We start from the raw sequence: 92,980 nt of genomic DNA on the forward strand, positions 1-92,980 counted from the left end.
AGGCCGGCGCGCGCCACGACCACGGCCCGCCCGACCGGGCGGGCCCGCCCTGGTCGGGCCCCGCGACCGTCGACACGAGCGCCACCCGACCGGGCTACGAACCCGCGCCGGCGCGGTACCCGACGCCGCGCACGGTCGTGACGATGCGGGGCGCGTCGGGGTCGTGCTCCACCTTCGCGCGCAGCCGCTGCACGTGGACGTTCACCAGCCGGGTGTCGGCTTTGTAGTGGTAGCCCCACACCTGCTCGAGCAGCATCTCGCGCGTGAAGACCTGTTGCGGCTTCGAGGCGAGCGCGAGCAGCAGCTCGAACTCGAGCGGGGTCAGGGCGATCGGCGTGTCACCGCGTCGCACCTCGTGTGCCGCGACGTCGAGGCGCAGGTCGCCCACCGTGAGCACGTCGTTGGTCGGCTCGGTGGCCGGGCGCAGCCGGGTGCGGATGCGCGCGACGAGCTCTTTCGGGTTGAACGGCTTGACGACGTAGTCGTCGGCCCCGCTCTCGAGACCCCGGACCACGTCGGCGGTGTCGCCCTTGGCGGTCAACATGATGATCGGCACACCGCTCTCGGCACGGATGAGGCGACAGACCTCGATGCCGTCGAGGCCCGGCAGCATCAGGTCGAGCAGGACGAGGTCGGGTGAGGCCTCGTGGAAGGCCTCGAGGGCACCCGCGCCGTCGCCGCAGAAGTGGGGGTCGAACTCGTCGGCGCGTAGGACGATGCCGATCATCTCGGCGAGCGCCGGGTCGTCGTCGACCACGAGGATGCGCGGGTTCATGTTCTCCGTCTGGGCTGGGCCGCTCGGGAGGCGGCACGTCAGGACAGATTAGTGCAGGAGGCGCGCATCGGCTGGCAGCGCCCGGTCCGGTGTGGAAACATGAACACACCCGTGAGGACGACCTCACGGTCAGGACGACCAGGGGGACCATGACCGATCCGAACGCCTGGAGCACACCGGGGGGCGACACGTCCCATACGCGCTGGGGCGAGCGCGTCGACCCGTCGTCCGACGGCTCCGCATCCGTGCCCGTGGCGCCCCCGGGCGGGTCCACCCCGCCGCCGGCCCCTGGCTGGGCCCCGCCGCCGAGACCCGGCCTCGTGCCGCTGCGTCCCCTGACCTTCGGCGAGATCCTGGGCGCCTCGTTCCAGGTCTTCCGCCGCAATCCGCGCACCACGTTCGGCACGGCCCTGTTGTCGCAGGTCGTCCTGCTCGTGGTGACCGTGGCGATCACCGGCGGCAGCGCCTTCCTCGCCTTCGGACGGGTCGAACAGGCCCTGCCCCGCGACCGTGACGCGGTGCTGGCCGGCGCCGTCGCCATCGTGGCCGCGTCGGCTCTCGTGCCGATCGCCCTGCAGGTGATCGTCACGGCCCTGCTCCAGGGGCTCTTCGTGCTCGAGACCGCTCGTCAGACGCTCGGGGAGAAGCTCCGACTCGGCGGCCTCTGGGCACTGGCCAAGGGCCGTCTGGGGACGCTCGTCGGCTGGTCCGCCCTGCTGACCGCCGCCTACGTCGTGGCGCTGGCCCTCGTGGCGGGCGTCGTCGTCGTGGGCGTGGCCCTCGGTTCGGGCCCGAGCATCGCCGTCGGGGTCGGGGTCGGGGTCCTGCTCGGGCTGGGCCTCCTCGTGCTCGGCGTGTGGCTGACCGTCAAGACCTGCCTCGTGCCAAGCGCGATCATGCTCGAGCGGATGACGCTCGGTGCGGCGGTGAGGCGCTCGTGGTCGCTGACCCGCGCCTCCTTCTGGCGGACCTTCGGCGTGATCGCACTCGTGTTCCTCATGATCCAGGTCGCCTCGCAGGTCGTCGCGACGCCCTTCTCGGTGTTGTTCAGCGTCCTGACCAGCACGCTCGCGCCGACGGGCGACGTGACCGATCCGACCTTCCTCGCCCTGACGGCGGGCACCTATGCCGTGACCCTGGGCATCACGGCGGTCATCGGCGCGATCGGCTCCGTCCTCCAGGCGGCGTCGGCCGGTCTCGTCTACGTCGACCGGCGCATCCGCACCGAGGGGCTCGACCTCGAACTCGTCCGCTACGTCGAGCGCGGGGGCCGGTCGGCCGAGGGGCAACCCGACCCGTACCGCACGCCCGAGGCCCCGCTCGCCCCGACGACGCACCCGGGAGCACCCCGCTGGTGAGTCCCCTGCCCTTCGCCGCGGGGCCCCCGCTGACCCCCGACGCCGACGACGCCCGGCGCGAGGTCCTGCGCGAGCTCACCGGGCCCGAGTACGTGGCGGCGCAACCGTCCTGGCTCGACCGCGCGGCGCAGGCGTTCTGGGACTGGCTCGGTTCCATCCGGTTCGGGGGGACGGAGGGAGCGCCGGCGGTCGCGGCGATCGTGCTGCTCGCAGTCGTCGTGGTGGTCGTCGTGGTCGTGCTGCTCGTCTACGGGGTGCCGCGGCTCAACCGACGGTCCGCCCGTGACCTCGTCCTCTTCGGCGACGACGACGTGCGTGACAGCGATGCCATGCGTGCCGCGGCCCGCGAGGCCGCCTCCCGGGGCGACCTGACGCTCGCCGTCGCCGAGGCCTTCCGGGCGATCGCCCGCTCGCTGGCCGAGCGGGGCGACGTCGCGGTCTCCCCCGGCACCACCGCCCGCGACGTGGCCCGCCGGGCGGGCGACGTCTTCCCCGACCTCCGGGCAGGGTTCGCCGACGCCGCCACCGCCTTCGACGGCGTCCGCTACCTCGACCGCCCCGGCACCGACGAGGCCTACCGGGCCGTCGTCGAGCTCGACCGGCGTGTGGCCTCGTCCCGGCGGGTGGACGCGTGACCGTCACCGCGCCCTCCGCCGAGACCGGCACGGTCTCGACCCCCACCGTCACGGCGATGCTCCGACGTGCCCGGTTCTGGGCAGCCCTCGCCCTCGTCCTGGCGCTCGGCGTCGCGGCCACAATCCTCGTCGGCTCGGGCTCGGGCGAGGGGCGCGCCCTCGGCCCCGCGAACGCCGCCCCCGGTGGGGCGAAGGCACTGGTGGAAGTGCTCGGCCGGCAGGGCGTCGACGTGACCGTGACGACCACCCTCGGCGACACCCTCGACCGGCTCGAGGCCGGCGACGGCACGCTCCTCGTCGACGACGCCTCCGGGTTCCTGGTCGGCGACCAGTGGCGGCGCCTCGCGACGGCGACCTCCCACCTCGTGCTCCTCTCCCCCGGGTCCGCCGCACTCGACAGGGTGGCCCCGGGCGTCTCGACGGCCGCCCCGGTCGAGGACGGCACGGCCGCGCCCGCCTGCACGTCGCCGGCCCTCGGACAGGCGTCCCGGGTCGACGTCGCGGGTGTCGCCTACGCCGTCGACGCCCCGGGTGCCGTCCGTTGCCTCCCGTCCGACGACGGTTACGGTCTCGTCGAGCTCGACGACGGTGGCACGAAGGTGTCCGTCCTGGGTGCCACGGGCGCGTTGACCAACGGCGCCATCGCGACGGACGACGACGCGGCCTTCGCACTCGCCCTGCTCGGCGGATCCTCCGAGTTGACCTGGTACCTGCCCTCGGCCGGCGACCTGCCCGAGGGCCAGGGCACGCTCGCCACGCTCACGCCTCCGTGGGTGACGCCCTCGCTGGCGGTCCTGCTCCTGGCCGGAGTGGCCGCCATGGTGTGGCGGGGTCGACGCCTCGGTGCCCTCGTCGTCGAGCGACTGCCGGTGACCGTCAAGGCGTCCGAGACCACCGAGGGTCGCGCCCGGCTCTACGAACGGTCCGGGCAGCGCCGCCACGCCCTCGACCAGCTCCGCATCGGCACGTTCGGGCGACTCGCGCGAACGACGGGCCTGTCGTCGACCGCCTCGGTCGACGAGGTCGTCGCCCGGGTGGCCGCGCTCACCTCGGCCGACCCGCGGGGCCTGCGGTACGTGCTCGTGGATGCCGACCCGGCCGACGACCGCGAGCTCGTCTCGCTGAGCGACAGCCTGCTCGACCTCGAGCGCGAGGTGCGACGGGCGGTGGCTCCGTCGTGACCCGACCCGCGCCTCCTGGGCCTCGTCCGTCCGTCCCCGCATCGATCCCCACCCCGGAAGTGACCACCAGATGAGCTCAGAACTGCAGCAGACCTTCGCCCGAGTCCGAACCGAGGTCGGGAAGGCCGTCGTGGCCCAGGACGGCGCCGTGACGGGCCTGATCGTCACCCTGCTGGCGCAGGGGCACGCCCTGCTCGAGGGCGTCCCCGGCGTGGCCAAGACCCTGCTCGTGCGCGCACTCAGCCACTCGCTGTCGCTCGACACCGCACGGGTGCAGTTCACGCCCGACCTGATGCCCGGAGACATCACCGGGTCGCTCGTGTACGACGCGAAGTCGGGCGAGTTCGAGTTCCGCGCCGGCCCGGTGTTCACCAACGTCCTGCTCGCCGACGAGATCAACCGCACACCGCCCAAGACGCAGTCCGCGCTGCTCGAGGCCATGGAGGAGCGCCAGGTCTCGGTCGACGGGGTCAGTCGCGCACTGCCGACGCCGTTCCTGGTCGCGGCGACCATGAACCCCGTCGAGTACGAGGGCACCTACACGCTGCCCGAGGCCCAGCTCGACCGGTTCCTGATGAAGCTCACCCTCGACCTGCCGCCGCGCGAGGCCGAGGTCGAGGTGCTGAACCGCCACGCCGCGGGCTTCTCACCCCGCGACCTGCGGGCCGCCGGCGTCACCCCGGTGCTCGGCCCCGACGACCTCGCCCGCGCACAGGCCGAGGTGGCCCGCGTCGGTGCCTCCCCCGACGTGCTCGCCTACATGGTCGACCTGGCCCGGGCCACACGCGAGAGCCCGTCGGTGAAGATCGGCGTGAGCCCCCGCGGGTCCACGGCCCTGCTCGCTGCCTCGAAGGCGTGGGCGTGGCTGACCGGCTTCGACCACGTCACGCCCGACCACGTCCAGGCCATGGCCCTGCCCGTGCTGCGGCACCGCCTGCAGCTACGCCCCGAGGCCGAACTCGAGGGCGTCGACGCGGACGGCATCGTCCGCTCGGTGCTGCAGCAGGTCCGGGTGCCGCTCTAGCCATGGCGATCACCGGTTGGTTCGTCGCGCTCGTCGCGCTCGGCGTCGTGCCCGTCGTCGTCACGGGCAGCGGATGGGCGATCGTGGGGTGGCTCGGTGTCGTCACCGCGCTGACCGTGGTCGACGTGGCTCTCGCGGCATCGCCCCGGTCGCTCACGATCCGGCGCGAGCTGCCCGGGGCGATCCGCCTCGGCGAGAGCGCGCCCGCCCGGCTGACCGTCGTGAACGACGGTCGACGCACCCTGCGCGGACTCCTCCGGGACGCTTGGCAGCCGTCGGCCGGCGCCACCCCCACCCGCCGCCGTCTCTCCCTGCGGCCGGGAGGGGCCGCCACCCTCGCGGTCACGCTGACCCCGTTCCGCCGGGGCGAACGCCGAGCCGGAGGCGTCACCGTCCGGACCGTCGGCCCCCTCCGGCTGGCCGGTCGCCAGGCGACGCACGAGGTGCCCGGCGCGGTGCGCGTCCTGCCGCGCTTCTCGTCGCGCAAGCACCTGCCCTCCCGTCTGGCCCGGCTGCGCGAGCTCGACGGCCGCACGAGCGTGATGATCCGCGGCCAGGGCACGGAGTTCGACAGCCTGCGCGAGTACGTGCGAGGGGACGACGTCCGTTCCATCGACTGGCGGGCGACCGCACGCCGCGACGACCTCGTCGTGCGCACCTGGCGACCGGAGCGCGACCGCCGTGTGGTCGTCGTGGTCGACACCGGGCGCACCTCGGCGGCCCGCATCGACGACGAGCCCCGGCTCGACACGGCCTTCGAGTCGGCCCTCCTGCTCGGGGCCCTGGCGTCGAGGGCCGGCGACCGGGTCGACGTCGTCCTCTTCGACCGCCGGGTCCGGGGCCGCGTCCAGGGCGCGACCGGGCCCGCCCTGCTGTCGTCGATGGTCGAGACGCTGGCGCCGGTCGAGCCCGAACTCGTCGAGACCGACTGGGCCGCCGTGCCGGCCCTCGTCCGGTCGGTGACGTCCCACCGGGCGCTTGTCGTTCTCGCGACGACGGTCGACAGCCCCGGTGCCTCACGGTCGATGCTCGCGGCGATCCCCCAACTCACCCGCCAGCACCTCGTCGTCGTGGCGTCGGTCACCGATCCGGCGCTCGACGAGACGGTCCTCCGACGCGGCACCCGCGACGAGGTCTACCGAGCGGCGTCGGCCGAACGCGCCCGGCTCGACCAGGGTCGTGTCGGTGCCGCCCTGCGTCAACTCGGCGCCGACGTCGTGACCGGCGCGCCGGCCGACCTTCCGCCGGCGCTCGCGGATCGGTATCTCGCGCTCAAAGCGGCCGGCCGCCTCTGACGCAGCGGAGGCGCCGGGGGCGATGACGCGGGATCAGTCGGCGACGAGTTGCGTCGCCCCGGCCTCGAACTCGTCGAGGTCGCCTGTCTGACCGGCCCGGTGGGCCCGACCGCCGAGCAGCCACTGGTAGGCCAGGAAGCCGAGCAGGGCCACGGTGCCGATCCCGATCTTGATCGGCCACGGCCAGGCCTGCCGGGTGACGAACCCCTCGATGACGCCCGAGACCAGCAACGAGAGCGTGAGTCCGACCGCGATGGTCACGAGTGCGCGTCCGTCCTGGGCCAACGCCTGCCCCCGCGTGCGGGCACCGGGAGCCACCCAGGACCAGAAGATCAACAAGCCAGCCGCCCCGGCGACGAAGATGCTGTAGAGCTCGAGCTGGCCGTGCGGGGCGATGTACAGGAAGAACTGGTCCAACCGCCCCTGGTCGGCCATGAGCCCGGCCGAGATGCCGACGTTCATGGCGTTGCTGAGGATCGCGTACGGCACCCAGACCCCGGTGATCCCGAAGGCCACGCACTGGGCCGCGATGTACGCGTTGTTCGTCCACACCTGGCCGGTGAACGAGGTCGAGGCGCTCTCCGAGTAGTAGTTCACGAAGTCCTGCTCGGCGAACTGCCGACGGAACTCCTCGCTGCCGAACGAGGCCAGCAACGCGGGCGTGTTCGCCGCCCAGACCGCGAACACCGCCGCGACGACGACGGTCACGAGCGTCAGCACGAGCGACAGCCACCGCACACGGTAGAGGGCGGCCGGCAGCTGCGCGACGAAGAAGGCGGGCAGTTGACTGAACAGGTTGCGGCCGGCTCCCGTGAACCGCAGGCGTGCGCGGGACAGGGACATCGAGAGGCGGTCGGCCACCACCGAGTCACCGGTCGCCGTCTTCAGCGCGGACAGCTGCCCGGCTCCGGACTGGTACAGGCGCACGAGCTCGTCGGCCTCGGGTCCGCTCGGTCGGTGGCGTCGGGCGAGGCGATCGAGCTCGGCCCAGTCGTGGCCGTGGGCGGCGGCGTAGGCGTCGATGTCCATTCTGCTTAGATACTAGGCATGTCCCGCACGAAGGCACGAGGCGCCTCCCCGGTGGTGCTGCGCCCCGACCAGGTCGAGGCCTTCGCGGCGGGTGGGGACGAGCTCGTCACGGGCGAGGCGGTGGCTCTCGACCTCCGGCCGACGAGCTTCGTGCTGCGGGCCGCCGGCGTGCTCATCGACTACCTGGCCTACGCCCTGTTGCTCGTCGGCGCGTTGCTGCTCGTCTCGCTGCTCAACGAGGGCGGGGTGCTGGACGACGCCCTGTCGCAGGCCTTCCTCGTCGCGTCGATCGCGATCTGCTTCATCGTCGTGCCGACGGTGGTCGAGACGGCGAGCCACGGTCGGTCCCTGGGCAAGCTCGCCGTGGGTGCGCGCATCGTCCGCACCGACGGAGGGGCGATCGGCCTGCGCCACGCCCTCACCCGGGCACTGGTGGGGCTGCTCGAGATCGTCCTGACCAGTGGCGGCCTGGCCGTCGTCGTCGCCCTGCTGAACGGGTCGTCGCGCCGCCTAGGCGACCTGATGGCCGGCACCTACAGTCGCAACGAGCGCGTGTCCAAGGCCGCTCACGTGGTCTACGGCGTGCCGTCCCACCTGCAGGGCTGGGCCGAGATCGCGGACGTCGGGCGCCTGCCCGACGGCCTGGCCCGTCGCATCGCGTCGTTCCTGCAGCAGGCCCCGCAGCTCTCCCCCGCCAGTCGACGACGTGTCGCCGACGACCTGGCGGCCGAGGCGACGCCGTACGTCTCGCCCGTGCCGTCGGGCGATCCCGAGTTCCTCCTGGCCGGGGTCTCGGCGCTTCGTCGTCAACGCGAGTCCGCGGCCCTGGCTCGTGAGTCCGCCCTGCTCGACCGCCTCACCCCGACCCTGACCGAGACCGTCCCGGGCTTTCCCCGGCGCTGATCGTCGTCGCCGTCGTCGCGGTGAACCGTGGCCCGCAGGCTCACGACCGGACGAGCCTCGCGATCGCCGCGGACGCCTCGCGCACCTTGGCGTCCGCGACGTCGCCTCCCTCGCGGGCGGCCTGGGCGACGCAGTGGGCGAGGTGGTCCTCGAGCAGCTGGAGCGCCACGGTCTCGAGGGCGCGAGTGGCCGCACTGACCTGGGTCAGCACGTCGATGCAGTACGTGTCGTCCTCGACCATCCGCTGGATGCCCCGCACCTGGCCCTCGGCGCGGCGCAGACGCTTGACGATCTGCTCTTTGTCGCCGCTGTAACCGACGTGCGTCGTCGTCGCGTGATCACCCTGCTGCGCCACCCGCGCCTCCTGCCTGTGTCGTCCGGTCGCCAGGATACCCCCAGGGGGTAACGAGCTCGGCTCCGCGGCCGCGGAGCCGGTCGACCGTCAGCCGCGGATCAGCCCGAGGACGTCGTCACGGACGCGCTCCATGCCACCGGGCGTCGCCGCCTCGGCGTTCAGGCGCAGCAGCGGCTCGGTGTTCGAGGGACGGACGTTGAACCACCAGAACCCGTCGTCGGACGTCCCGCTGACCGTGAGCCCGTCGAGTTCGTCGAAGTCGCCGACCCCGGCATAGGCCCCGACGATTCGGGCGTACGCCGCCGGCACGTCGGTGACGGTCGAGTTGATCTCGCCGCTCGCCGCGTACGGCGTGTACCGATCGGTCAAGGTCGAGAGAGGCTCGGTCTGCGCCCCGAACTCGGCCAGGACGTGCATGGCGGCCAACATGCCGTTGTCGGCGCTCCAGAAGTCGCGGAAGTAGTAGTGCGCCGAGTGCTCGCCGCCGAAGATCGCGCCGGTCGCTCGCATCTCGTCCTTGATCAACGAGTGGCCGACTCGGGTGCGCACCGGGGTCGCTCCGGCGGCCTCGATGGCCTCGGGCACCGCGCGCGACGTGATCAGGTTGTGGATCACCGAGATCTCGGCGTCGGGCTCGGCGGCGCGGACGCGGGCGATCTCGCGGACGGCGACGATCGCGGCCACGGCCGACGGGGTCACGGCGTCGCCCTTCTCGTCGACGACGAAGCAGCGGTCGGCGTCACCGTCGAACGCCAGGCCCAGGTCGGCCCCGTGCTCGAGGACGGCCTTCTGGAGGTCGACGAGGTTGGCGGGATCGAGGGGGTTCGCCTCGTGGTTCGGGAAGGTGCCGTCGAGCTCGAAGTACAGCGGGATGATCTCGATCGGCAGCTTCGGCAGACCCGCGGCCTCGCCCAGCACCGCCGGGACGGTGAGCCCGCCCATGCCGTTGCCCGCGTCGACGACGACCGTGATCGGCCGGATGCCGGACAGGTCGACCAGTCCACGCAGGTAGGCGGCGTAGTCGGGCAGCGCGTCGTGCTCTCGCACGGTGCCGGGTTCGGCGACGGCCTCGATGCCGTCGGCGAGGAACGAGGAGGCGCGGTCACGGATCGAGGACAGTCCCGTGTCGAGGCTGATGCCCTGGGCGCCGGCCCGACTCATCTTGATGCCGTTGTAGGTGGCCGGATTGTGGCTCGCGGTGAACATGGCCGCCGGGGCGTCGAGCGAGCCTGAGGCGAAGTACGACTCGTCGGTGGAGCACAGGCCGAGTGCGACGACGTCGGCGCCCCGGGCGCGGGCACCCCGGACAAAGGCCTCGGCGAAGCCGGGCGAGGAGTCGCGCATGTCGTGGCCGACGACCAGGTCGCGGCCGGCGCCCTCGATCTCGTCGGCGAAGGCCGCCCCGAACGCCTCGACCACCTCGTCGGTGAGTTGGCTGCCGACGAGCCCACGGACGTCGTAGGTCTTGACGAAGGCGGTCAGGTCGACGGGGGTGTTCTCAGAGGTCATGGCCCAAAACTACCCGGCGCAGGACCTGCCAGCCCTGCGGGACCGACAACGTGCCCGCGTGGCGGGCACAGAGGTCGTAACCGTGCGGCTCGACGCGGTCGCTCAGGGGACCGACGACGACCATCGAGTCGGCGTACACGTACGTCAGCGTCGCGACGGCCTCGTCGTGGCACGTCACCTTGCTGCAGGGTCGACCGTTCATCTGGCGGACAGACTATCGCGAGGTCCCCCGGGGGCCGACCCGCGCCTCCTCGGCGGGCCTACGATGGGCGGATGAGCAAGGCCCGCCGCGCACGCGTCACCGACCGGTCCCGTCGGCGCGACCGCCACGGACGCGGATTGCGGTCGTCCGCCGCCGGGCCCCACCTGCCCTTCCTGCGCACGCGGGTCGACCTCTTCGACGACATCGTCGCCGCCACCGCCGACTACTTGCGTGAGGCGTGGCCCGACGAACTCGCCGACACGTCGTTCGAGGTCGCCGGCCTCCCCGCCGAACCCGACCGCACCCGCGTCGAACGCTGGTCGGTCGACCGGGCCGCCGGCCGGGTGGTGCTGTACCGCCTGCCGATCGAACGACTCGCTCCGTCGCACGACCGACGGGGTGCCGCCGAGGACGAGTGGAACCACCGCGTGCTCGTCGAGGGCTACGTGTTCCGGGCCGTGGCCGACCTGCTCGGCAAGGATCCGTGGGAGCTCGCGCCCGATCGCTGGCGCGACGGCTGAACCGGGCCCGTCCGGCCTCGGAGCAGGCCGGGACGTCCCGGGACACCCGAAGACACCCCGGACGCCCGCGGGACGGCGCCCACGTCGTCAGGGGTAGACGGTCACGGGCGTCGACGCCGGGAACGGCGAGGTCACCGGCCAGGCGGCGATGGCCGCGGGTGACGAGAAGCTGACGCCCGCCCGCAGGCCGTCGGCGTCCTCGAGCCGGACGGCGTCGCCCGGGCCCACGTCGACGCCGACCGTCGACCCACCGGCCACCTCGACGTCCCGCTCGTCGCCGTCACCCACGGTGACCTTGGCCGTCACGGCGTCCTGATCCGGGTTGGCGAGCCAGAGGCGTCCGCCCTCACCGTCGGGCACGACGGCCCCGGTGTCACCCGAGAGGCGCGGCGACGAGGCGGCCCAGCTGAGGTCCACGCCCCCCGCGTCGGCGGCGACGGCGGAGGTCCGGGCGGCCACGGCCACGGCCGTGGACGACCGTACGGTGGCGGTGTAGACGCCGTCCTCGAGCCCGTCGATGGGCACGTCGGTGACGCGTCCGCCCTCGACCCGGGTCTCGAACGTGGTGCCGGTGCCGTCGTCGGTGGCCAGCGAGACGCTCAACTGCGCGGCGTCCTGGCCCGGGACGAGGACGCGCAGCACGGACTGGAGGTCGGAGGACGACGGGTCGGCCAGCGCACCCTCGAGGTTCGCCGAGTCGCGGACGACGATCCCCGTGACGACCGACTCGCGGGAGGGCGCGGCGGACCCGGTCACGATGTCCACGCCCCCGGGTTCGAGGGTCCGGACGACGCTCTGCTGGAGGGTGGCGACGATCTGCCCACCTCGACTCGTCACGTGGACGGCCGGCGAGACGAGTCCGGTGGCGAAGCCCGAGAGCGGCACCACCTTCTGGCTGCGGGGGGCGACCACGATCCCGTCGATTCCGGGGCCCTGCACCTCGCCGGTCTCGGACCGGATGTCGAGGTCGACGGTGGCGTTCACGTCGCTGGGGTTCACGAGGCTGATCAGCGAGACGCGCCCCGTCTCGGTCGAGCCGCCGATCAGCCACGTCGAGCTCGTGGGCTCGGTGCAGGGCGACGAGGCGAAGCCGCGCAGGTCGCCCTCGTCGACCGACTGGCTCTGGGCCGCCGCGACGAGGGGCACGTCGGAACCCTCGACGGGCGCGGTGACCACGGACGGCCGCGAGTCACCGCCGTCGGCACCGGCGAGCTCGTCCACGTCGACGTCGCCCTCGCTCGACTGCCGGGCGACGGCGGCTCGACCGACCGAACTCGCGGTCGTGGCCTGCTGACCCTCGGCGTCCGAGAGCTGCAGCAGCGCCCCGGTGCAGACCCGTTGCTGGTCGACGGGCACCGGGGTCACGAGCTGACCCGCCGGCACCGTCTCGAACGACGGCAGGCGCACGACGGCGGCACCCCCGACGACCGCGGCGGCGACGGCGAGGCCGACGACGCCGACCGCCACGCGTCCCGTCGTGGAGAAGACCGATCGCTTATTCATCTCGCTCCTCGTCGAAGGTCGTGGCGGGCTGCTCGGCCTCGGGCGTCCCGGCCCGGGATCGACGTCGTCTCGGCGACGTCGGGATGGCGAGCAGAAGGGCGGAGCCGAAGACGAGTCCCCAGCTGATCAGGACGATCGGACGCAGCGGCCCGGCAGCCGGACGCGCGTCGCGCTCGTCCTGTGCCTCCACGTAGCGCCAGAGGAGGCCGTTGGACGTGTCGCCGACGGGCAGGAAGTCGGCGTCGGCGTCGAGCGCCTCGCCCGCGCGCTGGCCGAGACGGTCGGCGTCACCGTCGTCGTCGGTGGCCGTCAACAGCACGAACCCGACGCCGAGTCGACGCAGGTCGTCGGTCGGGTCGAAACCGCTGCGACTGACGAGGTTCCCGGCCAGGACGGTGAGGTCCTCGTTGACCGAGGTGAGGCGCTGGGCGGTCGAGTCGAGCGTCGACTGGTCGTCGAGCGTCGCTCCCTGCCCGTGTTCGAGCGACACGGCGAGCGAGCCGTCCGGCTGGGGTGTGAGGACCAACGTCCCGACGTCGGGCGTCGCCTCGGCCTCGGCCGTGACGTAGGCCGACAGGATGCGGCCAGAGCTCGGGCGGACGTCGGCCACGGGACCGAACGAGGCGACGACGGTGGGGGCCGCGGCCGCCAGCGCGAGAACGGCGACCAGGGCACCGGCCGGTGGGGCGACCCTCGGCAGCCGGTCGAGGGTGACGGCCGCGGCGCCGACGAGTCCCAGCAGGTACAGGCTCAGTCCGCTGCCGGCCCAGATCGTGGTCGTCTCGCTGCCGACGCCCGTGATCGACACGTGGGTCGCGGCGACGGCGGTGAGGTAGCCGAGCAGGGCGAGTGCGAGGGCGGGGACCGCACGGCGCTGCGAGCCGACGAACGGTGAGGCCACGGCGAGCAGCGCCAACGGGGCGATCGCGACGGCGACCAGCACGGCGAGCGTGGCGGACGAGAAGCCCGTTCCGGCGATCAGGGCCGTCCAGCCGTTGAGACCCGTCTCGGGCGACGTGAGCAGCAGCTGCAGCGGCGACGCCGGGTCCGACCTCGTGGGCACCCCGGGGTCGGCGAACACGGCCCACCAGGTGCCCCGTTGCAGCTGCGTGACAACGAGCGGCGCGAAGAGGGCCACCGCGGGCAGGGGCACCGCGACGAGGCGATGGGTGCCGCGCGGGCGGCTGACGATCGATCCGAGCCAGCCGACGAGCAGGGCCGGGACGAGCGACGGTGCGGCGGCGGCGACGACGGCGAACAGCAAGGAGGCGGTGGCCCCGGCCGTCCACGACCTCGCGGCCCCGATCATGGCCCAGACCAGGAACGGCAGCGCCACGTGCGCGAGGACGGCACCCAGGTGGCCGGACTGGAGCCCCGAGAGCAGCGGTGACGAGAGCGCGTAGAGAGCGGCGGCGACGGCGGGCACCCAGCTCCGGCGGGTGACGCGGCGGGTGGCGAACCAGGCCCCGAGCGCGGAGAGCGGCAGGGCCACGACGTAGACCCCCACGACCACGGTCGACGGCGACCAGGGCGTCAGGCTGCCGAGGACGGCGACGAGAGCGGCGAACGGGTCGGAGGGCCCGAGGAACCCGGTGCCGATCTCGCGCCAGCCGTAGCCGACCGACGACCACAGCTGACCCACGGAGGTGCTGAGCGGCAGGAGCCCGCCACCCGTCACGGCCGGGTTGCCGAGCAGAGGCAGGAACGCGACCACGCCCACGACGGCGGCGACCAGGACGACCCAGAGACCGCCCGAGTGGACGAAGCTGGCCCGCGGATCGGGCGCGTCCTCGACGACGGCGACCTGGGCGTCCCGCTCGGTGACGCGTCGTTCTCGCAACAGTGCGCGCGACGCCCGCAGGGGCTCGACCGAGCTCCAACCGACGCTCTTGGTCCGGGCGAGGGCCCGGCGTGCGGCCCGCACGTGCGAGCCGCCGAAGGCAGCCCGGAACGCGGTGGCGAACTCGCCCACCACGGCTCCGGGGTTCTTGGTGAGGAGGTGCCACACGCTGCGCACGACCGCCAGCGGCACGAGGCTGAGCCAGTGCAGCGGCAAGAGGACGGCTGCCGAGTAGACGAGGCGCCGGTGCAGTTGGGCCGCGCGGTGGAGGCGCGCCCGACGCGCGTGACCGACGGGTCCGTGGCCGAACTCCTCGGGCGGTCCGGCGCTGTCGACCTTCGCATCGGGCACCAGCACCACGCGATGACCGGCGAGACGGGCACGGATCGAGAAGTCGAGCGCTGCGTCGACGTGCGGCAGCGCGGGATCGAAGCCGCCCAGCGCGGTCCAGACGGTGCGACGGACGAGCATGCCGCCCGCCGCGACGCCGAGCACGTCGTCGGTGACGTCGTGCTGGCCCTGGTCGAGCTCGTTCTCGACGCGGGCGAGCGACGCGCCGTACCGGGTGACGGTCTCGCCGAACTCGGCGATGACGCCGGGCTGGCCCCATCGCATCAACTTGGGCCCCGCGACCGCCACGGACGGCGACACCTCGACGGTCGTCATGAGGTGCTCGAGCGCCTCGGGTGCGGGCGCGTTGTCGTGGCCGAGCAGCCAGACCCATTCGTCGGGGTCGCCGTCGCCCGGGTCGGAGAGCCGGACGCCATGCGCGGCAGCGGCGCCGAACGTCTTGGCATCGGGCAGCGAGGCAAGCTGGGCGGCGCCGCTGAGCGAGAGCCGGCCCGCGGCCGAGTCCTTGCCGCCGGTGTCGACCACCACCAGCGCCTCGGGGGGCCGCGTCTGACGCGACAGCCCGTCGAGGGTTCGGTCGAGGTAGGTCGCTCCACCAGGGGCGACGAGGATCGCTGTGACTCTCGGCTGCATGACTCGTGCAGCCTAGGTCGCACCGACGCGGGCACCGGCTCGGCGCGCCGACGCGACGAGCGAGACGTGGCGACCCGCGCCTCCTGGTCCTCTCGACCCGGGCCCGGGACGACGAAACGGCACCGACCCGGAGGGGTCGATGCCGTCGAGAGCCGAGGAGGCGCGGGTCAGGCCCGCTTGCGGAGCTTGCGACGCTCGCGCTCGGACAGCCCGCCCCAGATGCCGAACCGCTCGTCGTTCTGCAGGGCGTACTCGAGGCACTGGGCCCGGACGTCGCAGGAGGCGCAGATCTTCTTGGCGTCCCGCGTGGAGCCGCCCTTCTCGGGGAAGAAGGCCTCGGGGTCGGTCTGGGCGCAGAGCGAGTCCGCCTGCCAGGCCAGCTGGTTCTCGTCGTCGGCGACGGTGGTTCGCGACGCCGACGATCCGACGCCGGGGACGCCCAGCTGGATCGGGTCGACGTGCCAGTCGTCCGGGACGCCGGCGCGGTTCTCGTGGATGCCCACAGCGCATCTCCCCTCGTGTCGATCGCCCGTGAATGTACGCGACAAGGTAATTACACCGGTGTCATTACCCATCCGTCAAGTCGAGGGCCAATAAACCCTCCACCCCCCGATCAGGGGCAAGGGGGCCCCGGCGTGTCGGGGGACGTTTCGGCAGGAACGGGTGATGTCGTGCGCGGAGTCGTGCGTCAGCCGCGAGGCGCGGCCTGCCAGGCGCTCGTGACCATCTCGAGCAGCGTGTGCCGCATCTCCCAGTCGAGGTCGCGCGCGGCCAGGCTGCCGTCCGCGACGATGCGGTCGGGGTCGCCGGGGCGACGCGGAGCGATCTCGGGGGTGAAGTCGATGCCGGTGCCCTCGCGCATCGCGGCCATGATCTCGGCGACGGAGACTCCCCCGCCCGAACCGAGGTTGTAGGCGGGCTCGACGGGCGCGCCGGCGTCCAGTCGCCGAGCCGCGGCGACGTGCGAGACCGCCAGGTCGGCGACGTGGACGTAGTCCCGGACGCAGGTGCCGTCGGGGGTGTCGTAGTCGTCGCCGTTGATCCGCGGGACGCGTCCCTCGGCGAGAGCCGCGAACACGAGCGGGAAGAGGTTGTGCGGGCTGGCGTCCCAGAGGTCGGGTCGGCCCGAGCCCACGACGTTGAAGTAGCGCAGGCTCGTGTGGCGCAGCCCCTCGGCCACGGCCTGGTCGCGCAGCAGCCACTCGCCGATCAGCTTGCTCTCGCCGTACGGGGACGCGGGCGCCTTGGGCGTGTCCTCGGTGACGAGTTCGGTCGGCGGCGTGCCGTAGACGGCAGCGCTCGACGAGAACACGATGCGGTCCACGCCGCGGCTCGACATGGCCTCGAGGAGGCGGGCCGTCCCGGTGACGTTCTGGTCGTAGGTGTGCAGCGGACGCTGGACCGAGACCCCGGCGTACTTGTATCCCGCGACGTGGACGACGCCCGTGACGCCGTGACGGTCGATGGTCTGCTCTATCAGCTCGCGGTCGAGGATCGAACCCCGGACGAACGGAACGCCGGCGGGCACGAACCCCTCGAGGCCTGACGAGAGGTCGTCGAGCACCACCGCGTCGATGCCCGCCCCCGTGAACTCGCGGACGACGTGAGAACCGATGTACCCGGCACCGCCGGTGACCAACCATGACATGGGGCCAACCTACCGGGTGCCCGACGGGTGGTGGCCCGCCCGGCACGGGCCGCGCGGGGCGGTCGGCGGCCCCGCCCCCGACTCAGGCCGGCGTGGCCACGTACGCGGTCCCGTCGCCGGTCATCGCGAGCCGGACCTCGTCGGGCGTGACGAACGCGGATTCGCCACGGCCGAGCCGGATGGTGCCGTCCTGCCCCTTGACGTGGACCTCGCCGTCGGTGACCAGCACGATGCTCGGACCGCCGATCTCGACGACGGCCCCGGGTCCCGAGGCGTCGACCCGCAACAGGGCGAAGGCCGTGCCGCCGGGGGCGAAGCGCTCGACCCCACGGGCGACCGGGACGGGCTCGAGGCGAGGCACCGGCAGGGGTTCGAAGTCGAGGACCTTCAGCAGTTCGGGGACGTCGACGTGCTTCGGCGTCAACCCGCCACGCAGAACGTTGTCGGACGGGGCCATGAGCTCGACGCCGAAGCCACCCAGGTAGGCGTGCACGTTGCCGGCGGGCAGGAACAGGGCCTCGCCGGCCCGCAGCGTCACCCGGTTGAGCAACAGCGAGAGCACGACGCCGGGGTCGCCCGGGTAGCGCTCGGCCAGGTCGACGACCGTCGCGACGCTGGCGCCCTCGGCCCGGTGGGCGGCGGCGAGCTCGCTGACCGCGGCGATGGTCGCGGCCGACTCGTCGTCGGCCCGGAAGAGGAACGCGAGGGTCGAGCGGAGGGACTCGCCCAGGTGGTGACGGAGCCGGTCGAGGCGCCCCGAGCCGTCGTCGAGCAGGTCGACGTCGGCCAGGGTCTCGGTCGGCTCGCGGAACCCGCAGAGGGCGTCGAAGGTGTCGCTCAGGGCCACGATGATCTCGGGCTTGGCGGAGGAGTCCTTGTAGTTGCGCTCGGGGGCGTCGAGCGGGACGCCGGCGGCGTCCTCGCGAGCGAACCCCTCGCGGGCCTGCTCGGGGGTCGGGTGCGCCTGGATCGACAGCGGTCCGTCGGCCGCGAGCAGCTTGAGCAGGAACGGCAGGTGGTCCCGGTCGCGACCGAGGGCCCGGCCCGGCTCCGCGGCGAACCAGTCGGCGAGGGTGTCGGCACCGCCCACCACCGCCGGGGCCACCACGACGCTCGGCGAGCCCGGGTGCGCGCCCAGCCAGAGCTCGGCCTCGGGGCGGCCGCTCGGTCGACGACCGAGCAGGTCGGCGATGGCCGTCGTCGAACCCCAGGCGTAGTCGCGGGGCGTGTTGGTGATGGCGAGGAACATGGCTTTACCTGCTTGTCGAGGTCGTGCTTGGTCGCCCCCTACAAAGCCGTACGGTCGACGACGCCGGGGCGTTGACCAAAGCTACCAATCCCTTGGTCACGGCCGGAGCGCTGCCTAGGCTCCTGTCGTCCCGACACGAAGCAATGGAGCACGGATGTCATCAGCGACCCTCACCTCGTTCACCTCTCTCGTCAGCGACTTCTACGGCTACGAAGACCTGCTCTCCGACCGCGAGAAGGGTGTGCTGGCCGACCTGCGCCGCTACCTCGAGACCGAGGTCAAGCCCGGCGTGAACCGCCACTGGGCGGACGCGACCTTCCCGCACGAGATCGTCAAGGGCCTCGCCGGCCTCGGCCTGTTCGGCATGCCGTGGGAAGAGACGCGCCCGTTCGAGAACTCCGCCGTCTTCCGCGGCTGGGTCGCCCTCGAGCTCGCCCGTGTCGACGCGTCCGTGGCGACCTTCGTCGGCGTGCAGAACGGCCTCGCCATGGGCTCGATCGGCGTCGGTGGTTCGCCCGAGCAGCGCGCCGAGTGGCTGCCCCGCATGGCGAGCGGCGACCTGGTGGGCGCCTTCGGCCTGACCGAGCCGTTGTCGGGGTCCGACTCGGCCCAGGGCCTCCGCACGATCGCCACGCGTGACGGCGACGACTGGGTGCTGAACGGCTCCAAGCGGTGGATCGGCAACGCCACGTTCAGCGACATCACGATCATCTGGGCCAAGAGCGCCGAGGACGGCCAGGTCAAGGGCTTCATCGTCCCCACCGACACCGGGGGCTACACGGCGACCAAGATCGAGGACAAGCAGAGCCTCCGCATCGTCCAGAACGCCGACATCACCCTCGAGGACGTCCGCGTGCCCGAGCGCAACCGGCTTCAACAGGCCGACTCGTTCCGCAGCACGGCGGCCGTGCTGCGCCTCACGCGGGCCGAGGTCGCCTGGGCGGCCGTGGGCAACTCCATCGGCGCGTACGAGGCCGCCCTGGCGTACGCCAACGAGCGCGTGCAGTTCGGCAAGCCGATCGCCAAGCACCAGCTGATCCAGGACCTGCTGGTCAAGTGCATTGGCAACATCACCGCGTCGATCGGCATGGTGGTGCGCTGCTCTCAGATGCTCGACGAGGGCACCCAGCGCGACGAGCACGCCTCGCTCGCCAAGGCGTTCACCACGGCGCGCATGCGCGAGACGGTCGGGTACGCCCGCGAGGTCATGGGCGGGAACGGCATCGTGCTCGACTACGACGTGGCCCGGTTCTTCGCCGACGCCGAGGCGCTCTACAGCTACGAGGGCACCCGCGAGATGAACACCCTCATCGTGGGCCGCAGCATCACGGGCCAGGCAGCCTTCGTCTGATCCGACGGGCGGGGTGGCCCCCGGTCGCCCCGCCGCGCCTCCCCCGTCGTCTAGCCTGGTGCCCATGACCTCGACGCTGCCCGCGCGCCCCGCCCGAACGGCGCCGGCACGCGGAGCCACGACGTTCGCGACGCTCGCGTTCCTCGTGCTCTTCGGCGGCGACGTCCTGCGCAACGGCACCGGCTGGTGGGGCTGGGGGGCGACCTGCGTCGCGATGGTGGTCGCGGCGGTCGTCCTCGTCGTGCGGCACCCACCCCGGGTGCGGACCCTCCCGCGCCTCCTCGTCCTCTTCCTGGTCTTCGCCGTCGCCTCGATCGCGTGGTCCCAGTACCCGGCCGGGTCGGCGATCGGCATCGTCCTCACGTTGATGACGAGCGTGGGCGCCCTGGCGATCACCGTCGTCGCCCCGTGGCCGGCCATCGTGGCCGCTCTCGGACGAGCGCTGCGCATCCACGTCGTGGCCTCCTTGCTGTTCGAGGTCGTCGTCGGGCTGTTCGTCCGGCAGCCGGTCTGCCCGGTCTACCTGGACTGCACGGGGCGGCCTGCGGCGTGGTTCTGGTCGCGCGACGTGTTGTTCGAGGGCGGACGCATCCAGGGACTGCAGGGCAACAGCAACATCCTGGCGATCATCGCCTTGCTCGCCCTCATCGTCACGGCCGTCCAGGCGGCGGACCGGTCGATCACCCGCGGCTCGACGGTCGTCGGGCTCGCCGCCGCGCTGCTGGCGCTCGCGCTGACCCGGTCGGCGACGGTCGCGGTGGTCGCGGTCGCCGTCGGCCTCGTCCTGCTGCTGGTGCTGGCGACCCGCCGTCGCGAGCCCGGTCGCCGCGCCCCCGTCTTCGGTGAGGCAGCGTTCGTCGTCGTCGTGGGTGTCGCCGTCGCCGTGTTCGCCCGCGGCCCCCTCCTCGCGGTGCTCGGCAAGAGCGGCGACCTGACGGGCCGCACGGACATCTGGTCGGCCGTCTACGACCTCGGCGTCGAACACCCCGTCGTGGGCTGGGGTTGGGTCAGCTACTGGTTCCCGTTCGTCGAACCGTTCAGCGACCTCGCCGAGCGCAACGGCGTCGTGTACCTGCAGGCGCACGACGCGTACCTCGACGTCTGGTTCCAGCTGGGCTGGATCGGCCTCGCGTTGTTCGGGCTCACGATCGTCGGCGTCGTCCTGAGATCGTGGTGGTGGGCCGTCGACCGGCGCATGCTCTCGCGCGAGGTCGCGGCCCCGTGGTCGGCCCTCGACCTCCTGCCGCTGCTGCTCGTGACGGCTCTGCTCGTCCACGGCGTGACCGAGTCCCGGCTGATCGTCGAGTGGGGCTGGGCCACGTTCGTGGTCGTCGTGCTCGTGACGCGCCGCGATCCCTTCGGCTGGACGGGCCACGACCGGTGACCTCCGGCCACGGCCACGGGTTCGACCACAGCCGCGATCCCCTGCGCCGGTACCTCTCGGCCTGGATCGGTTTCTCGGCCGGCGGGCACTTCTCGCAGGCCCTCTCGGTCGCCATCGTGCTCTACGCGTTCTCGACCCAGACGGTCCGGGCCTTGATGGGGTGGCCGGGCTCGCTCGCCGTCCTCGGCACCCTCGTCGTCCTCGCGGCCCTCTCGCTCGTCGGCGGTCGGCACCACATCGAGTGGCACGGCATCCTGCCCGTGTCACTGATCGCCCTCTTCGGGTTCATGGGCCTCAGCGTCTTCTGGAGCGACTACACCTGGGTCACCGTCGGCGGAGTCGCCTACGCCGTCGGGTTCGGCGCCCTGGGGCTCTACCTCGCCCTGGGACGCGACCTGGTCCAGGTCGTGCGGGCCTTCGGCGACGCTCTGCGCATCCTGCTCGTCGTCTCACTCTCCCTCGAGGTGCTGAGCGGGCTGCTCATCGACCAGCCGATCGCGTTCCTGGGCATCCAGGGCAACCTCGCCGCGGGCGGGCCCATCCAGGGCATCTCGGGCACCCGCAACTACCTGGGGTTCCTGGCGACGCTCGCCGTCATCACCTTCGCCGTCGAGTTCCTCACCCGGTCCGTCCCGCGACGTCAGGCCGTGGCCTCGGGCGTGCTCGCCCTCACGGCGCTCGGCTTCGCCCGCTCCCCCGCGACGGCGATCGCGGTCATCGTCCTCGTCGTGGCGGGCGTGGCGCTCGACGCGCTGCGGCGGGCCCCCGAGTCGAGACGGTCGCTCATGCAGTCGGTCTTCGCGGTGATCGTGGTGCTGGGGGGCGCGCTGGCCTATGCGGGCCGCTCGCGCCTCCTCGATGCCGTCGACGCCACGAACGACCTGTCGGTCCGGTCACTGCTCTGGGCTCGCATCCGCGAACTGGCCGCGGTACACGACATCGTCGGCTGGGGCTTCGTCGGGCAGTGGCCGACCGAGATCTTCCCCTACTCGACGATCATCGCCCCGAACGGCCGGCCACACGAGACGGGCCTGAACGCGTTCTTCGACATCTGGTTGCAACTGGGCCTCGTGGGGGGCCTGCTGCTCGTCGTGGCCGGCACCCTCGCGTTCGTGCGCAGCTGGATCACGGCCTCGGGCCACCCGATCGTTGCCTACGTCTGGCCGGCTCTCGTGCTGGTGCTGATCGGGGTGACGGCCGTCGCCGAGAGCTTCGTGCTCTTCGAGGGCACCCTCATGACCTTCGTCGCCATCGCGACGATCGCGGCCCGCAAGCGGTCCTGGCGCTCACGGTTGCCGCAGGCGGCCGGCCGGTAGGAGGCGCGGGTCGGGTCGGTCACCCCGACGCCGACCGCGAACGGCTCCGGTGCCCCGGTCGGGGTCAGTCCTCGACGACCCAGCGGGGCCCGGGGCGCTTGCCCAGCAGGGTCTGCAGGCGGCGCTGGACACCCCACTTCGTCACCCGGAGCATGGCCTCGACGACGATGGCCTGGCTCATCTTGGACTCGCCGAGCTCGCGTTCGCGGAACTCGATGGGTACCTCGACGACCCGGCCGCCGGCGTCGAGGACGCGGAGCGTCATGTCGACCTGGAAGCAGTAGCCCTTCGAGTCGATGCCGGTGAGGTCCATCGCCTCGAGGGCCTGGCGGGTGTAGGCGCGGAACCCGGCCGTGACGTCCTTGAGCTGGAGGCCGAGGGCGAGACGCGCGTAGAGGTTGCCGCCGCGGCTGAGGACCTGGCGGGAGACCGGCCAGTTGACGACCGAACCGCCCGGGACCCACCGCGAGCCGATCGCGAGGCTCGGGGCGGACGTACCGGCCGCGCTGACGAGCGAGATCATCTCGGGCAGCTTCTCGGGCGGGTGCGAACCGTCGGCGTCCATCTCGATGACGACGTCGTAATCGCGCTCGAGGCCCCAGCCGAAGCCCATGACGTAGGCGGAGCCGAGCCCGAGCTTGCCGGTGCGGTGTGCCACGTGGATGCGCTCGTCGTCCGCGGCCATCGTCTCGGCGAGCTCGCCGGTGCCGTCCGGGCTGCCGTCGTCGACCACGAGGACGTGGACCTCGGGAACGGCGGCGAAGAGTCGACCCAGGATGATCGGGAGGTTCTCGACCTCGTCGTAGGTGGGGAGGACGACGAGGGCGCCGGCGCCGGAGTGGTGACTCATTCTTGCCTTTCTGGTGACAACGCGTTCAGCCTAGACGGCACGGAGACCGTTCCGGCGACGACCGTGATGATGCGGCTACCGGCCGAAGCCGTCGCCGTCGAGGTCGGAACAGGCGACGTCGAGGCCCCACCCGGCCGGTGCCGAGGCGACGCGCACGACCCCTTCCGGGTTCGCCTCGCAGGCCACCCTGGCCGTCGCCACCGAGGCGGCCCAGTCGGGTCCCGAGATGCGAGTGTAGGAATAGGGCTCGAACTGTCGCGTCAGAGCCACGACCAAGAGCACCACCAGGAGCACCGCTCCCCCTCGGGAGACGAGGTATCTCGACGCCGCGAGTCGGTCGATGCCCGTCGCGAGCAGCGCGATGAGGAACATCGACGGCACCAGGGCATAGCGTACGTACCCCATGTCGCGGGTCAGCCCCATGCCTCGACTGACGAAATCGATCGTCACGGTCGGGTTCGCGTAGACATCGGTCACCCAGACCGCCACGACGCCGTACACGAGCACGGCGATAAGGAGGTTCCGGGCGCCTCCCCGACGCGCGAGACCGGCACCCAGGGCGATGACGAACGGGGCCGTGGCGGCGAGGGCCACCGCTACCCCGTGCGGCCCGGTCAGGAGGTCGGCGGCGCGTCCCGGTGAGACCCAGGAACCCATCACGGGCTCCGCGACGAAGCCGACGGCCGCGTTGACGACTTCGGGGAGGGGTGCGTCCCCGCGGACGCGTGGACTCGCCACGACGGAGGCGAGTTGGGCGACGCACGCCAGGACGAGGGCAGCGGCTCCCGATCGGGTCACGCGCCGGAGCACCACGAGGAGCACCAGCGGCAGGAAGATGACCGACTGCACCTCGCTCAGCACGACGACGACGATCACGATCACCTGGACGACGTGCCCGGGCATCCGACGCGGCCTCCAGATGACTGCGAACGGCAGCAGGTAGAGGAGGAACCAGTGCAGGTTGGCCGCGTTGCCCAGGGCCTCGAGGGCAGCCATCGGCGCCAGCACGGGAACGAGTGCGAGGGCAGCCCGCATGACCCTGCTCGTGACGAAGGACGCGCTGAAGAGGAAGACCAGAGCAGCGACGAGACCGACGACGGTGAGGCTCGCGATCGTCATGCCGAGCGCGAACTGGTCCTCGTCGGTCGCGACGGCCACGATGAGGTCCACGACGATCCGCGGAACGAGGTGGAGATATCCGTCGTAAGGCAAGAGGAGCGTGGCGAAGGGTCCCCGATCCAGACGCTGGACGAGGAAGAGCCCGGCGTCCTCGGCCCATGCCGTCCGCCTGACGAGGGGCGTCAACCTGTTCCAGCCGAGGACCACGGTGACGACGACGAGGCACGCCGCGACGGTCCGATCGAGCCACGCCGTCCTCGCCGGGACGTTCGGGGCCGCGTCATCGTCGAGAGACTCACCGGGGTAGCTCGCGGCGTCAGGCACGGGGATCGTCATGCGGCGCTTCCGATTGCGACGAACTGGCGTCTGGTGGGCTCTGGTCGACCGTCCCGACGACTCTAGACCGCAGAACGCGACGCCCGAACCCTGGCGTCCCCGGCTGCAGGCGGGGGCATTGCTATCATCGAGTCCATGTCATCGGCCCTGGCGCAGACTCTCATCGTCATGCCCGCGTACAACGAGGAGGCCGTCGTGGCCTCGGTGGTGGCCGAGGTGTTCGAGAAACTCCCCGGCGTGGCCGTGCTCGTCGTCAACGACGGCTCACGCGACGAGACCGTCCTCCGGGCGCGGTCGGCCGGCGCCATCGTGCTCGACCTGCCGTTCAACCTGGGGGTCGGCGGCGCGATGCGCACCGGCTTCAAGTACGCCCAGCAGCACGGGTACCGCTACGTCGTCCAGGTCGACTCCGACGGTCAGCACGATCCGTCCGGAGTCCCGTCGATCCTCGCAGCCCTCGAGACCGTCGACGTCGCCATCGGTGCACGATTCGCCGGCGAGGGCGACTACGAGGTCAAGGGGCCCCGCAGGTGGGCGATGGTCGTCCTGGCGTCGGTGATCGGCCGCATCGCCCGCACTCCCCTGACCGACACGACGTCGGGCTTCCGAGGCGCAGGACCGCGAGCCATCGCGATCTTCGCCCAGCACTACCCCGCCGAGTACCTGGGCGACACCGTCGAGTCGCTCGTCCTCGCGGCACGGGCGGGGTGCACGATCACGCAGGTCCCCGTGTCCATGCGTCCGCGGGCGGGCGGCACCCCGTCCCACAACCCCGCCAAGGCGGCCGTCTACCTCGGCCGTGCCGCCCTCGCCCTCGTCATCGCGTTGTGGCGTCCGCCCTTGGCCCTGAGCATCGAGGCACCCACCGCATGAGCGTCACCACCTACGTCTTCGGCATCGTCTCCGCGATCCTCGTCCTCGTCATCGTCTTCGAGATGCTCCGACGGCGACGGGTGCGCGAGCGGCACGCTCTCTGGTGGATCTTCGCCGGGGTCCTGGCCCTGGTCGTCGCCGTCTTCCCGGGCATCCTGACCGGAACGGCCACCGCCCTCGGCATCACGGCGCCGACCAACCTCGGCTTCTTCCTCAGCACGATCATCCTCTTCCTCGTGTCGGTTCAGAGCAGCGCAGAACTCACCGTCCTCGAGGAGAAGACGCGCACCCTCGCCGAGAACGTCGCGCTGCACGACGAACGTCTGGCACGACTCGAGGCGTCGACGCAGGCACCGATCCGGGACGTCGACGCGTGAGCATCTCCCCGCGCGTCTCCGTCGTCATGCTGGCCTTCGGCGACGAGGCCTTCCTCGGCTCCGCCGTGGAGGCGGTGCTCGCATCGGTGGGGGTCGACGTCGATCTCGTCCTGGTCGACAACGGATGCACCTCGGACGCCGTCCGGACGCTGCCGGGCGACCCGCGCCTCCTCGTGGTGACCCCCGACGAGAACCTCGGTTTCGCCGGAGGGGTGAACCATGGTGCGCGGTCGGCCCGTGGCGACTGGCTGGCCCTCGTGAACAGCGACGCCGAAGTGGCACCAGACGCCCTCGCGCGACTCGTGACCGTCGCGTCACGCCCCGGGGTCGGCATCGCCAGCGGCAGCATCCGCCTGGCGAGCGACCCTTCCACCATGAACAGTGCCGGCAACCCCTTGCACGTCGTCGGCCTGAGCTGGGCGGGAGGCCTGGGAGAGCCCGCGTCGTCCCACGCCGTCGAGGCGGACGTCGCCTCGGCCTCCGGGGCCGGTCTCGTGTTGTCGCGTGACCTCTGGCAGCAACTCGGGGGCTTCGCCGACGAGTACTTCGCCTACCACGAGGACGTCGACCTGAGCTGGCGGACCTGGCAGGCAGGACTGCGCGTGGTCTACGTCCCCGACGCCGTGGTCGTGCACCACTACGAGTTCAGCCGCAACGCCCTCAAGATGTACCTGCTAGAGAAGAACCGCCAGGTCTTCCTCCGAACGGCCTACGGTCGTCGCCTTCGAGCCGCGACGTGGATTCCGGTGACGGCGCTCGACGTCGCGATGTCCGTCGTGGCCCGAGCGCAGGGTTGGTCGGCCGAGAAGCGCCGAGCCCACACCTGGCTCCGCGAGAACTCCGATTGGATCAGGGCTCGACGAGCACACATCCAGTCCACGCGTCGGGTCGGCGACCGCGACCTGCTCCACCTGTTGACGGCGAACCTCGACCAGCAGGTCTTTCCCCTCCCGCGGGGTGCCGGTGTACTCCAAGGCGCGATGCGCGCCTACTGGGCCGTCGCCAGGCGTCTCGTATGAGCGGGTCGGACACGACGGTCCTCGGACCGAACGCGAGCACGACGGGAGGCACGGACCGTTCCGGTCGACGTCGATCGTGGCCCGTCTTGCCGGTCTCGCCTCGTGTGGTCCGGTGGCTGACGGTGGCGGTCCTCCTGGTCGTCCTCGAACTCGTCACGTTCTCCGGTTGGCTCTCGGGCGCCACGGCTCCCCAATGGGACTTCTACAACCAGTACAACACCGAGGCCTGGGCCTGGTGGCGCGACGGCGGCCTGTTCTCGCCACCCCAGTGGATGCCCTACGCCTGGGGTGGCTACCCGGCACTGCTCGACGCGCAGAACAGCTCGTGGTATCTCCCCGTAGGCCTCCTCACGGCCGTCACCCCTCTGACCATCCACGCGTCGGCCGTCCTCTCGGCCCTCCACGTCGCCTTCGGAGCCCTGGGCGCGTTCGTCCTGCTGCGCTCCTTCCGGGTGTCCTTCGTCCCGGCCCTGCTGGGCCTCACCGTCTGGTTCTTCGCGGCCGGCTTCTACAGCAACGCCACCCACCTGGACATCAACCGGGCCTACGCGTGGATGCCCTGGATCATCCTGGTCATCGGTGGCTCGTGGCGGTGGGATCGGTGGTGGCGATGGATCGCGGCGGGCGTCATCCTCTGGCAGGGGTGCCTGTCGTCCTACCCCGGCATACTCGTCGCCCTGGTGTACGTGGGCGCCGTCTACGTGGCCGTCACCCAGCTCACCCGTCGTCCACGACTCAAGGACTACCTCGTCCCCCTGGCGATCACGGCCGTGGGCGCCGGCGCCATGTGCCTGCTCCGGTTCCTCCCGCTGTACCTGACCAGGGGTGCGGGGTCCCCCTCGAACGACGACGCGAGCGCGTTCCCGCTGCGCATGGTGGGCGCCTTCTTGTATCCCTACGGGAACGACACCCTGCTGAACGACATCACGATGCGCTCGTTCTTCCTCGCGGCGCCGGTGTTCGCACTCCTTCCCTTCGTCGTCGTGTTGACACGTCGTACGACGCCGTTCATCGCACTCGCCGTCGCCGCAGCGGCTCTCGGCCTCCCGATCTGGCCCTGGCACGAAGCGGTTCGATCCCTGCCGGGCATGTCGCTGAGCCGGTTCACCATGTCGGACTTCAAGCCCTTGCTGCTCCTCGGGCTCGTGCTGACCGCCGTGTCGGTGATCGACCGGTTGACGCAGCGTGGCCGCCCGGACGGTGCGCTGCCGGCCCTTCCGAAACGGCGTGTGCTCGGCGCCGCGGCTCTCGGCGTGCTCGTCTGCATCGTCTTCGCGGTCGTCGCCGTCGTGGGCGATTACGACCGGCTCGGATCCGTCACCCAGCTGACGTTCCTCGCCGTCTCGGTGGTGGCCGTCTGGGGAATCGTGGTCCGGCCCCGCGCTGCCGGTGCTCTCGGGGCCGTCCTGATCGCCGTCGCTGCCGGATCAGGCCTCACCGCTGCCCTCGCGACCCCCCAGCCCTGGACATCCGACAGGGCAGCAGTCGAACAACTGTCGTTCGGGTCGAGCGTCTCCGACCTCATGGCCTCGTATCCGGCCATCGACCCGGACGCCGCTCAGAGGCCGGCGCGGTTGGCACCGGACGACGTCGCACAACCCGCGGAAGCCCTCTCGACCACCTGGGGACGCAGTTTCTACACGGGCGAGGCCGCCGTGATGGGCTACGTCAACCTCAAGGGAAGCGGCCCCTTCGAGCAGATCAACGACGACCTGTTCGACGGCGACGAGCGCCGAGAGGCACTCGCCTTCTGGTCAGCCCCGGGCGTGCTGATCCGTGAGTCCGACTCTCGGTTCCCCACGACCGGGCAGATGGACGCCTGTGCCGACTCAGGATCGTGTGGCACGGGTGTCGAGGTGACTCCGGACGGCTACTCGACGGGGTCCTTGCGGTACCGCGTGTCGACGTCGGACACCACGACCCTCGTCGCGAACGAGGCCTTCTACCCAGGGTGGAAGGCGAGCCTCTGCCCCAGCGACGCGGGAAAGGACTGCCAGGACCTCCCGGTCCGCGAGGCCGACAACGCCGGCCTGCGACTCGAGGTCCCGGCCGGCGACTGGACGCTCTCGCTCGACTACGGAATCCCGGGACAGACGGCATCCTTCGTCGCGTTCTGGGGCGGCCTCGCGCTGTTGCTCACCATGTCGGTCGGCGTCGAGGTCATCCGCCGTCGACGGCGTCCCCTCGGCGCAGACCGAGTCGACTCCGGGGACAGAGCATGACCCCGACCCGATCCGAACACCTGCGCACCCTTCTCCGCTTCGGCCTGGTCGGTGGCGGGAACAGCCTGCTCCATGCCGGCGTCGTGCTCGGTCTCGGCGCGATGGCGGGAGGAACGCCGGGATGGTTTCTCGTCCTCGTCGGTTGGGTCATCTGCATCCCGATCGGCTACGTGACCCAGGCGCGGCTCGTGTGGCGACGCCCTCTGACCTGGACAGGTCTGATCAAGATCTCCATCAGCCAGGTTCCGAGCGCCACGGTGAGCACGGCTCTGGCCGGCGTCGGAGGCGCACTGGGCTTCCCGCTGATCGCGCAAGAGGGCATGGCCCTCGTGAGCGGCGCGGTGATCAGCTATGTCCTCCAGCGGTTCTGGGTCTTCCGCGCCCCGGTTGCCTGACGACGAAGAACCCCGGGGCTCGGTCAGGCACTGGTCACGGTCGCCCGTGATCACCCTCGCCGTGCGCCGACGAACTGAGCGAACATGTCTCGCCATGTCGCGCCGATCCCCACGGCGAGTGGGGTCTCCTCCGATGCGCGGAGCGCGACGGGTGACGGAACGAGGCGCAGGTCGTGAGTCTGCATGGACGTCAAGGGGGAAACGCCCTGGACGATCAACGGCTTGCTCCCGGCGACGGCGGCGACGCTGGTGATGACGGTGGCGACGGTGGTCGCCGACCCGCTCGCCAGAACGTGCAGTCCGGAGCGTGCCGACGACGACCGGTGCGCCCGGACCACGGCGAGGGCCATCCGAGCGGCGTCGTCCACGAAGACGTAGTCCCGGAGCGTGTCCAGAGGCACGAAGATCGACATGGGCCGCCGGTGGAGGGTACTGCGGCACAGGTGTGAGATCAGGCCCTGCTGCTTGTCGAGATCTTGACCGGGGCCGTAGATGTTCGAGAACCGGCCGACCACCGACGTGATCGATCCGTGCCCGTCCAGCGTGTCGAGGGCCGCCTCGAGTCGCAGTTTCGTCCGGCCGTACTCCCCGAGGGGAACGGCTGGTGACGCCTCCGAGAAGGGTGCACCGGTCGACCCGGCGAAGACCCCGCCCGCCGAGGACGCGAGGAAGACGACGCCGTCTCCTTTGTGCGGTACAGCGGCGAGCCGCGACAAGAATGCCTCGAACTGCGCGACCTCCTGGTCGGCAGCTGCGCGGTCCATGCCGTTGACCCCGGCACCCGCGCACCAGAAGACCGCCCACGGCCCGCTTCGCTCGGCCAGGGCCGAGGCGATCACTGAGAGGTCCTCCGTGGCGGCGACCGGAGAACCCCACCGGACCCGCGGTGCGTCGTCGAGCATGAAGTGCTCGCTCGCCCGGATCGCTCTGACGACGGCCGATCCGAGCAACCCTCGGGCTCCGACGACGACACTCCCGACCTGTGTCGCCGTCGTGCTCGACCCGACGGTCACCGTGCGGAGGTCGGACGGTCGGATGCCGCTTGTCGGCCGAGGGGCCCGGCGGCGATGTCGTTCAAGATGACGTATGCCGGGCGCCCCATGGCACTGTTCACGGCGACGCCGATGTACTCGGCCACGATGCCGAGGAAGAACAGCACGGCCCCGCTCGCCACGAGCAGGACGATCATCAAGGACGCCCATCCGGGCTCGACGATGAGGTCGAAGAGCCTCGCGATCAGGACGAAGACCGCGAAGACGGCGCCGACGAGGGCCAAGGCTGCGCCGACGATGCTGACGAGTCTCAACCCCTTGGTACCGGAGGTGAGGAACATGCGCCAGAAATGGGACAGGAGCTTGCGAGGAGAGTACCCGGAGCGCCTGCCCCCCTCTTCCCGCAACACGACGTCGCACTGGGCGACGCGTGCCGTGATCCATCCGAGTGCGACGTCGAGGTAGACACCCGTTCCCGCGTAGGCCGAGACTGCCCGCGCGACGTCCCCCAGAACCAGTCGATAGCTCTGGTAGACGGTCACGTTCGGGTCGCTCGACACGCCTGAGATGACCCTCTTCGAGAGCTTCGAGGCCATGTTGCGGAGCACTCCGTGGGGCGCGGCGTTGCGGGCCCTCGAATACACGAGGGCGGCCTGCTGGCTCATCGCCGTGTCGAGCATGTCCGGGATGAACGCAGGATCGTGCTGACCGTCTTCGTCCAAGGTCACGACCCATTCACCGCCGGACGACGCCATGCCCGCAAGTGTCGCGGCGTGTTGTCCGTAGTTGCGGCTCAGCCAGACGGGTCGGACCTGAGGATACTTCGCGGCGAGTCGTCGGATTTCTCCGTCCGACCCGTCGGGACCGTTGTCGAAGACCAGGAGCACCTCGTCGACGACGTACGCGTGGCCCCCGCCCGAGATCTGGACGTCGAAGAAAGGCGCGAGCTCGTCGAGGACCCCTCCGAGTGTGGTGCGACCCTGGTAGACGGGCACCACCACAGACATCCGGTGAGGATTGATGGTCTCTTCGTTCCCCGAATTCACAGGACTCGACGGTAGCACAGGGCCGTCCCTCCGCCTCGTCCGGTCAATGCCCGGACGTGCCGTCGGGCGGCGTCGTGGCGAGGCTCTCCTGGACCGCCGCGGGCGCCGCAACTCGGCTTGCCAGGACGACGGCGGCAACGAGGTTGATGGTGGAGCCCACCAGGAAGCCGAGGCTGCCTGCCTGGACACCCCAGGTCGGCGCCGCCACAGCCATCGTGACCACGCCCATCACGAAACCGGAGACGGTCGTCAGCGCGACGGCGCGTGACCTGCCGGACGCGAGGAGGAAGGCGGCGGGCACCAGGCCGATCGAGAAGACGTAGACACCGACCATGAGGAAACGCAGCAGAGGGACGGCCTCGGCACCCTCGGCCGGATAGAAGAACGGCAGGTACCACGGCGCCGCCCAGGCGACCGCTCCGAAGACGATCGCCGCGACCGCCGCGAAACCGGCGAACAGCGCGAGGGGCCCGCGCTGGCGGAGGGTCGCTCCCCCGACGCGGTGCGCGAATGCCGGCACGACGATCTGGCTCACGGCCTGACCGAGCATGGATGCCGGTGTGGCCAGGGTGAACGCCGCCGCGTAGATGCCGGCTCGCGTTCCGGGCTCGACGACCTGGGCGGTGATCATGGCCAGTTGCAGCAACCCGTTCGTGGTCACACCCGCCAGGACGTTCCACCCCGCGAATGCGAGGGCGTCTCGGGTGACGTCCGGAGCGACCTGCATCCCGCCCTCACGCACCGGGATCGACCTGGGCCACGACGCCACCGTGAAGACGGTGTAGCCGATCGAGAGGGGCACGAGGACGAGACCACCCTGTCCACTCACCATCACGACGACCAGCAGTCCGAGACTGAGCGCGGCGGACAGCGTGTCCCAGAGGGCGACACGCGCAGTACGGTGCCTGCCCAGCTGCCCGCCCCGCGTGTAGGCGTACGTCCCGTAGCCGATCACGAGCCAGGCGCAAGAGAGCGCGACGGGGAGGGAGTTGCCGAGGGCGAGGGCGACCGGCACGGATGCCAGCGCCAGCACTGTGCCCGATCCGAGGACTGTGGCACCGAGAGCTCGATTGAGCCGCCGATCGTCGACCCGCCCCCTGAGCGCGAGCGCCAGGAACCTCGAGGCGGTGTTGCCCGCGGCGGTCGGCCACAGCAGCGCGGCGAAGATCGACAACGAGAGCAGGGTCGACGCGTGACCGAGCGCTTCGGTGCCGAAGGCAGCGCCGATCACGACGGTGTAGGCGAGACGGGACAGCCCCTGGACGCCGATTCCCCACGTCGACAGGGCGGCGGACAGCAGAACCGAGGTGGAAGGAGAGGAAGCATCAGCGGGAGACGTTCGATCCGGGCCACTCACGAGGGTCGAGCTTACGGGAGCGCTGGCACGGCGTGCGCCGGGAGCCGACGACGAGTCATTACCATCGACACGGCACAACGCCACGCATCGCGACCGAAAGTCCCCTCACACATGACCCACAGCGCCCCGACCGAAGCGCCCTCCACGGAGGTCCGACAGACGAATCCGCCTCGTGCGGCACACCGACGAAATCCCCTGAAGGTGTTCGTCGGCGCCTTTCTGATCCTTTCGGCGGTCGGCACGAGCTGGGTCTTCGGCAGCCCCGTCATGGCCGTGCCGGACGAGCCCGCCCACGCGATCCACGCCGCTGCCGTCGTCCGCGGACAATGGACCGGCGAACGAACCGATCAGGGCGGCTGGACGAACGTCGAAGTGCCCGAGTACGTGGCCGAGAGTTACGACGTCCGCTGCTACGCCTTCAACCCTGCGGTGTCCGTCGAGTGCCAGGGTGAGATCCCCTCCGGCGAGTCTCCGACCGTGATCACGACCTCCGCAGGCTCCTACAACCCTGTCTACTACGCATTCGTCGGACTGCCCAGTCTCGTGCTGGACGGAGCGAGCGCCTTCTATGCCATGCGCCTCGTCGGCGTCCTCCTGTGCGCCGCATTGCTCGCACTCGCCGTGGTGGCCCTGACGCAGCTTCGCCGCACGAGCTTCGTCGGCATCGCCTTCGTGGCGGCGACGACACCCATGGTGACCTTCCTCATGGCCGGCATAAACCCGAACGGCATGGAGATCGCGTCGGCCGTCATGCTCTTCTGCTGGTTGCGCCTCCTCACGGATCGGATCGACGAGGGCATCCCGGCTCACCGCGTCGTCATGGTGGCGCTGGCCGCCGTGGCGGTCGCCAACACGCGGAGCATCGGACTGCTCTGGCTCCTCGTCATCGTGGTGGCCACGCTCGCGGACCTTCGTGTGCTCAGGCTGTTGGTCCGTTCACGGGCGTTCTGGATCGGGACCGTCGGCATCGGCCTGGGCGTGGCCTTCAGCCTCGTCTGGCTCGCGTCGACCCAGAGCCTGGACGTCACGGTTCCGAACCCGGGTGCGGGCACGCCCTTCCCCGCCGCGTTCCACATCATGGTCACCCAGACCTACGAGAACTTCCAGGGCTACGTGGGACTCTTCGGCTGGCTCGACACCCCGGTGCCGTCGACGGTGGTGTTCCTCTGGACCTCGGTCGTGTTCGTGGCCGTCGTCGGAGGACTCTTCTTCGGTCGTGGCCCGAGTCGACGGGCCCTCATCGTCGTGCTCGCGGCGTTCTTGCTGGTCCCTCCTCTCGTCCAGGGCGCGACGGCCTTCGACTACGGCTTCATCTGGCAGGCCCGTTACGTCCTCGCGCTCTACGCCGTCACCGTCGTGGCGGCCGGCGTGGCCCTGGACGTCGCCTTCCCGAACGGTCTCGCCGAACCGCGGGCACGGCGACTGGCGTTCGCCGTGCTCGGTCTCCTGGCTGCGCTCCACGTCTACTCGTTCCTCTGGAACCTCCGTCGTTACGTGGTGGGAACACCGGACGGCTGGCGGAAGATGTTGGCAGCTCCGGAGTGGCAGCCGCCGGGAACGTGGATGTTGTGGGCGGCGGTCCTCGTCGTCGCCGTCGGGGTGGGCGTCGAGGCGACGCGCCGCACGTTCCTGGCTCGTCCATCCCTTCTCGTCGACGAAGCCGGCAGAACCACGAGGCCAGTCACGACCTCGTGACGCGGTGAGGCAGCGGGGAGACCAGACATTCCTCGCCGCCCCCCTCGCCCGAACACCACAGACACGGGGCAGACGACGAAGGGCCAGGGCTGATCGCCCTGGCCCTTCGTGTGTGCGCCGACCCGGTCAGGGGACGATGACCTGCCCGCAGAAGAGTTGCGGATTCGTCCCTCCGGCCGTGTCGAGAGCGTAGACGCACACCTGACGAGGTCCGGACGCAGCCGGGACGACGGCCTGGTATCCGTGCGAGCCCGTGACACCGAAGACCCGGTTCACGTCAGGCCGGGGCTGGTCGGCCGAGAGGGCCGTGCCCTTGCCGTCCACGTAGACGTGCACCGGGATGGACGCCGCGGTGGCGTCGGGGTCGAAGGCCCATCCCTTGACGGACACTCCACCCGCCACTCCGACGACGGACTCGTTGCTCGCGGTCGGTGGGGCGTTGGTCGTGACGAAGGTCTGACAGCGCATCAGGACGGTCGCCCCGGCCCCTTGGTTGATCGCATAGACGCAGATCTCGTGCGAACCGCTCCGGACGGGAACCGTGGTCGAGAACCCGTGGGCGGCTCCGTAGGCGGGGAACGACCTCGCGATGTCACTTCGAGGTGCGTCGGCCGTGATCGCCCGTCCGACCCCGTCGACGTACACGTGAACCGGGATGGACGCCGCTGTGTCCGGGTCGAGCGCCCAACCGCGCACGGTGACGGAGTCGCTGGACGCCGTGACGGCGTCGACGACGCCGATCGGAGAGCCGGACGGAACCGACACCGAGGAGCATCTCATCGTGGTCGTGCTCCCCGCCCCGACGTTCAGCGCGTAGATGCAGACGTCATGTGCGCCCGGGGTCGCCGCAAGGGTGGTGGAGAACCCGTGGGCTGCACCGTACGCGGGGAAGTTGCGACCGATGTCGGGCCGGTTCTCGTTCGCCACGAGTGCGGTGCCCTTTCCGTCCACGTAGACGTGCACGGGAATCGACGCCGTCGTGTCGTAGTCGAGGGCCCAACCCGAGACGACGATCTGACCGGGCCCGGCGGCCAGGGTGTCGACGACACCGACCGGGTTGGGCGGCAGCACGGTCACCGAGCGGCATCCGAGGGACGAGGTGTTCCCCGAGGCCACACCGATGGCGTAGACGCACACGTCCCACGTTCCGGGGGACGCCGCGACGCTCGCGGAGTACCCGTGGGCGGAGCCGAGAGCCGGGTAGACCGCACCGACGTCGGGCCGCGATCCGTCGGCTCGGATCGCCGTGCCCTGAGCGCCCACGTAGACGTGGACGGCGATCGACGCGGACGTGCTCGGGTCGGCGGCCCAGCCGCTCACCGTGACCTTGCCCACGCCGCCACTGAGCGACTCGATGCTGCCGAACGGTTTCGTGGGTCCGGTCGGCGAGCCGAACCAGTCGTTGAAGTAGACCCAGAAGTTCCGGTTGCCGTAGGCGGAACAGGCGTCTCCCGATCCGTTGAGGTTCGCCAGCGCCGCGGCATTGGGCGTGTAAGGCGTGTAGTAGTACAAGTTCGCCGTGGCCTGGTTCTTGATGAAGACGCTCTTCGAACCGCACGCGGCATTGGGGTTGTACAGGACGTTGCGGTTGCCACCCGGGGCGTACTGGGTGAAGTAGTTGCTCGTCCCGGCTGGATTGGCGTAACGCTTGAACTGCCAGGACGCCTTGTAGAGCTGGTTGTAGACACCCGCGAACGACGGATCGCAGCCCCCGTTGGCACTGTCGGGGCACGCATAACCCATGGCTCGCTCGAGTCGTGCGTCCGACGGCCCCTTGGCGATGGAGCCCGTGACCAGGCTCTGCTCCTTCTGGAGCGTCACCAAGAGGACCTGGGGATTGATCCCGCAGGCCTGGGCGACCTTGGCGATGATGCGGGAGACGGGCTCCTGGGACGCCCCTTGGTACGCACCGCACATGGCGTCCGCCCCCCGGGACGAGGTGTCGAGCCTCTTGGCACTCAGGCAGTTGGCATTCGTGCAGCTACCGATGCGAGAGGTCAGGAACGCCTGGATCTGGGCTTCGGACATCGCGGACGCGTTGAAGAACGTCTGATCCGAGATGATGTTCCCGGGATCGAAGTCGGCCCCGGACACCGCCTGGGCCGGTGGGGACGACGAACCCCACGCCAGGCCGGTCATCAGACCTGCTGCGACGGCGATGGCTGCTGCCATCGCGATGAACCTTCTCGACACGGACGGCCTCCCTGGGGCGTGCGGTCGAGGCGTCTCCCTCCGCCGCTACCTGGCGGCGTGCCTCGTCGATCGAGCGGGAGTCGGATGCGAAGCCCGACCAGTTCTCAGACTCTAGCTGTACGTACCCCGTTCGTCAGGCAACGTCCCCCGAAGACGGGGCAGCATCCGAGGAGGACAACGACCGCTCCACCCGAAGGCGATCGGCGCGAGAGACGCCCGAACGCCGCCGTGCCACGACGGCGGAGCGTGACGCGGTCACCAGCCCTCTCGACACCGCCGCCCAGTCTCGTCGGGTCAGAACAGCCGTGTCCGGTCGCGCGAGATCGATCAGGAGGCGCGCGAGGGTCCTCAGGACGACACGGAGAACGAATCCCCAGGATCCGTTGCGGAGAACCACCAGAAGACGGTTCCTCATGCTCTGACGGCGAACGAGAACACCGGCGTCGTCCGAACTGGCCGCGTGCCGGTGGACAGCCCGGGCCGAGGCCGCGTGGACGATCTCCTGCCCCGCCAGACGAAGCCTCCACGAGACGTCGAGGTCCTCGTAATACATGAAGAGCGACTCGTCGAAACCGCCGACGGCGGCCAACGCCGATCGCCGCAGGAAGGCAGCCCCTCCGGAGAAGCCGAAAGGACGACCCCCAGGGTCGGCGACGAGGTCGACGGGTCGTAGCCAGTCGCGGTCACGACCGTTCCCGTCGGGTCCGAGCTCGATCCCGGTACCGTTCATCAAGGTCACGGCGTCGGCGTCGTCGGACCTCCGCCAGGCCACCCCCTCCCCGTCGACGAGCGCACGCCCGCCCCGGGACCCCGACGGGACGAAGCGCCCTTCGAGGGTCACCGTGGCCGAAGCCGCGGCCACGGTCTCCCCCCCGTCGCTCAGCGCCCGGAGGCCGGCGTCCAGGAACCCCGGTTCAGCGACGGCGTCGTTGTTCAGCAGGACGACGACGTCCCCGGTCGAGGCCTCGATGCCTCGACGAACGCCGCCGGCGAAACCGGCGTTCGTGGACTCCTCGACGACGACGAGATCGGGGAACGTCCGCCGGAAGATGTCGACGGCTCCAGGGCGCGCCTCGTTCTCGACCAGGACGACCTCGAACGACCACTGGGAGTCCTGGCCGATCAGCGAATGGAGACAACGCACGGTCAGTTCGGGTTGACGCCAGTTGACCACGATCACGGATGCGTCCATCCGATCATTGTGACAGCGGGAGGAGAGCTGTCGGCGACGCCCTCGTATAGTGGGACCGCACTCGCGGGGCCCTCCGGCCCGCCCCACCGTCCCTTGGAGTACCCACCGTGCCTGTTTCCACGTCGAGCGTCGTCTCGGTCGTCATCGTCAATTTCCGCGGTACGGACGACACGCTCGAATGCGTTGCACGTCTCAACGAGGTGGACTGGCCGAAGGACCAGCTCGAGATCGTGGTGGTCGAGAACGGCTCGGGCGACGACAGCCGTCAACGCCTCGAGGCCGAGCTCGGCGGCCGGAGCAACGTCACGATCGTGGTGTCGAAGGACAACCTCGGGTTCACGGGCGGCAGCAACCTGGGCGCCAAGAAAGCCAAGGGCGAGTTCGTCGCGTTCTTGAACAACGACGCCAAACCGCACCCGGGCTGGGTCCGAGAGGCGCTCGACCAGTTCAACGTGAGCCCCCGCGTGGCAGCGGTCGGCAGCAAGGTCCTCGACTGGGACGGCAAGGCGATCGACTTCGTCCAGGGCAGCCTCACGTGGTTCGGCATGGGGTACAAGGACCGCGTCACCGAGGTCGACGACGGGTCGTTCGACACACCCAAGGACCTCCTCTTCGGCACCGGCTCCGCCCTCTTCGTCCGCAAGGCCGTCTTCGAGCAGGTGGGCGGCTTCGACGAGAAGCTCTTCATGTTCTACGACGACGTCGATCTCGGGTGGCGCCTCAACATCCTCGGATATCGCGTCCGCTTCGCCCCCTCGTCGATCGTCTTCCACAAGCACCACGGTTCGATGAAGAGCTTCGGCGAACACCGCGAGATGTACCTGCTCGAGCGCAACGCGTTGATGTTGCTCTTCAAGAACCTGTCCGACGAGAGCCTGGCCAAGTTCTTGCCGGGAGCGCTCGCCCTGCTCGCACGACGGGCGGTGGCGAAGAGCGGCCTCGACTCCGAGATGTTCGACATCCGCCGGTTCGTGGGCGCCCCGGACGAGTTCGACCGAGACACTCCCGTGTCGAAGGACACCATGGCCGGCCTGTTCGCACTCGACCAGTTCGTCGCCGAACTCCCCGAGCTCCAGGCCGCGAGGGACGATCTCCAGGCTCGCCGCACGAAGACGGACGCCGACGTCTTCCGCCTCTTCGGCGACATCTTCAAGCCTCTCTTCGGTGACCCTTATTACCTCGAGGGATTCCGATCGATCGTCGATGCCTTCGACATCCGGGAGCACACCCAGCGGACCAAGGTGCTGGTCATCACGGGTGACGCGATCGGCGAGAAGATGGCCGGCCCGGCCATGCGCGCCTGGAAGATCAGCGAAGCCCTCTCTGAGCACAGCGACGTCCGGCTCCTCACCTGGAACGTCGCCGCTCGCAAGTCGGACCGCTTCGAGGTGAGCCGGGTGCGCCTCCAGAACGAGCACGAGATGAAGGCCCACGAAGAGTGGGCTGACGTGATCGTGTTCCAGGGTCACGCCCTCCATCACTTCACGACCCTCAAGAAGTCGCACAAGATCATGGTCGCCGACCTCTACGACCCCATGCACCTCGAACAGCTCGAACAGGGTCGCGAGTGGGGGCTGGCCCAGTGGAAGAACCAGGTCGCCTCGGCGACCGACGTGCTCAACGAGCAACTCCTGCGAGCAGACTTCTTCCTCTGCGCCTCCGAACGCCAGCGTCTCTTCTGGCTCGGCCAACTCGCCGGCCTCGGGCGCATCAATCCGGAGAACTACGCCGCGGACGAGAACCTCGAGAAGCTGATCGCCATCGCCCCGTTCGGCATGGATTCCACTCCTCCGGCGCACACCCGCAAGGCGATCCGAGGCGTGGTCCCCGGCATCGGCGAGGACGACAAGGTGGTCATCTGGGGAGGTGGGATCTACAACTGGTTCGACACCCTCACCCTGATCCGCGCGATCGCGGTCTTGGCCGAACGACGCCCCGACGTGCGACTCTTCTTCCTCGGTGTGGCCCACCCGAATCCGGACGTCCCCGAGATGGCCATCGTCGCCCGCACGCGCGAGCTCGCGGCGGAGCTCGGCGTCGCCGGCAAGAACGTCTTCTTCAACGAACAGTGGGTCGCACTCGACGACCGGTCGAATTACCTCCTCGAAGCGGATGCCGGTGTCAGCACCCACTACGACCACATCGAGACGACTTTCTCCTTCCGGACGCGCATCCTCGACTACATGTGGGCCAACCTGCCCATCGTGACGACTCGTGGGGACAGTTTCGGAGACCTCGTAGGAGCCGAGGGCATGGGCGTGGCCGTGCCCGAGCGCGACGTCGACGCCCTGGCCGATGCCCTCGAGGCCGTGCTCTACGACCCCGAGGTGCGGGCCGACACACGCGCCGCCGTGTCACGGGTGCGCGAGGACTTCACATGGGAGAAAGCCCTCGAACCGCTCGTCGAGTTCTGCCGCGACCCTCAGGTCGCCGCGGATCGCGCGCTGGAGAGCACCCCGGTCACCACGGTCAGAGCGCTCCGGGGCAAGGTGGCGCGGTCGAGCGAGGAGAAGTTCCACGAGATCGCCAATCGACGCCACGGAGTCGTTCGTGACATCGCCCTCGCTCGCCACTACGTGACGGACGGCGGCGGTCTCCAGGTGCTGCGCGACAAGGTCCAGAACCGTCTCGCCACCATGCGAGCCAGCAGATACGGCAAATAGCCGTCATCCCGGACTGGACCGGTCCGCACAGGTCGACCGGATATAGTGCTTCAGTTTTGACCACGAAGGGGTCCACGCCCATGACCACCACGACACCGAGCACGACCTCGGGGGAACGCTTCCAGCGTCTCGCGACAGAGCCCATGGTCGTCGCAGGCCAGCCCTCCAAGGTCTTCAGCGGCACGTTCGGCATCGTCCGCGAGATCCTCGCGCACCGTCAGCTGCTCGACCTCCTCATCCGCCGTGATCTCAAGTCGCGTTACAAAGACAGCGCCCTGGGGTTCCTCTGGACCCTCATCCGCCCCATAACGCAGCTCATCATCTACTACGTGGTGCTCGGACAGATCCTCGGAGCAGCCCGCAACATCCCCGAGTTCGCGGTCTACATCTTCTCGGGTCTGACCATCTACGGTCTGCTGAGCGAGATCATCGCGGGCTCGACGTCGTCCATCGTCAGCAACGGTGGCCTGATCAAGAAGGTCTACACGCCTCGGGAGATCTACCCTCTGGCGAGCATCGGCTCCGCCCTCTTCAACTTCGGCATCCAGATGGTCGTATTGATCGGTGCCACGATCGTCACCGGGTCGTTCCCCTGGCACCTCGACGTCCTCTATTTCTTCCCGTCGGTCATCCTCATATTGATCTACGGCACGGCCTTCGGTCTGCTGTTGGCGGCTCTGAACGTCTATCTCCGCGACATGCAGTACCTGGTCGAGGTCTTGCTGATGCTCGCCATGTGGGCCTCGCCCATCGTCTACGCGTGGACGATGGTCTCCAATGCGCTGACGGACGGGCGTGGGTGGCTGCTCGGTCTCTACACCGACAACCCCGTCACCCTCGCGGTCCTGGGTTTCCACCGCGCCTTCTGGATCGCGGGCGACGAAGCGTCGTACCCCGAGGACCTCCTTCTGCGCATGGGCATTGCCGCCTTGATCGGACTCGTCCTCCTCTACGCGTTCCACCGTGTCTTCGCCCGGCTGCAGGGCAACTTCGCCCAAGAGCTCTAGAAACGAACGGACATCCCGCTCCAATGAACACGGACCAGCCGTCGCCCCTCCACGCATCAGTCACCTCCCCGACCGACCCGCCGACCGTCGTGTCGATCGAGAACGTCTCGAAGAAGTTCGTCATCCGGAAGGACAACTCCCTCAAGGAACGCCTCGTCACCCTCGGTCGGGCAGGCCGCCGGAACAGCGAGGAGTTCTGGGCCCTCAGCGACGTCTCGCTCGAGATCCCCGCTGGCAGCACCATCGGGCTGCTGGGACCGAACGGGTCCGGCAAGAGCACCTTGTTGAAAGCCATCGGTGGCATCATCGAGCCCACCTCCGGGTCGATCAGACGACGAGGTCGACTGGCGGCCTTGCTCGAGCTCGGAGCAGGCTTCCACCCCGACCTCACAGGCCGGGAGAACGTCTTCCTCAACGCCTCGATCCTGGGCCTCAGCCAGGCCGAGACGGAGGACAAGTTCGACGACATCCTCACGTTCTCGGGGATCGGGGACTTCATCGACACCCAGGTCAAGTTCTATTCGTCCGGCATGTACGTCCGCCTGGCCTTCGCCGTGGCGATCCACACCGATCCCGACGTGCTGTTGGTGGACGAGGTGCTGGCGGTCGGCGACGAGGCCTTCCAGCGGAAGTGTCTCGACAAGATCCGGGAGTTCCAGCAGCAGGGTCGAACGATCATCCTCGTGAGTCACTCGTTGGGGCAGGTCCAAGAGCTCTGTGATCGTGCCGTCGTCCTTTCCAAGGGCGAGGTGATGTTCCAGGGATCGGCGGCCGACGCCGTCAAGAACTTCCGAGACATCCTCGAGGGCCGCCGGGTAGCCGAAGCAGAGGCGCAGTCTCCCGACGTCGAAGCGACACCAGGGCACGTCACGGCGACCGAGGTCCGCGCCGAGGGGCGCGCGCCGGGCGAGGAGTTCCAACCGGGCGACACGCTCGTGGTCCGAATGGAGTTCAGCCACACCACTCCGCTGGAGCGGTGGCACTCGGGTTTCAAGATCGAGACCAACCTCGGCACGCAGGTGTACGGCACCGACAGCCGGATGCTCGGACTCGACCACGAGCCCCTGCGCGGAACCGCCGCAGTCGAATACCGGCTCGACAACATCCAATTCGGTGGAGGCCCCTACTTCGTGCACAGCTTCATGGCCGAGCCGAACGGAGCACACATCGCCATCCAGCGCCAGGCGGCTCGGTTCGTCATGGCCGACGACGATCACGCCTCGGGCGTGGTGAGGGTCGACGCCACGGTCAGAGCTCTCAGCGCCTGACAATGACGAGCATCCTCCCCGTCCTCGTCGATGCCACGTCCTTGCCACCGAACAAGGGGGGCGTGGCTCGGTACATCGCGGGGCTTCTCCGGGGCTTGACCGATCTCGGTGTCACGGTCAACGTGGTGGTCAAACCGTCGGACCGTGCCTGGCTCCTCGACCAAGCACCTGGTCACCACGTGCTGGAGGCACCGCCGTCGGTGTCGTCACGCCCGCTGCGACTGCTCTGGGAACAAATCGGTCTTCCGATCCTCGCGAGGCGCCTCAGGGTCGACGTCATCCACTCGCCGCATTACACGTTCCCCTTCTTCGCCCGACGAAAAGTGGTCGTCACGGTCCATGACGCGACCTTCTTCAGCGCACCCCACGACCACGCCGCAAGCAAGCGCATCTTCTTCTCGACGTGGATCCGCCTCGGACGTCGATGGGCTGCTGCTTCCATCGCCCCCAGCGCGGCCACGGCGTCCGAGATGACGACGTGGGCGGGAAGGGCTCGTGGGCCGGTCTCCGTAGCCCATCACGGTGTCGACCCGTCCGTGTTCCGTCAGCCTCTCGACACCGAGGTGGCCTCGTTCGCCGCTGCTCACGGACTCTCGACCGAGGTCGGGTGGTTGGCCTTCCTCGGCACGGTCGAGCCTCGGAAGAGCGTGCCTGCGCTCGTCGAAGCCCATCGGAGGCTCTCCGCCGCCGACGCATCGACGCCCCCGCTGCTGGTCGCCGGGGGTCTCGGTTGGGACGAGGACGCACGTCGACTCCTGGAAGCGGCCGGTGACGAGCCGGGGTCGGCCCTTCGTTACGTCGGCTACTTGCCACTCGCCGAACTTCCGTCCTATCTCGGAGGAGCCACGATCGTCGTGTACCCCAGCACCGGCGAGGGTTTCGGCTTGCCGGTACTCGAGGGCATGTCGTCGGGGGCCACCGTCCTCACGACCCGTCGGCTGGCCCTGCCCGAGGTCGGAGGCGATGCCGTGAGTTACTGCGAGCCGGACGTCGACGGGATCGAAGGGGGTCTGCGCGAACTCCTGGCCGACGCAGGCCGGCGTCGTCGACTGGCTGCCGCAGCTCTCACGAGGTCATCCGGGTTCACATGGGAAGCGTGTGCAGTCGTTCATCGACGGAGCTGGGCGACGACGGCCGGAAGGCCATCCGTCTGAGTCGGGGGGACGCCCTCGCGTCCATGCCAGACTGTAAGAGGATGCCGAGTTCGCCGGTCGGCGACCAGTCGTCAGGACGCGCGTCCGGCGGCCCGCCCCGGCCGACCATCACCAGAAGAGATCATGACGAACGAGATTCCGAACCGCCTCGCGCCGACGCTCGCGGTCGTGACCGTGAGCTACAACTCCGGCCACCACCTCGCCACGTTCCTCGAATCGACGAAGCAGGCGTCCGCACTCGGCGCAGGGGTCCTCGTCGTCGTAGCCGACAACCAGTCGACAGACGCGGACGCTGCACGTCGGACCACGGAGAGCGCAGGCGCCCGTTTCCTCGATGTCGGTTTCAATGCGGGCTACGGCACTGCGGCGAACGCGGCTCTGGCGACCCTCCCCGAGACGGTGCGGTACGTTCTCGTGTCCAACCCCGACGTCGTCCTGTCACCCGGCTCACTCGACGTCCTCGTCGAGACGGCTCAGTCGAATCCCCGGACCGGCGCCGTCGGGCCCGCCGTTCTGGAACCGGATGGCTCGGTCTACCCGTCGGCTCGAGCCGTTCCCTCGCTGCGGACCGGGCTCGGGCACGCTCTCTTCGCCAACGTCTGGCCGTCGAACCCTTGGACACAGCGCTACCACCAGGAACATGCCGCGACGGGCACTCGTGAGGTCGGATGGCTCTCCGGCGCGTGCGTTCTTTTCCCTCGCGATGTCCTCGACGCTCTGGACGGGTTCGATTCCGGCTATTTCATGTACTTCGAAGACGTCGACCTGGGGTGGAGGATCGGTCGCGCGGGCTACATGAACGTCTACCAACCCTCTGCCGTGGTCACCCATGTCGGAGCCCACGCCACTCGTGATTCCTCCGATGCGATGCGACGCGAACACCACCGGAGCGCCTACCGGTTCCTCTCGACCAAGTACTCCGCCTGGTGGCTCTGGCCTCTGCGCGTAGCCCTGCGTGCGGGTCTGAGCATCAGAGCTCGTCTCCACGGCTGAACGCCCTCCCGACCCGACCCGACCCGACCCGACTGGAGAACAACATGACCCTGGCCGTCACCGCTATGGTCCGAGACGAGTCCGACGTCATCCGCCAGTGGGTGGAGTATCACCTCGCCCAGGGGGTCGACGTGATCATCGTGACCGACAACGCCTCCACGGACGGAACCGCTGAGATCCTCCAGTCCTTCGCCGAGTCCGGTGTCTTGACCCTCCACCATGATCCAGTCCACCGGAAGCAGCAGGGCACCGTGGTCACCGCCATGGCAAGGGAAGCTGCGACGGTCCATGGCGCCGACTGGGTCATCAACGCCGATGCCGACGAGTTCCTGATGCCCGTCGATCGGTCTCTCACCCTCGCGGATGTCTTCTCACGGCTCGACGAAGGGCTCGGTTCGTTCGGTGTTCCCGTCGTGAACATGGTCGGACCCGTCGCCGAGAGCGGCGCCGGCTGGGATCGGCTCGTCTGGCGTGACCAACGGGACAACGATCAATTGAGGAACGTCGGCGTCCTCGCGCAGCCCACGTCGAACGCCGTCCACGTCGGCCGACCTGACGTCACGGTCGTCCAGGGCAATCATCTCGTGAGCATCGCGAGCACAGGTTCGCCGCCGGACGCGCTGGCACTCGAGGTGCTCCACCTACCGTGGCGTTCGTGGCACCAGTTCGAGCACAAGGTCAGCATGGCCGGAGCTGGGTACGAGGCCAATCCCGACCTCCGCCCCAGTCCGAACCACCACGGCATGAGGGACTGGGCCCGTCTCGGCCAGGGGGTCCTGTTGCCGTTCTACGCCGCTCGCCACATCTCCGCTGACGAGGCCGAAACGGGTCCGTTCACCGAGGACACGAGCCTGCCGGACTTCCTGCGTCGTCAGGGGATCGCGTTGGGTGAGCCGGATGTCCCCATCCCGGTAGAGAGGGCCGAGGAACTCGCGGGGTGGGGTCGGGCCCAGGTCTGGCTCGAGAACGACGTCGCGCGACTGCAGTCCGTCCTGGATCGTCTGGAAGACGAACGCCGTGCCCGAGAGCGGGAACTCATGGACGAAGTCGCGGCTCTGCAACGCGAGGTCGCGGCGATCACGTCACGCAAGGTCGTCCGCCTGACCGACACCATCGCGAATCGACTCAGACGCGGCTGACGGCGACGGTTCGGGTGTTCGACGTCACGAAGACCGTCGGGTCACCGTCGGTCGCGTGATGCGTCACGTCCGTTCTCGGTGACGACACGGAGGACGTCGTCCACGAGGACCGAGGCACGACGAGCGAAGGAATGCTCGTTCGCGATGGCCGCGGCTGACGAGGCGCGAGCGCCGACGTCATCCACCCACGCATGCTGCGAGAGGCGGCGAAGGTCCTCGACGGTGCGATAGGTCCTGACTGCGGGCCCGAACACGTCGACCAGGCCTTCGGCCTCGTCGCTGATGACCGCAGCTCCCGATGCGACGGCATCGAACAACCGGTTCGAGATGAATCCTTCTCGAGCCATGTCTCGCCAATGGTCGTTGAGGACGAGTCGCGCACTTCGGTAGGCAACGGCGAGTTCGTCGTTGGACAGGAACGTGCCGCGGACGTGCTCATCCGAGATGAACCGTGTCCATCCTTCGCCCCAGACGCTGAGGTCCAGGCCCGCCTCCACGGCGTCTCGCACGACGGGCCGGAAGACCTCGCGTGTCTTGCCGACGAAGAGGACGTCGGACGCCAGGCCGGGGTCGACCGGACCAGGATGGAATCGCGAGGGGTTGGTCGCCTGAAGCAAGGGTTCGATCGGAAGACTCGTTCGTCGTGCCGTCTTCTGGGCCCACCGGGGCCCTGCGGAGTAGCGCAAGTCGTACCCGGCCAATTCGACGTCGGACACGCGATCGGGATGACTGATGACCCAGAGGACGTTCATCGCCCAGGGGTTGAGCGGCACTCGGTCGAGACCTCGCAGAACGAGCGAGACATCGTCGAGATGCTCGGACTCGGGACGGACACTCGACTCCCGATTGTCGATGACGACTTCTTGGCCCACACCACGAAGAGCCTCTGCCAGATCGCGTGCGAAGAAGACGTCTCCCCAGTCGTCGCCGCGTTCCCCGGCCCAGGCGGCGGTCTTGATGGACCAGCGAAGACGAGGAGTTCCTTCGACGACGGAGACACCGTCCCTGCGCTCGATGCGGGGCCGGGTGACCCTCGCCGGCACGGCCCCCGCGGGCTGCACGGAAGGAGTCCCCAGCCGGAATCCCGCAGCGGCGAGCACGACGGGCGATCGACCGTCGACCAGGGTGGCCCAGACCTGCAGCAGGTCTTGAGCGATCACGTCGAGACGACGCGCGGGCTCCCGTGCCTGGTAGACGCGGCCGAGTGGAACGGCGACCACGCGGTCGCTCCCGGGCTCCGAGAGGGAGGCCCGTGCGGAGACGGACAACGACAATGCCGTGACGGCCAGGGGGACGTCCGTCGTGGCCGGCGGGACGACGAGATACCTGGTCCTCACGGCGAACGCTGGACGGTCCGCGGCCATGATGTCGACGACTCCCAGGGCTTCGGCGTCCTCCGGGGGGAAACCGCCCAACAAGGACCCGGGGGCGCTGAGAGGCATGTCGAACACGGCCCCCACGCTGACGATCGTCTCGTTGGGATGCCTGAGCACCGCCTGCGCCAGCGCCACTCCCCCTCGAAGCTCGTCCGCGAGCCCGAGGACCACCCTGACGTCCGCCTTCACGGTGGAATCCACGACGACCGTCCGCGTACCCGTGAGATGAGGCAGGACCTGTCCCACCCCTGCCGACCAACCCCGCATGACGTGCGGCACGACCAGCGGAAGTGCCTCGGGCAGACGAGGGAGCACATGCGTGCGTCCGACCGATTCTTCGACCTGATAGACCACGGCGGTGACGACCACACCCCGGGATGTCGCCTCGGACGCCAATCCGGCGAGTTCCTCGACGACGTCCGGACGTCGTTCGAGGTCGTCCACATCGATCGTCACCACGAGATCGACGATCGATTCCAGCAGGTCCTCTCGGACGCCCGGCTGAGGGCCGTCGGCGAGGGGCACGGCGACGTGTCTCGGGGGCTCTCCACCGGGGGCCAGGATCGGGGCTGCCCCGGCCGACGCCGCACCACGAACGAACGCCGACACCTCAGACGCGGTCCGACGAGGATGCTCGACACCGCGTGAAGCCAGTCGAAGGACCCTCGCGACCTGCCGACGGACTCCGTGAAGCACGAGCTACTCGGCGATCAGCTTCTGGAGGTAGACCCCGTATCCGCTCTTCGCGAGAGGGGCGGCCAAGGACGCGAGGTGCTCATCGTCGATCCAACCGTTCCGCCAGGCGATCTCCTCGATGCAGCCGATCTTGTGGCCTTGCCGATCTTCGATCACCCGCACGTATTCGGAGGCCTGCATCATGGATTCGAACGTGCCGGTGTCGAGCCACGCCGTTCCCCGGTCGAGGACCTGCACCTGGAGGTGACCCGCCTCGAGATACCGCTCGTTCACGGTCGAGATCTCGAGTTCACCTCGAGGACTGGGCTCGATGGTCTTGGCGATCTCGACGACGCGGTTGTCGTAGAAGTAGAGCCCGGGGACGGCGTAGTTGCTCTTGGGGACGGCCGGCTTCTCTTCGATCGAGACCGCTCTGAACGACTCGTCGAACTCGACGACGCCGTACGCTTTGGGGTCCGAGACGTGGTACGCGAAGATCGTCGCCCCATCGACGTCGGCGTTCTTCTTGAGGTTCGAGCCGAGCCCCACGCCGTGGAAGATGTTGTCTCCGAGCACGAGCGCGACGCTGTCGTCCCCGATGAATTCCTCGCCTATGACGAACGCCTGAGCGAGACCGTCGGGTGACGGTTGGACCGCGTACTCGATGTGCATGCCGAGTTGCGAGCCGTCACCGAGGAGGGCACGGAACTGGTCGTTGTATTCCGGGGTCGTGATGACGAGGACCTCGCGGATTCCGGCCATCATGAGCGTCGACAAGGGGTAGTAGACCATCGGCTTGTCGTAGATGGGCATCAACTGCTTCGAGATGCCCTTGGTGATCGGCCAGAGACGGGTCCCGGAGCCGCCGGCGAGGATGATTCCCTTCATGCGCTCAGACCTCCTTCGAATCGAGGCTTCGGTAGAACGAACGCATGTCGTCCCAGGTGGGCAGGAGTCCGGCGTCGGCTGCCTCGCGGAGACCCGGCGCATCGGTGTCCTTGGGTGAGAGGAGCGCCTCGCCTGCTTCGGGCGGGAAGACCAGACCGATCTCGGGATCGAGGGGGTCGATGCCGTGTTCACGCTCGGCATTGAACGTGTCCGTGACGAGGTAGCTGACCGTGGCGTCGTCCGTCAGCGCGACGAACGCGTGCCCCAGCCCCTCGGAGAGATAGATGGCGCGACGGTCACGGTCGTCGAGGAGGACGGAGTCCCATTCACCGAATGTCGGCGATCCGACGCGGATGTCGATGACGTAGTCGAGCACCGCGCCGTGCGTCGCGGTGACGTACTTGGCCTGTCCGCGAGGCACGTCCGCGAAGTGGATGCCCCGCACGACGCCACGTCGGGACACCGACGTGTTGGCCTGCCGGAGGTCGATCGGGTGCCCGACGACCTCTGCGAGACGGTCGAAGCGGTACCACTCGAGGAACACGCCACGATCGTCACCGAACATCTTCGGCGTGATCTCGTAGCTGTCAGGGATCTTCAGTTCGCGGATCTGCACCCGGGAAGCCTAGCAAGCCGGTGGGGAGGACGGGCGAGCCGTCCGGCCACGACGCAGCACGTCGGCCCACGTCGTGCTGCAACCGAGGAGGCGGTGACCGCTCACGTACGACGCCGCCGCTTCGGAGGGCCCCTCGTCCACGGCGGCCAGAATGGCACGACGCCAGTCGTCGGTGCTCGATGCGGTGCGCCCGCCGTGATCCGGCACCGTGGCGTAGCTGGTCGATCTCGATGCCACCGTCGGCAGTCCCAACATCGTGTACTCCAGGAACTTCAGGTCGCTCTTGGAGGTGTTGAACGGATCGTCGGCCAACGGCGCCAGGCCCACCGACCATCGTCCGGACTCACCCCGCAGCCACCGGACGAATTCGGGGTGATGGCCCTCGGGGATGTCCACACGCTCGAACCACCCGGGGTCTCCGCCCGTGACGCCGACGACGTCGAGCACGACCGGGCGCCCGTCCTTCGTGGCCAGGCCGTCGAAGACCGGTCGCAGCAGCTCGAGGTCGTCCTGGTGTGTCGCGGACCCCATGTACAGCGCATGGACGCGACCGTCCGCGTCGGGCCGCCCTCCGGTCCACGGCTCCCGAGGAGACGTCGGGCCGGGTTCGCCGCCCCAGAACTCCGGGTCGAGCTCGTTGGGGACGACCACCACCTCCGACGCGAACTGCCTCACCACCCGGGCGAGGGCTTCCGTGCTGACGATCACGGCGTCCGCCGCTCTCACGACGGCCTCGACGGAGTCGATCCGGGCCTCGTCGTACTCGGCACGCACGAGACGCCGACGCGCGTCCACGCTGAAGAAGTCGTCGTCGACCTCGGCGACCAGACGGGCTCCGGATGCGCGAACGGCCTGCAAGAACAGCGCGCTCGCCGAGGCGGGGACGGCATCCCTCTGGACGAGGACGACGTCGTAGGGAAGCCCCTTCTCGCCAGCTGCGACCGCCGACGGGTCGATCTGCTCAGCCGACATGCGACCCGCCACCACCTCGCGGTTGACCCGGCGGGTCACCCGGATGTGGGCGGACCCCGGATGGACGCCCGCCGCGCCGAGGACGACGTATCCGAGCCGCGGCGCGGGGGCGTCGTCGACGGGGTGGACGTTCGCCCTCCTCTGCCTCAGGACGCGCGAGACGACCGCACCGAGCACGGAGCGGCGTTGCTCCGTCACCTCGCCGAGTAGTCGGCGCCGGACGTGACAGCCGAGTGCGGGATGGACAACGACGTGAGGATGTCGAGGAACGCCGCAGCACTGACGGCCCTGGGTGGCTGACCGATGGACCGCAGCGCCGTCACCGTGCTCTCGGTCAGGACGTGTTTCAGCATTCGCGGGGCGACGACGCAGACGTAGCCGCTCCCGACCCCCGGTAACGATCCGGTGCACAGCAGGACGATCATGTTCGGTTTCCTTCCGTGGCGCTCAACGACGCCAATAATCCGCACGGACCGTGACGGCCGACCGGGGAACAGAGATGCCGTCGAGCAGCGCGAGGAACTGCACTCTCGACAATTCGTAGTAGGGAACGCCGACGGCCCGCAACGCGGAGATCTGGTCGAGCGTGAGCAGGTGCTTGAGCGTCCTCATGCCGAGGAGAGCGGTGTAGACGAGACCGACTTGATCGAGGTTCTCGGTGCATCGCACCACGACGAGACCGCTGTCGACGAGGAGTGTGTTGCCGGGGCCCGGGTACGCGGCCACGTAGTCGAAGTGCCAGGGCTCCGGCCGGGAGAATCCGTTCCCGGTGGGCTGCCATCCATATGCCGGTGCGTTCGCGTCCATCCACCGCTTGGCCGCGGTCCCGGCGGTCTGGACGCCGGATCCGAAGTCGCACGAGATGCCCCAGCCGTGGTTGGAGGTTCCGGGGTAGGCGGCCAGGTTTCCGGTGCCCGCCTGGTAGGCGTTCCAGTAGGAGACCTGACGCCCGTAATCCCGATACCCCTCCGTGATCGCCAGTGGCGTGCCGAAGGTCGAGGAGAACGCCAAGCTGAGCGAGAGGAACTGACGGGCTGCGTCGTCCCGGAGGTACCCGGAGCCCGCGACGGATGCCTGGACGGGCGTCAGGGCGTTCGTCGGGATCTGCCCGTTGGCGTAGCCACCCCACGCCTGCAGTGCGGCGACCGCGAGTGCCTCGGCGACGGTGTCGACCGCCCCGGTGGTCTCGCCGAGCTGCACGGAGGCACGGGCACCGAGCGACGGGTGCAGGACGACGGGAGCCGCGAGCGCCACGGACGTGGCCGCATAGGCGAGGAGACGGCGGCGGTCGAAGGATGCGGGACCGTCCGCCTCGTCCGACGTCGGTGGTTCGTCACGATGCATGGACTGACGTTCGCACGCCGTCCGCCGTGGTCGGAGCCTCCGGGGCGGCGATTCATCACATCGGCTCCGGTAACATCGTACGAACCCTCCGCGATCGACCCCAAGGGACCACTGTGAAAATCCTCGTCACCGGCGGAGCCGGCTTCATCGGCTCCAACTTCGTCCGCCGCACGCTCGAAGACGCCTACCCGGGCCTCGAGGGGGCCGAGGTCGTCGTCCTCGACGCTCTCACCTACTCGGGCAACGAGGCCAACCTGGCGAGCGTCGCCGACTCCCCCCGCTACACGTTCGTCAAGGGCGACATCCGTGACGGGGCCCTGCTCGACACGCTCTTCCCCGAGGTGGACGCCGTCGTCCACTTCGCCGCGGAATCACACGTCGACCGCTCGGTCCGCGACGCCTCGATCTTCGTCGAGACCAACGTGCTCGGCACCCAGCAGCTGCTCGACGCCGCCCTGCGCAACGACCTGAAGCGCTTCGTCCACGTCTCGACCGACGAGGTCTACGGTTCCATCGCCGAGGGCTCCTGGGCTGAAGACCGCCCGCTCGAGCCGAACTCGCCCTACTCCGCCTCGAAGGCCGGCAGCGACCTGCTCGCCCGCAGCTACCACCGCACGCACGGGCTGAACGTCTCGATCACGCGCTGCAGCAACAACTACGGCACGTACCACTTCCCCGAGAAGGTCATCCCGCTCTTCGTCACGAACCTGATCGACGACGTGCACGTCCCGCTCTACGGCGAGGGCAACAACATCCGTGACTGGCTGCACGTCGACGACCACACCCGCGGCATCGCCATGGTGCTCGTCAACGGCCGCGCCGGCGAGATCTACAACATCGGCGGCGGCACCGAGCTCACCAACAAAGAACTGACCGAGATGCTGCTCGAGGCCACCGGCAAGGACTGGTCGTACGTCGACCGCGTCCAGGACCGTCTGGGCCACGACCTGCGGTACTCCGTCGACATCTCCAAGATCCGCGACGAGCTCGGCTACGAGCCCCAGGTCCCCTTCGAGAAGGGCCTCGCCGACGTCGTCCAGTGGTACCGCGACAACCGCGAGTGGTGGCAGCCGCTCAAAGAGCGCGCCGCCCTCTGATGGCCGCCGCCCAGAACTCCAAGTACCTCGTCACCGGGGCCCGAGGCATGCTCGGCACCGACCTCCTCGAAGCCCTCTTCGGACGTGACGTCACGGTGCTCGGTCGTGCCGACCTCGACGTGACCGACCGGGACGCCGTCTTCGCCGCCGTCCAGGGGCACGACGTCGTGATCAACGCCGCCGCGTACACCGCCGTCGACGCGGCCGAGACCGACGAAGAGGCCGCGCTGGCCGTGAACGGCACCGCAGCCGGCCTCCTGGCCGGGGCCACCGCATCGGTCGGGGCGAAGCTCGTCCAGGTCTCGACCGACTACGTCTTCGACGGCGACGCCACCGAGCCCTACCCCGAGGACGCCACCATCGCGCCGGTGAGCGCCTACGGCCGCACCAAGGCCGAGGGAGAACAGCTCGCGCTCGCCGCCAACCCCGAGGGCACCTACGTCGTGCGCACGGCGTGGTTGTACGGCGCCCACGGGGGCAACTTCGCGAAGACCATGGTCAAGCTCGCGGCATCGCACGACACGGTGAAGGTCGTCGACGACCAACTGGGGCAGCCGACCTGGACGGCCGACCTCGCGACGCAGATCGTCGCGTTGCTCGACTCCGACGCCCCTGCCGGCGTCTACCACGGCACCAACTCGGGCAGTGCGAGCTGGTTCGAGTTCGCCCAGGCGGTCTTCGACGAGGCCGGGCTCGATCCTGCCCGGGTCCTCCCGACGGACAGCTCGGCCTTCGTCCGCCCCGCACCGCGACCGAGCTACAGCGTCCTCGGCCACGACGCCTGGGCACGAGCCGGACTGACGCCCATGCGTCCGTGGAGAGAAGCGCTGGCCGAGGCCGCGAACAGGGGAGTGTTGCAGACCGATGACCACGCTGCGAGTAGTCGTTGACCAGATCCTGGCTCCCATCCCCGGAGGCATCGGGCGCTACACCGAAGAACTGACCCGCGCCCTCGTCGAGACCGCTCCCCGAGGTTGTGAGGTCGAAGGGGTCGTGGCGGCCCATCCGCAGACCGACTACGACCGGTTGACCGATCTGCTGCCCGGCCTGTCCCATGTCACCAAGTCACCGCTCGGTCGCCGTGAGTTGGCACTGGCGTGGCAGGGTGGCGTCGTCGGCCTCCCCGGGCGCGGCATGGTCCATGCCACGAGCCTGTTTGCCCCCCTCTACCGGCACGATCGCACGCTCGACCCGGGAACGCAGACGGTCGTCACCATCCACGACACCGTCCCGTGGACTCACCCTGAGACCCTCACCCCGCGCGGCGTCCGTTGGCACAAGGCCATGGCCAAGCGCGCCTTCAAGCATGCCGACGGCGTCGTCGTGCCGACCCACAGCGTGGCCCGCGAACTGGCCGAGCTGTTCCCCTTCGGCGACCGCCTCCGTGTCATCGGCGGCGCCGTCAGTCCCAAGCTCGCCGTCCCCGCGGACTCCGACGACGTCGCCGACTCCCTCGACCTGCCCGAGCGCTACGCACTGAGCGTCGGCACGCTCGAACCGCGCAAGGGCATCGAGCCGCTCATCCAGGCTCTCGCCCACCCCGACGCCCCCGACCTGCCGTTGCTGATCGTCGGGCCCGAGGGGTGGGGAGACGTCAAGGTCGCCGACCTGGTGGCCGCTGCCGGCCTGCCCGCCGACAAGGTCCGGACGATGGGTTTCGTGTCGGACGAACAGCTGGCGGTGCTGTTGCAGCGAGCCGCGGTCTTCGTGTTCCCCAGTCTCGCCGAAGGGTTCGGGCTGCCGGTCGTCGAGGCCTTCAGCCTGGGCACGCCCACCATCGTCTCGGACGCCCCTGCCCTGCTCGAGGTAGCGGCCGACGCGGCCGTCAGCGTGGCTCGGGAGGACGCTGCGGGTTACCCGGAGCGTCTCGCGCAGGCCATGTTCCAGGTCGTCACCGACGTCGAGCTGTCGACGCGTCTCGGCATCGCCGGGATCGACCGCGCACGGGCCTTCAGCTGGCGGGACTCGGCCGACAAGGTGTGGCAGCTCCACGCCGATCTCTGAACCACGGGGCGACCCGAGCGGCGACGCGGATGCCCCCGGAGCCGTGGGCGCCCTGCGGTGACGCACCGCGCCTCCTCGTCCGGTCGGCGCGCGCCGTCAGGCGGCGAGCCTCGGGGGCACGATCCGAGGTCGTCCGTCAGGGCGCGGGAGCCGGGGTGGTGGCCTGGGCCACCGCGGCCCGCATCGCGTCGTAGTCGGGGTAGACGTTGTCGTAGGTCGGCGGGACGAGTTCGAGACTCGTGATCTGCTGGGACTTGGCCTTCACGGCCAGGTCGACGAAGGCTGCCAGCGCGCCCTGCGGGATGTCGGTGTCGACGGTCTGCACCCCTGCCGACGCGACGGCCTGGAACTTCGACAGGACCGTCGCCGGTTGGAACTGCGACAGCAGCGCCTGCTGCACCTCGCGCTGACGAGCCATGCGGTCGTAGTCGCTGGTGCCGTGCCGCGCCCTCGCGTACCAGAGGGCGTGGTAGCCGTCGAGCTTCTGTTCGCCGGGCTCGATCCACCCGTCGACGTTGATCGGCTGACCGTTGCCGTCGACGCCTCCGTTGATCGGGATGCGTTGTTGCACGTCCACCTGGATGCCGCCGAGCGCATCGATGAGATCGACGAAGCCCTGCATGTCGATCAGGGCGTAGTACTGCACGGTCAGGCCCGTGATGCCCTCGACGGCGTCACGCATCGCCTCGACACCGGGATTGCTGCCCTTCGACTCGGCGTCGGGGTAGAGGTCGGGGTGCTCTTCCCCGTAGGTGTACAGGAAGCTCACGAGGCAGTCGTCGCCGCAGTCGTAGCCGTCCGGGTAGTCGCCGTACAGCGGCGACCCCGCGACGAAGGGTGCGTCGTACAGGTTGCGCGGGATGCCCACGATGGTGGTCGCACCGGTCTCGGCGTCGATGCTGGCGACCGAGATGCTGTCGGGGCGCAGACCGGTGCGGTCCGCCCCGGCGTCCCCTCCGAGCAACATGATGTTGTAGCGCCCGTCCACGGGAGGCGCGGCGTCGGCCCTCGAGGTGAACAGACTGTTGAGCAGACCGTGCTGCACACCGGCGAGGTAGGCCCCGTAGGCGGCGGGTCCGACGGTCACCACCATCAACAGCACCATCGCCCCGGCGAGAAGTCCCCGGGCCGACGGGGCCGTCCGGACGATGCGGGCCAACCGCAGCGTGTCGACGGTCAGCACCACCCACAGCACCGCGTAGTACGCGAGGAAGACCTGGACGACGGTGAGGGCGACGACGTTGGTCGCGATCTCGATCAGGGGCGAGCGGAAGGCGAATGCCAGGACGACGACGACGACCGCGACCGCCCAGAAGACGAGGGTGGAGGCGAGCCCCCACCGGCCGAGTCGGCGACTGCCCGCGAGCACCTGCGCGGACCCGGGCACGACCACGTTCAGCAGGACGAGCACCCACGCCCTCTTCGTCATGAACGGCTCGGAGGTGATGTCCGGATGACGGACGGGCAGGGAGGTGCTCACAGTGATCGACGCAGGTCGTCGTTCTTCTGCTCGACCAGCTCGGCGAGGGACTCGGCGTGGCGGGCCAGCCGCTCGGCGACCACCGGGTCGTGCGAGCCGATGATGCGGGCCGCGAGCAGACCGGCGTTCACCGCGCCTCCGATCGAGACCGTCGCCACGGGGATGCCGGCCGGCATCTGCACGATCGAGAGCAGCGAGTCCAGGCCGTCGAGCTTGGCCAAGGCGACGGGCACACCGACCACGGGGAGGGTCGTGACCGATGCGATCATGCCGGGCAGGTGCGCTGCTCCCCCGGCCCCGGCGACGATGACGGAGAGTCCGCGACCTGCCGCGTCGCGACCGAAGGCGATCATCTTGTCCGGTGTGCGGTGGGCCGAGACGACCTCGACCTCGTGCGGGATGCCCAGCTCGGTCAGGATCGTCGACGCCCCCTGCATGGTGGGCCAGTCGCTGTCGGAGCCCATGACGATGGCGACCTTCGCGGGTACGGCGGGGTCGTTCGGGCGCACGTCGGTGCTCTTCGGGTCGGACACGGACTAGAGGATAGCCGTCAGTCGGTGAAGAACTCGACAGCGGCACGCGCCCGGAAGACGGCCTCGTCGAGGTCGTCGCCGACCACGGTGACGTGGCCGACCTTGCGCCCGGGCCGGGGGTCCTTGCCGTAGTCGTGAACCTTGACCGCCGGCTGGTCGGCCATCAGGGCGGGCAGACGGTCGGCCATCGACCCCGTCGCCGGCCCGCCGAGCACGTTCAGCATGACGCTCCAGGGACGGTGGCAGTCCGTGTCGCCGAGCGGCAGGTCGAGCACGGCCCGGAGGTGCTGTTCGAACTGGCTCGTGGTCGACCCGTCGATCGTCCAGTGCCCCGTGTTGTGCGGCCGCATGGCGAGTTCGTTGATCAGGAGGCGCTCGTCGGTCGTCTCGAAGAGCTCGACGGCCAGGACGCCGGTGACGTCGAGCCGCTGGGCGACCGTCCGCGCGATCTCGTCGGCGGCGTCGGCCAAGCGACCGGCGCTCGAGGGTGCCGGGGCGAAGACCTCGGAGCACACCCCGTCGCGTTGGACGGTCTCGACGAGAGGCCAGAGGGCGATGTCACCGCTCGGCCGACGGGCCACGAGCTGTGACAGTTCGCGCCGGAACGAGACGAGCTCCTCGACCAGGAGCGCGCCTCCGTTGCCGTCCTCGGCCAGGGCGCCGAACCAGTCGTCGGCGTCGTGGGCCGCCGAGACCACGCGAACGCCCTTGCCGTCGTAACCACCCCGCGCGGTCTTGACGACCGCCCGGCCACCGTGGTCGGCGAGGAACGCCTCGAGCTCGGTGGCGTCACGGACGGCCGCCCAGTCGGGAACGGGCAAGCCGAGCTCGGAGAGCCGTCGACGCATGACGATCTTGTCCTGCGCGACGGCCAGTGCGGACGGCCCGGGGTGCACCCGCACGCCCGCGTCGACGAGGGCGGCGAGGACGTGTTGGGGGACGTGCTCGTGGTCGAAGGTGACCACGTCGACCGTGCGCGCGAAATCGAGGACGACGTCGACGTCGTGGTAATCGCCCACCCGGGTCGCTGCCAACCGGGCCGAACTGCCCTCGGTCTCGGCGAGGACGCTGATCTCGATGCCGAGGTGGACGGCGGGCGGGATCATCATGCGGGCCAGCTGGCCGCCGCCGATGACGCCGACACGGAGAGCCGTCATCGGACGACCGTCCCGCTCAGCTGCGGCGAGTCCGGAGTGCCTCCGACCGTGCACCGGTAGGTGACGTTGGCGACGCCGACGTCACCGCCCGAGTAGAGGCCGGCGACGTCGATGCTCCGCCCCCCGGAGCCCTGCACGAGGATCTGCGACGAACGGTCGTTCCAGGTGTAATCGGCACCCTGCGACCTCGTGGCCTCGTTCCGGCAGGCATCGTAGGCGCGGGCGTCGGTCCAGCCGTCCGCCTCGTCGGACGGTACGGGGACGGGCGTCTCGACGGTGCCGGTCGGGTCGTCGGCCGGCGCCGTGGGGGCGGCCGTCTCGGCCCCCGTGTCGGGCGCCGAGGGCGATGCGGTCGACGTGGGGCTGAAGCTCGACATGGTCGGCGTCGGGTCGTCGCCGCCGCTCGTGCACGCGGAGAGGGTGAGGGCCAGGGCCCCGGCGGTCAGCACGGCGATGAGGGCCCGGTTCGTCATGCGGTCATCGTATCGGTGGCACCTCGTCGGACGGCGTCGACCTGCCGGAGGGGGCCGGACACCGGCACGGGACCAGGCGCCCTCTGACCGGCACTCGGCTACGGGCGCCCGAGTCCTCGGAACTCGAAGCCGGCCTCGCGCCACTCGGCGGGGTCGAACACGTTGCGGGCGTCGACGATGCGTCGGCCGGAGACCAGGGCGGCTACCTCGGCCGGACGCAGTGCCTTGAACTGCTTCCATTCGGTGAGGACCAGGACGATGTCGGCGTCACGGAGAGCGGTCGGGACGTCATCGACGTAGGTGAGGTCGGGAGCCAGCCGGGCGGCGGTCTCGTTGGCCTCGGGGTCGTGGACGACCACGTCGGCACCGGCGGCGTGCAGTCGGCGGGCGACGTCGAGGGCGGGCGAGTCGCGGACGTCGTCGCTGTCGGGCTTGAACGCCACGCCCAGCACGGCGACGCGCGCACCACGCACCTCGCCGAGCAGCTCGCCCGCGAGGTCGACGACGCGGTCGCGGCGGCGCAGGTTGACGGCGTCCACGTCGGCGAGGAAGTCGAGGGACTCGAGCCCCAGTTCGCGCGAACGGGCGCGGAAGGCCCGGATGTCCTTCGGCAGGCACCCGCCGCCGAAGCCGAGGCCGGCGTTGAGGAACCGGCGACCGATGCGGGCGTCGTGCCCGATCGCGTCGGCCAGTTGCGTCACGTCGGCACCGGTGGCCTCGGCGATCTCGGCCATCGCGTTGATGAACGAGATCTTCGTGGCGAGGAACGCGTTGGCCGAGACCTTGACCAGCTCGGCCGTCGCGTACCCGGTCACGAGCCGGGGCGTGCCCGTCGCCAGAGCCGTCGCGTAGACCTCGTCGAGCACGGCCGTCGCACGCTCGCCGGCGTCGCCGGAGGGCACCCCGTAGACGAAGCGGTCGGGTGCGACGGTGTCGGCCACGGCGAACCCCTCGCGGAGGAACTCGGGGTTCCAGGCCAGGTCGGCCCCCGAGGAGGCGCGGACCAGGTCGGCGAGTCGGCTCGCGGTGCCGACGGGAACGGTGGATTTGCCCACCACGAGGTCGCCGTCGGCGAGGTGGGGCAACAGCCCCTGGACCGCGGCGTCGACGTAGGTCAGGTCGGCGGCGTCGCTGCCCGCGGTCTGCGGGGTGCCGACGGCGACGAAGTGGACCTGGGAGCCCGCGGCGTCGGCGGGGTCGGTCGAGAACCGGAGTCGCCCCGAGTCGATGGCCCGGCGGAGGGCCTCGGGCAGACCGGGCTCGAAGAACGGGGCGTGACCCGACGACAGCAGGGCGATCTTGCCCGGGTCGACGTCGATGCCGACCACGTCGTGCCCGAGGTCGGCCATGCACGCGGCGTGCACGGCTCCGAGGTAACCGCAACCGATGACTGAGATTCGCATTGTAATATCCTATGTCACGCGCGTCGGGTCAGACGACCCGGTCGTCGCCCCACGAGGTGGTGTCGGAGTGTCCGACGGACTGCTCGTGCTGGCGACGCTGGGCGACGCTGTTGAGGTTCGACTCCATCAGGTCGTGCAGGGTCGATTGGACGAGGTCGGCCGACGGCACGTCCCAGAGGACGAGCGGACGGTCGAGGCCGGTGTTGATCAGGACGTCTCCGCTGCGGAACGCGCTCTGCACCGAGTTCTTGCGCACCGTGAGGTCGTACCCACGACTGTGCAGCAGCTCTTGACGGGTGCGCACGAACAGCCCCTTGCGCACGACGAGGCGCCGCGAGGTGATGACGTAGCGCTTGCCGAGCCAGATGAGCACGGGCACCAGCCAGAGCAGCACGATCAGGGCGACGGCGGCGCCCAACACGACGTAGTTCTGCCACTCGACGTCGAAGCGACCACCGAAGAAACCGGTCGCGGCGCAGATGCCGACGAGCGCGAGCGACGGCCAGAACAGCACGCGGCCGTGGGGCCGCAGCCGCGCGACGACGTACTCGGTCGGCTGCGGTCCGTCGGTGCTCACAGGCTCATTCATACCGCAGATGCGTGACGTCACCCGAAGCGACGGCCGTCAGCGCGCCGGTCGAGGCGGAACGCACGACCAACCGGCCCGCCTCGTCGACGTCCACCGCCTCGCCGACCAGGGCCGCGCCTCCGGGGAGTTCGACGCGGACTCCGCGTCCCAGGGTCGCGCAGTTCGCGCGGACCGACGCCAGGGCGCCGCTCGCGACCGCGTCGCCCCGGGCCGCGGCGAGGTCGCCGACGAGTCGTGCCAGGCCCGAGACCCACGACGACGTCACGGCGTCCGCGAGTTCGAGGGCGGTGCCCCGCGCTCCGTGCAGACCGAGCGACGTCGAGGTCGGGGTGGGCAGGTCGCCGGCGGGCACCGTGAGGTTGACCCCGGCACCCACGACGACGGCGCTCGCGTCGGACCGCAGCTCGGCGAGCAGGCCACTGACCTTGTCACCGTCGACCTGCACGTCGTTGGGCCACTTCAGCGTGACGTCGCCGCTCTCGACCACACCCCGGACGGAGGCGCGCATGGCCACCCCGGCGAGGAGCGGCACCCAGCCGAGCGAGTCGACCGGCAGGTCGCCCCGGTGCAGCAGCACGCTGACCGCGAGGGAACGACCGGGCGCGGTCTCCCACCGTCGGTCGAGCCGGCCCCGCCCCGCGGACTGGTCGAGCGTCAGCCAGGTCGCCAGGTGCGGCTCGTCGACGGCTGCGAGCAGGTCGGCGTTGGTCGACCCGGTGGACTCGAGCACCACGAGTCGGGGACTGACGGACGTGCTGAGGGGGAAGGCCATCAACTCAGCCTAGGGGGCCGCCGTTGACGACTCCTACGACGTCCGGGGGCGTCCACGCGTGGAAACCTCCAACGGATGGCTGCGGGTCGGTCAGTAGAGTGAGGCGCGTGACTCCTGACTCCGCGCCCCTCACCGACGCCGCGCCCGACCTGCACACCACCGCGGGCAAGCTCGCCGACCTCAAGGCCCGCTATCACGAGGCCGTGACGGCCAGCGGCGAGGCCGCGATCGCCAAGCAGCACGCCAAGGGCAAGAAGACGGCCCGAGAGCGCATCGACGAGCTGCTCGACCCGGGCTCGTTCGTCGAGCTCGACGAGTTCGTCCGGCACCGCACCCACGCCTTCGGCATGGAGGCCAAGCGACCCTACGGTGACGCGGTCGTCACGGGCACGGGCACGATCCACGGCCGCCAGGTCGCGGTCTACTCGCAGGACTTCACCATCTTCGGCGGCTCGCTCGGCGAGGTCGCGGGCGAGAAGATCATCAAGGTCATGCAGCTGGCCCTCAAGACCGGGGTGCCCATCATCGGCATCCTCGACTCGGGCGGGGCGCGGATCCAGGAAGGCGTCGTCGCCCTCGGCAAGTACGGCGAGATCTTCCGGCTGAACACGGCCGCCTCGGGCGTCATCCCCCAGATCTCGCTGATCATGGGCCCGGCGGCCGGAGGCGCGGTGTACTCCCCCGCGCTGACCGACTTCGTGATCATGGTCGACAAGACGAGCCACATGTTCGTCACCGGGCCTGACGTCATCAAGACCGTGACGGGCGAGGACGTCGGCTTCGAGGAACTCGGCGGAGCCCTGACCCACAACAAGGTCTCGGGCGTCTCGCACTACCTCGCGAGCGACGAGGACGACGCCCTCGACTACGCCCGGGCCCTGCTGTCGTACCTCCCCGACAACAACCTGGCCGACCCGCACGTCTTCGACGTACCGGTCGAACTCGAGACCACGGACCACGATCGACAGCTGAACACCCTGATCCCGGACAGCCCGAACCAGCCCTACGACGTGATGACGGTCATCGAGCACGTCGTCGACGACGGCGAGTTCCTCGAGGTCCAGCCGCTCTTCGCGCCCAACATCGTCGTGGGCTTCGGCCGGGTGGAGGGCCGCCCGGTGGGTGTCATCGCCAACCAGCCGTCCGCCATGGCCGGCACCCTCAACATCGAGGCGGGTGAGAAGGCCAGCCGTTTCGTGCGCTTCTGCGACGCGTTCAACATCCCGATCCTCACCCTCGTCGACGTGCCCGGATACCTGCCCGGCACCGACCAGGAGTGGACGGGTGTGATCCGTCGCGGCGCCAAGCTGCTCTACGCCTACGCCGAGGCCACGGTCCCGCTCGTGACGGTGATCACCCGCAAGGCCTACGGCGGCGCCTACATCGTCATGGGCTCGAAACAGCTGGGCGCGGACATCAACCTCGCCTGGCCGACGGCAGAGATCGCCGTGATGGGCGGGCAGGGTGCCGTCAACATCCTGTACCGCAACGAGATCAAGGCGGCGGCCGAGGCCGGCGAGGACGTCGCAGCCGTGCGCACGCGGCTCGCGAACGAGTACACCTACAACGTCGCGAGCCCCTTCCTCGCCGCCGAGCGGGGCGAACTCGACGGCGTCGTCGAACCGGCGGCGACCCGGGTCGCCGTGATCAAGGCGCTGCGAGCACTCAAGACCAAACGGGCGACCTTGCCGCCGAAGAAGCACGGGAACATCCCCCTGTGAGCGGGCGCCACGCAGCCGCGTCCCCCGACGCGACGGACCGCCCCACCGCCGCGGTCGAGCAGCCGTCGGCACCCCTGCTCAGGATCGTCGCCGGAGATCCGACGCCCGACGAGCTCGCGGCGGTGACGGCACTGCTGGCCGCCGTCGAGGCAGGCCGGGCCGAGGCGGCGGCGACGACGTCCTCGCGAACCGCGACGTCGGCCTGGACGCGTTCGGCCCGTGCTCCCCGTCCGTCCATCGTGTCCGGCGAGGGCCGTTGGCGGGGTTTCGCGGGTTGACGCCCCGGGAACGGCGATGGGCACGGCCGTCCTCACCCATCTGTCCTCCTAAATGACGACTGCATACGCGTCCCGGAACGACCATGCTTGCTGGTGCCGGGTGTCTCGTCGAGTCACACCACCGAGCAGGGGCCGACCAGGGTGAACGGGTCGCTGTCGGGGGGAGTCAGGGCGGCATTCGGGTTGCCGCCCTGACTCGAGGTCTCGGAAGGGCCGGACGATCGTCCGGCCCTTCTTCACGTCGTGGGTGCCGGCCGCGCCGAGAGCCGCCGGACGATCAGGGGGCCGAGCGAGGGATCTGCAGCCAGAGCTGGACTTCGTCGCCGTCGTCGTCCTCGTCCGCGTCGGCCGAGACCCCGCGGCCCAGCGCGCTCGACGACAGGTCTGCCGAGCCGAGCCCGACGACCGTGACCGCGTCGTCTCCCCCGCCCTGAACGGTCCGGACGATGATGCGATCGGCGACGGATTCGCGCAGGGCCCCGGCGAGCACGCCATGCACCCGTCGCAGATCCGTCGGTCCGAGGTCGTCGATGCCTCCTTCGTCGAGGAGACTGACGACGGCTCCGCGGCGGCGCGCCGCCATGACCTCGTGACGGACGTCGTCGTCGAGGAGGCGCCGGCCCCGGATCTCGTCCCGGATCGCTCCCTCGAGGTTGAGGCACTCCTGTCGCTCGGCCGCGGTCAGGTCGCCGTGTCGGCTGACGATGGTCTGGAGCATCGGCCGCGCCGTCCGACCCGTCTGGAGCAACCGGTACTGACGCTCGTTCACGTGGGCTTCCTGCGCGGCCTGCCAGTCCGCCGCTTCGTGCTCGGCGAGGATGAACTCGCGCGTCTCGCGCCCCGCGCGGGTGAGCGTGCTCGACATCGCATGGCTGAAGGCGACCCAGACCACGCTGCCGACGATGCCGAGGTCGGCGATCTGTTCGAGCCCGGCCCACAGCACGCCGTGCACCGCCATGAAACCGACCCCGAGCCAGGCGAAGCCCTGTCGACGCCTCGTGGACACGATCACCATGAGCGTGCCCACGGCGGCCACGTACCAGGTGGCGTAGCCGTTCTTCACCGAGCTGTCGAGCCCGGAGGTCACGACGAGCGGCAGGACGATGCTCACGGCCAAGCAGAACGAGGCCATCCACACGGGCATGATGACGTGCTTGCTGGGCCACAGCACCGCCACGGTCGCCGCGGCGTACAACGCCATGCACGCGACGACGGGCAGCGGATCGGTGAACCGGTCCAGTGACACCGCGGCCAGGACCAGGTGGTACGCCGAGAAGACCGCGGCCAGCGACACGATCAGCCACCGCGGCACGGAGACCCTCACGCGGTGCCGCCCGAGGCGCCCGCCGCGTCGGTGGGGTCGGCCGAACGGTCGGGGGTCCGGCCGCCGTCGAGGAGAGCGTCGACCGGCCACCGCAGGCGCACGAGGGTCCCCCGACCCGGTGCCGAGTCGATGGTCGCGAGCCCGCCGGCGTTGTTGAGCCTCTCGTGGATCGAGACGCGGACTCCGAGACGCTCCGTCGGCACCGTCGTCGGTTCGAAGCCCTTGCCCGTGTCGCCGACCTCGACGGTCGTCAGGCCGGCCTGGTCACGGGTCACGCGCACCCAGCGCTCCACACCGGGCCCGTCGCCGGCGTGCTGCGAACTGTTGACGAGGGCCTGGACGGCGGCCGAGTAGAGCGCCTCGGCGGCCGTGGACGGGATGCCGTCGCCCTCGATCGGGCCCCGGCGCAGCTCGACCTCGACACCCAGGTCGGCCACGGCGGCCTCGATGCGGTCCACCATGTCGGCGATCGTGGTGTCGGACTCGTCGAACGGCGTGGTGCTCGCCGCGGCCGAGAGGTGGGACATCGCGTTCCGGGCCATGTTGGTCGACAACTCGCGCTCGTCCGGCGACCACGCCCTGGCCGCCTGGATGAAGGTCGTGAGGACGCTGTCGTGGACGATGGCGTCGACCTGCACCCGCTCGAGCTCGGTGGCGTGCTCGCGGATGGCCTCGGAGTACCGCGCGACGGCGGTCGCCTGGGCCTGGTCGACGTTCGCTGCCGCCTGGCGCAGGATCACCACGAGGATCAGCACGGCGCCGCCGAGCAGGATCGCGTAGACGGAGTCGAGGGTCGCCCGCTGCGTGGAGACAGCGCCGCCCGACGGCGTGAGGCGGATGAAGCCGTAGACGGCGGGGGCGACGAAGAGGTAGCCGGTGGCGATCCAGGTCGAGAACGCCGAGGCGGCCGAGGCCGTCGCGACGGTGCAGAGGTACCAGAGCCACGGCACGCTCGACTGGACCTCGCTGGGGTCGTCGACGGCGAGGGGCCAGGTGACCAGGGCGATCAGGTAGGCGATGGCGACGAAGGCCTCCACCGTCGTGACGCCGCGCTGGACGAGGCTCGCCACGACCAGCGCGAAGAACCCGCCGAACATCGCCAGGCCGATGACCCAGGCCCACGCGAGTTGCATGCTGTCGACCTGACCGATCATGCCGGGCAGTGCTTGCAGGCCGAACACGAGTCCGGCCGCGGCGATGATGCGCCCCAGCACCTTGTCGAGCAGGGCGCGGCTGATCGGATTGCGCGGGGGCCGGAGAGCTCCGAGCGGGATCGGGGCGCTCAGTCGACCCTCAACGGCCATCGCCGCCGTCTGCGTCGAGCCCCGGCAGGATGCCGTCCTCGACGGCACGACGGAGCAGGTCGACCTTGGTGGGCGCCGGTCGGCCGACCTCGACGTACTTGACCCGGATGCGGTCGAGGTACTCGCGGGCCGTCGAATAGCCGATGCCGAGCTGCTGGGCGGCGAGCTTCAGCGGCAGGCCCGAGGCGTAGAGGTGCAGGATCTCGCGCTCGCGACGGCCGAGCTGGGCCTTGGCGAAATCGCGGTCGGCGTCGATCGCGCTCGCCCATTCGAGGTTGTTCAGCACGTCACCCCGGGCGACCGTCGCGACGGCGGCCATGACGGTCTTCGTCGCGGAGGACTTCGGGATGACCCCGGCCGCCCCCGCGGCGAGCGCCTCGCGCACCGAGGCGACCCGGTCGGCGATGCTGTGGACGAGGACGGCGGAGCCCGTGGCCTGGACCCGCTTGACGTTCTCGGTGACGGTCGAGCCGTCGCCGAGCGACAGGTCGAGGACGACGACGTCGACCTCGCGACCCGCGAGGTTCTCGACGAACTCCTGGACGCCGGCCGCGGTGAGGATCACCTCGAAGCCCTCGTTCTGGCAGGCGGCCTGGATGCCGAGACGCACCGACTCGTGGTCGTCGACGACCGCGACTCGCACGGGTACGGTCTCGCGGGTGGCGGTGGGGGTCTCGGTCGTGAGGTCTGACACGGTGATCCTTCTGTCGGCGTGTGCCCTGGTCCCTGAATCCCGGGCGTGCACGGGGTACATCGTAACGGGATCGCGGCTCAGGCCGGCAGCAGGCGCACCACCGTCTCGACGTGGTGCGTGTTCGGGAAGAGGTCGTAGGCCTGCAGGGCGTCGAGTTCGTAGCCGCGCTCGGCGAAGAGGGCGACGTCGCGGGCGAGGGCGACCGGGTCGCACGCGACGTAGACGACCTGGGCGGGGCGCAGGGCCGCGATCTCGGACACGACGTCGCGTCCCGCACCCGAGCGGGGCGGGTCGAGGACGACCGTCGCGGCCGCGAGGCGCTCGCGCTCGGCGTCGCCGGCCTGTGACGCGGTCTGCCGCAACCAGCGCTCCACCCGTCCGGTCACGGCCGACGCACCGATCCACTCGGCCAGGTTCTCGGAGGCGTGCTCGGTGGCCCGCTCGTCGCTCTCGACGCTCGTGATGCGGGTCCCCGCACCGAACCGGTCCCCCACGGCGGCCGCGAGCAGTCCGACCCCGCCGTAGAGGTCGAGGTTGGCACCCTTCGGGTCGAAGCGCTCGGGGTCGATCATGGTCTGCACGGCGGCGGTGAGCGTGGCGGCGGCCTCGCGGTGGACCTGCCAGAACCCGCCGTCGTCGAGGCGGAACTCGCGGTCACCGACCACTTCGGTGATGGTCGATCGGGCCTGACGTCCGATGATCAGGCGCGCGCCTCCCACGCTCGGGGCGACGACGTCGACGTGTTCCTCGCCGGGGAAGGCATCGCCCAGCGGCGCCACCTCGGCGACCTCCGGGGACGCGAGCGGCAGGTCGGGCACGTGCACGACCCGGTGCGAGCGCGCGGCGTACTGACCGGGACGCCCCTCGGCGTCGAGGTGCAGGCGCAGGCGTGTGCGCCACCCCGTGCCGCCGCGGTCGTCGTCGCCGGGCAGTGCCTCGACCGAGACCCGTCCGTCGGCGTCGGCGACCCCGCCCATCCGGGTGAGTGCGTCGACCACCACGCGCCGCTTCAGCTCGCGCTGGTGGGCGAGCTCGATGTGCCCGAACTCGGCCCCTCCGGCGCGGTCGGCCGGATCGACCTCGAGGGCGGCCGCTCCCCACACGTGTGGTCGGCGGTGCTCGCTCGCCTCGAGGACCCTCACCGTGTCGGCCCGCCAGAAGGCCTTCTTGCGGTCGTCGGCGATGCGCGCCACGACCTTCTCGCCGGGCAGGGTGTCGGTCACGAACACCACCCGCCCGTCGAGTCGGGCCACCGAGATGCCCCCGTGTGCGATGCCCGTCACGTCCAGTTCGACCTCGCGGCCCAGCATGTCTCCCATGCGTCGAGTCTGACAGGCTGGGCGGCATGACCGTCCCGCTCTACCTGGCCAGCACCTCCCCCGCCCGTCTCGCACTGTTGCGCGCCGCCGGCATCGAGCCGGTGCTGATCAGCCCCGGCGTCGACGAGGAGGCCGCGGTCGCCGCCGAGTCGGCACGTCTCGGCCGAGACCTCACGGCGGCCGAGACGGTGCAGCACCTCGCCCGGCTCAAGGCCGAGGCCGTGCTCGACACCGTGGTCGACGGCCGCCCCCTGGACGGGTTGGTGCTCGGGGGCGACAGCGCCTTCGAGTTCGACGGCGAGGTGCACGGCAAACCGCACGAGCCCGCGCTGGCGCTCGACCGGTGGCGTCGCATGGCCGAGATCGGCCACGGCACCCTCTGGTCGGGCCACTGGCTGGTGGACCACCGCGGCGGCGCTCCCCGAGTCACCGCCGACGCCCCGTCAGGAGGCGCGGGCCGGGTCGCGAGCGCGTCTCTCACCTTCGCCGACGACCTCGACCCGCACGAACTCTCGGCCTACGTCGAGACGGGCGAGCCGCTCGAGGTCGCGGGTGCCTTCACGATCGACGGTCGTGCGTCCGCGTTCATCACGCACATCGAAGGCACCCCGAGCGCCGTCGTGGGTCTCTCGGTGCCCGTGTTGCGGTCGCTCGTCCGGGGCTTCGGCGTGCCGTGGCACGAGCTGTGGACCTCGGCGACCGCCGGGTCCTTGTAGGTTCTGCCCCGCGCCTCCTGGTCCTTTTTGTGCACGTCAGCCAAAGGCAGGCGCGAACCGCGCAATAGGGTGGGGAACTATGCCGCGTATCAGCAAGGTCCTCATCGCCAACCGTGGAGAGATCGCCGTCCGCGTGATCCGGGCCGCGCGTGACGCCGGAATCGGCTCGGTGGCGGTCTACGCCGACCAGGACCGCGACGCCCAGCACGCCCGCCTCGCCGACGAGGCCTACGCCCTGGGTGGCACCACGAGCGCCGAGACCTACCTCGTCATCGACAAGATCCTCTCGGTCGCCCGCCGCTCGGGTGCGGACGCCGTCCACCCCGGCTACGGCTTCCTCGCCGAGAACGCCGACTTCGCCCGAGCCGTCCAGGCCGCGGGCCTCGTCTGGATCGGCCCGTCGCCCGAGGCCATCGAGCAGCTCGGTGACAAGGTCTCGGCTCGTCACATCGCCGAGCGCGTCGGGGCGCCGCTCGCCCCCGGCACCCTGAACCCCGTCTCGGGCGCCGACGAGGTCCTCGAGTTCGTCGACCAGCACGGCCTGCCCGTCGCGATCAAGGCCGCCTTCGGCGGCGGTGGGCGCGGCCTCAAGGTGGCCCGCACCCGCGACGAGGTCCCCGAGCTGTTCGACTCGGCCACCCGCGAGGCCGTGGCCGCCTTCGGCCGCGGCGAGTGCTTCGTCGAGAAGTACCTCGACCAGCCGCGCCACGTCGAGACGCAGTGCCTGGCCGACTCGCACGGCAACGTCGTCGTCGTGTCGACCCGCGACTGCTCGCTGCAGCGCCGCCACCAGAAGCTCGTGGAGGAGGCCCCCGCGCCGTTCCTCACCGACGAGCAGACCACGAAGTTGTACGAGTCGTCCAAGGCCATCCTGCGCGAGGTCGGCTACGTCGGCGCGGGCACCTGCGAGTTCTTGATCGGCAAGGACGGCACCGTCTCGTTCCTCGAGGTCAACACGCGCCTGCAGGTCGAGCACCCCGTGTCCGAAGAGGTCACCGGCCTCGACCTCGTCCGCGAGCAGTTCCGTCTCGCCGAGGGCGGCGTGCTCGACTACGACGACCCCGAGGCCCGCGGCCACTCGTTCGAGTTCCGCATCAACGGCGAGGACGCCGGCCGTGGGTTCATGCCGGCCCCCGGTCCGATCCACGTCTTCAAGGCCCCGGGAGGCCCCGGCGTCCGCGTCGACAGCGGCGTCCAGGCGGGTGACGAGATCAGCGGTTCGTTCGACTCGCTCCTCGCCAAGCTGATCGTCACCGGCTCGTCGCGTGAGGACGCCCTCGAGCGCTCGCGTCGGGCCCTGGCCGAGTTCGAGGTCGCCGGCCTGCCGACGGTGCTGCCGTTCCACCGCGCGATCGTCGACGACCCCGCCTTCGCGCCCGCCGACGGCGCCCCGTTCTCGATCTACACCCGCTGGATCGAGACCGAGTTCGACAACACCATCCCCGCCTGGAGCGGCGAGGCCGAGGCCCCGCGCCCGACCGACGCACGCGACACCGTCGTGGTCGAGGTGGACGGGAAGCGACTCGAGGTCTCGCTGCCGGCCGGTCTCGGGTCGCGCACCGCACCTCCTGCGGTCGCCCCCAAACGCCGCGGCGCGCCCCGCTCGTCGGTCGTGACCGCGACCGGCGCCGAGGTCAAGGCGCCGATGCAGGCCACCGTCGTGAAGCTCGCCGTCGAGGCCGGTCAGCAGGTCGTCAAGGGCGACCTGGTGCTCGTGCTCGAGGCGATGAAGATGGAACAGCCCGTCGCCGCCCACCGTGACGGCACCGTCTCGGGCATCGCGGCCGTCGTCGGCGAGACCGTCTCGTCGGGCCACGTCCTGCTCAGCATCGACTGAGCCCGCGCCGGGCCCCGCGGCGACCGGGGACGCGGGTCGGCAGACCTTAGAGTGGACGCCATGTCTGAGACCACCACGCACCCACTCGACGACCGCGCCGCCGACCCCTTCGAGGTCGCCCGCACCGCCGCCGCCGAGATCGCCGAGAAGACCGGCATCGCCCGACACGACATCGCCCTGACGCTGGGCAGCGGTTGGGCCAAGGCCGCCGACCTGATCGGCGAGACCGTGGCCGAGGTCCCGGCCACCGAGATCACCGGGTTCGCCGCGTCGGCCGTGGTCGGCCACACGAGCTCGATCCGCAGCATCGCCCTGCCTTCGGGCAAGCACGCCCTCGTCATGGGTGCCCGCACGCACTACTACGAGGGCCACGGCGTGCGTCGGGTCGTGCACGGCGTGCGCACGGCCGCCGCCACGGGCGCGTCGACCATGATCCTGACGAACGGTGCCGGCGGCATCCGAGAGACCTGGAAGCCCGGCACACCCGTGCTGATCAGCGACCACATCAACCTCACGGCGGACTCGCCCCTCGAGGGCGCGACCTTCATCGACCTGACCGACCTCTACTCGACGCGACTGCGCGACATCGCGCGCGGGATCGACCCCGACCTCGACGAGGGCGTCTACACGCAGTTCCGCGGCCCGCACTACGAGACGCCGGCCGAGGTGCAGATGGCGAAGGCGATCGGCGGCCACATCGTCGGCATGTCGACGGCCCTCGAAGCCATCGCCGCCCGCCAGTCCGGCATGGAGGTGCTCGGCATGTCGCTGATCACGAACCTCGCCGCGGGCATCCAGAAGACCCCCCTCAGCCACGCCGAGGTGCTCGAGGCCGGGCGCGACGCCGAGGCCAAGATCAGCGACCTGCTCGCCCGCATCGTGGCGGCCCTGTGAGCGGCGACGTGACGGGGGCCCGCAACGAGGACTCCGCGGTCTCGTCCGACCTCGAGCAGCTCATCGCGACGGCCACGGCCTGGCGCGACCAGGACCCCGACGACGAGACGCGTGACGAGCTCGGCCGGCTGCTGAGCCGTGCCGGTGCCCACGACGCCGACGCCGCCGCCGACCTCGCAGACCGCTTCGCCGGTCGCCTGCAGTTCGGCACCGCCGGCCTGCGCGGTGCCCTGGGCTCGGGCTCGAACCGCATGAACCGCGTGCTCGTGGCGCAGGCCGCGGCCGGCTTCGCGGCCTTCCTGCGGGGCCGCGAGGCGCATCCCTCGATCGTCATCGGCTACGACGGGCGCAAGAACTCCGACGTCTTCGCGCGCGACACCGCCGAGATCATGGCGGCGGCTGGCGTGACCGCGACGATCCTGCCGCGGGCCCTGCCGACACCGGTGCTGGCCTTCGCCGTGCGCCACCTCGACGTCAGTGCGGGCGTCATGGTCACCGCGAGTCACAACCCGGCGCAGGACAACGGCTACAAGGTCTATCTCGGGGGCGTCGACGCCGGATCGCAGATCGTCTCGCCGGTCGACGGCGAGATCGCGACCGAGATCGAGAAGGCGGCGCAGTCTCCCGTCACCCACCTGGCGCGTTCCGACGACTACCGCGAGGCCGGCGACGACCTCGTCATGGAGTACGTCCGACGCACAGCCTCCGTGGCCGGGACGGCTGCGACCGGTCGTCAGCCGCGCGTCGTCTACACCGCGATGCACGGCGTCGGGTGGGAGGTCGCGCGACGCGTGTTCGCGACCGCGGGCTTCGCCGAGCCGATCCCCGTCGGTGAGCAGAGCGCCCCCGACCCGGCGTTCCCGACCGTGGCCTTCCCCAACCCCGAAGAGCCCGGGGCCCTGGATCTCTCGTTCGCCACGGCCGAACGTGTCGAGGCCGACCTGGTCATCGCCAACGACCCCGACGCCGACCGGCTCGCGGTGGCGATCCCCGTCGACGGTGGGTGGCGTCGACTCAGCGGCAACGAGGTCGGCTCGCTGCTCGGCTGGCGCGCCGCCGAGCGCGCGCGTCGGGACGACCGCGACGGCACCCTGGCCGCGAGCATCGTCTCGTCCCCCGCCCTGCGCGAGATCGCCCGCGTGCACGGGCTCGACTACGTCGACACCCTCACCGGCTTCAAGTGGGTCTCCCGCGTCGGAGGACTGCTCTACGGCTACGAGGAGGCCCTCGGCTACCTCGTCGACCCGGACGTCGTCCGCGACAAGGACGGCATCTCGGCCGCCGTCGACCTGTTGGCCCTCGCGACCGAGTTGCACACGGCCGGGTCGAGCCTGGCCGAGCACCTCGTCGCCTTCGACGAGCGGTTCGGCGCCTACGCCTCGTCGCAGATCTCGATCCGGGTCGACGACCTCGCCACCATCACGGCGCTCACCGACGGTCTGCGTCGACGACCCCCGGCGACGATCGGCTCGCACCGCGTCGACCGCGTCGACGACTTCCGCGACGGCTTCGGGGCCTTCCCCGCGGGCGACATCCTGCGCTACTGGCTGACCGACGGCTCGCGCGTCATCGTCCGCCCGAGCGGCACCGAGCCGAAGCTCAAGGTCTACATCGACGCGTCGAGCACCGAGGGCGACGCCGTCGCCCGTCGGACGGCTGCCGAGGCGGCCGTGGCCGACCTCGACGCGGGCATGCGGGCCCTGCTGACCTGACGGTCGGGGCGGTGACCGCCCGGACGACGGAAGAGACCCCGGATGCACGATCTGCGCCTCCGGGGTCTCCCTCGTCGTGGCCGGTGCGGTTCGCCCCGGTGCCGCCCGCCGCGCTCAGCCGAGCGACTTCTGCAGCTTCTCGGTCAGCTCGGCCTGGTCGAAGTGGTTCTGGATGACGATGACGTCGGCGAACGTGGAGCCGATGGCCTCGACGAACTCGGCCGACGTGAGGATGACCTGTGCGTCGTCTCCGACCGAGGCGATCGAGCCGATGTCGGCGGCGACGACGTCGGCCTCGATGTCGAGCTTGGCCAGGACGCGCTCGGCGTTGACCTTGAGGATTCCGCTGCTGCCGATGCCGGCGCCGCAGATGGTGACGATCTTCATGGGGCTGTCTCGATCCGTCGTGGGAGGGTCAGGCGGGGACGCCCATCAACCGACGCACCTCGTCGACCGAGGTGGCGGCCGCGAGGGCGGGGATGACGGAGGCCTCGTTGAAGACGTTCGCGAGGTCGGCGATCGATTCGAGGTGGCCGCCGACGGTGACGATCGCGAGGCCGAGGACCACGCTGACGGGATCGTTGTGTGGGTGGCCGAAGGGCACGGGCTCGGCCAACGTGACCACCGCGAGGCCGTCGCGCACCACGTCGTCGCCCGGACGGGCATGGGCCAACACGAGGCCCGGCGCGATGACCACGTAGGGGCCGTGCTCGTCGATCATGCGGACCATCTCGTCGCCGTAGCCCTCGCGGGCGGCGCCGGAGTCGACCAACGCGTGCCCCGCGACACGGACGGCCTCGCGCCAGTCGGCGACCCGGGCACCGATGACGACCGCCTCGTCGGGCAGCGGAGGGAGAGCCATGCTCAGACCCCCTCGAAGCCGGCGGTGATGCGGTCGGCCAGCGCTTCGCGGTCTTCGAGGGGCAGGAAGCACGACGCGGCGGCGTTGAGCTGGAAGGTCTCGTGGTCGTCGAGGTCGTAGTCGAAGGCCTGGCTGAGGAGGGCGAGCTCTTTGCAGAGACTCGTGTCGCTCATCAGACGGTTGTCGGTGTTGACCGTCACGCCGTAACCGAGCTGGTAGAGCAGGTCGAAGGGGTGGTCGTCGAGGTCCCTGCCCCAGGCCGCGATGGCACCGGTCTGCAGGTTGGACTGCGGTGACAGCTCGAGCGGGATCTCGCGGTCGCGCACCCACGAGGCGATGGGCCCGATCTCGACCGTGGAGGTCGACCCCTTGCTCGCGACGACGCGGATGTCCTCGGCGATGCGGACACCGTGGCCGAGTCGGAGGGCCCGCCCGTCGATCAGCGCGCCACGGATGCTGTCGAGGCCGTCGGCCTCGCCCGCGTGCACCGTGACGGGCATGAACTCGCGGGCCAGCAAGTCGAAGGCGACCTTGTGGTCGGCGGCCGGGTACCCGGCCTCGGGACCGGCGATGTCGAAGGCCAGCACGCCGTTCTCGCGATGGCGGACCGCGAGCTGGGCGATCTCGAGCGATCGCTCGCCCTGGCGCAACGCACTGAGGATCTGCCCGACCGAGATCTCGTACCCGTCGGCGGCGAGCGAGCGCACAGCCGACGCGAAGCCCGCCTGCACCGCCTCGACCGCCTGGTCGAGGGTGAGCCCCTGCCGCTGGTGCTGCTCGGGGGCCCAGCGGACCTCGGCGTGGACGACACCGTCGGCGGCCAGGTCGAGGACGAACTCGTGGGCGACCCGGGTCAACTGGTCGGCGGTCTGCATGACCGCGACCGTGAGCTCGAAGGTGGCGAGGTAGTCGACGAGGGTGCCGGAGTCGGCGTTCTCGACGAACCAGCGACGCAACGCCTCGGGTTCGGAGGCGGGGAGGTCGACGCCGGCCTCGACCGCGAGGTCGACGACGGTCTCGGGTCGGAGGCCCCCGTCGAGGTGGTCGTGCAGCGAGACCTTGGGCAGGGCCGCGAGCCGCGGGCCCCCGTTCGGCAGCCGGTAGTCCTTGTCGGGAGCGCTCATGCCCTCAATCTACTAGCGGTCCGGCCGACGACTCTGGACGCGCGCCACGAGAGAGGTGCGCGCACAGCGAGAACCGGCACCGCGCCTCCTGGACGGAGGCGCGGTGCCGGAGGATCGTCCGTCGGACGAGCCCGGTCAGCCGATCCGCTCGGCGACGATGGAGCGCGCCGCCGGCGCCTCGTCGCCGATCGCCCACGCCCCGTCGACGGCCTCGAGGGCGCGCTCGAAGCGGCCGGGCTCGTCGGTGTGCAGCGTGAACAGGGGCTGGCCCTCGGTGACCCGGTCGCCCGGCTTCGCGTGCAGCTCGATGCCCGCGGCCGCCTGCACCGGGTCCTGCTTGCGGGCACGACCGGCACCGAGGCGCCAGGCACCGATGCCGAACGGCAACGCGTGCTGCTCGGTCAGGTAGCCGGTGCGCTCGGCGGTGACGACGTGCGTCTCTCGGGCCGTCGGCAGCGCCGCGTCCGGGTCGCCGCCCTGGGCGCGGATCATGCGCTTCCAGGCGTCCATCGCGCGGCCGTCGTCGAGGGCGGCCTCGACGTCGGCGTCGGGTCGACCCGCCAGGGTCAGCATCTCGCGGGCGAGGGCGACGGTGAGTTCGCGGATGTCGGCCGGGCCGCCGCCGGCGAGGGTCTCGACCGACTCGCGCACCTCGAGGGCGTTGCCGATGGTCAGGCCGAGGGGCACGTTCATGTCGGTGAGCAGGGCCGTCGTCGCGACGCCGGCGTCGGTGCCGAGGTCGACCATCGTGCGGGCCAGCTCGCGCGACCGCTCGATGTCCTGGATGAACGCGCCCGATCCGAACTTGACGTCGAGGACGAGCGCCGCGGTGCCCTCGGCGATCTTCTTGCTCATGATCGACGACGCGATCAACGGGATGGCCTCGACCGTGCCCGTGATGTCGCGGAGCGCGTAGAGCTTGCCGTCGGCGGGGGCGAGGCCCGAACCGGCGGCGCAGACGACGGCGCCGCTGTCGGCCATGATCTCGCGCATGCGGTCGTTCGAGATCGACGCCTGCCAGCCCGGTATGGACTCGAGCTTGTCGAGTGTGCCGCCGGTGTGCCCGAGGCCCCGGCCCGAGAGCTGGGGCACGGCCACGCCGAACGAGGCGACCAGCGGGGCCAGGGGCAGGGTGATCTTGTCGCCGACGCCGCCGGTCGAGTGCTTGTCGACGGTCGTCTTGCCGAGCCCGGTGAAGTCCATCGTCTCGCCGGACCGGATCATGGCCATGGTCATGTCACGGATCTCGCGACGCTCCATGCCGTTGAGGAAGATCGCCATGGTGAGTGCCGACATCTGCTCGTCCGCCACGTAGCCGCGCGTGTACGCGTCGATCAGCCAGTCGATCTGCCCGGTGCTGAGGGCGTCGCCGCCCCGCTTGACGCGGATGAGGTCGACGGTGTCGAACGGTTCGACGGCGTTCTGGGTCACGGCGGGGCTCCTAGCGGTGGTGCGGTGGGTGGTGCGAGGGCGCGACCACGGGGTCGCGACCGGGAGGGACGAGGAGGCGCGGGTCAGCCCTGCGAGGCGCGGTACGCCTCGAGCTGCCGCGGTCCGAACGCGTCGGGGATCACCTCGTCGATGGTCTTGAAGCCCGAGACGGTGTCGAGGACCATGGCTTCGTCGGAGTGTTCGTAGAGCAGCTGACGGCACCGCCCGCAGGGCATCAGGACCCCGCCGTTGCCGTCGACGCACGCGAAGGCGACCAGACGGCCGCCTCCCGACATGACGAGGTCGGACACCAGTGAGCACTCGGCGCAGAGGGTGATGCCGTACGAGGCGTTCTCGACGTTGCAGCCCGAGACGATCCGACCGTCGTCCGTGACGGCCGCGGCCCCCACGGGGAAGTTCGAGTAGGGGACGTACGCCTTGCGCATGGCGTCGCGGGCGGCCCCGCGGAGGGCGTCCCAGTCGGTCTCGGCGACGACCGACTCGCTGCTGCGGGCGGTCACGACTTGATGTAGGGCTTGCCCGAGGCCGCGGGGCCCCGGGACTGCCCGACCAGGCCGGCGACCGCGAAGATCGTCACGACGTACGGCAGCATGAGCATGAACTCGCTGGGCACCGGCGAACCGATGGCCCCGAGCACGTTCTGCAGGTTGCTCGCGAAGCCGAAGAGCAATGCAGCGAGCGTGGCCCGGATCGGGTCCCACCGACCGAAGATGACCGCGGCCAGGGCGATGAAGCCGGCCCCCGCCGTCATCTCTTTCTGGAAGTTGCCGAGCGAGCCGAGCGTGAAGTACGCCCCGCCGAGGCCTGCGATGGCCCCCGCGAGGGAGACGTTCCAGAAGCGGGTGGCGTTGACCTTGATGCCCACGGTGTCGGCCGCCTGCGGGTGCTCGCCGACCGAACGGAGGCGCAGCCCCCACCGCGTGCGGAAGAGACCGTAGAAGACGACCGCGATCGCGATGTACATGAGGTAGACGATGATCGTCTGACGGAAGAAGACCGGCCCGACGATCGGGATCTGGCTCAGCACCGGGATGTCGAGCTGCGGGAAGCGCACCCCGCGGTTCAGCGATTCCGACTTCGACAGCACCTGCGAGTACAGGAAGCTGGTCAGGCCCGTGACGAGCACGTTGAGCACGACGCCGACGATGACCTGGTCGACGATGTACCGGATGCTGAAGACGGCGAGCACCATCGACACGAGCACGCCCGCGATCATCGCCCCGACCAGGCCGACGTAGGCCGACCCGGTCGCCGAGGCGACCATCGCCGAGACGAAGGCCCCGGCGAGCAGCTGCCCCTCGATGGCGACGTTGACGACGCCGACCCGCTCGCTGATCACGCCGCCGAGGGCGCCGAAGATCAGCGGGGTGCTGAGCGCGAGCGCGCCGAGGAGCAGACCGGGCACCGGGATGGTCTGACCGGCGCTCGCCCACGTGAGGAAGCCGAGCAGGAAGAGGACGCCGAACACGGCGATCAGCCAGATCGGCACCTTCTCGAAACGGACGGCGCGCAGCACGGCGACGACGGTGATGAGGGCCAGGAGCACCGTGAGCACGATGCCCGTGCCCGCCGCCGGCAGGACCGCGTCGGGCAAGGCGAAGAAGTCGGTCGCGGTCGACAGGCGGAAGGTGCTCTCGCCGTCTCTCGCCAGGCCGAGGAAGAGCACGGCGGCGACGACGGTGAAGATCGCGAACGCGATCGGGGCCTTGAGGCTGCGGGTCGTGGTCCGGGCCAGGTCGGGCGACGGTGCGGCGGGGACCGCCGTGTCGGGGGTGAGCGTGCTCACTTGGTGACCACCGCCTCCTTGTTCGAGGCCTTGCGCACCGGGCGGAGGCCCGGGGCCGGCAGACGGAAGATCGCTCGGACCAGCGGGGGCGCGGCCACGAACAACACGATGAGGGACTGCACGACGAGGACGATGTCGATCGGCACGCCGTTGGCGGCCTGCATCGAGTACCCGCCTGCCTTGAGCGCCCCGAAGAGGACACCGGCACCGAAGACGCCCCACGGCCGCGAGCGACCGAGCAGCGCGACCGTGATCGCGTCGAAGCCGATGCCGGCGTCGATGCCCGAGGTGAAGCCGCTGGTGAGCGTGCCGAGCACCTGCGTCGACCCGGCGACACCCGCGAGCGCACCGGAGATGAGCATCGCGTAGAGGTAGATGTTCTTGACGTTCATGCCGGCCGTTCGGGCCGCGTGCGGGTTCTCGCCCACGGCACGGAACCGGAAGCCGAGCGTCGACCGGTTGATCAGCCACCAGACGACGGCCGTGATGACGATGACCAGCACGAAGCCCCAGTTGAGGTTGTACCGGGCCCCGAACAGGTCGGGCAGGATCGCGGTGTCGAGCGTGGCGGGCGACTTCGGGTTCGCACTGCCCGGGGCCTGCAGCAGGCCCTGCGTGCGCAGCATGAAGGCGAGCAGGTAGAAGGCGATGTAGTTGAGCATGATCGTGAGGATCACCTCGTGGGCGCCGGTGCGGGCCTTGAGCAGACCCACGATGCCGCCCCAGAGCGCACCGGCCGCGATGCCGGCGGCGAGGGCGAGCGGGAGGTGCACGGCGAGCGGCAGGTGGAACGAGAATCCCACCCACCCGGCGGCGGCCGAGGCCATCAGCATCTGCCCACGGGCACCGATGTTGAACAGGCCCACGCGGAACGCCACCGCGACGCCGAGGCCCGCGGCGATGAGCGGCACGGCGTAGTTGAGCGTCTCGGTCAGCGGACGGATGCCCGCCGCGAAGCCGTCGACCCGGAAGTTGTAGATCGCGCCCTGGAAGAGCGACGAGTACGACCCGCCGACCGCGGCCCAGAACGCCTGGAAGAAGTCGGCCGGGCGTGAGAAGAAGTACCCCAGGGTGCCCTGGACGGTGGTGTCGGTGAACCCGATCAACAGGCCGGAGACGACGAGGGCCAGCACGACGGCGAGCACCGAGATGGCCGCGTTGCCCGTCGTGATCTCTCGCAGGAGGCGCGAGCCGCGTCCCTCGGCCGACTCCGGTGACGACGGGGCGGGTGGTGTGCCCTGGCCCTGCGTGGTGGTCGTGGCGTCGCTCACGCTGCCTGCTCCGTTCCCTGCGGCATCTCGCCGGCCATCATGAGCCCCAGCACGTCGCGAGGGGTGTCCGCCGGCACGATGCCGACGATGGTGCCGCGGTACATCACGGCGATGCGGTCCGCCAGGGCGGCGACCTCGTCGAGCTCGGTCGAGACGACGATGACGGGCACGCCCTGGTCGCGTGTCTCGACGATGCGCTTGTGCACGAACTCGATCGAGCCGACGTCGATGCCCCGGGTGGGCTGGGCCGCCACGAAGAGCCGCAGGTCGCGGCTCAGCTCGCGCGCCAGCACGACCTTCTGCTGGTTGCCGCCCGAGAGGCGGCCGGCGGGAGTCGTGATGCCCTGGGTGCGGATGTCGAACTCCTTCACCTTGGCCACGGCGAACGCCGCGAGGTCGGCGAGCTTCAACGAGCCACGCTTCACGAAGGGGCCGGACTGCGAGCGGTCGAGCATGAGGTTCTCGGCGACGGTGAACTCGCCCACGAGTCCGTCCTGGTTGCGGTCCTCGGGGACGAAGCCGACACCGGCGTCGAGCACCTGGCGGACGCTGCGACCGGTGATGTCGCGTCCGTCGAGCGAGACGCGGCCCTCGACCCGTGGCTGCAGGCCGAGGATGGCCTCGGTCAGCTCGGTCTGGCCGTTGCCCTGGACGCCGGCGATGGCGAGGATCTCGCCCCGGCGGACCTCGAACGACACGTCGTCCACGACGACCTGCCCGATGGGATCGACCACCCGGAGGTTCTGGACCACCAGGGCGGGCTCGCCGGCTCGGGCCGGTGCCTTCTGGACGGTGAGCTCGACGGCGCGACCGACCATGAGCGAGGCGAGCTCGGCGTTCGAGGCGGTCGGCTCGGCCTCGCCGACGACCTTGCCCAGGCGGATCACCGTGATGCGGGTGGCGACCTCGCGCACCTCGCGGAGCTTGTGGGTGATGAAGACGATGGCGGTGCCGGCGTCGCGCAGCTGACGCATGATCACCATGAGCTCGTCGGTCTCTTGCGGCGTCAGGACGGCGGTGGGCTCGTCGAACACGAGCACCTTCGCGTCGCGGGACAGGGCCTTGATGATCTCGACGCGCTGCTGCACGCCGACGGGCAGCTCTTCGACCAGGGCGTCGGGGTCGATGTCGAACCCGAACCGGCTGCTGATCTCACGCACCTTGGCACGGGCCGCGGCGAGGTCGAGCCGTCCACCGGACTTGGTCTCTTCGTGGCCGAGCATGACGTTCTCGGCGACGGTGAACACGGGGACGAGCATGAAGTGCTGGTGGACCATGCCGATGCCGGCGCCCATGGCGTCGCCCGGGCCCGAGAAGTGCTGGACGGCGTCGTCGAGCAGGATCTCGCCCTCGTCGGCCTGGTACAGGCCGTAGAGGACGTTCATCAGCGTGGACTTGCCGGCACCGTTCTCGCCGAGCAGGCAGTGGATCTCGCCGGGCTCGACGGTCAGGCTGATGTGGTCGTTGGCGGTCAGTGCGCCGAATCGCTTGGTGATGCCCCGCAGTTCGAGCTTCATCTCAGGTGGCTACCTCGGGTCTAGGCATTCGGGTCGGTCGGACGGCACCGGGTCGGCGGCCCGCCCACGGGCGTTGAGAGGGCCGGGAGCGACGGGGTGACCGTCGCTCCCGGCCCTGGGTCAGTCGATGCTAATCGATGACGGGAGGTGCTTTCGTCAGCTGGTGAGCGCCGACGGCGACTCGACCTCGATCGAACCGTCGATGATGCCGGCCTTGATGGTGTCGAGCTCGTCCTGCAGACCGGAGTCGACCTTGTCGGCGTAGTCGTGGAACGGGGCGATGCCGACGCCGTCGTTCTCGAGCGTGCCCACGTAGGGCGTGCTCGAGAACTTGTCCTCGCTGGCCTGCGTGACGACCGCGTCGGTCGCCTGCTTGATGCCCTTCAGCACCGAGGTGAGGAAGAGGTCCTTGTTGGCGCTGTCGGTCTCGTAGGTGTCGCTGTCGGCACCGACCAGGACGACGTCCTTGCCGGAGTCGCGGATCGCCTCGGCGGCGCTCTGGTAGATCGGGCCGCCGACCGGCAGGATGACGTCGGCGTTCTGGTCGATCAGCGTCTGGGCGCTCTGCTTGGCCGTGGTGCCGGCCTCGAAGCCGCCCGTGAAGCTGCCGGTCTGGGAGTCGACGTCCCAGCCGACGACCTTGACGTCCTTGCTCTTCTGCTCGTTGTAGTACTTCACGCCGTCGGCGAAGCCGTCCATGAAGATCGTGACGGTCGGGAACTGCATGCCGCCGAAGGTGCCCACGACGCCCGTCTTCGAGTAGCTCGCCGCCGCGTAGCCCGCGAGGAACGCGGCCTCGGAGGTGTTGAAGGTGATCGGCTGCACGTTGTCGGCCGTGATCGACGCGTCGTCGATGGTGGCGTAGTTGATGCCCGAGTTCGCCTCGGCCGCCGACTTGGTCGCGTCGGCGAGTGCGAAGCCGACCGTGACGATCAGGTTGCAGCCCTGGTCGGCGAGGTTCGACAGGTTGGCGTCGTAGACCGTCTCGTCGGCCGACTCGACCGTCTTGGGGGTCGACCCGATGGCCTTCGCGGCCTCGGTCAGGCCCTCGTAGCCGAGCTGGTTGAACGACTTGTCGTCGAAGCCGCCGGCGTCGGAGACCATGCAAGGGACGAAGTCGCTCGAGGCGCCGCTGGTCGAGCCAGAGCCGCTCTCGGGGGCCGAGGCACAGCCGGCCAGGATGACGGCGGTGCTCGCCAGGGCGAGGCCGCTGAGCACGGCCTTGCGCGCAGTTGTAGTCAAGTTGTCCTCCAGGGTGCAGCCCGGCACGAGGCGCGCCGGGTGGGTATGGCTGACAGATTACCTACTGTGACGAGCGTCGCCGACCCTCGGGTGGTAGCGATGCCGAGGCGTTACACAGTCGCGACCACGACTTAACGAACACGAAACGTCCACGACTCCTGACGAGCTCAGAGGACGTCGCTGCGCCCGCTCAGCTTGAGGGCGTCGACGACGCTCTTGACGCGTTGCGCGTTCGCCGTCGTCGTGACGAGCAGCGCGTCGGGGGTGTCGACCACGATGATGTCGTTGACGCCGATCAGCGAGATCAGCCGGCCGCTGTTGCCGACGACGATGCCGCTCGAGCTGTCGGCCAGGACGCGGGCGTTCTCGCCGAGGATGGCCAGGTCGCTCTTGCGACCGCCGGCGTGCAGCTTTGCGATGGACGCGAAGTCGCCGACGTCGTCCCAGTCGAAGTCCCCGGGCACGACGGCCAACCGGCCCGCCGCAGCCGCCGGTTCGGCGACCGTGTAGTCGATGGCGATCTTCTCGAGGCCGGGCCACACCTTGTCGACGACGGCGCCGCGTCTCGGGGTGTCCCACGCGTCCGCGAGCTCTTCGATGCCCTCGAGCAGGTCGGGCCGGGTCTCGCCCAGCTGCTCGAGCAGCCGGTCGGCGCGCGAGATGAACATGCCGCCGTTCCAGAGGTAGTCGCCTCCGGAGACGTACCGTTCGGCCGTCTCGAGGTCGGGCTTCTCGACGAAGGACTCGACCGTGCGGGCGCTCGGTGCCCCCTCGATGTCGAGGGGAGCCCCGACGTGGATGTAGCCGAACCCGATCGCGGGCTCGGTGGGGGTGATGCCGATCGTGGCGATGTATCCCTCGTCGGCGGCGACGATGGCCTCGCGAACCGCGCGACCGAAGCCGCGGGTGTCGGCGATGACGTGGTCGGCGGCGAACGAGCCGATGATGACGTCCGGCTCGCGCCGACGGAGCACGGCGGCGGCCAGACCGATGGCCGCGGTGCTGTCCTTGGGCTCGCTCTCGAGGACGACGTTGTGGTCGGCGAGCCCGGGCAGCTGCGACTCGACCGCCGCACGGTGCGCCCGACCGGTGACGACCATGATGCGCTGGTCGCCGTTGAGCGGGGCGAGACGGTCCCAGGTGCCGCGCAGCAGGGTCGAGCCGCTGCCCGTGAGGTCGTGCAGGAACTTCGGCGCGTCGGCCCGGCTGAGGGGCCAGAGCCGGGACCCGATGCCGCCCGCCGGGATGATGCTGTAGAACCGGTCGAGGCTTTCCTGGATCGTCATGCGTTCACCTTATCGACGCCCCTCCTCCATGCCGCCGATCCCCTCCCGCCACCGTCGCCGGTGAGGCTCGTGGCACGAGCAGTCCGAGGAGGACCGATGCGAGTCGTGATCGTGACCGAGAGCTTCCTGCCCACCGTCAACGGGGTCACCACGAGCGTGCTGCGCGTGCTCGACCACCTGGCCCGACGCGGGCACGAGGCCCTGGTCATCGCCCCGGCCGGGCGCGGGACCACGAGCTACGCCGGCTTCCCGGTCCACCGGGTGCCGTCGGTCGCCTATCGTCAGTTCCCGGTCGGCCTGCCCAACCCGCAGGTCGCGGCCGCCATCGCCGGCTTCCGACCCGACGTCGTGCACGTCGCCTCGCCGTTCCTGCTCGGCGCCCAGGCCATCGCCGCGGCCGCCCGCCTGGGCGTGCCCTCGGTGGCCGTCTTCCAGACCGACGTCGCCCGGTACGCGGGGACGAACGGCCTCGGGCTCGGCTCGGCCGTCGCCTGGCGGCTCGTTCGCCGCATCCACGACCAGGCCACGACGACGCTGGTCCCCTCGCGCGCCTCCCTCCGCGACCTCGAGACCGCCGGCGTGGGGCGGCTCGCGACCTGGGGCCGGGGGGTCGACTCGGCCCTGTTCCACCCGAACCGCAAGTCGGGCGACGCGGTCCGTGCCCTGCGCGAGAGCTGGGGCGCACCCGACCGCGTGCTCGTCGGCTACGTGGGCCGCCTGGCCCCCGAGAAGCAGGTCGAGCGGCTCGCCGCCCTGCGCCCCCTGCGGGAGGCGCGCCTCGTGGTCGTCGGCGGCGGCCCCTCGCTGCCCGCCCTGCGCCGCCGGCTGCGGAACCTCGACCCGGTCTTCACCGGCCCGCTGCACGGCGAGCAGCTCGCCGACGCCTACGCGGCTCTCGACGTCTTCGTGCACACGGGCTCGACCGAGACCTTCGGTCAGACCGTGCAGGAGGCCCACGCCAGCGGACTGCCGGTCGTGGCCCCGGCCGCGGGCGGCCCCCTCGACCTGGTGCGGCACGGCGTCGACGGGTTCCTCTTCGACCCCCGGCACGACCACTCGCTCCGCCGCAGCGTCCGCACCCTGGTCTCCTCGGACGAGCTGCGGGCCCGCTTCGGAGAGGCCGGGAGGCGCGTGGTCGTCGGACGCACGTGGGAGACCCTCGGCGACGAACTCGTCGAGCACTACCGACGCGCGATGGCGAGCGTCCGCGACGGGGCCGAGCGCGCCTCCGTCCGCTGATCGCGACGCGGGCCGACGGGTCCGTCTTGTCTCGACGTCGAACGACTTCGGCGGGGCGGGGCGGCGGCCCCGCTCGGCGGGAACATAGACTGGACAGGTTCTGAGAACGCCACCAGCGGACACGGCTGTCCCTCGTACCGACCGAGTGAGAGCGTCGTCCGCCCCATCCGCGAGGAGAAGTGCTCATGGCCGAGCAGTCGACGGGAACGGTCGCATCACCGGCAGGCAGACCGGGTGCACCGAAGATCAGTGCGCCCAAAGCGCCCGGGAAGATCGCCGGCACCCTCTACCGGGGCCGTGAGGGCATGTGGTCGTGGGTGCTGCACCGCATCACCGGCGTGAGCATCTACTTCTTCCTGCTGGTGCACATCCTCGACACCGCCCTCGTCCGGATCAGTCCCGAGGCCTACAACGCGGTCATCGGCACCTACAAGAACCCGATCATGGGGCTCGGCGAGACCGGCCTCGTGGCGGCGATCCTCTTCCACGCCCTCAACGGGTTGCGGATCATCCTGATCGACTTCTGGGGCCCGGGCACCAAGTACCAGCGCGTCATGTTCTGGATCGTCATCGGCCTCGCCGTGGTCCTGTTCGCCGGTTTCGCGCCGCGCCACCTGATGAACGTCTTCTCGGAGTAGAGCCATGACCACCCAGACCGTCGAAGCCCCGCGCTCCGCCCGCGCGGCCCAGCGCTCCACCAACTACGAGAAGTGGGGCTGGATCTACATGCGAGCCAGCGGCCTGCTGCTCGTCGTGCTCGTGTTCGGCCACCTGTTCATCAACCTGCTCGCGAGCGAGGGCGGCGTCAAGGCCATCGACTTCGCCTTCGTGGCCGGCAAGTGGGCCAGCCCGTTCTGGCAGGTCTACGACACCCTCCTCCTCTGGCTCGCGCTGATCCACGGCACGAACGGCATGCGCACGATCGTCAACGACTACGTGTCGAAGCCCACGGTGCGCAAGGTGCTGCTCGTCACGCTGATCGTGTCGACGGTGGTCCTGCTCGTCCTCGGCACGCTCGTGATCTACACGTTCGACCCGTGCCCCGCGAACGCCCCGGCCGACCTGCTGCCGTCGTTCTGCACCGCCGGCTAGCCACCCGGCCCACCGTCCACTCCGGCCCCCGGCCGCACGTCCCCCACCGGAAAGAACCGTGACCACACCCTCCCCCGCCCCCGCCAGCACCGTCGTCGACGGCGTCCACTACCACCAGCACGACATCGTCATCGTCGGGGCCGGGGGTGCGGGCATGAGGGCGGCCATCGAGGCAGGCCCGAACGCCAGCACCGCGGTGATCTCGAAGCTGTACCCGACCCGTTCGCACACCGGGGCGGCGCAGGGCGGCATGGCTGCGGCCCTCGCCAACGTCGAGGACGACAACTGGGAGTGGCACACCTTCGACACCGTCAAGGGCGGTGACTACCTCGTCGACCAGGACGCCGCCGAGATCCTCGCCAAGGAAGCGATCGACGCCGTCCTCGACCTCGAGAACATGGGCCTGCCGTTCAACCGCACACCCGAGGGCAAGATCGACCAGCGTCGATTCGGCGGCCACACGGCCGAGCACGGCAAGAACCCCGTCCGCCGGGCCTGCTACGCCGCCGACCGCACGGGGCACATGATCCTGCAGACGCTGTACCAGAACTGCGTCAAGCACGGCATCAACTTCTTCAACGAGTTCTACGTCCTCGACCTCATCATGGGCGAGATCGACGGCGAGGAACGTCCGGCCGGCGTCATCGCCTACGAGCTCTCGACCGGTGACCTGCACGTGTTCCAGGGCAAGGCCGTCATCTTCGCCACCGGTGGCTTCGGCAAGATCTACAAGACGACGTCGAACGCGCACACCCTCACGGGCGACGGCGTGGGCATCATCTGGCGCAAGGGCCTGCCGCTCGAGGACATGGAGTTCTTCCAGTTCCACCCGACCGGCCTCGCCGGCCTCGGCATCCTGTTGAGCGAAGCCGCCCGCGGTGAGGGTGCCATCCTGCGCAACAGCGAGGGCGAGCGGTTCATGGAGCGCTACGCCCCGACCATCAAGGACCTCGCACCCCGCGACATCGTGGCGCGCTGCATGGCCACCGAGATCCGCGAGGGCCGGGGCGCCGGGCCGCACAAGGACTACGTCTACCTCGACATCACCCACCTCGACCCGGCCGTGATCGACGCCAAGCTGCCCGACATCACCGAGTTCGCCCGTACCTACCTCGGCGTCGAGCCCTACACCGAACCCGTGCCCGTGCTGCCGACCGCCCACTACGCCATGGGCGGCATCCCGACGAACGTCAAGGCCGAGGTGCTGCGAGACAACACCACGGTCGTGCCTGGCCTCTACGCCGCCGGGGAGTGCGCCTGCGTCAGCGTGCACGGGTCGAACCGTCTCGGTACCAACTCGCTGCTCGACATCAACGTCTTCGGCAAGCGGGCCGGCAACAACGCCGTCGAGTACGTGAAGGACGCCCCGTTCGTGCCCCTTCCGGCGGACCCCGCCGGCTTCGTGCGCGGTCTGGTCGAGGACGTCCGCAACGCCACGGGCACCGAGCGCATCGCGACGCTGCGCAAAGAGTTGCAAGACAGCATGGACCGCAACGCCCAGGTGTTCCGCACGGAGGAGACGCTCGACGAGGTCACCCACGTGATCGCCGACCTGCGCGATCGCTTCAAGAACATCTCGGTGCAGGACAAGGGCAAGCGCTTCAACACCGACCTGCTCGAGGCGATCGAGTTGGGCTTCCTGCTCGACCTCGCCGAGGTCGTCGTCTACTCGGCACGCTCCCGCCAGGAGAGCCGTGGCGGACACTTCCGCGAGGACTACCCCACCCGCGACGACGAGAACTGGCTCGTCCACACGATGGCCTACCTGACCGGCGACGCCCACTCGTCGTTGGCCGGCGACCACATCCGGCTCGACACCAAGCCCGTCGTGATCACGAACTACCAGCCGATGGAACGGAAGTACTGACATGAGCACCGCTGTCCTCGAGAACAAGCCCCAGGGCTCCGACGCCGTCCCCACGTTCACGGCCACCCTGATCATCCGTCGTTTCGACCCCGAGGTCGACGACGAGCCCCGCTGGCAGGACTTCGACGTCCAGGTGCTGCCGACCGACCGTGTGCTCGACGCCCTGCACCAGATCAAGTGGGAACAGGACGGCTCGCTGACCTTCCGCCGCTCGTGCGCCCACGGCGTCTGCGGCTCGGACGCGATGCGCATCAACGGCCGCAACCGGCTGGCCTGCAAGACCCTGATCAAGGATCTCGACATCTCGCAGCCAATCTACGTCGAGGCCATCAAGGGCCTGCCGCTCGAGAAGGACCTCGTCGTCGACATGGAGCCCTTCTTCCAGTCGTACCGTGAGATCCAGCCGTTCCTGATGGCTTCGTCGAAGCCCGAGAAGGAGCGCCTGCAGAGTGCCACCCAGCGCGAACGCTTCGACGACACGACCAAGTGCATCCTCTGCGCCGCGTGCACGTCGAGCTGCCCCGTCTTCTGGACGGACGGCCAGTACTTCGGCCCGGCGGCGATCGTCAACGCGCACCGCTTCATCTTCGACTCCCGCGACGAGGGCGCCCAGGTACGCCTCGACATCCTCAACGACAAAGAGGGCGTGTGGCGTTGCCGCACCACGTTCAACTGCACCGAGGCGTGCCCGCGTGGCATCCAGGTGACCCAGGCCATCGCCGAGGTCAAGCAGGCCGTGTTGCGCGGTCGCGCCTGACGGCGACGCACCGACCTGAGAGGGCCCGACCACCTGGTGGTCGGGCCCTCCTGGTCTCACGCGTCGTCGCGGCGCGTGGGCGAACCCCGATGCGCGGTCAGTCGTCCTCGACGATGCAGGCGGCCTCGAGGCCGAGAGCGAGGCGCAACGCGACCGACACACCGGTCTCGCCCTCGTCGCCCATCGGGGCGACGGCGTCGATCCAGAACACCGGGAGGCGCACCGAAGGAGGGTCGGGCAGCAACCGATCGAGCTCGCCCGCCTCGGTCAACTCGGCCGCCTGGTAGACGGTGAGCAGGGGCACCCCGCCCACCCCGAACACCTGGAGGGCGTCACCGCCGTCGATCTCACGCACGCCGAGAGACCCGTCGACAGCATGGGCCGCGGTGGCGAGATCGAGCTGGTCGTACACGTGCGGACTCAGGATGGTGATGTCGCGGGGCATCAGACCTCGTCTTCGGCCGATGGCTCGGTCGCGGCCTCGATGTCGGCCGCGGCCCCGGTCGAGCTCTCGTGCAACAGGTCGAGTTCGTGCAGGTCTTCCTCCCACGCCTGGAGCAGCGGGCTGGCGACGAGTTGGGCGAGCCGTTCGGGGCCGACGGCCTCGAGGGTACGGTGCAGGGCGTTCCAACCCGAGGTGGCCGCGTCACCCAGCGGGACGACGAATGCCGGCAAGCGAGGACGGCCGACCACCACGACGGGCCGGTCGGCGTCGAGGGCGGAACGTTCGAGACCGAGTCGCCGGACGGACGGCGCTCCGATCAGCAGGGCGACCGGGTTCGGCGGCGGATAGGTGACTGCCCGGACGCACCGGTCGGACTCCCCCTCGCGGGCGATGACCAGGGCGAACGTCGGCAGCGACGACCGGGCGATGTGGTCGAGGGCGTCGGTCAGTCGCGCGATCGCGTCGTCGAGCGACCCCTCGGTCACGTCGACCGTCAACGCCGTGGTCTCTTCGATGCCGTGGTCGGTGACCCGCGCGGTGATGGTCGCCGAGAGATGCGGCCCCTCGACGACGACCCGGACGGTCTCGGGCGCCTGGTGACGCGCGTGCTGGGTGAGGACCCACCGGTCCCAGACGTGCCCGAGGGGCTCGGTCGTCCCCCAGCGGGTCGGGACGGAGCCCGAGACGGCCGCTCCCAGGGTCTCGACCGCGCCTCCGAGGCTCGTGTCGTGGGACGCCCGGTGCAGCACCGTGAGGTCGACGCTGAGCTGGCAGGTGGTGTCGACGGCGTCGGCGATGACCGGCAGCCGCTCGGCGGCGGGCACGGCGACGGCGGAGGCATCCGGTTCGGTGGCCGCGGCGTCGACGTCCTCGTAGGGGACGCCCGTGAGGCCGTCGCGAAGAAGGTCCTGGTCGTCGTGGACCGCCCAGACTCCCCCGGCGGCGACCAGGGCTGCCCGGAGTCCGACCGTGAGGCGCGACCGTTCACTGGTGACCAGCACGACCCGTCGACTCGTCGCGGGTCGACCGAGGAGGTCCGCGAGCGGACGACTGAGTCGGACGACGCGGGCCCTGCTGTCGACCCGGACGGCGCGCGACGTGATCGCGTCGACCAACGGGTGTCGGATTGGGGTGCCCACCCGTCGATTCTGCTCCGTGCCGGACGGCCGCGACCGGATGCACGGCGGACTCGGATCAGCGCGGCCCGTGACGCCCGCCGCGGCCTAGGCTGGGTCCCCGTCATCGCCCCCGACCCTCGAGAGGCACGCCATGCACGACGTCCGACGTCTCGACCGACGACCCCGCCGGTCCGATCCGCGAGCGATCTCGTGAGGCGACGCCCGTACCGCAACGGCGAACGCCCCGACGACCAGCGCGAACGCCGTCGCGCGTTCGCCGCCGCCGTCCGCACGAGGCCGCCCCTGCGCCCCACCGCCGACCGCGAGCTCGGCCGGGCCCTCGCCCGCCTCGACGAGCTCGTCGAGAAGACCCTGCTCTCGGGCGACCACGACCGCCTGCTCGACGAGACCCGTGTGTCGGTCTGGCCGCGAGAACTCGACGCCGTCGTCACGGTCGTGGTGGACCGGCTCGATCCGCCGCCGTCGGTCGACCGTGCGGCGGTGGCCGCCGCCGTCGCGGACAACCTGGAGGCGCGGTTCGGCCTGCGTCCCGGAGCATCCCCCACCGAGAGGTCGGTGGTCCTCTGGCAGTCCGTGGCCGGCGCCGATTCGCGACTCGCCGAGAACGGGTGGGAACGTGACGTCCTGTCGGACGACCGGGAGGCGCTGGCCGAGTTCTTCGCGTCGGACGGAGACCCGGTGCGGGCGCGCCTGACGCGGTCATCGGGTCGGTTGCACCTCGAACTACGGGGCACGAACGCGCCCGTCGGCGACCGGTCGTCGTCGTACGCCGTGCTCTCGCGGTCGAGTGCACTCGTCCTCGTCGACGATCCTCGCGGACTCGTCTCGGTGCTCGGCGAGAGCACGGCCGGCGCGCTCCGCGACGTGGTCGTCGCCTGGGGCGAACTCGCGGACCACCTCGACGAACGTCGCACCGAGACCGACTCGCGCTGAGGACGGGCGGCGGTCGACCCCGGGGCCGACCGCCGGAACGGGTCAGACGGTGACGGCTTCGGCGGCCTGACGCGCGCCCGCGGCGGTGGTCGCCGCGACGGCGGCGGTCGCGAGCGTGCGAGCCTGCTCGAGGGTGTAGCGCGAGAGCTCCAGCCGCACGTCGGCCAGTGCGGCCGGCGTCATCGAGAGCGTGGTGGCCCCGAGTCCGACGAGCACGACGGCCAGCAGCGGGTCGGCGGCGGCCTCGCCGCAGATGCCCACGGGCTTGCCCGCGGCCGCGCCGGCGTCTCCGAGCGACTTGACCAGGCGCAGCACGGCCGGGTGCCAGGGGTCCTGGTAGGCCGCGACGGAGCCGAGCATGCGGTCGGCCGCCATCGTGTACTGGGTCAGGTCGTTCGTGCCGACGCTGACGAAGTCGGCGGTGGCGAAGATCTGGTCGGCGAGCACGGCGAGCGAAGGGACCTCGGCCATGACGCCCACGGTCTTCAGTCCGAGCTCGCGTCCGAGGGTGACGAAGTACTCGGTCTCTTCGGCGTCGCTGACCATGGGTGCCATCACCCAGAGGTCGGCGGTGGTGGCGGCCTGCGCCGCCGCGAGGGCCGTGAGCTGGTCGCGGAGGATGTCTTCTTTGACACGGAGGGCGCGGAGGCCCCGCAGGCCGAGGGCGGGGTTCTCCTCGTGGGCGTCGTTCAAGAAGCTGAGCGGCTTGTCGGCGCCGGCGTCGAGGGCGCGGACGACGACCTTCTTGCCCGGGAAGGCCTCGAGCAGCGCGGTGTAGCTCGCGGTCTGGCTCTCGACGGTGGGCGCGGAGGAGTTGCCGAGGAAGAGGAACTCGGTGCGGAACAGGCCGACGCCCTCGGCACCCAGCTCGATCGCCCCCGCGGCCTCGGCGGGCGCGCCGAGGTTGGCGAGCAACGGGACGACGTGGCCGTCGGCCAGGGCACCGTCGGTCAGGGGTGCGGCGGCCGCGGCGGCCCGGTCGGCGATGCGCTTCTCGGCGTCGGCGACCTCGTCGGCGGAGGGGTCGACCGTCACGACGCCGGTCGCGGCGTCGGCCACGACGACGGTGCCGTCGGCCAGGTCGAGGGCGCCGGTCACGCCGACGATCGCGGGGATCGACTTCGACCGGGCGAGGATGGCCGTGTGGGACGTGGGCCCGCCGTCGCGCGTGACGAGCGCGAGCACCTTGTCGAGGTCGAGCAGGGCGGTGTCGGCGGGCGCGAGGTCGGGCGCGACGAGGACGAACGGGGTGTCGCTCTCGGGCACCCCCGGGGCCGGGACGCCGCGCAGCGAGGCGATGACGCGCTGCGCCACGTCGCCGAGGTCGGTGGCTCGCTCGGCCATGTAGCCCCCCATGCCGATCAGGAGGTCCTGGAAGGCGGAGAACGCCTCGTGCACGGCGCGTTCGCCGGTGCGACCGTCGTCGATGCGGGCCTTGACGTCGTCGGTGAGGGTGGGGTCCTGCGCCATCAGCGACTGGGCGTCGAGGACGTCCTTCGCCTCGCCACCGGCTTTCTCGCCCCGGGCCGTGAGGTCGGCGGCGACGGCGGAGAGTGCCGTGAGCACGGCGTCGTACTCGAGGGCCGCGTCGGCCGTACGAGGGTCGGTGCCCGGCTCGGGCAGCGGATCGGGCATCTTCCTGACGGGGCCGACGGCCACTCCACGTCCGACGCCAACGCCCTGTAGTGCCACGGTGAACCTCTTCGAGTCTCGATGATGGGGACGTACGGCACGACGCCGGGCACGCCCACGGTCGGTCCATCGTAGACGGAACGCCCGGACGTCCGGTCTGCACCGTCGCCGGCGCCGATCCCGGTGCTCCGGACCGCCTCGCGCGG

The 92,980-nt window shown here is 70.3% G+C and carries 85 protein-coding genes; 38 read left to right on the plus strand and 47 right to left on the minus strand.

Annotated elements, in window-relative coordinates:
• Nucleotides 1-94: 94 nt before the first annotated feature.
• Nucleotides 95-775 carry an MtrAB system response regulator MtrA gene (gene mtrA / locus SZ60_RS05220; RefSeq protein ID WP_043594311.1) on the minus strand — a complete coding sequence of 227 codons (681 nt, stop codon included), beginning with the start codon at nt 773-775 and terminating at the stop codon, nt 95-97.
• Nucleotides 776-924: 149 nt separating this feature from the next.
• On the opposite strand from mtrA, the gene SZ60_RS05225 reads away from it, so the two are divergent.
• From SZ60_RS05225 to SZ60_RS05245, 5 genes are all read left to right on the plus strand, one after another.
• Nucleotides 925-2,133: a hypothetical protein gene (locus tag SZ60_RS05225; RefSeq protein WP_156155495.1), complete on the plus strand. Its 1,209-nt coding sequence runs from the start codon at nt 925-927 to the stop codon at nt 2,131-2,133.
• The gene (locus SZ60_RS05230) at nt 2,130-2,768 is read left to right on the plus strand and encodes a DUF4129 domain-containing protein (protein WP_052505178.1); all 639 of its coding nucleotides are present in this window, start codon (nt 2,130-2,132) and stop codon (nt 2,766-2,768) included. Before SZ60_RS05225 ends, SZ60_RS05230 begins: the two co-directional genes overlap by 4 nt.
• On the plus strand, nt 2,765-3,949 hold the full coding sequence (locus SZ60_RS05235) for a DUF4350 domain-containing protein (RefSeq protein WP_052505179.1): 1,185 nt from the start codon (nt 2,765-2,767) through the stop codon (nt 3,947-3,949). Before SZ60_RS05230 ends, SZ60_RS05235 begins: the two co-directional genes overlap by 4 nt.
• Before the next feature lie 70 nt (nt 3,950-4,019).
• On the plus strand, nt 4,020-4,973 hold the full coding sequence (locus SZ60_RS05240) for a MoxR family ATPase (RefSeq protein WP_043594313.1): 954 nt from the start codon (nt 4,020-4,022) through the stop codon (nt 4,971-4,973).
• A gap of 2 nt (nt 4,974-4,975) precedes the next feature.
• Nucleotides 4,976-6,268, plus strand: coding sequence for a DUF58 domain-containing protein (locus tag SZ60_RS05245; protein WP_043594315.1), 1,293 nt, complete (start codon nt 4,976-4,978; stop codon nt 6,266-6,268).
• A 33-nt stretch (nt 6,269-6,301) separates the two neighbouring features.
• Here the strand turns inward: SZ60_RS05245 and SZ60_RS05250 are convergent, their stop codons facing one another.
• Nucleotides 6,302-7,297, minus strand: coding sequence for a stage II sporulation protein M (locus SZ60_RS05250; protein ID WP_043594317.1), 996 nt, complete (start codon nt 7,295-7,297; stop codon nt 6,302-6,304).
• An 18-nt stretch (nt 7,298-7,315) separates the two neighbouring features.
• Between SZ60_RS05250 and SZ60_RS05255 the strand changes: the two genes are divergently transcribed.
• A complete protein-coding gene (locus SZ60_RS05255) occupies nt 7,316-8,200 on the plus strand; it encodes an RDD family protein (RefSeq protein ID WP_082059893.1) in 885 nt (294 codons plus the stop codon).
• A 40-nt stretch (nt 8,201-8,240) separates the two neighbouring features.
• Here the strand turns inward: SZ60_RS05255 and SZ60_RS05260 are convergent, their stop codons facing one another.
• From SZ60_RS05260 to SZ60_RS05270, 3 genes are all read right to left on the minus strand, one after another.
• Nucleotides 8,241-8,492 (minus strand): metal-sensitive transcriptional regulator, encoded by a 252-nt coding sequence (locus SZ60_RS05260; RefSeq protein ID WP_233568399.1) that lies wholly within the window; start codon nt 8,490-8,492, stop codon nt 8,241-8,243.
• Nucleotides 8,493-8,642: 150 nt separating this feature from the next.
• Nucleotides 8,643-10,064, minus strand: coding sequence for a phosphomannomutase/phosphoglucomutase (locus tag SZ60_RS05265; RefSeq protein ID WP_043594321.1), 1,422 nt, complete (start codon nt 10,062-10,064; stop codon nt 8,643-8,645).
• Nucleotides 10,054-10,266 carry a DUF3499 family protein gene (locus SZ60_RS05270; RefSeq protein ID WP_043594322.1) on the minus strand — a complete coding sequence of 71 codons (213 nt, stop codon included), beginning with the start codon at nt 10,264-10,266 and terminating at the stop codon, nt 10,054-10,056. The genes SZ60_RS05265 and SZ60_RS05270 overlap by 11 nt, the downstream gene beginning before the upstream one ends.
• A gap of 71 nt (nt 10,267-10,337) precedes the next feature.
• Here SZ60_RS05270 and SZ60_RS05275 point away from each other — a divergent pair, with 71 nt between their 5' ends.
• A complete protein-coding gene (locus tag SZ60_RS05275) occupies nt 10,338-10,787 on the plus strand; it encodes a metallopeptidase family protein (protein ID WP_043594324.1) in 450 nt (149 codons plus the stop codon).
• An 87-nt stretch (nt 10,788-10,874) separates the two neighbouring features.
• Here the strand turns inward: SZ60_RS05275 and SZ60_RS05280 are convergent, their stop codons facing one another.
• The 5 genes from SZ60_RS05280 to manA all read right to left on the minus strand — a co-directional run bounded on the left by SZ60_RS05280 (nt 10,875) and on the right by manA (nt 18,011).
• A complete protein-coding gene (locus tag SZ60_RS05280; protein WP_156155496.1) occupies nt 10,875-12,290 on the minus strand; it encodes a DUF5719 family protein in 1,416 nt (471 codons plus the stop codon).
• The gene (locus SZ60_RS05285) at nt 12,283-15,114 is read right to left on the minus strand and encodes a glycosyltransferase family 2 protein (protein ID WP_043594328.1); all 2,832 of its coding nucleotides are present in this window, start codon (nt 15,112-15,114) and stop codon (nt 12,283-12,285) included. The genes SZ60_RS05280 and SZ60_RS05285 overlap by 8 nt, the downstream gene beginning before the upstream one ends.
• 167 nt (nt 15,115-15,281) lie before the next feature.
• On the minus strand, nt 15,282-15,617 hold the full coding sequence (locus SZ60_RS05290) for a WhiB family transcriptional regulator (protein WP_167599050.1): 336 nt from the start codon (nt 15,615-15,617) through the stop codon (nt 15,282-15,284).
• 185 nt (nt 15,618-15,802) lie between these two features.
• Nucleotides 15,803-16,762, minus strand: coding sequence for a UDP-glucose 4-epimerase GalE (gene galE / locus SZ60_RS05295; protein WP_043594330.1), 960 nt, complete (start codon nt 16,760-16,762; stop codon nt 15,803-15,805).
• Between the two features lie 82 nt (nt 16,763-16,844).
• Nucleotides 16,845-18,011: a mannose-6-phosphate isomerase, class I gene (gene manA, locus SZ60_RS05300; RefSeq protein WP_043594332.1), complete on the minus strand. Its 1,167-nt coding sequence runs from the start codon at nt 18,009-18,011 to the stop codon at nt 16,845-16,847.
• 154 nt (nt 18,012-18,165) lie between these two features.
• On the opposite strand from manA, the gene SZ60_RS05305 reads away from it, so the two are divergent.
• The 3 genes from SZ60_RS05305 (at nt 18,166) to SZ60_RS05315 (ending at nt 22,062) form a co-directional block, all read left to right on the plus strand.
• Nucleotides 18,166-19,362: an acyl-CoA dehydrogenase family protein gene (locus SZ60_RS05305; protein WP_043594334.1), complete on the plus strand. Its 1,197-nt coding sequence runs from the start codon at nt 18,166-18,168 to the stop codon at nt 19,360-19,362.
• Between the two features lie 64 nt (nt 19,363-19,426).
• Entirely contained in the window at nt 19,427-20,746 is a 1,320-nt protein-coding gene (locus SZ60_RS05310; protein ID WP_043594335.1) for an O-antigen ligase, read from the plus strand.
• Complete coding sequence (locus tag SZ60_RS05315) at nt 20,743-22,062, plus strand: hypothetical protein (protein WP_052505180.1); 1,320 nt, start codon at nt 20,743-20,745, stop codon at nt 22,060-22,062. The genes SZ60_RS05310 and SZ60_RS05315 overlap by 4 nt, the downstream gene beginning before the upstream one ends.
• Nucleotides 22,063-22,126: 64 nt before the next feature.
• Here SZ60_RS05315 and SZ60_RS05320 read toward each other — a convergent pair whose 3' ends face one another.
• Together SZ60_RS05320 and SZ60_RS05325 are read right to left on the minus strand one after the other, a co-directional pair.
• Nucleotides 22,127-22,912 (minus strand): polyprenol monophosphomannose synthase, encoded by a 786-nt coding sequence (locus SZ60_RS05320; protein ID WP_043594336.1) that lies wholly within the window; start codon nt 22,910-22,912, stop codon nt 22,127-22,129.
• A 75-nt stretch (nt 22,913-22,987) separates the two neighbouring features.
• Nucleotides 22,988-24,367, minus strand: a complete 1,380-nt coding sequence (locus tag SZ60_RS05325; protein WP_043594338.1) for a hypothetical protein — start codon at nt 24,365-24,367, stop codon at nt 22,988-22,990.
• Nucleotides 24,368-24,502: 135 nt separating this feature from the next.
• Here SZ60_RS05325 and SZ60_RS05330 point away from each other — a divergent pair, with 135 nt between their 5' ends.
• From SZ60_RS05330 to SZ60_RS05350, 5 genes are all read left to right on the plus strand, one after another.
• Nucleotides 24,503-25,240 (plus strand): glycosyltransferase family 2 protein, encoded by a 738-nt coding sequence (locus SZ60_RS05330; protein ID WP_043594340.1) that lies wholly within the window; start codon nt 24,503-24,505, stop codon nt 25,238-25,240.
• Nucleotides 25,237-25,617 carry a DUF2304 domain-containing protein gene (locus tag SZ60_RS05335; RefSeq protein WP_043594342.1) on the plus strand — a complete coding sequence of 127 codons (381 nt, stop codon included), beginning with the start codon at nt 25,237-25,239 and terminating at the stop codon, nt 25,615-25,617. Before SZ60_RS05330 ends, SZ60_RS05335 begins: the two co-directional genes overlap by 4 nt.
• Nucleotides 25,614-26,636: a glycosyltransferase family 2 protein gene (locus SZ60_RS05340; protein WP_231567055.1), complete on the plus strand. Its 1,023-nt coding sequence runs from the start codon at nt 25,614-25,616 to the stop codon at nt 26,634-26,636. The genes SZ60_RS05335 and SZ60_RS05340 overlap by 4 nt, the downstream gene beginning before the upstream one ends.
• Nucleotides 26,637-26,758: 122 nt before the next feature.
• On the plus strand, nt 26,759-28,858 hold the full coding sequence (locus tag SZ60_RS05345; protein WP_156155497.1) for a hypothetical protein: 2,100 nt from the start codon (nt 26,759-26,761) through the stop codon (nt 28,856-28,858).
• Entirely contained in the window at nt 28,855-29,253 is a 399-nt protein-coding gene (locus SZ60_RS05350; protein WP_043594346.1) for a GtrA family protein, read from the plus strand. The genes SZ60_RS05345 and SZ60_RS05350 overlap by 4 nt, the downstream gene beginning before the upstream one ends.
• 50 nt (nt 29,254-29,303) lie before the next feature.
• Here SZ60_RS05350 and SZ60_RS05355 read toward each other — a convergent pair whose 3' ends face one another.
• The 3 genes from SZ60_RS05355 to SZ60_RS05365 all read right to left on the minus strand — a co-directional run bounded on the left by SZ60_RS05355 (nt 29,304) and on the right by SZ60_RS05365 (nt 32,522).
• Entirely contained in the window at nt 29,304-30,266 is a 963-nt protein-coding gene (locus SZ60_RS05355; protein WP_052505181.1) for an NAD(P)-dependent oxidoreductase, read from the minus strand.
• The gene (locus SZ60_RS05360) at nt 30,263-31,252 is read right to left on the minus strand and encodes a glycosyltransferase (protein WP_043594348.1); all 990 of its coding nucleotides are present in this window, start codon (nt 31,250-31,252) and stop codon (nt 30,263-30,265) included. Before SZ60_RS05360 ends, SZ60_RS05355 begins: the two co-directional genes overlap by 4 nt.
• Before the next feature lie 82 nt (nt 31,253-31,334).
• A complete protein-coding gene (locus tag SZ60_RS05365) occupies nt 31,335-32,522 on the minus strand; it encodes a lipopolysaccharide biosynthesis protein (protein WP_043594349.1) in 1,188 nt (395 codons plus the stop codon).
• A gap of 327 nt (nt 32,523-32,849) precedes the next feature.
• Here SZ60_RS05365 and SZ60_RS05370 point away from each other — a divergent pair, with 327 nt between their 5' ends.
• Entirely contained in the window at nt 32,850-34,343 is a 1,494-nt protein-coding gene (locus SZ60_RS05370; RefSeq protein ID WP_043594351.1) for a DUF2142 domain-containing protein, read from the plus strand.
• 126 nt (nt 34,344-34,469) lie between these two features.
• Here SZ60_RS05370 and SZ60_RS05375 read toward each other — a convergent pair whose 3' ends face one another.
• Together SZ60_RS05375 and SZ60_RS05380 are read right to left on the minus strand one after the other, a co-directional pair.
• Nucleotides 34,470-36,515 (minus strand): hypothetical protein, encoded by a 2,046-nt coding sequence (locus SZ60_RS05375; RefSeq protein ID WP_043594352.1) that lies wholly within the window; start codon nt 36,513-36,515, stop codon nt 34,470-34,472.
• A 154-nt stretch (nt 36,516-36,669) separates the two neighbouring features.
• Nucleotides 36,670-37,728: a glycosyltransferase family 2 protein gene (locus SZ60_RS05380; protein WP_052505183.1), complete on the minus strand. Its 1,059-nt coding sequence runs from the start codon at nt 37,726-37,728 to the stop codon at nt 36,670-36,672.
• A 107-nt stretch (nt 37,729-37,835) separates the two neighbouring features.
• On the opposite strand from SZ60_RS05380, the gene SZ60_RS05385 reads away from it, so the two are divergent.
• From SZ60_RS05385 to SZ60_RS05410, 6 genes are all read left to right on the plus strand, one after another.
• Complete coding sequence (locus SZ60_RS05385) at nt 37,836-40,391, plus strand: glycosyltransferase (RefSeq protein WP_043594353.1); 2,556 nt, start codon at nt 37,836-37,838, stop codon at nt 40,389-40,391.
• A gap of 80 nt (nt 40,392-40,471) precedes the next feature.
• Nucleotides 40,472-41,398 carry an ABC transporter permease gene (locus SZ60_RS05390; RefSeq protein ID WP_043594354.1) on the plus strand — a complete coding sequence of 309 codons (927 nt, stop codon included), beginning with the start codon at nt 40,472-40,474 and terminating at the stop codon, nt 41,396-41,398.
• A 23-nt stretch (nt 41,399-41,421) separates the two neighbouring features.
• Entirely contained in the window at nt 41,422-42,666 is a 1,245-nt protein-coding gene (locus tag SZ60_RS05395) for an ABC transporter ATP-binding protein (protein WP_043594356.1), read from the plus strand.
• A 2-nt stretch (nt 42,667-42,668) separates the two neighbouring features.
• Complete coding sequence (locus SZ60_RS05400) at nt 42,669-43,820, plus strand: glycosyltransferase family 1 protein (protein WP_043594359.1); 1,152 nt, start codon at nt 42,669-42,671, stop codon at nt 43,818-43,820.
• A 123-nt stretch (nt 43,821-43,943) separates the two neighbouring features.
• Nucleotides 43,944-44,813: a glycosyltransferase gene (locus SZ60_RS05405; protein WP_043594361.1), complete on the plus strand. Its 870-nt coding sequence runs from the start codon at nt 43,944-43,946 to the stop codon at nt 44,811-44,813.
• A gap of 44 nt (nt 44,814-44,857) precedes the next feature.
• Complete coding sequence (locus SZ60_RS05410) at nt 44,858-45,952, plus strand: glycosyltransferase family 2 protein (RefSeq protein ID WP_043594364.1); 1,095 nt, start codon at nt 44,858-44,860, stop codon at nt 45,950-45,952.
• Nucleotides 45,953-45,993: 41 nt separating this feature from the next.
• Here the strand turns inward: SZ60_RS05410 and SZ60_RS17100 are convergent, their stop codons facing one another.
• Nucleotides 45,994-46,668 carry a glycosyltransferase gene (locus SZ60_RS17100; protein ID WP_197073510.1) on the minus strand — a complete coding sequence of 225 codons (675 nt, stop codon included), beginning with the start codon at nt 46,666-46,668 and terminating at the stop codon, nt 45,994-45,996.
• A gap of 9 nt (nt 46,669-46,677) precedes the next feature.
• On the opposite strand from SZ60_RS17100, the gene SZ60_RS17105 reads away from it, so the two are divergent.
• Entirely contained in the window at nt 46,678-47,976 is a 1,299-nt protein-coding gene (locus tag SZ60_RS17105) for a hypothetical protein (protein ID WP_156155499.1), read from the plus strand.
• Between the two features lie 51 nt (nt 47,977-48,027).
• On the opposite strand, the gene rfbA is transcribed toward SZ60_RS17105, so the two are convergent.
• The 5 genes from rfbA to SZ60_RS16360 are packed head-to-tail and all read right to left on the minus strand — an operon-like array spanning nt 48,028 to nt 51,823.
• A complete protein-coding gene (gene rfbA / locus SZ60_RS05425; protein WP_043594368.1) occupies nt 48,028-48,891 on the minus strand; it encodes a glucose-1-phosphate thymidylyltransferase RfbA in 864 nt (287 codons plus the stop codon).
• A gap of 4 nt (nt 48,892-48,895) precedes the next feature.
• Nucleotides 48,896-49,507, minus strand: coding sequence for a dTDP-4-dehydrorhamnose 3,5-epimerase family protein (locus SZ60_RS05430; RefSeq protein WP_043594370.1), 612 nt, complete (start codon nt 49,505-49,507; stop codon nt 48,896-48,898).
• A 9-nt stretch (nt 49,508-49,516) separates the two neighbouring features.
• Nucleotides 49,517-50,677: a hypothetical protein gene (locus SZ60_RS05435; RefSeq protein WP_043594372.1), complete on the minus strand. Its 1,161-nt coding sequence runs from the start codon at nt 50,675-50,677 to the stop codon at nt 49,517-49,519.
• A complete protein-coding gene (locus SZ60_RS05440; RefSeq protein ID WP_043594374.1) occupies nt 50,674-50,904 on the minus strand; it encodes a hypothetical protein in 231 nt (76 codons plus the stop codon). Before SZ60_RS05440 ends, SZ60_RS05435 begins: the two co-directional genes overlap by 4 nt.
• Nucleotides 50,905-50,926: 22 nt before the next feature.
• The gene (locus tag SZ60_RS16360; RefSeq protein ID WP_052505185.1) at nt 50,927-51,823 is read right to left on the minus strand and encodes a D-alanyl-D-alanine carboxypeptidase family protein; all 897 of its coding nucleotides are present in this window, start codon (nt 51,821-51,823) and stop codon (nt 50,927-50,929) included.
• Nucleotides 51,824-51,936: 113 nt separating this feature from the next.
• On the opposite strand from SZ60_RS16360, the gene rfbB reads away from it, so the two are divergent.
• From rfbB to SZ60_RS05460, 3 genes are read left to right on the plus strand one after another with little or no spacing between them, the layout of a single operon-like run.
• Nucleotides 51,937-52,920: a dTDP-glucose 4,6-dehydratase gene (rfbB, locus tag SZ60_RS05450; protein ID WP_043594376.1), complete on the plus strand. Its 984-nt coding sequence runs from the start codon at nt 51,937-51,939 to the stop codon at nt 52,918-52,920.
• A complete protein-coding gene (gene rfbD / locus SZ60_RS05455) occupies nt 52,920-53,810 on the plus strand; it encodes a dTDP-4-dehydrorhamnose reductase (protein ID WP_043594378.1) in 891 nt (296 codons plus the stop codon). Before rfbB ends, rfbD begins: the two co-directional genes overlap by 1 nt.
• Nucleotides 53,785-54,924 (plus strand): glycosyltransferase family 1 protein, encoded by a 1,140-nt coding sequence (locus SZ60_RS05460; protein WP_043594380.1) that lies wholly within the window; start codon nt 53,785-53,787, stop codon nt 54,922-54,924. Before rfbD ends, SZ60_RS05460 begins: the two co-directional genes overlap by 26 nt.
• 136 nt (nt 54,925-55,060) lie before the next feature.
• On the opposite strand, the gene SZ60_RS05465 is transcribed toward SZ60_RS05460, so the two are convergent.
• From SZ60_RS05465 to SZ60_RS05495, 7 genes are all read right to left on the minus strand, one after another.
• A complete protein-coding gene (locus tag SZ60_RS05465) occupies nt 55,061-56,404 on the minus strand; it encodes an LCP family protein (RefSeq protein ID WP_082059897.1) in 1,344 nt (447 codons plus the stop codon).
• A complete protein-coding gene (purE, locus tag SZ60_RS05470; RefSeq protein ID WP_255349703.1) occupies nt 56,401-56,937 on the minus strand; it encodes a 5-(carboxyamino)imidazole ribonucleotide mutase in 537 nt (178 codons plus the stop codon). The genes SZ60_RS05465 and purE overlap by 4 nt, the downstream gene beginning before the upstream one ends.
• A gap of 17 nt (nt 56,938-56,954) precedes the next feature.
• On the minus strand, nt 56,955-58,094 hold the full coding sequence (locus SZ60_RS05475) for a 5-(carboxyamino)imidazole ribonucleotide synthase (RefSeq protein WP_043594382.1): 1,140 nt from the start codon (nt 58,092-58,094) through the stop codon (nt 56,955-56,957).
• A complete protein-coding gene (locus tag SZ60_RS05480; protein ID WP_043594384.1) occupies nt 58,091-58,567 on the minus strand; it encodes a hypothetical protein in 477 nt (158 codons plus the stop codon). The genes SZ60_RS05475 and SZ60_RS05480 overlap by 4 nt, the downstream gene beginning before the upstream one ends.
• A gap of 98 nt (nt 58,568-58,665) precedes the next feature.
• Nucleotides 58,666-59,970, minus strand: coding sequence for a UDP-glucose/GDP-mannose dehydrogenase family protein (locus SZ60_RS05485; protein WP_043594386.1), 1,305 nt, complete (start codon nt 59,968-59,970; stop codon nt 58,666-58,668).
• Nucleotides 59,971-59,998: 28 nt separating this feature from the next.
• Nucleotides 59,999-60,547, minus strand: coding sequence for a PH domain-containing protein (locus tag SZ60_RS05490; protein WP_231567056.1), 549 nt, complete (start codon nt 60,545-60,547; stop codon nt 59,999-60,001).
• 4 nt (nt 60,548-60,551) lie between these two features.
• On the minus strand, nt 60,552-61,331 hold the full coding sequence (locus tag SZ60_RS05495; protein ID WP_043594389.1) for a biotin--[acetyl-CoA-carboxylase] ligase: 780 nt from the start codon (nt 61,329-61,331) through the stop codon (nt 60,552-60,554).
• Between the two features lie 107 nt (nt 61,332-61,438).
• Between SZ60_RS05495 and SZ60_RS05500 the strand changes: the two genes are divergently transcribed.
• Nucleotides 61,439-63,052: an acyl-CoA carboxylase subunit beta gene (locus tag SZ60_RS05500; protein WP_043594391.1), complete on the plus strand. Its 1,614-nt coding sequence runs from the start codon at nt 61,439-61,441 to the stop codon at nt 63,050-63,052.
• Nucleotides 63,049-63,330 (plus strand): acyl-CoA carboxylase epsilon subunit, encoded by a 282-nt coding sequence (locus SZ60_RS05505; protein ID WP_082059898.1) that lies wholly within the window; start codon nt 63,049-63,051, stop codon nt 63,328-63,330. Before SZ60_RS05500 ends, SZ60_RS05505 begins: the two co-directional genes overlap by 4 nt.
• 277 nt (nt 63,331-63,607) lie before the next feature.
• Here SZ60_RS05505 and SZ60_RS05510 read toward each other — a convergent pair whose 3' ends face one another.
• From SZ60_RS05510 to SZ60_RS05525, 4 genes are all read right to left on the minus strand, one after another.
• The gene (locus tag SZ60_RS05510; protein WP_231567057.1) at nt 63,608-64,642 is read right to left on the minus strand and encodes a hypothetical protein; all 1,035 of its coding nucleotides are present in this window, start codon (nt 64,640-64,642) and stop codon (nt 63,608-63,610) included.
• Nucleotides 64,643-64,650: 8 nt separating this feature from the next.
• Entirely contained in the window at nt 64,651-65,958 is a 1,308-nt protein-coding gene (locus tag SZ60_RS05515) for a sensor histidine kinase (RefSeq protein ID WP_052505186.1), read from the minus strand.
• Nucleotides 65,948-66,658, minus strand: a complete 711-nt coding sequence (locus tag SZ60_RS05520) for a response regulator (protein WP_369700691.1) — start codon at nt 66,656-66,658, stop codon at nt 65,948-65,950. Before SZ60_RS05520 ends, SZ60_RS05515 begins: the two co-directional genes overlap by 11 nt.
• A gap of 71 nt (nt 66,659-66,729) precedes the next feature.
• Nucleotides 66,730-67,971: a class I SAM-dependent RNA methyltransferase gene (locus tag SZ60_RS05525; protein ID WP_043594396.1), complete on the minus strand. Its 1,242-nt coding sequence runs from the start codon at nt 67,969-67,971 to the stop codon at nt 66,730-66,732.
• A 26-nt stretch (nt 67,972-67,997) separates the two neighbouring features.
• Here SZ60_RS05525 and SZ60_RS05530 point away from each other — a divergent pair, with 26 nt between their 5' ends.
• The 4 genes from SZ60_RS05530 to SZ60_RS05545 all read left to right on the plus strand — a co-directional run bounded on the left by SZ60_RS05530 (nt 67,998) and on the right by SZ60_RS05545 (nt 73,130).
• Complete coding sequence (locus tag SZ60_RS05530) at nt 67,998-68,687, plus strand: nucleoside triphosphate pyrophosphatase (RefSeq protein WP_043594398.1); 690 nt, start codon at nt 67,998-68,000, stop codon at nt 68,685-68,687.
• 79 nt (nt 68,688-68,766) lie between these two features.
• Nucleotides 68,767-70,524, plus strand: coding sequence for a biotin carboxylase N-terminal domain-containing protein (locus tag SZ60_RS05535; protein ID WP_043594400.1), 1,758 nt, complete (start codon nt 68,767-68,769; stop codon nt 70,522-70,524).
• Nucleotides 70,525-70,584: 60 nt separating this feature from the next.
• Nucleotides 70,585-71,418 carry a purine-nucleoside phosphorylase gene (locus tag SZ60_RS05540; protein ID WP_043594401.1) on the plus strand — a complete coding sequence of 278 codons (834 nt, stop codon included), beginning with the start codon at nt 70,585-70,587 and terminating at the stop codon, nt 71,416-71,418.
• 8 nt (nt 71,419-71,426) lie between these two features.
• Nucleotides 71,427-73,130, plus strand: coding sequence for a phospho-sugar mutase (locus tag SZ60_RS05545; RefSeq protein WP_043594452.1), 1,704 nt, complete (start codon nt 71,427-71,429; stop codon nt 73,128-73,130).
• Between the two features lie 114 nt (nt 73,131-73,244).
• On the opposite strand, the gene SZ60_RS05550 is transcribed toward SZ60_RS05545, so the two are convergent.
• From SZ60_RS05550 to SZ60_RS05595, 10 genes are all read right to left on the minus strand, one after another.
• Nucleotides 73,245-73,517, minus strand: a complete 273-nt coding sequence (locus SZ60_RS05550; RefSeq protein ID WP_043594402.1) for a PTS sugar transporter subunit IIB — start codon at nt 73,515-73,517, stop codon at nt 73,245-73,247.
• A gap of 28 nt (nt 73,518-73,545) precedes the next feature.
• Entirely contained in the window at nt 73,546-73,992 is a 447-nt protein-coding gene (locus tag SZ60_RS05555; protein ID WP_043594404.1) for a PTS sugar transporter subunit IIA, read from the minus strand.
• A gap of 2 nt (nt 73,993-73,994) precedes the next feature.
• A complete protein-coding gene (locus SZ60_RS05560) occupies nt 73,995-75,116 on the minus strand; it encodes an adenosine deaminase (RefSeq protein ID WP_043594406.1) in 1,122 nt (373 codons plus the stop codon).
• Nucleotides 75,117-75,251: 135 nt separating this feature from the next.
• On the minus strand, nt 75,252-76,547 hold the full coding sequence (locus tag SZ60_RS05565) for a thymidine phosphorylase (protein WP_043594407.1): 1,296 nt from the start codon (nt 76,545-76,547) through the stop codon (nt 75,252-75,254).
• Between the two features lie 83 nt (nt 76,548-76,630).
• Nucleotides 76,631-77,068, minus strand: a complete 438-nt coding sequence (locus SZ60_RS05570) for a cytidine deaminase (protein WP_082059899.1) — start codon at nt 77,066-77,068, stop codon at nt 76,631-76,633.
• On the minus strand, nt 77,065-78,354 hold the full coding sequence (locus SZ60_RS05575) for an ABC transporter permease (RefSeq protein ID WP_082059900.1): 1,290 nt from the start codon (nt 78,352-78,354) through the stop codon (nt 77,065-77,067). Before SZ60_RS05575 ends, SZ60_RS05570 begins: the two co-directional genes overlap by 4 nt.
• Nucleotides 78,351-79,625, minus strand: coding sequence for an ABC transporter permease (locus tag SZ60_RS05580; RefSeq protein ID WP_043594409.1), 1,275 nt, complete (start codon nt 79,623-79,625; stop codon nt 78,351-78,353). Before SZ60_RS05580 ends, SZ60_RS05575 begins: the two co-directional genes overlap by 4 nt.
• Nucleotides 79,622-81,142 (minus strand): ABC transporter ATP-binding protein, encoded by a 1,521-nt coding sequence (locus tag SZ60_RS05585; RefSeq protein WP_043594411.1) that lies wholly within the window; start codon nt 81,140-81,142, stop codon nt 79,622-79,624. Before SZ60_RS05585 ends, SZ60_RS05580 begins: the two co-directional genes overlap by 4 nt.
• Before the next feature lie 156 nt (nt 81,143-81,298).
• A complete protein-coding gene (locus SZ60_RS05590; RefSeq protein ID WP_043594413.1) occupies nt 81,299-82,384 on the minus strand; it encodes a BMP family protein in 1,086 nt (361 codons plus the stop codon).
• Between the two features lie 167 nt (nt 82,385-82,551).
• On the minus strand, nt 82,552-83,670 hold the full coding sequence (locus SZ60_RS05595; protein WP_043594415.1) for a mannose-1-phosphate guanylyltransferase: 1,119 nt from the start codon (nt 83,668-83,670) through the stop codon (nt 82,552-82,554).
• 96 nt (nt 83,671-83,766) lie between these two features.
• Here SZ60_RS05595 and SZ60_RS05600 point away from each other — a divergent pair, with 96 nt between their 5' ends.
• From SZ60_RS05600 to SZ60_RS05620, 5 genes are all read left to right on the plus strand, one after another.
• Nucleotides 83,767-84,909 (plus strand): glycosyltransferase family 1 protein, encoded by a 1,143-nt coding sequence (locus SZ60_RS05600; RefSeq protein WP_043594416.1) that lies wholly within the window; start codon nt 83,767-83,769, stop codon nt 84,907-84,909.
• A gap of 185 nt (nt 84,910-85,094) precedes the next feature.
• On the plus strand, nt 85,095-85,547 hold the full coding sequence (gene sdhC / locus SZ60_RS05605) for a succinate dehydrogenase, cytochrome b556 subunit (protein WP_082059901.1): 453 nt from the start codon (nt 85,095-85,097) through the stop codon (nt 85,545-85,547).
• 4 nt (nt 85,548-85,551) lie between these two features.
• Nucleotides 85,552-86,001 carry a succinate dehydrogenase, hydrophobic membrane anchor protein gene (gene sdhD / locus SZ60_RS05610; protein ID WP_043594417.1) on the plus strand — a complete coding sequence of 150 codons (450 nt, stop codon included), beginning with the start codon at nt 85,552-85,554 and terminating at the stop codon, nt 85,999-86,001.
• A 58-nt stretch (nt 86,002-86,059) separates the two neighbouring features.
• A complete protein-coding gene (gene sdhA / locus SZ60_RS05615; RefSeq protein WP_043594419.1) occupies nt 86,060-87,868 on the plus strand; it encodes a succinate dehydrogenase flavoprotein subunit in 1,809 nt (602 codons plus the stop codon).
• A 1-nt stretch (nt 87,869) separates the two neighbouring features.
• Nucleotides 87,870-88,625, plus strand: coding sequence for a succinate dehydrogenase iron-sulfur subunit (locus SZ60_RS05620; protein WP_043594421.1), 756 nt, complete (start codon nt 87,870-87,872; stop codon nt 88,623-88,625).
• Between the two features lie 97 nt (nt 88,626-88,722).
• Here SZ60_RS05620 and SZ60_RS05625 read toward each other — a convergent pair whose 3' ends face one another.
• The gene (locus SZ60_RS05625) at nt 88,723-89,070 is read right to left on the minus strand and encodes a hypothetical protein (protein WP_043594422.1); all 348 of its coding nucleotides are present in this window, start codon (nt 89,068-89,070) and stop codon (nt 88,723-88,725) included.
• The gene (locus tag SZ60_RS05630; protein ID WP_156155500.1) at nt 89,070-90,209 is read right to left on the minus strand and encodes a DUF6177 family protein; all 1,140 of its coding nucleotides are present in this window, start codon (nt 90,207-90,209) and stop codon (nt 89,070-89,072) included. The genes SZ60_RS05625 and SZ60_RS05630 overlap by 1 nt, the downstream gene beginning before the upstream one ends.
• Nucleotides 90,210-90,398: 189 nt before the next feature.
• Here SZ60_RS05630 and SZ60_RS05635 point away from each other — a divergent pair, with 189 nt between their 5' ends.
• Nucleotides 90,399-91,142: a hypothetical protein gene (locus SZ60_RS05635; RefSeq protein ID WP_043594426.1), complete on the plus strand. Its 744-nt coding sequence runs from the start codon at nt 90,399-90,401 to the stop codon at nt 91,140-91,142.
• Nucleotides 91,143-91,184: 42 nt separating this feature from the next.
• Here SZ60_RS05635 and ptsP read toward each other — a convergent pair whose 3' ends face one another.
• Nucleotides 91,185-92,834 (minus strand): phosphoenolpyruvate--protein phosphotransferase, encoded by a 1,650-nt coding sequence (ptsP, locus tag SZ60_RS05640; RefSeq protein ID WP_082059902.1) that lies wholly within the window; start codon nt 92,832-92,834, stop codon nt 91,185-91,187.
• Nucleotides 92,835-92,980 lie beyond the last annotated feature (146 nt).

This window comes from Frigoribacterium sp. MEB024 (assembly GCF_000878135.1).
Classification (GTDB): Bacteria; Actinomycetota; Actinomycetes; order Actinomycetales; family Microbacteriaceae; genus Frigoribacterium.

Coding starts and splice junctions, on each gene's coding strand:
- mtrA (WP_043594311.1), bottom strand. CDS start 775: ATGAACCCGCGCATCCTCGTGGTCGACGACGACCCGGCGCTCGCCGAG.
- SZ60_RS05225 (WP_156155495.1), top strand. CDS start 925: ATGACCGATCCGAACGCCTGGAGCACACCGGGGGGCGACACGTCCCAT.
- SZ60_RS05240 (WP_043594313.1), top strand. CDS start 4,020: ATGAGCTCAGAACTGCAGCAGACCTTCGCCCGAGTCCGAACCGAGGTC.
- SZ60_RS05245 (WP_043594315.1), top strand. CDS start 4,976: ATGGCGATCACCGGTTGGTTCGTCGCGCTCGTCGCGCTCGGCGTCGTG.
- SZ60_RS05250 (WP_043594317.1), bottom strand. CDS start 7,297: ATGGACATCGACGCCTACGCCGCCGCCCACGGCCACGACTGGGCCGAG.
- SZ60_RS05255 (WP_082059893.1), top strand. CDS start 7,316: ATGTCCCGCACGAAGGCACGAGGCGCCTCCCCGGTGGTGCTGCGCCCC.
- SZ60_RS05265 (WP_043594321.1), bottom strand. CDS start 10,064: ATGACCTCTGAGAACACCCCCGTCGACCTGACCGCCTTCGTCAAGACC.
- SZ60_RS05270 (WP_043594322.1), bottom strand. CDS start 10,266: ATGAACGGTCGACCCTGCAGCAAGGTGACGTGCCACGACGAGGCCGTC.
- SZ60_RS05275 (WP_043594324.1), top strand. CDS start 10,338: ATGAGCAAGGCCCGCCGCGCACGCGTCACCGACCGGTCCCGTCGGCGC.
- SZ60_RS05280 (WP_156155496.1), bottom strand. CDS start 12,290: ATGAATAAGCGATCGGTCTTCTCCACGACGGGACGCGTGGCGGTCGGC.
- SZ60_RS05285 (WP_043594328.1), bottom strand. CDS start 15,114: ATGCAGCCGAGAGTCACAGCGATCCTCGTCGCCCCTGGTGGAGCGACC.
- galE (WP_043594330.1), bottom strand. CDS start 16,762: ATGTCATGGTTGGTCACCGGCGGTGCCGGGTACATCGGTTCTCACGTC.
- manA (WP_043594332.1), bottom strand. CDS start 18,011: ATGTTCCTCGCCATCACCAACACGCCCCGCGACTACGCCTGGGGTTCG.
- SZ60_RS05305 (WP_043594334.1), top strand. CDS start 18,166: ATGTCATCAGCGACCCTCACCTCGTTCACCTCTCTCGTCAGCGACTTC.
- SZ60_RS05310 (WP_043594335.1), top strand. CDS start 19,427: ATGACCTCGACGCTGCCCGCGCGCCCCGCCCGAACGGCGCCGGCACGC.
- SZ60_RS05320 (WP_043594336.1), bottom strand. CDS start 22,912: ATGAGTCACCACTCCGGCGCCGGCGCCCTCGTCGTCCTCCCCACCTAC.
- SZ60_RS05325 (WP_043594338.1), bottom strand. CDS start 24,367: ATGACGATCCCCGTGCCTGACGCCGCGAGCTACCCCGGTGAGTCTCTC.
- SZ60_RS05330 (WP_043594340.1), top strand. CDS start 24,503: ATGTCATCGGCCCTGGCGCAGACTCTCATCGTCATGCCCGCGTACAAC.
- SZ60_RS05335 (WP_043594342.1), top strand. CDS start 25,237: ATGAGCGTCACCACCTACGTCTTCGGCATCGTCTCCGCGATCCTCGTC.
- SZ60_RS05350 (WP_043594346.1), top strand. CDS start 28,855: ATGACCCCGACCCGATCCGAACACCTGCGCACCCTTCTCCGCTTCGGC.
- SZ60_RS05360 (WP_043594348.1), bottom strand. CDS start 31,252: ATGTCTGTGGTGGTGCCCGTCTACCAGGGTCGCACCACACTCGGAGGG.
- SZ60_RS05375 (WP_043594352.1), bottom strand. CDS start 36,515: ATGGCAGCAGCCATCGCCGTCGCAGCAGGTCTGATGACCGGCCTGGCG.
- SZ60_RS05380 (WP_052505183.1), bottom strand. CDS start 37,728: ATGGACGCATCCGTGATCGTGGTCAACTGGCGTCAACCCGAACTGACC.
- SZ60_RS05390 (WP_043594354.1), top strand. CDS start 40,472: ATGACCACCACGACACCGAGCACGACCTCGGGGGAACGCTTCCAGCGT.
- SZ60_RS05395 (WP_043594356.1), top strand. CDS start 41,422: ATGAACACGGACCAGCCGTCGCCCCTCCACGCATCAGTCACCTCCCCG.
- SZ60_RS05400 (WP_043594359.1), top strand. CDS start 42,669: ATGACGAGCATCCTCCCCGTCCTCGTCGATGCCACGTCCTTGCCACCG.
- SZ60_RS05405 (WP_043594361.1), top strand. CDS start 43,944: ATGACGAACGAGATTCCGAACCGCCTCGCGCCGACGCTCGCGGTCGTG.
- SZ60_RS05410 (WP_043594364.1), top strand. CDS start 44,858: ATGACCCTGGCCGTCACCGCTATGGTCCGAGACGAGTCCGACGTCATC.
- SZ60_RS17105 (WP_156155499.1), top strand. CDS start 46,678: ATGACTGATGACCCAGAGGACGTTCATCGCCCAGGGGTTGAGCGGCAC.
- rfbA (WP_043594368.1), bottom strand. CDS start 48,891: ATGAAGGGAATCATCCTCGCCGGCGGCTCCGGGACCCGTCTCTGGCCG.
- SZ60_RS05440 (WP_043594374.1), bottom strand. CDS start 50,904: ATGATCGTCCTGCTGTGCACCGGATCGTTACCGGGGGTCGGGAGCGGC.
- SZ60_RS16360 (WP_052505185.1), bottom strand. CDS start 51,823: ATGCATCGTGACGAACCACCGACGTCGGACGAGGCGGACGGTCCCGCA.
- rfbD (WP_043594378.1), top strand. CDS start 52,920: ATGGCCGCCGCCCAGAACTCCAAGTACCTCGTCACCGGGGCCCGAGGC.
- SZ60_RS05460 (WP_043594380.1), top strand. CDS start 53,785: ATGACCACGCTGCGAGTAGTCGTTGACCAGATCCTGGCTCCCATCCCC.
- SZ60_RS05475 (WP_043594382.1), bottom strand. CDS start 58,094: ATGACGGCTCTCCGTGTCGGCGTCATCGGCGGCGGCCAGCTGGCCCGC.
- SZ60_RS05480 (WP_043594384.1), bottom strand. CDS start 58,567: ATGACGAACCGGGCCCTCATCGCCGTGCTGACCGCCGGGGCCCTGGCC.
- SZ60_RS05485 (WP_043594386.1), bottom strand. CDS start 59,970: ATGCGAATCTCAGTCATCGGTTGCGGTTACCTCGGAGCCGTGCACGCC.
- SZ60_RS05495 (WP_043594389.1), bottom strand. CDS start 61,331: ATGGCCTTCCCCCTCAGCACGTCCGTCAGTCCCCGACTCGTGGTGCTC.
- SZ60_RS05515 (WP_052505186.1), bottom strand. CDS start 65,958: ATGGCCGTTGAGGGTCGACTGAGCGCCCCGATCCCGCTCGGAGCTCTC.
- SZ60_RS05525 (WP_043594396.1), bottom strand. CDS start 67,971: ATGGGAGACATGCTGGGCCGCGAGGTCGAACTGGACGTGACGGGCATC.
- SZ60_RS05530 (WP_043594398.1), top strand. CDS start 67,998: ATGACCGTCCCGCTCTACCTGGCCAGCACCTCCCCCGCCCGTCTCGCA.
- SZ60_RS05535 (WP_043594400.1), top strand. CDS start 68,767: ATGCCGCGTATCAGCAAGGTCCTCATCGCCAACCGTGGAGAGATCGCC.
- SZ60_RS05540 (WP_043594401.1), top strand. CDS start 70,585: ATGTCTGAGACCACCACGCACCCACTCGACGACCGCGCCGCCGACCCC.
- SZ60_RS05550 (WP_043594402.1), bottom strand. CDS start 73,517: ATGAAGATCGTCACCATCTGCGGCGCCGGCATCGGCAGCAGCGGAATC.
- SZ60_RS05555 (WP_043594404.1), bottom strand. CDS start 73,992: ATGGCTCTCCCTCCGCTGCCCGACGAGGCGGTCGTCATCGGTGCCCGG.
- SZ60_RS05560 (WP_043594406.1), bottom strand. CDS start 75,116: ATGAGCGCTCCCGACAAGGACTACCGGCTGCCGAACGGGGGCCCGCGG.
- SZ60_RS05585 (WP_043594411.1), bottom strand. CDS start 81,142: ATGAAGCTCGAACTGCGGGGCATCACCAAGCGATTCGGCGCACTGACC.
- SZ60_RS05595 (WP_043594415.1), bottom strand. CDS start 83,670: ATGACGATCCAGGAAAGCCTCGACCGGTTCTACAGCATCATCCCGGCG.
- SZ60_RS05600 (WP_043594416.1), top strand. CDS start 83,767: ATGCGAGTCGTGATCGTGACCGAGAGCTTCCTGCCCACCGTCAACGGG.
- sdhC (WP_082059901.1), top strand. CDS start 85,095: ATGGCCGAGCAGTCGACGGGAACGGTCGCATCACCGGCAGGCAGACCG.
- sdhD (WP_043594417.1), top strand. CDS start 85,552: ATGACCACCCAGACCGTCGAAGCCCCGCGCTCCGCCCGCGCGGCCCAG.
- SZ60_RS05620 (WP_043594421.1), top strand. CDS start 87,870: ATGAGCACCGCTGTCCTCGAGAACAAGCCCCAGGGCTCCGACGCCGTC.
- SZ60_RS05625 (WP_043594422.1), bottom strand. CDS start 89,070: ATGCCCCGCGACATCACCATCCTGAGTCCGCACGTGTACGACCAGCTC.